Source organism: Chitinophaga sp. Hz27, from assembly GCF_042263525.1.
In the GTDB taxonomy this organism is placed as follows: Bacteria; Bacteroidota; Bacteroidia; order Chitinophagales; family Chitinophagaceae; genus Chitinophaga.
Genome location: NZ_JBHKFJ010000004.1, coordinates 230,686 through 346,028 on the forward strand (window position 1 = coordinate 230,686; position 115,343 = coordinate 346,028).

At 42.7% G+C, this 115,343-nt stretch carries 100 protein-coding genes (2 of these 100 only partly in view); 35 read left to right on the plus strand and 65 right to left on the minus strand.

Translation table 11 applies throughout. From position 1 onward, the window contains the following. Positions 1–956, minus strand: partial view of an aspartate aminotransferase family protein gene (locus tag ACE38W_RS10465; protein ID WP_375830665.1) — the 5' portion only. 226 nt of this gene lie to the left of the window's left edge; the window shows 956 of its 1,182 coding nt (coding positions 1–956); the start codon lies at positions 954–956; its stop codon lies beyond the left edge, outside the window. An 89-nt stretch (positions 957–1,045) separates the two neighbouring features. Between ACE38W_RS10465 and ACE38W_RS10470 the strand changes: the two genes are divergently transcribed. Genes ACE38W_RS10470 through ACE38W_RS10480 form a run of 3 tightly spaced genes read left to right on the plus strand, consistent with a single transcriptional unit; the run spans position 1,046 to position 1,929 of the window. Further along, on the plus strand, positions 1,046–1,585 hold the full coding sequence (locus tag ACE38W_RS10470; protein WP_375830667.1) for a gamma carbonic anhydrase family protein: 540 nt from the start codon (positions 1,046–1,048) through the stop codon (positions 1,583–1,585). 37 nt (positions 1,586–1,622) lie between these two features. After that, a complete protein-coding gene (locus tag ACE38W_RS10475) occupies positions 1,623–1,775 on the plus strand; it encodes a hypothetical protein (RefSeq protein ID WP_375830668.1) in 153 nt (50 codons plus the stop codon). A gap of 10 nt (positions 1,776–1,785) precedes the next feature. Further along, entirely contained in the window at positions 1,786–1,929 is a 144-nt protein-coding gene (locus ACE38W_RS10480) for a hypothetical protein (protein ID WP_375830669.1), read from the plus strand. Here the strand turns inward: ACE38W_RS10480 and rsgA are convergent. The 5 genes from rsgA to ACE38W_RS10505 form a co-directional block, all read right to left on the minus strand. After that, complete coding sequence (gene rsgA, locus ACE38W_RS10485; protein WP_375830670.1) at positions 1,926–2,855, minus strand: ribosome small subunit-dependent GTPase A; 930 nt, start codon at positions 2,853–2,855, stop codon at positions 1,926–1,928. The genes ACE38W_RS10480 and rsgA overlap by 4 nt on opposite strands. 98 nt (positions 2,856–2,953) lie before the next feature. Further along, entirely contained in the window at positions 2,954–3,964 is a 1,011-nt protein-coding gene (locus ACE38W_RS10490) for a VWA domain-containing protein (protein WP_375830671.1), read from the minus strand. A gap of 47 nt (positions 3,965–4,011) precedes the next feature. After that, complete coding sequence (locus ACE38W_RS10495) at positions 4,012–4,995, minus strand: hypothetical protein (protein ID WP_375830672.1); 984 nt, start codon at positions 4,993–4,995, stop codon at positions 4,012–4,014. A 17-nt stretch (positions 4,996–5,012) separates the two neighbouring features. Continuing rightward, a complete protein-coding gene (locus ACE38W_RS10500; protein WP_375830673.1) occupies positions 5,013–5,852 on the minus strand; it encodes a DUF58 domain-containing protein in 840 nt (279 codons plus the stop codon). 80 nt (positions 5,853–5,932) lie between these two features. Continuing rightward, positions 5,933–6,856: an AAA family ATPase gene (locus ACE38W_RS10505; protein WP_375831179.1), complete on the minus strand. Its 924-nt coding sequence runs from the start codon at positions 6,854–6,856 to the stop codon at positions 5,933–5,935. A 293-nt stretch (positions 6,857–7,149) separates the two neighbouring features. Between ACE38W_RS10505 and ACE38W_RS10510 the strand changes: the two genes are divergently transcribed. From ACE38W_RS10510 to ACE38W_RS10525, 4 genes are all read left to right on the plus strand, one after another. Beyond that, a complete protein-coding gene (locus ACE38W_RS10510; RefSeq protein WP_375830674.1) occupies positions 7,150–7,491 on the plus strand; it encodes a hypothetical protein in 342 nt (113 codons plus the stop codon). Between the two features lie 9 nt (positions 7,492–7,500). After that, a complete protein-coding gene (locus ACE38W_RS10515) occupies positions 7,501–8,160 on the plus strand; it encodes a peptidylprolyl isomerase (protein ID WP_375830675.1) in 660 nt (219 codons plus the stop codon). Positions 8,161–8,219: 59 nt separating this feature from the next. After that, positions 8,220–8,597 carry a glycine cleavage system protein GcvH gene (gene gcvH, locus ACE38W_RS10520; protein ID WP_375830676.1) on the plus strand — a complete coding sequence of 126 codons (378 nt, stop codon included), beginning with the start codon at positions 8,220–8,222 and terminating at the stop codon, positions 8,595–8,597. A gap of 124 nt (positions 8,598–8,721) precedes the next feature. Continuing rightward, a complete protein-coding gene (locus ACE38W_RS10525) occupies positions 8,722–9,117 on the plus strand; it encodes a VanZ family protein (RefSeq protein ID WP_375830677.1) in 396 nt (131 codons plus the stop codon). Positions 9,118–9,232: 115 nt separating this feature from the next. Here ACE38W_RS10525 and ACE38W_RS10530 read toward each other — a convergent pair whose 3' ends face one another. The 3 genes from ACE38W_RS10530 to prfA form a co-directional block, all read right to left on the minus strand. Continuing rightward, positions 9,233–9,913, minus strand: coding sequence for an OmpA family protein (locus ACE38W_RS10530; protein ID WP_375830678.1), 681 nt, complete (start codon positions 9,911–9,913; stop codon positions 9,233–9,235). A gap of 174 nt (positions 9,914–10,087) precedes the next feature. Further along, positions 10,088–10,666, minus strand: a complete 579-nt coding sequence (locus ACE38W_RS10535; RefSeq protein ID WP_375830679.1) for a hypothetical protein — start codon at positions 10,664–10,666, stop codon at positions 10,088–10,090. A gap of 182 nt (positions 10,667–10,848) precedes the next feature. Next, complete coding sequence (gene prfA, locus ACE38W_RS10540; protein ID WP_375830681.1) at positions 10,849–11,913, minus strand: peptide chain release factor 1; 1,065 nt, start codon at positions 11,911–11,913, stop codon at positions 10,849–10,851. A 100-nt stretch (positions 11,914–12,013) separates the two neighbouring features. Between prfA and ACE38W_RS10545 the strand changes: the two genes are divergently transcribed. Both ACE38W_RS10545 and ACE38W_RS10550 read left to right on the plus strand, forming a co-directional pair. Further along, complete coding sequence (locus ACE38W_RS10545; protein WP_375830682.1) at positions 12,014–13,162, plus strand: amidohydrolase family protein; 1,149 nt, start codon at positions 12,014–12,016, stop codon at positions 13,160–13,162. A gap of 86 nt (positions 13,163–13,248) precedes the next feature. After that, positions 13,249–14,346, plus strand: coding sequence for a mechanosensitive ion channel family protein (locus ACE38W_RS10550; RefSeq protein ID WP_375830683.1), 1,098 nt, complete (start codon positions 13,249–13,251; stop codon positions 14,344–14,346). 81 nt (positions 14,347–14,427) lie between these two features. Here the strand turns inward: ACE38W_RS10550 and ACE38W_RS10555 are convergent, their stop codons facing one another. The 3 genes from ACE38W_RS10555 to ACE38W_RS10565 form a co-directional block, all read right to left on the minus strand. Next, positions 14,428–14,943 carry a thioredoxin domain-containing protein gene (locus tag ACE38W_RS10555; protein ID WP_375830684.1) on the minus strand — a complete coding sequence of 172 codons (516 nt, stop codon included), beginning with the start codon at positions 14,941–14,943 and terminating at the stop codon, positions 14,428–14,430. A gap of 11 nt (positions 14,944–14,954) precedes the next feature. Beyond that, complete coding sequence (locus ACE38W_RS10560; RefSeq protein WP_375830686.1) at positions 14,955–15,479, minus strand: MerR family transcriptional regulator; 525 nt, start codon at positions 15,477–15,479, stop codon at positions 14,955–14,957. A 115-nt stretch (positions 15,480–15,594) separates the two neighbouring features. Continuing rightward, a complete protein-coding gene (locus ACE38W_RS10565) occupies positions 15,595–16,566 on the minus strand; it encodes a M23 family metallopeptidase (protein ID WP_375830687.1) in 972 nt (323 codons plus the stop codon). Between the two features lie 353 nt (positions 16,567–16,919). Here ACE38W_RS10565 and alaS point away from each other — a divergent pair, with 353 nt between their 5' ends. Further along, entirely contained in the window at positions 16,920–19,538 is a 2,619-nt protein-coding gene (alaS, locus tag ACE38W_RS10570) for an alanine--tRNA ligase (RefSeq protein WP_375830689.1), read from the plus strand. A 183-nt stretch (positions 19,539–19,721) separates the two neighbouring features. Further along, a complete protein-coding gene (locus ACE38W_RS10575) occupies positions 19,722–20,765 on the plus strand; it encodes a PDZ domain-containing protein (RefSeq protein ID WP_375830691.1) in 1,044 nt (347 codons plus the stop codon). A gap of 57 nt (positions 20,766–20,822) precedes the next feature. On the opposite strand, the gene ACE38W_RS10580 is transcribed toward ACE38W_RS10575, so the two are convergent. Further along, on the minus strand, positions 20,823–22,205 hold the full coding sequence (locus ACE38W_RS10580) for an aldehyde dehydrogenase (protein WP_375830692.1): 1,383 nt from the start codon (positions 22,203–22,205) through the stop codon (positions 20,823–20,825). A 163-nt stretch (positions 22,206–22,368) separates the two neighbouring features. Here ACE38W_RS10580 and gatB point away from each other — a divergent pair, with 163 nt between their 5' ends. Together gatB and ACE38W_RS10590 are read left to right on the plus strand one after the other, a co-directional pair. Beyond that, a complete protein-coding gene (gatB, locus tag ACE38W_RS10585) occupies positions 22,369–23,814 on the plus strand; it encodes an Asp-tRNA(Asn)/Glu-tRNA(Gln) amidotransferase subunit GatB (RefSeq protein WP_375830693.1) in 1,446 nt (481 codons plus the stop codon). Between the two features lie 65 nt (positions 23,815–23,879). Then, complete coding sequence (locus ACE38W_RS10590) at positions 23,880–25,046, plus strand: redoxin domain-containing protein (RefSeq protein WP_375830694.1); 1,167 nt, start codon at positions 23,880–23,882, stop codon at positions 25,044–25,046. Between the two features lie 84 nt (positions 25,047–25,130). On the opposite strand, the gene ACE38W_RS10595 is transcribed toward ACE38W_RS10590, so the two are convergent. The 9 genes from ACE38W_RS10595 to ACE38W_RS10635 form a co-directional block, all read right to left on the minus strand. Then, positions 25,131–26,621 carry a RagB/SusD family nutrient uptake outer membrane protein gene (locus tag ACE38W_RS10595; protein WP_375830696.1) on the minus strand — a complete coding sequence of 497 codons (1,491 nt, stop codon included), beginning with the start codon at positions 26,619–26,621 and terminating at the stop codon, positions 25,131–25,133. Between the two features lie 11 nt (positions 26,622–26,632). Beyond that, positions 26,633–29,806 carry a SusC/RagA family TonB-linked outer membrane protein gene (locus ACE38W_RS10600; RefSeq protein WP_375830698.1) on the minus strand — a complete coding sequence of 1,058 codons (3,174 nt, stop codon included), beginning with the start codon at positions 29,804–29,806 and terminating at the stop codon, positions 26,633–26,635. Positions 29,807–30,534: 728 nt separating this feature from the next. Then, a complete protein-coding gene (locus tag ACE38W_RS10605) occupies positions 30,535–31,062 on the minus strand; it encodes a hypothetical protein (protein ID WP_375830700.1) in 528 nt (175 codons plus the stop codon). A 38-nt stretch (positions 31,063–31,100) separates the two neighbouring features. Next, positions 31,101–32,864, minus strand: coding sequence for a SusD/RagB family nutrient-binding outer membrane lipoprotein (locus ACE38W_RS10610; RefSeq protein WP_375830702.1), 1,764 nt, complete (start codon positions 32,862–32,864; stop codon positions 31,101–31,103). A gap of 23 nt (positions 32,865–32,887) precedes the next feature. Beyond that, positions 32,888–36,055: a SusC/RagA family TonB-linked outer membrane protein gene (locus ACE38W_RS10615; protein ID WP_375830704.1), complete on the minus strand. Its 3,168-nt coding sequence runs from the start codon at positions 36,053–36,055 to the stop codon at positions 32,888–32,890. A gap of 369 nt (positions 36,056–36,424) precedes the next feature. Continuing rightward, positions 36,425–37,804 (minus strand): RagB/SusD family nutrient uptake outer membrane protein, encoded by a 1,380-nt coding sequence (locus ACE38W_RS10620; protein WP_375830706.1) that lies wholly within the window; start codon positions 37,802–37,804, stop codon positions 36,425–36,427. A gap of 21 nt (positions 37,805–37,825) precedes the next feature. Beyond that, entirely contained in the window at positions 37,826–40,861 is a 3,036-nt protein-coding gene (locus ACE38W_RS10625) for a SusC/RagA family TonB-linked outer membrane protein (protein ID WP_375830707.1), read from the minus strand. A gap of 507 nt (positions 40,862–41,368) precedes the next feature. Further along, the gene (locus ACE38W_RS10630; RefSeq protein ID WP_375830709.1) at positions 41,369–42,070 is read right to left on the minus strand and encodes an IS1595 family transposase; all 702 of its coding nucleotides are present in this window, start codon (positions 42,068–42,070) and stop codon (positions 41,369–41,371) included. A 233-nt stretch (positions 42,071–42,303) separates the two neighbouring features. After that, the gene (locus ACE38W_RS10635; RefSeq protein ID WP_375830710.1) at positions 42,304–44,712 is read right to left on the minus strand and encodes an RND family transporter; all 2,409 of its coding nucleotides are present in this window, start codon (positions 44,710–44,712) and stop codon (positions 42,304–42,306) included. A gap of 98 nt (positions 44,713–44,810) precedes the next feature. On the opposite strand from ACE38W_RS10635, the gene recO reads away from it, so the two are divergent. Continuing rightward, entirely contained in the window at positions 44,811–45,548 is a 738-nt protein-coding gene (gene recO / locus ACE38W_RS10640; protein WP_375830712.1) for a DNA repair protein RecO, read from the plus strand. Here the strand turns inward: recO and ACE38W_RS10645 are convergent. The 4 genes from ACE38W_RS10645 to rsfS all read right to left on the minus strand — a co-directional run bounded on the left by ACE38W_RS10645 (position 45,527) and on the right by rsfS (position 49,566). Then, entirely contained in the window at positions 45,527–46,330 is an 804-nt protein-coding gene (locus ACE38W_RS10645) for a UDP-2,3-diacylglucosamine diphosphatase (protein WP_375830713.1), read from the minus strand. The genes recO and ACE38W_RS10645 overlap by 22 nt on opposite strands. 86 nt (positions 46,331–46,416) lie before the next feature. Then, complete coding sequence (locus ACE38W_RS10650) at positions 46,417–47,052, minus strand: lactate utilization protein C (RefSeq protein WP_375830715.1); 636 nt, start codon at positions 47,050–47,052, stop codon at positions 46,417–46,419. 8 nt (positions 47,053–47,060) lie between these two features. Beyond that, positions 47,061–49,085 carry an ATP-dependent zinc metalloprotease FtsH gene (ftsH, locus tag ACE38W_RS10655; RefSeq protein ID WP_375830716.1) on the minus strand — a complete coding sequence of 675 codons (2,025 nt, stop codon included), beginning with the start codon at positions 49,083–49,085 and terminating at the stop codon, positions 47,061–47,063. Positions 49,086–49,161: 76 nt separating this feature from the next. Further along, positions 49,162–49,566, minus strand: coding sequence for a ribosome silencing factor (rsfS, locus tag ACE38W_RS10660; protein ID WP_375830717.1), 405 nt, complete (start codon positions 49,564–49,566; stop codon positions 49,162–49,164). Between the two features lie 159 nt (positions 49,567–49,725). On the opposite strand from rsfS, the gene ACE38W_RS10665 reads away from it, so the two are divergent. From ACE38W_RS10665 to ACE38W_RS10675, 3 genes are all read left to right on the plus strand, one after another. After that, positions 49,726–50,466 carry a biotin--[acetyl-CoA-carboxylase] ligase gene (locus tag ACE38W_RS10665; protein WP_375830718.1) on the plus strand — a complete coding sequence of 247 codons (741 nt, stop codon included), beginning with the start codon at positions 49,726–49,728 and terminating at the stop codon, positions 50,464–50,466. Between the two features lie 331 nt (positions 50,467–50,797). Then, positions 50,798–51,745, plus strand: a complete 948-nt coding sequence (locus ACE38W_RS10670; protein ID WP_375830720.1) for an AraC family transcriptional regulator — start codon at positions 50,798–50,800, stop codon at positions 51,743–51,745. A 92-nt stretch (positions 51,746–51,837) separates the two neighbouring features. Further along, the gene (locus ACE38W_RS10675) at positions 51,838–52,836 is read left to right on the plus strand and encodes an aldo/keto reductase (RefSeq protein WP_375830721.1); all 999 of its coding nucleotides are present in this window, start codon (positions 51,838–51,840) and stop codon (positions 52,834–52,836) included. Positions 52,837–52,911: 75 nt separating this feature from the next. Here the strand turns inward: ACE38W_RS10675 and ACE38W_RS10680 are convergent, their stop codons facing one another. The 4 genes from ACE38W_RS10680 to ACE38W_RS10695 form a co-directional block, all read right to left on the minus strand. After that, a complete protein-coding gene (locus tag ACE38W_RS10680) occupies positions 52,912–53,247 on the minus strand; it encodes a translation initiation factor (protein WP_375830723.1) in 336 nt (111 codons plus the stop codon). An 18-nt stretch (positions 53,248–53,265) separates the two neighbouring features. Then, complete coding sequence (locus ACE38W_RS10685) at positions 53,266–54,144, minus strand: diacylglycerol/lipid kinase family protein (RefSeq protein ID WP_375830725.1); 879 nt, start codon at positions 54,142–54,144, stop codon at positions 53,266–53,268. 5 nt (positions 54,145–54,149) lie between these two features. After that, a complete protein-coding gene (gene nadC / locus ACE38W_RS10690; protein ID WP_375830727.1) occupies positions 54,150–55,001 on the minus strand; it encodes a carboxylating nicotinate-nucleotide diphosphorylase in 852 nt (283 codons plus the stop codon). Between the two features lie 169 nt (positions 55,002–55,170). Continuing rightward, positions 55,171–55,581 carry a DUF4783 domain-containing protein gene (locus tag ACE38W_RS10695; protein WP_375830728.1) on the minus strand — a complete coding sequence of 137 codons (411 nt, stop codon included), beginning with the start codon at positions 55,579–55,581 and terminating at the stop codon, positions 55,171–55,173. A 311-nt stretch (positions 55,582–55,892) separates the two neighbouring features. Here ACE38W_RS10695 and gpmI point away from each other — a divergent pair, with 311 nt between their 5' ends. The 3 genes from gpmI (at position 55,893) to uvrC (ending at position 60,135) form a co-directional block, all read left to right on the plus strand. Next, positions 55,893–57,416, plus strand: a complete 1,524-nt coding sequence (gpmI, locus tag ACE38W_RS10700) for a 2,3-bisphosphoglycerate-independent phosphoglycerate mutase (protein WP_375830730.1) — start codon at positions 55,893–55,895, stop codon at positions 57,414–57,416. A 298-nt stretch (positions 57,417–57,714) separates the two neighbouring features. After that, complete coding sequence (locus tag ACE38W_RS10705) at positions 57,715–58,299, plus strand: hypothetical protein (RefSeq protein WP_375830731.1); 585 nt, start codon at positions 57,715–57,717, stop codon at positions 58,297–58,299. A 3-nt stretch (positions 58,300–58,302) separates the two neighbouring features. Then, positions 58,303–60,135: an excinuclease ABC subunit UvrC gene (uvrC, locus tag ACE38W_RS10710; RefSeq protein ID WP_375830732.1), complete on the plus strand. Its 1,833-nt coding sequence runs from the start codon at positions 58,303–58,305 to the stop codon at positions 60,133–60,135. A 39-nt stretch (positions 60,136–60,174) separates the two neighbouring features. On the opposite strand, the gene ACE38W_RS10715 is transcribed toward uvrC, so the two are convergent. From ACE38W_RS10715 to ACE38W_RS10750, 8 genes are all read right to left on the minus strand, one after another. Further along, positions 60,175–60,762 (minus strand): DinB family protein, encoded by a 588-nt coding sequence (locus ACE38W_RS10715; protein WP_375830734.1) that lies wholly within the window; start codon positions 60,760–60,762, stop codon positions 60,175–60,177. Between the two features lie 117 nt (positions 60,763–60,879). Continuing rightward, entirely contained in the window at positions 60,880–61,893 is a 1,014-nt protein-coding gene (gene gldN / locus ACE38W_RS10720) for a gliding motility protein GldN (protein ID WP_375830735.1), read from the minus strand. A 33-nt stretch (positions 61,894–61,926) separates the two neighbouring features. Continuing rightward, positions 61,927–63,462 (minus strand): gliding motility protein GldM, encoded by a 1,536-nt coding sequence (gene gldM, locus ACE38W_RS10725; protein ID WP_375830736.1) that lies wholly within the window; start codon positions 63,460–63,462, stop codon positions 61,927–61,929. A gap of 54 nt (positions 63,463–63,516) precedes the next feature. Further along, a complete protein-coding gene (gene gldL / locus ACE38W_RS10730) occupies positions 63,517–64,257 on the minus strand; it encodes a gliding motility protein GldL (protein ID WP_375830737.1) in 741 nt (246 codons plus the stop codon). Between the two features lie 165 nt (positions 64,258–64,422). Next, positions 64,423–65,709: an SUMF1/EgtB/PvdO family nonheme iron enzyme gene (locus ACE38W_RS10735; protein WP_375830739.1), complete on the minus strand. Its 1,287-nt coding sequence runs from the start codon at positions 65,707–65,709 to the stop codon at positions 64,423–64,425. A gap of 270 nt (positions 65,710–65,979) precedes the next feature. Continuing rightward, entirely contained in the window at positions 65,980–68,025 is a 2,046-nt protein-coding gene (locus ACE38W_RS10740) for a thioredoxin domain-containing protein (RefSeq protein WP_375830741.1), read from the minus strand. A 228-nt stretch (positions 68,026–68,253) separates the two neighbouring features. Continuing rightward, positions 68,254–69,045, minus strand: a complete 792-nt coding sequence (locus ACE38W_RS10745) for a uroporphyrinogen-III synthase (protein ID WP_375830743.1) — start codon at positions 69,043–69,045, stop codon at positions 68,254–68,256. Between the two features lie 36 nt (positions 69,046–69,081). Continuing rightward, a complete protein-coding gene (locus tag ACE38W_RS10750) occupies positions 69,082–70,113 on the minus strand; it encodes a DUF4271 domain-containing protein (RefSeq protein ID WP_375830744.1) in 1,032 nt (343 codons plus the stop codon). Between the two features lie 196 nt (positions 70,114–70,309). On the opposite strand from ACE38W_RS10750, the gene hemW reads away from it, so the two are divergent. Beyond that, positions 70,310–71,434: a radical SAM family heme chaperone HemW gene (gene hemW, locus ACE38W_RS10755; RefSeq protein WP_375830745.1), complete on the plus strand. Its 1,125-nt coding sequence runs from the start codon at positions 70,310–70,312 to the stop codon at positions 71,432–71,434. Positions 71,435–71,514: 80 nt separating this feature from the next. On the opposite strand, the gene ACE38W_RS10760 is transcribed toward hemW, so the two are convergent. After that, a complete protein-coding gene (locus tag ACE38W_RS10760; protein WP_375830746.1) occupies positions 71,515–72,489 on the minus strand; it encodes a deoxyhypusine synthase family protein in 975 nt (324 codons plus the stop codon). Positions 72,490–72,641: 152 nt separating this feature from the next. Next, complete coding sequence (locus tag ACE38W_RS10765) at positions 72,642–73,091, minus strand: hypothetical protein (RefSeq protein ID WP_375830748.1); 450 nt, start codon at positions 73,089–73,091, stop codon at positions 72,642–72,644. Between the two features lie 341 nt (positions 73,092–73,432). Between ACE38W_RS10765 and ACE38W_RS10770 the strand changes: the two genes are divergently transcribed. From ACE38W_RS10770 to ACE38W_RS10795, 6 genes are all read left to right on the plus strand, one after another. Further along, positions 73,433–74,029, plus strand: coding sequence for an ACP phosphodiesterase (locus ACE38W_RS10770; RefSeq protein WP_375830749.1), 597 nt, complete (start codon positions 73,433–73,435; stop codon positions 74,027–74,029). Between the two features lie 102 nt (positions 74,030–74,131). Continuing rightward, positions 74,132–74,740 (plus strand): DUF2911 domain-containing protein, encoded by a 609-nt coding sequence (locus tag ACE38W_RS10775; RefSeq protein ID WP_375830751.1) that lies wholly within the window; start codon positions 74,132–74,134, stop codon positions 74,738–74,740. Between the two features lie 333 nt (positions 74,741–75,073). After that, positions 75,074–76,213 carry a cystathionine gamma-synthase gene (locus ACE38W_RS10780; RefSeq protein WP_375830753.1) on the plus strand — a complete coding sequence of 380 codons (1,140 nt, stop codon included), beginning with the start codon at positions 75,074–75,076 and terminating at the stop codon, positions 76,211–76,213. A 144-nt stretch (positions 76,214–76,357) separates the two neighbouring features. Beyond that, positions 76,358–77,131, plus strand: coding sequence for a TIGR02757 family protein (locus tag ACE38W_RS10785; RefSeq protein WP_375830755.1), 774 nt, complete (start codon positions 76,358–76,360; stop codon positions 77,129–77,131). Between the two features lie 15 nt (positions 77,132–77,146). Then, positions 77,147–78,088: a DUF6263 family protein gene (locus ACE38W_RS10790; RefSeq protein ID WP_375830756.1), complete on the plus strand. Its 942-nt coding sequence runs from the start codon at positions 77,147–77,149 to the stop codon at positions 78,086–78,088. Beyond that, positions 78,088–78,435, plus strand: coding sequence for a hypothetical protein (locus ACE38W_RS10795; RefSeq protein ID WP_375830758.1), 348 nt, complete (start codon positions 78,088–78,090; stop codon positions 78,433–78,435). Before ACE38W_RS10790 ends, ACE38W_RS10795 begins: the two co-directional genes overlap by 1 nt. Positions 78,436–78,499: 64 nt before the next feature. Here ACE38W_RS10795 and ACE38W_RS10800 read toward each other — a convergent pair whose 3' ends face one another. Both ACE38W_RS10800 and ACE38W_RS10805 read right to left on the minus strand, forming a co-directional pair. Next, positions 78,500–79,162, minus strand: coding sequence for a sterol desaturase family protein (locus ACE38W_RS10800; protein ID WP_375830761.1), 663 nt, complete (start codon positions 79,160–79,162; stop codon positions 78,500–78,502). Between the two features lie 158 nt (positions 79,163–79,320). Continuing rightward, the gene (locus ACE38W_RS10805) at positions 79,321–80,565 is read right to left on the minus strand and encodes a serine hydrolase (RefSeq protein WP_375830763.1); all 1,245 of its coding nucleotides are present in this window, start codon (positions 80,563–80,565) and stop codon (positions 79,321–79,323) included. Positions 80,566–80,709: 144 nt separating this feature from the next. Here ACE38W_RS10805 and ACE38W_RS10810 point away from each other — a divergent pair, with 144 nt between their 5' ends. Continuing rightward, the gene (locus ACE38W_RS10810) at positions 80,710–81,723 is read left to right on the plus strand and encodes a fumarylacetoacetate hydrolase family protein (RefSeq protein ID WP_375830764.1); all 1,014 of its coding nucleotides are present in this window, start codon (positions 80,710–80,712) and stop codon (positions 81,721–81,723) included. Between the two features lie 3 nt (positions 81,724–81,726). Further along, entirely contained in the window at positions 81,727–82,611 is an 885-nt protein-coding gene (locus tag ACE38W_RS10815; protein ID WP_375830767.1) for a flavin reductase family protein, read from the plus strand. 74 nt (positions 82,612–82,685) lie between these two features. On the opposite strand, the gene ACE38W_RS10820 is transcribed toward ACE38W_RS10815, so the two are convergent. The 4 genes from ACE38W_RS10820 to lysS all read right to left on the minus strand — a co-directional run bounded on the left by ACE38W_RS10820 (position 82,686) and on the right by lysS (position 87,622). Further along, positions 82,686–84,092, minus strand: a complete 1,407-nt coding sequence (locus ACE38W_RS10820; RefSeq protein WP_375830769.1) for a M57 family metalloprotease — start codon at positions 84,090–84,092, stop codon at positions 82,686–82,688. A gap of 276 nt (positions 84,093–84,368) precedes the next feature. Next, a complete protein-coding gene (locus tag ACE38W_RS10825; RefSeq protein WP_375830771.1) occupies positions 84,369–85,112 on the minus strand; it encodes a DUF4197 domain-containing protein in 744 nt (247 codons plus the stop codon). 41 nt (positions 85,113–85,153) lie between these two features. Continuing rightward, a complete protein-coding gene (locus ACE38W_RS10830) occupies positions 85,154–85,987 on the minus strand; it encodes a universal stress protein (protein WP_375830772.1) in 834 nt (277 codons plus the stop codon). A gap of 120 nt (positions 85,988–86,107) precedes the next feature. Further along, on the minus strand, positions 86,108–87,622 hold the full coding sequence (gene lysS, locus ACE38W_RS10835) for a lysine--tRNA ligase (protein ID WP_375830773.1): 1,515 nt from the start codon (positions 87,620–87,622) through the stop codon (positions 86,108–86,110). Positions 87,623–87,945: 323 nt separating this feature from the next. On the opposite strand from lysS, the gene ACE38W_RS10840 reads away from it, so the two are divergent. Further along, a complete protein-coding gene (locus tag ACE38W_RS10840; RefSeq protein ID WP_375830775.1) occupies positions 87,946–90,078 on the plus strand; it encodes a S9 family peptidase in 2,133 nt (710 codons plus the stop codon). Positions 90,079–90,734: 656 nt separating this feature from the next. Here ACE38W_RS10840 and ACE38W_RS10845 read toward each other — a convergent pair. From ACE38W_RS10845 to ACE38W_RS10860, 4 genes are all read right to left on the minus strand, one after another. Next, positions 90,735–91,073 (minus strand): tRNA-binding protein, encoded by a 339-nt coding sequence (locus ACE38W_RS10845; RefSeq protein ID WP_375830777.1) that lies wholly within the window; start codon positions 91,071–91,073, stop codon positions 90,735–90,737. Positions 91,074–91,385: 312 nt separating this feature from the next. Further along, positions 91,386–92,228, minus strand: a complete 843-nt coding sequence (lptC, locus tag ACE38W_RS10850) for an LPS export ABC transporter periplasmic protein LptC (RefSeq protein WP_375830778.1) — start codon at positions 92,226–92,228, stop codon at positions 91,386–91,388. A 120-nt stretch (positions 92,229–92,348) separates the two neighbouring features. Then, positions 92,349–93,647, minus strand: a complete 1,299-nt coding sequence (locus tag ACE38W_RS10855) for a hypothetical protein (RefSeq protein WP_375830780.1) — start codon at positions 93,645–93,647, stop codon at positions 92,349–92,351. A gap of 174 nt (positions 93,648–93,821) precedes the next feature. Next, complete coding sequence (locus ACE38W_RS10860; protein WP_375830782.1) at positions 93,822–94,457, minus strand: LON peptidase substrate-binding domain-containing protein; 636 nt, start codon at positions 94,455–94,457, stop codon at positions 93,822–93,824. Between the two features lie 336 nt (positions 94,458–94,793). On the opposite strand from ACE38W_RS10860, the gene ACE38W_RS10865 reads away from it, so the two are divergent. The 3 genes from ACE38W_RS10865 (at position 94,794) to ACE38W_RS10875 (ending at position 97,326) form a co-directional block, all read left to right on the plus strand. Then, on the plus strand, positions 94,794–95,843 hold the full coding sequence (locus ACE38W_RS10865; RefSeq protein WP_375830784.1) for a glycosyltransferase family 4 protein: 1,050 nt from the start codon (positions 94,794–94,796) through the stop codon (positions 95,841–95,843). A gap of 42 nt (positions 95,844–95,885) precedes the next feature. Next, complete coding sequence (meaB, locus tag ACE38W_RS10870) at positions 95,886–96,788, plus strand: methylmalonyl Co-A mutase-associated GTPase MeaB (RefSeq protein WP_375830785.1); 903 nt, start codon at positions 95,886–95,888, stop codon at positions 96,786–96,788. Positions 96,789–96,999: 211 nt separating this feature from the next. Then, on the plus strand, positions 97,000–97,326 hold the full coding sequence (locus ACE38W_RS10875; protein ID WP_375830787.1) for a DMT family transporter: 327 nt from the start codon (positions 97,000–97,002) through the stop codon (positions 97,324–97,326). Between the two features lie 25 nt (positions 97,327–97,351). Here the strand turns inward: ACE38W_RS10875 and ACE38W_RS10880 are convergent, their stop codons facing one another. After that, on the minus strand, positions 97,352–98,611 hold the full coding sequence (locus ACE38W_RS10880) for a chloride channel protein (protein ID WP_375830789.1): 1,260 nt from the start codon (positions 98,609–98,611) through the stop codon (positions 97,352–97,354). Positions 98,612–98,803: 192 nt separating this feature from the next. On the opposite strand from ACE38W_RS10880, the gene ACE38W_RS10885 reads away from it, so the two are divergent. After that, positions 98,804–99,343: a protoglobin domain-containing protein gene (locus ACE38W_RS10885; RefSeq protein WP_375830791.1), complete on the plus strand. Its 540-nt coding sequence runs from the start codon at positions 98,804–98,806 to the stop codon at positions 99,341–99,343. A gap of 110 nt (positions 99,344–99,453) precedes the next feature. Beyond that, on the plus strand, positions 99,454–100,068 hold the full coding sequence (locus tag ACE38W_RS10890) for a MarR family winged helix-turn-helix transcriptional regulator (protein WP_375830793.1): 615 nt from the start codon (positions 99,454–99,456) through the stop codon (positions 100,066–100,068). Between the two features lie 397 nt (positions 100,069–100,465). On the opposite strand, the gene ACE38W_RS10895 is transcribed toward ACE38W_RS10890, so the two are convergent. From ACE38W_RS10895 to ACE38W_RS10960, 14 genes are all read right to left on the minus strand, one after another. After that, positions 100,466–101,059 (minus strand): DUF420 domain-containing protein, encoded by a 594-nt coding sequence (locus tag ACE38W_RS10895; protein WP_375830796.1) that lies wholly within the window; start codon positions 101,057–101,059, stop codon positions 100,466–100,468. A gap of 78 nt (positions 101,060–101,137) precedes the next feature. Beyond that, on the minus strand, positions 101,138–101,833 hold the full coding sequence (locus tag ACE38W_RS10900; protein ID WP_375830798.1) for an SCO family protein: 696 nt from the start codon (positions 101,831–101,833) through the stop codon (positions 101,138–101,140). A 62-nt stretch (positions 101,834–101,895) separates the two neighbouring features. Next, positions 101,896–102,303 carry a cytochrome C oxidase subunit IV family protein gene (locus ACE38W_RS10905; protein WP_375830800.1) on the minus strand — a complete coding sequence of 136 codons (408 nt, stop codon included), beginning with the start codon at positions 102,301–102,303 and terminating at the stop codon, positions 101,896–101,898. 73 nt (positions 102,304–102,376) lie between these two features. Next, positions 102,377–103,051, minus strand: a complete 675-nt coding sequence (locus ACE38W_RS10910; protein ID WP_375830801.1) for a cytochrome c oxidase subunit 3 — start codon at positions 103,049–103,051, stop codon at positions 102,377–102,379. 27 nt (positions 103,052–103,078) lie between these two features. Then, positions 103,079–103,660 (minus strand): heme-copper oxidase subunit III, encoded by a 582-nt coding sequence (locus ACE38W_RS10915; RefSeq protein ID WP_375830803.1) that lies wholly within the window; start codon positions 103,658–103,660, stop codon positions 103,079–103,081. 2 nt (positions 103,661–103,662) lie between these two features. Next, positions 103,663–104,538 carry a heme o synthase gene (gene cyoE / locus ACE38W_RS10920; RefSeq protein WP_375830804.1) on the minus strand — a complete coding sequence of 292 codons (876 nt, stop codon included), beginning with the start codon at positions 104,536–104,538 and terminating at the stop codon, positions 103,663–103,665. Positions 104,539–104,669: 131 nt separating this feature from the next. After that, complete coding sequence (locus ACE38W_RS10925) at positions 104,670–106,481, minus strand: cbb3-type cytochrome c oxidase subunit I (protein ID WP_375830806.1); 1,812 nt, start codon at positions 106,479–106,481, stop codon at positions 104,670–104,672. A 122-nt stretch (positions 106,482–106,603) separates the two neighbouring features. Next, positions 106,604–107,629, minus strand: coding sequence for a cytochrome c oxidase subunit II (locus tag ACE38W_RS10930; protein WP_375830808.1), 1,026 nt, complete (start codon positions 107,627–107,629; stop codon positions 106,604–106,606). Positions 107,630–107,695: 66 nt separating this feature from the next. Beyond that, a complete protein-coding gene (locus ACE38W_RS10935) occupies positions 107,696–108,901 on the minus strand; it encodes a quinol:cytochrome C oxidoreductase (protein WP_375830810.1) in 1,206 nt (401 codons plus the stop codon). A gap of 41 nt (positions 108,902–108,942) precedes the next feature. Further along, complete coding sequence (locus ACE38W_RS10940) at positions 108,943–109,557, minus strand: c-type cytochrome (protein WP_375830812.1); 615 nt, start codon at positions 109,555–109,557, stop codon at positions 108,943–108,945. Positions 109,558–109,639: 82 nt separating this feature from the next. Next, positions 109,640–110,233 carry a DUF3341 domain-containing protein gene (locus ACE38W_RS10945; RefSeq protein WP_375830814.1) on the minus strand — a complete coding sequence of 198 codons (594 nt, stop codon included), beginning with the start codon at positions 110,231–110,233 and terminating at the stop codon, positions 109,640–109,642. A gap of 48 nt (positions 110,234–110,281) precedes the next feature. Beyond that, complete coding sequence (gene nrfD / locus ACE38W_RS10950; RefSeq protein WP_375830816.1) at positions 110,282–111,718, minus strand: NrfD/PsrC family molybdoenzyme membrane anchor subunit; 1,437 nt, start codon at positions 111,716–111,718, stop codon at positions 110,282–110,284. Between the two features lie 109 nt (positions 111,719–111,827). Then, the gene (locus tag ACE38W_RS10955; protein ID WP_375830818.1) at positions 111,828–114,887 is read right to left on the minus strand and encodes a TAT-variant-translocated molybdopterin oxidoreductase; all 3,060 of its coding nucleotides are present in this window, start codon (positions 114,885–114,887) and stop codon (positions 111,828–111,830) included. Positions 114,888–114,958: 71 nt separating this feature from the next. Beyond that, positions 114,959–115,343, minus strand: partial view of a c-type cytochrome gene (locus ACE38W_RS10960; protein WP_375830820.1) — the end only. It continues 881 nt past the right edge of the window; the window shows 385 of its 1,266 coding nt (coding positions 882–1,266); its start codon lies beyond the right edge, outside the window; it ends in the stop codon at positions 114,959–114,961.

Consider the following 115,343-nt stretch of genomic DNA (forward strand, 5'->3'; position numbering starts at 1 on the left):
TGTTTCAGATGCTGATGAAATAATTCTCCTTTTGCTTTTACATCTTTAATTACATCCAGATCCAGTAACGCCTGGAAGCCCGCACGACCCGCAGCACAATTCACAGGATGTCCACCAAACGTAGTAATGTGGCCTAATACAGGGTTATTAGTAAGCGTCCACATAATATCTTTGGACGCAATAAATGCACCTAAAGGCATACCGCCTCCCAGCGCTTTTCCCAGCAACAAAATATCAGGAATAATGCCGAGTTGCTGAAAAGCAAATAAAGTACCATTACGGCCAAGTCCACACTGGATTTCATCCAACACCAGTAAGGTACCGGTGGCGTTACATTTTTCACGAAGTGCGTATAGCCATTCCAGTTGTGGCAGATTTACGCCGCCTTCTGCTTGCACACTTTCTGCAATAACAGCAGCAGTACGTTCTGTTATAAGGTCCAGCGAAGCATAGTCGTTATAATTCAAATGCTGGATACCTGGCAGCAATGGCCTGTAGGCATTTCTCCAGAATTCATCACCCAGTATGCTAAGCGCACCTTGTGTAGAACCATGATAGCTACGGTTAAATGCAGCTATTTCTGTTCTGCCGGTATAACGTTTTGCGAGCTTCATCGCACCTTCAACCGCCTCTGCTCCAGAGTTGGTGAAATATACACAGTTAAGATTTTCAGGAAGATGATCTGTCAGTAGTTTGGCAAATGCTACCTGTGGCGACTGTACGAATTCGCCATATACCAGTAAGTGCATATATTGCTGCGCCTGGTCTTGTATAGCTTTCACAACTGCTGGATGGCAGTGCCCTACGTTACACACACTGATACCTGCTATAAGATCCAGGTATTTCTTACCATCAGCATCCCACATATACATGCCTTCTGCTTTCACTATTTCTAATGCCAGCGGGGCATCAGACGTTTGCGCTACGTGCTGCAAAAAAAGTTGTCTGTTGTTCATATCTCGTCATCACTATTACTGCGAAGTTAGAAAACAACTGCTAATTACTAATTGTTATATTTGTACAGCTGGACTAAAAAATATTAACTATGGCATACATTCTACCTTTAAACGGCCACACTCCGCAATTACCGGAAGATACTTTCATTGCCCCCAATGCTACTATCGTTGGCGATGTAATTATGGGAAAAGGCTGTACGGTATGGTTTAACGCTGTTGTTCGCGGTGATGTGAACAGCATTCGTATTGGCGACAACGTGAATATTCAGGATAATGCAGTTATTCACTGTACTTACCAGAAATCACAAACCATCGTAGGAAATAATGTTTCCATAGGTCACAATGCTATCCTTCATGGCTGTACGATTGCGGATAATGTGCTGATAGGTATGGGCTCCATTGTAATGGATAATGCCCGTGTAGACAGTAACTCCATTATTGCGGCAGGTGCAGTAGTACTGGCAGGCACACATGTAGAACAAGGCACGATATGGGCAGGCGTTCCTGCGGTAAAAGTAAAAGATATCGATACTGCGCTCATTAATGGTGAAATCAACAGAATATCAAAGAATTACTCTATGTACGCTTCCTGGTATGAGGGCGTAATTCCAAAAGAGCAGACGCGTTAAGAAAAATCATTATATTGCAGGCAAATATCCGCTCCCTATGAAATTTTATATTTGCCTGCTTCTTCTGGGCTGTATCCTGTTGGGAAGTTGTGCCTCACAGGAAAAAGGCTGCCCTGCCTCTAACTACTATACGAAAGAAATTAAAGCCTCCAATCGCAAGGCTGGTAAGCAAATGACACGTCTTTTCTAAATCACAAACCATGAAAAGACTGATCATAATATTGCTGCTGGCAGTAATTGCCTGCGCTGCTTGTCGTACACAAAAGAAAGGATGTCCGCAACCCCGTCGTAACTGGGGTGCTGAAAAGGTACTCGATGAATTGGGTAAACCTAAAAAGGGCTAGTATTCTTTCTCTTCGATCGTTTCTAGTATAGTAGCATAACTAACATATCTCTCCACATCTATTTCTCCGGCTTCTACCGCTGCTTTCACAGCGCAGCTTGGCTCGTTGATATGCAGACAGTTATTAAACTGGCACTCGCTCAGGTATGGCCGCATCTCAAGGAAATAATGTGATAATTCTGTTTTTTCTATATCTACGATACCGAATTCCCTAACGCCAGGTGTATCTATCAGTCGACCGCCATCAGGCAGGTCATACATTTCGGCGCTGGTGGTGGTGTGCAGCCCTTTACCACTCCATCCACTCACAGCGGTGGTACGGATGGTCAGGCCTGGCATGAGATCATTTATCAGAGAAGATTTCCCAACGCCAGAGTGGCCGGAAATCAATGTAGTCTTATCTTTCAGAACAGCCTTTACTTCATCTATACCATCCTGTTCTTTTGCAGATATCAGCATAACCTGGTATCCGATGTCGGTATAAACATCATAGATTTCTTCATACTTCTCCATCTCCTTATCCTTGTAAATATCTTTTTTGTTGAAGATGAGAATAACAGGGATATGGTATGCAGCAGCTGTAACCAGGAAACGATCTATGAAACCGGTGGAAGTACGCGGCTCTTTCAGGGTACAGATCAGTACAGCCTGGTCCAGGTTAGCGGCAACAATATGTTTTTTGTTTTTACCATGGGGAGAAGCACGCACGATATAATTGCTGCGGTTTTCAATCTTAGTAATCATGGCATTGCCAGGCTCTCCATCTTCAGGCTCAATTTCCACAAGGTCGCCTACCGCCACCGGATTGGTGGAAGTAATGTCTTCATTTTTCTTGAAGATACCTTTCATACGAGCCTGAAAAAACTCGCCAGTAGCCGTTTTCACAGTATACCAGCTTCCTGTTGATTTATAGATTGTTGCTTGCAATACCTGATATTTTGATGTTCTGAACACCAAAGGTAAGAATAAAAAAAATGCCTTACCACTTAGTACTGGTAAGGCATCTCAAGGATATGAATATCTTTCTACGGCAAACTTCTGAACACGGTATATCTCAATACTGTTTCCAGCAATATGCAGGCTAATGCAATGCAGGCAAAGAGGAAGAAATGCTCAGCATACTTCTTGTAGCTGGTAATCTCCACTTTTGTTTTCTCCATATTATCGATTTCATCGTAGATATGCTTCAAATCTCCAGTGTTGGTAGCCCTGAAATACTGACCACCAGTTTCTTTAGAGATCTTTTTCATCAACGGTTCATCGATTTGTACATCCTGCATAACGGTTTGCACAGAGCCATCAGGCATTGGCATCGGGAACGGTGCTTTGCCTATGGTTCCTACGCCAATTGTATATACACGAACTTTAAATGCTTTTGCTATTTCAAGTGCTGTAAGCGGATCAATCAAACCAACGTTGTTGACGCCATCTGTCAGCAGAATAATCACTTTACTCTTTGCGGTACTGCTACGAAGGCGGTCTACAGAGGTTGCCAAGCCCATACCGATGGCGGTACCATCTTGCAGCATACCACTTTTCACCTGCATGATCTGATTTTTCAGCACAGCATGATCTGTGGTAATCGGGCATTGGGTAAAGCTTTCGCCGGAAAACACCACCAGTCCTATACGATCGCTGATACGCTTGTCCACAAAGTCGAGGGCCACATTTTTAGCAGCCTCCATACGATTGGGTTGCAAGTCCTGCGCGAGCATACTACCCGAAATATCGATCGCTAATACGATGTCGATCCCTTCACTATCGATACTTTCAGAGGTATTGGATGTTTGCGGACGCGCCAATGCTACCACCAGGGCTGCATAGGCGAGTATCCGGAGAACCAGCAGCAATGGGCGGAACCTTATCTTCCAGGATACAGGCAATCCCTGTAAACCCTGAATAGAAGATACCATCATCACTCCTTGCTGTTTCTTATTCCGGGAGATATACCAATACACCATCACCGGCACCAGCAATAACAGCCAGAAGAAAGCCGGGTAGGCAAATTCAATATTTTTCCAGGTAGATAAATCCATCAATATCTTATTAAATCCTTTCTATAAAGATTGTAGGCACTACAGGATTATGCCTCCTGCGTTGCAATACCTTCACCATTGACCGCTTCATTCTTTGGGCGGGTCCACTCGAGGATTTCCTCGGCATTACGCATACTGTCTTCATGCTCTTCTGCTGTAGGCTGCATTTTAGCAAACTTCGCCAGATCCGCAATAGTGAGCAGTTTACGTAATTTATCACGCTGCTGATTCAGCTTGGTCACAGGCTTGATATTCTGTAACAGCTCTTCAGTTGTTTGTTCCAATGCTGCTATTCCAAACTGGTGTTCGAAATAGGTACGGAGGATATCTGTCAATCTGGTATAATACATTTTCACATCACCTTTCTGCCACAGCTGTTCCTCTCTCAGCGTTTTGAGCTGCTGGGTAGCCAGGTCATAAGGAGATACGGTTGGTGTAAATACTTCAGGTACTTTCTTTTTACGTGTACGGAAATACAGAAAGATGCCCAACAAGATCAGCACCAACAGTGCGCCACCAGCAAATTCCATCCAGTAATCCAGGAAGCGCCACGGTGCTCCCTGCACACTCTTTATCGGGCGGAAAGCCTTGGTAGTGTCCACAGATACAGTACCTACATCTACGCCTACAGGAGCGCTGTATAGCGAATCTGAAAGGGTAGTACCATCTTTCAGTAATTCGAAGCGCATCGCAGGTATCTCCCAATGACCGGAGTCGAAGCTGGTAAGCACGAATGTTTGCGCTAATACTTTCAGCTGCTGATCACCGCTGGTGTCAATAGATCCCCTGGAAACAACTTCAAAATGTTCGAGTGAATCGGGTATAATAGGGAAGCCGATACGGGTGCTGTTAAACTGTCCGGCAGGAATGGTAGCAGTAAGGCGAAGTTTCACTTGCTCACCTATCCTGATACTGGCAGTATCCACGCGTGCATGAACTTCTGGCGAAGTTTGTGCCATCAGGCCAGCTGGAATTAACAGGCCCAGTAACAAAAAGATAAAAATGCTTCGTATACCTGGTTGTTTATACATGATTACTTTGCTCCGCTTTATGCTCTGTTGAGGAAGAATGTCTGCAATGCTTTCACATAATCCTCATCTGTTCTGATAGATACTAATTCTGCACCACTTTTCAGAAAAGCATTCTTACAATATTGTGCGTGTTGCTGAAATTGATGTTCATAATACTGACGTACTTTTTTGTCAGTAGTATCCACCCATTGTACAGCGCCTGTTTCTGCATCGGCTACCTGTATAAGCCCTACTGGCGGCAGTTCTCTGTCGCGTTGGTCATACACATGTACACCCACTACATCATGCCTTTTTGAGGCGATGTTGAGGGCATCCTGGTAATTGCCCGCCAGAAAATCGCTCAGCACAAATACGATACTTCTCTTTTTAGTGGCATTATTAAAGAAACGCAAGGTTTCCTTAATATTGGTTCCTTTTCGTTTAGGTGTGAATGATAGTAATTCACGAATGATGAATAAGATGTGAGATTTTCCCTTTTTAGGAGGAATATATTTCTCCATACCATCACTGAAAAAGATGACGCCTACTTTATCGTTATTTTTGATAGCAGAGAAAGCAAAAACAGCGCACAGCTCAGTAATGAGATGGCGTTTATCCTGCTTCTTGGTACCAAATGCAGAACTTTCGGAGACATCAACCAGTAACATGACGGTTAGTTCTCTTTCTTCTTCGAATACCTTTACAAAAGGATGGTTAAAGCGGGCTGTTACATTCCAGTCTATAGAACGCACGTCATCTCCGAAGTGGTAATCCCTTACTTCGCTGAAAGACATACCACGGCCTTTGAAGGCGCTATGGTATTCGCCTGCAAATATGTGATTGGTGAGACCTTTTGTCTTGATCTCAATCTGTCTCACCTTTTTTAATATTTCTGCAGTATCCACCTTTAAGCAATTAATGTTTTACGAAATAATAATGAACGGAAGAAGTAGTACGATTAAGGTACTTCCACTGCGTTCAGGATTTCGCTGAGTATATTTTCGCTGGTTACGTTCTCTGCTTCAGCTTCGTAGGTAAGGCCTACACGGTGACGCATAACGTCGAAGCATATACTGCGAACATCTTCCGGAATAACATAACCTCTGCGTTTCATGAAAGCATATGCTTTTGCAGCCATAGCCAGATTGATGCTAGCCCTCGGAGAACCGCCATAGGCAATTAATGGCTTCAGTTTTTGCAGCTTATAATCTTCTGGATTACGAGTCGCAAAAACGATATCGATGATATATTTCTCGATCTTCTCATCCATATATACCTCACGTACCAGGTTACGCGCTTCCATGATATCGGAAGGTTGCACAACCGGACGAATAGCTGGCGTAGCCTGCGGATTCAGGTTCTGACGGATGATGTGTCTTTCCTCTTCTTTGGTAGGATAACCCATCACTACTTTCAGCATGAAACGGTCTACCTGCGCTTCCGGCAGCATATAAGTACCTTCCTGTTCGATCGGGTTTTGTGTTGCCAGTACCAGGAAAGGCTCGTCCAGCTTGAATGTGGTATCACCAATGGTGATCTGTCTTTCCTGCATCGCTTCCAGCAGGGCACTCTGCACTTTTGCCGGGGCACGGTTGATCTCATCCGCCAGGATAAAGTTGGCGAAGATAGGACCACGGCGAACCATAAACTCGTTACGCTGCTGGTTATAGATCATTGTACCAATAACGTCGGCCGGTAATAAGTCCGGTGTAAACTGAATACGACTGAATTTCCCATTGATCGCGGAAGACAATGACTTGATAGAAAGGGTTTTTGCCAGACCAGGCACACCTTCCAGCAGAACGTGACCTTGTGCCAATAAACCGATTAAAAGTCTTTCCACCATGTATTTCTGACCAACGATTACCTTGCCCAGCTCCATGTTTAGCAAATCCACAAAAGCACTCGCCTGATGGATTTTTTCATTCAGTTGACGGATATCGGATGATGTATTTTCCATGCTAATTATTTTTCAGGTGTGCTAAAATAATCATTCTTATCACAAATAAAACTTATAACTGTGTGAAGGAGCCGTTAAAGTGCTGTTAAACTTGCTACAGTGGCTTATTTCACACTTTCCAGTGGCCGCTGATTATTCCTGGAACGGTGCTTCCTGAGATTTATTGTATATTTTTAGTATCACGTACATTTGCTATTCAGGCTAAATAAATAACTATGGAAGATTTCGCGACGCGTTGGAAGCCTATAGAGGAAATGCTCACAGAAAGGTTTGGTAAAACACCTAATATGGAAGCTATTCTGTTCCTCATAGGCATGAACGAACTTAATAAGTTTAGAAAAAAATATACCAAAGAACAAAAACAGGACCTCATGCACATTGCCGTATGCACGTTGCTGAGCCAAAGCGGGTATTTTGAATTAGATGGCTACGATAAAGACGGATGGCCTCATTTCAAAGAAGTACAACCCGTTCCAAAACTAGGACTCGATGAACAGGAACAATTCCTGAAAGAACACGTCATCGCCTATTTTACCGATATCGATAAGGAAGAATAATTTTTCTGTATGAAGAAACTGTTACTACTGATCACCCTTTTATCCCTGGCCGGATTTTCACAGGCAAAGAACAGAAAGGCTAAGATCATCACCCCTTATGGCACTATGATCGTTAAACTATACGATCAAACCCCTAAGCATCGGGATAACTTTATCAAACTTACACGCCATCACTTCTACGATAGTACGCTGTTTCATCGGGTCATCAAAAACTTTATGATCCAGGGCGGCGACCCAGACTCCAAACGGGCCAAAGCAGGCCAGGAGCTTGGCAATGGTGATGTGGGATATACTATCCCGGCGGAGTTTGAACTGGACCTCTTCCATCGCAAAGGTGCGCTGGCTGCCGCCAGGGAAGACCGCCCGGATAAAGCCTCTTCTGGATGCCAGTTCTATATTGTTCAGGGAAAAGTTTTCACCGATGAACAATTAGACAAAGTGGAAAAAACCAGGCTAGGAGGGCGTAAAATACCAGTAGACCAACGGGAAATCTACAAAACAGAAGGCGGCGCACCTCACCTGGACCAAAGCTATACTGTGTTTGGACAAGTGATCAAAGGCATGGATGTTATTGATAAAATAGCAGCAGAAAAAACGGATAGCCACGACAGACCTGTAAAGGATATCCCAATGAAAATCAGACTGAAGAAAAAATGGTTATTCTTTTGATAGCCAGACTCATTGTAATATAACTTTCAGTATTTTTACGGCTCAAAAATCAAACTTGTATGAATTTTCCTTCCAACCTGCGATACACAAAGGATCACGAATGGATTTTGTTAGAAGGTAACACCGCTACTATCGGTATTACCGAATTTGCTCAACGCGAACTGGGAGATATCGTATTCGTAGATATTCCAACCGTTGGTAAATCCTTAGAGGCTGAAGAAGTTTTTGGTACTGTTGAAGCAGTAAAAACAGTTTCTGACCTGTTTTTGCCAGTTGCAGCTACTATCAGTGAAGTTAACGAAGTACTGAACGATGAGCCAGAACTGGTTAACACTGACCCTTATGGTGAAGGCTGGATGGTAAAAGTAACTGTTAAAAATCCTGCTGATGTTGAAAAGCTGTTAACTGCTGATGAGTATTCTAAGCTGATCAACTAATAGCTTCGCAACAATAACTTTTTATACATGCCACGAAGGACAACAGGCCGCGTTATTCATGCGCCCCGTTGTCCTTCGTGCATTTCTGAATCGCGGAAACCGACCTGCTACAATAAACTGGTAAATGAAACAACTCAGATACTTCATACCGGCCATTGCCTGGTTAGTGCTTATAATGGTTTTGTGTACTTTGCCCGGTAGAGACATTCCTACCAACTCATTCTTCGAAAAAGTCCATTTTGATAAATTTGTACACTTCGGACTTTTCGGCGGAATAGTATTCTTTTTAAGTCTGGCAATATGGTGGCAACGCAAAAAAATTTCGCCCGCCCTGCTCTTACTCTTCGTAGTATTTGCAGCAGCCTACGGACTCGCGATCGAATTCATACAAAAATATTACGCCGAAGGAAGGAGCTTTGACATGTACGATGTTTTAGCAGATACCATAGGTGCCATCGCAGGTATATGGGTCTTTAGGATATTCATCTCCATATGGGAAAAAAGAAAAGAGCGGAAATAATTTCCGCTCTTTTCTTTTTTATAGCTTTCAGCAGAAATAAAATCCCCCCTGTAATCAGGGGGGAGTCATTTACTGCTTATGAGAAATAAGTGTACCTTAAAAAATCTGTTTAATATTATTGCTGACCTGCTTCTTTCTTCGCATCAGCTTTCATCTTATCATTCGCAAAGATGGAAAACTCTACACGACGGTTTTTAGCACGGCCTTCTTCTGTACTGTTTGGAGCAATTGGCTGGGTTTTACCATACCAGAAGCCTTGAATACGAGAAGCGTCTACACCCTGTTTAGTCAGAAAAGCAGAAACACTTTTAACCCTTCTTTCTGATAATGCCATGTTGTAAGCATCAGTACCAGTTGAATCGGTATGACCTTCTACACGTACATATGTATCAGGATATTTGTTTAATACCTGCGCCAGTTGGGTAATGCTTGTTTGTGCAGCTGGAGACAGATCAGATTTATCGAAACCAAATAATACACCAGCATCAAATTTTACGTTAATACCTTCACCTACACGTTCTACAGTTGCATTAGGCACTTCAGTTTTGATTTCCTGTGCCTGTTTATCCATTTTTTTACCAATAAGCGCACCACCAGCACCGCCGACAACAGCACCAAGAATAGCTCCCAATGCAGTATTACCGGCTACTTTGCCGATTATAGCACCAGCAGCAGCACCGCCACCAACACCGATTGCAGCACCTTTCTTCGTATTGTCCATGCTCTGCCATTGCGAACAACTAAACAACATTGTTACAGCTAATACGCCAGCTACCAGAACATTTAGTTTTTTCATCATAGTAATTTTAAATATGAAGGTATTATATAATTTTCAAGGCCCAACAATGGTTGTTGAATTCCTGCTGAACAAATATACTGCCAAACTTAAAAATTAGAAAAAATCGGATGATTAATAGTTGTTAAAAAATATAAAAATTTCATAACCTATAACTTTCATCCGATTTTTTTATCAACCAAACAGGTTTTTCAGCATTCCACCGATACCACCTTCCTGCTGACCACCTTGTTGAGATTTTGCACCATTAGATAAGATATCTTTCAAATCATTCAGGTCCACATTACCGTCTCCGTTTTTGTCGAGGCCCGATTTCAGCTTACCCAGCATATCTCCCAGGTTTAAACCTGAAGAAGCGCCACCAGTCAGTGATCCAAGGATACCATCCAAACTGAAATGATTGTTGGAAGGATCATTGGTTTTGTTTACCAAAGAACCAAGTACGGAAGGAATCAGGCTACCAGCCAACTGCGTAGCTGCACCCTTGTCCAGATTGAACTTCTGCAATAATGTATCCAAAAAGTTATTGGATATATTATTTACTACAGGATTACCATTGGTCTCAGACTGGCCACCCAGTAGGCTCAAAACGCCTTCTGTATTACCATTCGCCAGCTCCTGACGTAAACCATTAGTAATTGATTCCGTTGCAGCTTGCATTACGGCCTGGTTCTGCTCATTAGGGACAGCAGGGTTGTTCACAACAGCACCTTGTGCATGTTCTTGAACGAGTTGCAATAATTGCTCTAACATGATTGCATGATTTAAGTAAAAAGGGGAGTATAACGGTTTCCCGGACAAATTAAATGTAGGATTTTTCCTGTAGATACGGACAGTTCAGGGTAAATATTTCACAGTCTCTTAATGAAGGTAACAGCCGCTGTAAATCCCGTTATCAACGGTCATTATCAGCGGCTGTTACTAATATCTCAGGCTTAGTTGCCTTGTTTCAGCTTCTCCGCATTTTCAGCAAATGCAAGCGCCTCAATCATATCCTTGATTTCGCCATTCATAAAGGCATCCAGGTTATAAACTGTCATGCCGATACGATGATCAGTAACACGACCCTGAGGATAGTTATAAGTCCTGATCTTTGCAGAACGGTCGCCAGTTGACACCAAACTCTTACGCTGGCTCGCAATAGCATCTTCATGTTTACGTACTGCCGCTTCATAGATACGCGTACGCAGCATCTTCATGGCAATCTCACGGTTAGAGTGCTGACTACGTCCTTCCTGACATTCTACTACCACACCGGTAGGCCCGTGCGTCAAACGTACGGCAGACTCAGTTTTATTTACGTGCTGGCCACCCGCGCCACTGGAACGGAAAGTATCCATTTTAATATCAGCATCACGGATTTCCACATCCACTTCTTCCGCTTCCGGCAAAACCGCTACTGTAGCAGCAGAGGTATGCACGCGGCCAGAGGCCTCCGTTGCAGGAACACGCTGTACACGGTGTACACCTGATTCAAATTTCAGGGTGCCATATACATCATCTCCACTAACTTCTAATACCACCTCTTTATAACCACCGGCAGAACCAGGGTTCTCACTCATTATACTGGTAGTATAGCCTTTAAGCTCGCAGAAACGCAGATACATACGCAACAGATCACCGGCAAATAAGCTGGCCTCATCTCCACCAGTACCAGCACGGATCTCCAGGATCGCATTTTTCTCGTCCTGTGGATCTTTAGGGATCAACAGGTTGCGGATCAGCTCTTCCTGGGCAACTTTCTGCTCCTGTAATTCCTCTGTTTCGGCTTTTGCCAACTCACGCATTTCATCATCTCCGCTATCCAGTACTTCCTTGTTAAAGGCAATATTTTCCAGCAGATTGCGGTAAACATCATACGCCTTCACAATCTTTTCCAGCTGACGGTATTCCTTGCTCAGCTGGCCAAATTTTTTGTTATCACTTACCACCTCTGGATTGGTAAGGGCCAATGCTACCTGATCAAATCGGCCTTTTATAGCTTCGAGTTTGTCTATCATAATTATCTTTGACTGTTGAGTATACTACCCAATGGGGCAGAGACGGTACTCAATCGGGTTGCAAAATTAAGATCATTCACGTAAATAAACACCAGGGTTGTTGAAACAGATCAAATTAAAGGGAAAAGCGATATTTGACGGACACCATTTCTGGGGTCCTGACAAGGTACTGATATTAGATGAGAATGGCGTAGTGGAGGGCATTTCAGACGAAAAACAAGCTGGAACAGACGTGATTTTTCACGATGGAATTCTCCTTCCAGGATTCATAAATACACATTGCCACCTGGAACTTTCTCACATGAAAAATGTGATTCCTGAGAAAACAGGGCTACCAACCTTCCTGACAACCGTCATGAAACAGCGAAATACCAATGCCGACTTGCAGGAAACAGCCATGGAACAGGCAGCAGCAGCCATGTGGTCCGCAGGTATCAGTGCCGTAGGGGATATCAGTAACGGCCCAGCAACGATTTCACAGAAAAAGAACAGTCAACTTTACTTCCATACTTTCGTAGAATGTATGGGCGTTGCGGATGCCGGCGCTGAAAGCCGCTACCAATACAGCATGGATGTACTTCACCAGTTCGAAACCCTCAATGGACCTATGCATAACAGTTCCATCGTTCCGCATGCGCCATATTCCGTAAGTAAAACGCTGTTCGATAAAATTGCCAACACACCAGACAACACGCCTTTTAGCATACATAACCAGGAAACCTCCGCCGAAAATGAGCTCTATGCCACCAAAACCGGCAGCTTCCTTGATTTCTACAATACCTTCGGTATGGATGCCAGCGGCTTCCAGCCAACAGGCACCGGCAGTCTGGAAGCCTACCTTCCATATTTCCATCTCCAAAAAATAATACTGGTACATAATACCTTCTCCACCGCCACAGACGTGCGTTTTGCGGAGCAGCAATCCTCAGATGTATGGTGGTGCCTTTGTCCGCTGGCTAACCTATACATCGAAAACAGGCTGCCAGACATCAACCTTCTCCGAGAGATGAACTGTAAAATTAGCATTGGCACTGATAGTCTGGCTTCCAATCACCAGTTATCTGTTTGGGAAGAAATTAAAACCATCCGCCAACATTTTCCTGAAATACCATTAGAAGAGTTACTCCAATGGGGTACGAGTAATGGTGCAATTGCATTGGGTATAGCTAATAAATATGGTAGTTTCCAGCCCGGTGCCCAACCAGGAGTGGTACTCATTCACAATGATCAGGCAAGCAGGCTCATCTGATAAAAATTATAATAGCAGGGAAAATGCAGGAGAATTTCCTGAAATTCGAGCCCGATTATGTCTTTATTTTAAACTGATTCCGTACAATGAATAAATTTCTGGATACCATTATCCTCGATAATCCGATCAGGGATTATATGATACTGATATTGGTGCTGTTGTTTGTATCTTTTATCAAGCGATTCCTTTCAAAGATAGTAGCAGCGCTACTTTTCAAACTGGTAAAGCATTGGTCGCCGCAGATAGAACAGAAAAGCTTCGTAGAGTTGCTGCTGAAGCCACTTGAATTCTTCTTCCTCCTGGTAACGTTTATGTTTACCATCGACAGGTTTACTTTTCCACGCATTCTGAATGTGCATGTTTATGGTAAGTCAACTCTGCAGAATGTCACTGATACCTTACTGGAACTGGCTTTTACGGCAAGTATCATCTGGATTATCCTCCGTTTGATAGATTTCATAGCCATGGTCTTGGAAAAGAAGGCGGACCTCACACCAGATAAGACTGATAATCAATTTATTATATTTTTCAGAGATTTTTTTAAAGCGATTATACTCATTATGGGTGCCATCGCTTTTATCAGGATACTGTTTGGAGTGGCGTTGGTGGAAAAGATCATTGCGGGTCTTGGAATTGGTGCTGCGGCCCTTGCATTGGCAGCCAAGGAGAGTATTGAGAACCTGATCGGTTCCTTTATGATCTTCTTTGATAAGCCATTCCGTGTAGGCGACACCGTAAAAGTGGATGCTTATACCGGTACGGTAGAAAAAATTGGGCTGAGGAGTACGCGTATCCGCACACAGGAGAAAACCTTTGTGACGGTTCCTAATAAAAAAATGGTGGATAGTATCCTGGATAACCTGACGCTCCGCACCCAACAGCGTGTGAATATGAAACTTGAGTTACCCGCCGACACGCCGGCAGACGGGATACTTGGCGCCGTTCAAGATATCAGGGCAATTCTAAAAGGTAATCAGAGTGTATTACCTGGATTTACCGTCAATCTGCATGATTTTAATAAGGATACGGTAATCATTCAGGTCATTTTCAATACCCTTATAATTGAAGGGCAGCAGTATGCCGCTTTAAGAGAAACTGTTAATCTGGCCATTATGCATATGCTGGAGCAGCGTGGCATCAAACTGCCGGGAAGCAGTACCACAGTAGTTTTGAAACAAGGATAAACACATAGAAATATATAATTGAAAAGGCGGTGTCTACTGGGTAGACACCGCCTTTTCAATTTATAAGTTCAAGCGAGGTAGTTATTCGCTTTTGGTATCGCCTTTGTCAGATTTGCTGCTTTTAAGCAGGATGCGTGACAGGTCGGCTTCTACGGACTCTTTAGGAGCGCCTACGATGCGGCCTTCTTCTTTACCATCTCTGAAAACGATGATGGTAGGAACTTTCTTCACTTTGTAATCAACAGGAGCATCTGTCTGCATTTTTTGATCAGCACCAAACATCAGCACCTGGTCGTCAGGGCTGCCACCGAGGATCATTACTTTATACAGCTGAGGAACTACTTCTCTGCTGGTCTCGTCCCAGGTACCCACTACCGCTACAAGGTTGAAGCTGGAGCGGTTTGCCTTGATATAATTGAGCATATTATCATTAGGTTGATAATCGTTTACTCCTTTATAGAACCAGGTATAATCGCTACCATTCATGAGCGTCTTCATGTCAATTTTGCCCTTCAGGACTTTATCGCTGTTGGACTGTGCCCATGTCAGTGAGGAGAACAGGAGGCCACCACCTAATAGTAACATTTTTAATCGCATAACCTTGTTTTTTATAATTGATCTTTCAGTTCGGTTAAAAAACCTCTAACCTTTAGCAAAGCTTGTACCATTTCGAAATTGCGTGCTGCCAGCTTACGGTCTTCTTTCAGCTTTTGCTTAGCACCTTCGATAGTATATTTTCTTTCGCGTAAGAGATGATAAATGAGTTTCAGGGAGTGGATATCTTCCTGGCGAAAGAGACGGTCGCCTTTGCGGTTCTTTTTGGGCTGGAGGATATCGAACTCGTTTTCCCAATAGCGTATCAGCGAAGTATTCACCTTAAACATGGTAGCTACTTCACTGATAGAATAATATTGTTTATCCAATGCCAGTTTATCCAATTCCATAATCAGATCCGGGTCTTCGGAGAATTCTTTCAATGATTTACGTCCGCGTTTTTTACCAATTTGCGGTGGTGCAGAAGGGGCAGCCGCCTTAACCTTCGCCTTTACATTCGCTTTTATCTTCCGGCTTACCGTTTCCGCCGTTGGCAGAGAAGAAGTACTTGCTGTTGAAAAGAGGTCTAACTGGTGCATGGCAGTAAAAAACACGTTGAAAAATATCTTTTACAAGCATGAATTTAGCCAATTTCCTTCAGCTTTCGTTGATTTCCCTTTAATTAACAATCATATTATAACCAATCCTGATGCCTTAGTCGAACGACTGGTTACCAGATCTGGCCATTTTAACCATGGCTTCAAATTGTTCGGCGGTAAGGTCACTAAAGAAGAAGTATACCGGGTCTACTTTTTCACCATTTTTGATTACCTCATAGTGGCAGTGAGGGCCTGTAGATTTACCGGTGCTGCCTACCCATCCGAGTACATCACCGCGTTTCACGGCCATACCAGCCTTTACTTTCATGCGGAGCATGTGGCCATACAAGGTTTTATAACCATATCCATGTCGTACCACTACGTGATTGCCATAGCCCACATCACTGAGACTTGCTTCTTCCACAACACCGTTACCGGTAGCATAGATAGGCGTACCGCTTGGCGCCGCGAAATCGAGGCCTGAGTGATATTTCATCATTTTATAGATCGGATCAATCCTATATCCGAAACCGGATGCGATATGTTTAAGATCTTTATTGGATACAGGTTGGATGGCAGGAATAGATGCCAGCATTTCCTGTTTATTTTTTACCAGTTTATCGATTTCGTCGAAGGATTGCTCCTGACTTTTCATGCGGTTGGTAATTTCTTTCAGCAACACCGTTGTAGAAGCGATGATTTCGCTGCTGGCAAAAGATTGCAGTTGTGCAGCCTCTTCGTCTTGAGTGACTTTGCCCATACGAGTGCTGTCCGGGATTGGATTGGCTTCAAAAATGACACGATAAATTTCATTATCGCGATCTTCCAGCTCAGTAAGCTTACCCTTCACTTCCTTCATGCGGCCTTGTAAAGCCTCATATTTCTCCTTCATCCCGTCCAGATCGCGCTGTAATAGCTTTTCTTTAGGGGATGCGAAGAAGCGGTACGCAAATGACAGGAATATAGCACCGGTAACGATAGCCGCCGATACAAAACCAAGAATACGTAGCACTTTCACCCGTAGTGAAACTACGAGCTTCTCATATTTTAAAGTTTGGGTGTTGTAGAAATATTTTACCTTCTTCATTGCACCTATGGCATACTTTGAGCGCCATAGCTAACGCGCTATGGCAGCAGATTTACTTGGCGTGAGTTCAAACGGATGAATAGAATTGGCATATTTTAGGTGCCGCCCCTTAACTTTTTTGCCGGTAAGACCATCCTATTTTGAATAATCCTACAGGTTTCAATATTTTTGCACTCCCTGTAACTCGGCGGGAAAATAAGGCGCACAAACCTAATGTAATTAGATTAAAACATCAACCTTTTGAATGTCAATTTTCTAACTACTTCATAATGGGTTGAAACACAGATATAAGTCTCGGACCGATACCTACAGCAATAAGTTATAAATAATATATTAATTCGCATCAATATTTTATGACAGCATCTGAAATACGACAGCAATTCCTGGACTTTTTTGCGTCAAAAGGGCATGTAATCGTGCCTTCTGCTCCAATCGTAGTGAAAAATGACCCTACCCTCATGTTCACTAACGCAGGTATGAACCAGTTTAAAGACTATTTCCTGGGCAACAAAGTACCCGCGGCCACCAGAGTAGCAGATACGCAGAAGTGCCTCCGTGTAAGCGGTAAGCACAACGACCTGGAAGAAGTAGGTATCGATACCTACCACCATACCATGTTTGAGATGCTCGGTAACTGGAGCTTCGGCGATTATTTCAAAAAAGAAGCCATCGCCTGGAGTTGGGAACTACTGACTGAAGTTTACAAGATCCCAGTAGATCGTTTATACGTTACCGTTTTTGAAGGTGATGCGAAAGAAAACCTGCCTAAAGACCAGGAAGCTTACGATTTTTGGAAAGAACATATCGCGGAAGATCGCATCCTCCTCGGAAATAAGAAAGATAACTTCTGGGAAATGGGAGACACTGGTCCTTGTGGCCCATGCTCCGAAATTCACGTAGACTGCCGTCCGGACAATGAAAGACAGGCAGTAAACGGTAAAACCCTTGTCAACAACGACCACCCTCAGGTGATCGAGATCTGGAACAACGTATTCATGCAGTTCAACCGCCAGAAAGATAAATCCCTGGTGCCATTGCCTGCAAAACACGTTGATACCGGCATGGGCCTCGAACGTCTTGTTCGTGTACTGCAAAATAAAACATCTAACTACGATACCGATCTTTTCATGGGTACAATCCATACCGTTGAAAAGCTTACTGGTAACACCTATAAAGGTACCGACGCCAAAAATGATGTGGCATTCCGCGTTATCGCTGATCACATCCGTGCCATCTCCTTCACCATTGCTGATGGTCAGCTGCCTTCCAACACCGGCGCAGGTTACGTAATTCGTCGTATCCTCCGCAGAGCTGTACGCTACTACTTCTCCTTCCTGGAAGTACGCAAACCACTGCTTCATGAGCTGGTACCCGTACTTGCAGCACAGTTCTCCCATGTTTTCCCTGAACTGGAACAACAGGTAGATTTTGTAAAGAGGATAGTATTTGAAGAAGAAAATAACTTCCTCCGTACACTGGAAAGTGGTATCCGCCGTATAGATGAATTTATGAAGCAAGCTTCAGGTAAGATGATCGACGGCCAAACAGCCTTCGAATTATACGATACCTATGGCTTCCCATATGACCTCACTTCCCTGATCGCTATCGAAAATGGATTTGATGTTGATAAAATCGGCTTCGATGCCGCACTGGAACAACAGAAAGAACGCTCCCGCGCCGCAACCGCTCTGGATACCGGCGATTGGGTAGTACTCGACGAAACGCCCGATGTAGTTTTTATCGGTTACGAAAACCTGGAATCTCATACCAAACTGTTGAAATACCGTACCGTTAACGCGAAAGGTAAAGAACAATTCCAGCTGGTACTGAGCAAAACGCCATTCTATGCTGAATCCGGCGGACAGGTAGGCGATACCGGTATCTTATACTTCGATGAAGAAATCATCCATGTAACAGATACCAAAAAAGAAAATAACCTGATCATTCACTTCGCTGATAAACTGCCGGCTAAGCCGCAAGCTAGCGTGAAAGCGGTTGTAGCTAAAGAAAAACGTCAAAATATTGCACGTCATCACTCTGCTACGCACCTCCTGCACGCCGCCCTGCGCCAGGTACTGGGTACACACGTTGCCCAGAAAGGCTCTTTAGTGAATGCTGAACAACTCCGCTTCGACTTCTCTCACTTTGCTAAAGTTACCGACGAAGAACTGGCACAGATCGAGCAGATTGTAAATGATAAGATCCAGGCCAATATACCTGTGGTGATTAAAGAATTACCTAAGGAAGAAGCCCTGCAATTAGGCGCCATGGCTCTCTTCGGTGAAAAGTACGGAGATGTGGTGCGCGTGGTAATCATGGACCCACAATACAGCGTAGAGCTTTGTGGTGGTACTCATGTTGGATCTACCGGCGAACTCGGCCTCTTCAAATTTGTATCTGAAGGCGCTGTTGCTGCAGGTGTACGCCGTGTGGAAGCCGTAACAGGTAACCAGGCTATTAACTTCGTAAACGTACAGCTCCAACAGCTGAAAGAAGTGAAAGCTGCACTGAAGAATCCAAAAGAAATAGTGAAAGCTGCGGAAACCCTGGTACAGGATAAAGCCGCACTGGAAAAACAAGTGGAAGCACTGGAACTCGAAAAAGTACGCCAACTGGGCGCTGAACTCCGCACAGAGGCACAACAGATCAATGGTATCAACTTTTTGGGCAAAGTGGTGAACGTTAGCAATGCAGAAGGACTAAAACAACTGTCCATGCAGTTGAAAACCGAAATCCCTGATCACGTTTTGGTATTTGCAGCCAACATTGGAGGAAAAGCCAGTGTAGCCCTCTCTATCGACGAGAAACTCGTAGCAGAGAAAGGTTGGGAAGCACCTAAACTGATTAAAGAACATGTAGCACCACTCATCAAAGGTGGTGGCGGCGGACAAAAATCCTTCGCAACTGCTGGTGGCCAGGAAACTGACAAACTTGATCAGGTAGTAGCTGCTATCAAAAAGATCATCGGTTAATATCTACCTAAAACATTAACATTCAATAAAAAGGTCAGGTCTCTCTTACAAGGGACCTGACCTTTTCTTATTATGTTCTCCCCAATATTGAAATTAAATTTTAAAATCCCGTTCGTCGGTTTTAACTTTTCCTTGTTTTCTACGGTCATTAAATTTGTTCAGTAAAATAAAAAAGATCAATATATGAGCAAGTTACTGCAAACGCTTTCTATTGCAGGTTTTACCTGCTTCAGCCTTCTGACTAAGCAGGTCCATGCCCAACAATCCAAGGATAAACTAGGAGAGTTTGATGAACTTATCATCAAAAGAAAAAGTAATCAAGACGGTAAAGTAACCGTGGAAATCAAGAATGGTGAAATCTTCGTGGATGGTAAAAAGATAGATCAGTACACTAATCCAGACATTTCTGTTTCACATAGAAGAATTACGCCATTGGACGGAAATACCGTGGAACTTAGTGATATGTCCGGAATGCCAGGCTTCAATTTCTTTAACGATGATGACGGTGATGACAACAGTGAAGCTCCTTCTATGAACATCAAGCCCAATAAAGCTTTGCTGGGAGTCATGACGGAAAAATCTGAGGCTACAGGCGTTACTGTTAAAACGGTTTCTCCTGGTACGCCAGCCGAAAAAGCAGGGATCAAAACTGGTGATATTATTACCAAGGTAGATGATAAAAAGATCGCTGAGCCTAAGGACTTGTACGAAACCATTGGTGGCTACAAACCTGGAGACAAAATCACGGTAACGTATACACGTAATAAGAAAGAAACAAAGGCGAATGTCACCCTAGACGAGCGCAAGAACGATGGCAACAGCATTTTCTTATCGCCTCCATCTTCCGACCGCAGTAACAGGGACTTTTATAACTTCAGAGGACCTCGTTTTGGGCAAGGCTTTGGTCAGGGATTCGGTGATGATAGTTGGGCGCCTCGTGGTGCTAACAATGTTCGTTTAGGCTTGCAAGTAGAAGATACTGAAAATGGCGACGGTGCAAAAGTAACTAACATCGATGAAGGATCAGCCGCTGAAAAGGCAGGTTTCAAAATGGACGATATTGTAACCGAAGTCGCAGGCTCATCGGTAAAATCAGCCAGGGATATGGCCTCCGCTTATCGTAGCAATCTACAGAAATCTACTATAACGGCTAAGGTTATACGTAATGGTGCCACACAAAACCTTGAAATAAAGGTGCCAAAACGAATCAATAAAGTGAATTTGTAATCATCTTCATAAAGCAAAATAAAAAAACGGTCTCTACTGATGAGTAGAGACCATTTTTTATTTCATTATTTTTTTGAGCAGATTCAGCTTATTTTTAAACGGAGGGTATTTTACCGGCACATCAAGCCAGGTGCCCGTTTTGAGCATTCCTTTCGGATGCGTGAAAGTATCGAAACTATACTTCCCGTGATACTGTCCCATACCACTATAGCCTGTTCCCCCAAAAGGCAACTCGGGATTGGTGAGGTGTACCAGTGCATTATTGACACAACCACCGCCAAAGCGCACTTGCTCTATCAGCGCTCGTTCTGTTTTCTTGCTCTTGGTAAATATGTATAACGACAGCGGATATGGCAATTTCTTAATCGCCTGAATAGCATGCTGAAGATCTGAATAGGTAAGCACAGGCAGTACCGGCCCAAAAATTTCATCCTGCATGACAGGGTCATCCCATTCTACGTCTGTTAGCAGTGTAGGAGCGATATAACGTTGGGTTTTATCTGTTTGTCCGCCATGGACTACATGTCCATCGCTGAGGTAAGCCGCCACTACATCAAAACGTTTATCATTGATCATCCTTGCATAAGAAACACTCTGTAAAGGATCTTCTCCAAAAAATTCAACAATTGCATTTTTTAAAGCTGTTATCAGTTCATCTTTTACATTTTGATGCACCAGGAGATAATCGGGCGCAACACAAGTCTGTCCAGCATTCCAGAATTTAGCCCAAACAATACGTTTAGCCGCTACCGTTATATTTACTTTTTCATCAACTACACAGGGGGATTTCCCTCCCAATTCTAAAGTAACAGGCGTCAGATGGGGAACAGCCATTTCCATGATCTTTTTGCCCACAGGAATGCTTCCGGTGAAGAACACGTGATCGAAACGGAAAGACATCAGCATTGGTATTACCTGCCCTCCATCGCCTTCTACTACGGCGATATATGTAGGATCAAAGGTTTCTTTTATCAGGGTAGTGATGATGGCAGAAGTGGCTGGCGCTAATTCTGAAGGCTTCAGTATAGCACAGTTTCCGCCGGCGATGGCGCCCAGCAAAGGACTGATTTGCAGCATAAAAGGGTAGTTCCATGGTGCAATAATGAGAGTGAGGCCAAGCGGCTGGCGGTAAATACGGCTGCTGCTGGGATAGGTAACCAGGGGAGAGCTAACTACCTGTGGTTCCATCCAGGCTTTGAGGCCTTCAAGGATATAATCGATTTCCTCGTATAAAAATCCTACCTCACTGGAGTAGGCTTCCATGGCATGTTTATGTAAATCCTGATGCAAGGCCTCCAGGATACGGGTTTCATATTGCTGAATGGCTTTTTTCAGGCGCTTTAACTGGGTCTTCCTGAAGTTATAGGCAAGCGTCGCTCCAGAGTCGAAATATGCTTTTTGACCCTCGTAAAGTTTGGCTGCCTGGGCATTACTAATCATAGGGAAGATTTTTTAGATATTAATGTAACCGAATTTAGCATTTTCCGGTCATGATTTTGCCCGAAATCCCAGCATTATTTAAATATATTTGCGTCTATCAGCAAGCAATTTTAGTGGTGATTTGCTTTCGATCTTATTTTATTGATTATTTAAACGTCACCTCTTGGATTACAGTAAATACGAAACCGTGATTGGGCTTGAAGTTCATGCCCAGCTGCTGACGGAAAGCAAACTATTCTGCAGCGACAGCGCCTCTTTTGGAGGAGCTCCCAATACACATATCAGTCCTATTACCCTGGCACATCCGGGTACCCTGCCCCGCATGAACCGTAAGGCAGCCGAATATGCTATCAAACTGGGACTGGCTTGTCATTGTGAGATCGTAAAAGAAAACTACTTCGCCCGTAAGAACTATTTCTACCCCGACCTCCCTAAAGGATATCAGGTTTCTCAACATACTGCACCTATTTGTAATGGCGGATATGTTCGTATACAAACAGAAGCAGGTAGCAGAGATGTTAAATTGAACCGTATCCACCTGGAAGAAGACGCGGGCAAACTGCTGCACGACCAGGACCCTTCAAATAGTTATGTGGATTATAACCGTGCGGGTGTGCCCTTGGTAGAAATCGTGAGTGAGCCGGATATGCATACCAGTGATGAGGCTTATGCCTACCTTACTGAGCTTCGCAGACTTGTTCGTTTCCTGGGTGTGTGCGATGGTAATATGGAAGAAGGTAGCATGCGATGCGATGCCAATATATCCATTCGCCTGAAAGGTGCTACCACACTGGGTACCAAGGTTGAAGTAAAAAATATGAACTCCATCCGTAACGTGAAAAAAGCCATCGATGCGGAAGTGAAAAGACAGATAGAACTAGTAGAAAGCGGAGGTACGCTGATACAGGAAACGCGCAGCTTTGATGCAGCAACGGGGTCTTCTTTTTCCATGCGTTCCAAAGAAGAAGCAAATGACTATCGCTATTTCCCGGAGCCCGATCTGGCGCCATTCAAGCTGAGCGATGAATTCATACGAGCCGTTCAGGCTACACTCCCTCCGTTACCGGAGGAGCTGATCCTGAAATATACTACCACATTACAATTGCCAGAATATGATGCCAGGGTAATCTGTGATGATAAATCTACCGCTGATTACTTTGAAGGTTTGATTGCAGTAACGCCATTGCATAAAGCAGCTGCTAACTGGATTATCGGTCCAATAAAATCTTACCTGAACGAAACAGGAACAGACATTGCTGATTTTCCAGTGAAACCCGCGGCAATGGCTGAGCTGATTGCTTTAACCAATAGCGGGAAGGTCAGCTTCTCTGTAGCATCTTCCAAAATATTACCTGAACTGATTCAGCATCCTACGGAGAATCCGTTGGAAATAGCCACCAGACTAAATCTCCTGCAGGACAATAACGCGGATAATATTGCCCCAATTATCGATGAGGTATTGGCGAAGTTCCCTGATAAGGTGGCAGCTTATCGCGGTGGTAAAAAAGGCTTGCTGGCGCTGTTTGTGGGAGAGGTGATGAAAGCATCCAAAGGGAAGGCCGATCCTCGCCTTACAAATGAATTATTAACCGAAAAACTCAAAGGTTAAGCGTTTATCCGCTATTTTGGTATAACTTAACAGTTTAGCGGAAACGAGATATAAAAAACGATTGCATGAAAAAATACTTTTTAGGGTTGTCTGTGGCTGCATTTCTCGCAGGATGTGCCGGGCAACAACAGGAAAAAGGGGAGTTCAAGATTGATGGTCATTTTAAAAATATGCCATTAGGATCTGTTGTACTGGAAGAACTTACATTGGATAATGTGAAAGTAGTAGACTCCACTAACATTAAAGATGCGAGTGGCTCCTTTACTTTTAAAGGTATGGTACCTGAACAGGGACTTTATCGTATCCGTTTTACAAACGGTAAATTCATCCTGTTATCTCTTGATGCCGGCGATATGAAGCTGGAAGGAGATTTAGACAACCTGGAAAACATAAAAGTGGATGGTTCTGAGCCTACACAGGAGTTACAACAATTCCTCGCAGATATCAGCAAGCAGTCTGTTAAATTAACAGAAGAAATGCGTCAGCTGGATAGTCTGCATCAGATCAAAACACCTGACAGTATCCTGCAACCTAAAATTCAGGATTTTCAGCGTCGTGAAAAAGAGTTTGAAACCAGTTTCTTCATCACTGCCGATAAAACTAAATACCCAGCCAATGCGGTATTTGCTATCAGCCAGGTAAGAAATGGTCAGGAAATCATTGCTCACAAGCAGGTGCTGACCAATATGGAAAAACGTTTTCCTAAAAACACCCTGGTAAAAAGCATGGTAGACAGAATCAGCCAACTGGAAAAAGGCATGGGTTCTGACAGTACCGGTGCTGCTAATGGTGGAGAAGAAGCCTCTATCGCAGTAAAGGTAAATGAGTCTCCGGCAAACTTCACTTTACCTGATCCATCTGGTAAACAAGTTAGTCTGAGTTCTTTTAGAGGCAAATTTGTACTGGTTGATTTCTGGGCTAGCTGGTGCGGTCCTTGTCGTGGTGAAAATCCTAACGTAGTAAAAGCTTATCAGACTTACAAGGATAAAAACTTTACGGTATTGGGTGTATCACTGGATAAGAGCAAAGATGCATGGGTAGCGGCAATTAAACAAGATGGCCTGAATTGGACACAGGTAAGTGATCTGAAATTCTGGGAATCAGCAGTAGTAAATATGTATGGCATCAATGCGATACCTTCTAACTTCCTGCTGGACCCTCAAGGTAAGGTAATAGGTGTGAACCTGAGAGGCCCTGAATTAGAGGCTAAGTTGAAACAGGTATTGAAATGATCATCTAACTTATAAGCATAAACGAAAAAGGCTGTCTCTATTGAGTAGAGACAGCCTTTTTCGTTTATGCTTATCGATTCACTATTAAAGTGGGTTCTGTTTAATCAAACCACCACCAGCATTGATCTCATCCTGAGGTATGAGCCACTGCCATTGTTTATCGCCAGCCGGGATGCCGGTGATAACGCTGAGCGCGAGGTTGAAGTTAGTACCTGAACGGTCCATTGCTTCATTCTTTCTTTTAAGATCGAAGAAACGGAAACCCTCACCCCAGAGTTCAAATCTACGGTTATCAGATATCTCAGTTCTCAGTGCAGTGCCAGTATTGGTAGATTTAGTGTATGCAGTATTACGTGCAGATACAACAGTGAACAGTGCATTCGCAGCTTGTGCATCCTGGTTCAGCATAGCATAAGCTTCTGCCTGGATATAATACATCTCGGCTAGGCGCATATATACTACGTCACCAACAGAGCTACCTGAAGATTTGGCCAGAAATTTCTGGTTAATATAAGGGAAGCGGGAACCTTTAGGTGGAATTGGAGTTGAAGCCCCAGTTGGATCCCAGAGCTTTGTACGAATGTCAGTTGCTGGGAATTTTTTGTACAACGTTGAATTAATCGCCTTTGGATTTTGACGAATATTCGTAGAGTTGTAGTTAGCAGACATATACGCGAAGAAGCCATTGAATGCTGTGGTCTGGTCATCAACCTGATAGCTACCCCAGATCCATTCAGGATTCTCAACACTATTAAACCCTTGACCGTATTGAATCTGACTCATGAGCGATGTACCTGAACCGGCAATAACTTGACCTGCCAGATCAGCTGCGACTTGCCAATTTTGCTGAGTTAATGCAACACGTGCTTTCAACCCAGTAACAACCATACCATTAAAATGAGATTTCGTGTTACGAGAAGTAGCTGGCAGGTTTGCGAAGGCAGAATCAAGATCCTTATTAACCTGCGTATATACTTCCGCTACAGTTGCACGAGCCTGTGGTTTTGGTGTTGCCTCAGCTTTCAAAGCTAATACAACTCCATCCTGACCATTAGTACCAGCGGCATCATAACGTCCGCCAAACAATTGAACCAGGTTAAAATGTGCCCAGGCGCGATAAGCATATGCCTGACCTTTTATTGCATTTCTTTCAGTAGCATCACCAGGAACTGCATCAATTTTCTGCAGGATCAGGTTGGCGTTACGAATTACTTTGTAATAGAAGGAATAAACAAAACGAAGCTGAGTCGCATTTACGTTGCGGTGCATTGTCCATTGATAGGAAGCATTCCACCAACCATTACCAGCACTGGTCATTACAATATCCTCACCCATCATATCAGCATCAATCATAACAGATGACTGACCAGTTTGGTCCTGTGAATCATAGGCAGAGTACATTGCACGGTGAATACCGTTAATTGCAGCCCATGCGCCTTTCATGTCGTTAAACAAAATATTCTCATCCACATACTCAGTTGGTGTAGTGTCTAAGTAATCCTTTTTGCAACTGGTCAGCAATGCAGAAGATGCAGCTAAACCTATGAATAAAAATTTCTTGAAATTATTTTTCATCATTACAATTTTTAAAGTGTAATATTCAGACCAGCACTAACCACACGAGCAGGCAGGTAACCATTTGATGTTACACCAGTAAATGCCTGAGATGGGTTCATACCTTTACGCGCAGTAATTACGCCCAGGTTCTCACCACTTACAAATACATTTGCACCTTTCAGATGTGCTGTTTCCAGGAAGCTTGCAGGTACAGTATAACCCAGTTTCAGGCTTCTGAAATTCAGGAAAGATGCACTGGTTAACCAACGATCAGAGCTAGCAGCATTGAAGTTGGTCGTCTGACGTTGCTCCATGCGAGGAACATTGGTGATATCACCAGGTTTCTGCCAACGGTTCAGGATATCTGTAGATACCGCACCACCGTAGTTACCAGAGCTCATGAGAGAAGCGTAAGTAGCATCGTAAGTTTTACCACCCAGCTGGAAGGAGATCAGGAATGACAGGCTGAAATTTTTATAGTTGAATGTGTTGTTGATGCTACCAAACAAATCAGGGATAGCGCTACCAGCATAGTGGTAAGCAGCGTTGTTGATATTGGTAGTAACTACATCACCATTTGCCATTGTACGAACACCAGCACCTTTTGGATCAGCTGCAACATACAGCGCAGAACCATCCGCAGGATCAACACCATACCAAGCACGCAGCCAGTAATCATAGATAGATTTACCAACCATCAGTTTCTTAGTACCAGAGATGATTTCAGACTGTGGCAGTTCAGTGATCACGTTTTTAACAGTGCTCAGGTTCAGGTCAGCAGTCCATCCGAAGTTTTTAGCACGGATAACTTCACCTGTCAGCTGAAGTTCGATACCACTGTTACGAACCGCACCAATGTTAACAGTTTTGCTGGCAACACCACCGGATAATGGTAAAGGAATATCAAACAACAGGTTGCTGGAAGCACGACGATAGTATTCCACGCTACCAGTTAAACGATTTTTGAATACTGCGAAGTCAACACCTACATCAAAGCTCTTGTTAGATTCCCATTTCAGGTCTTTGTTAGGCAGTTTGCTGTAGAATACACCTGGTTCGAGCGCATTGTTCCAGCCCAATGCATACAGACCCTGATAACCATAATAGTTCTGAGAACCGTCACTATTCAGAATAACATCATTACCGGCAGTACCATAACTGGAACGCAGTTTCAGCATATTAACCCAAGAAATGCTCTTCATGAAGTTCTCTTTATCTATACGCCAGCCAGCGCCGATAGAACCGAAGTTACCCCATTTGTTAGCTCTTTCCAGACGGGAAGAACCATCACGACGGAATGAGCCAGAGAAGAAGTATTTATCATCGTAACTATAATTAACACGTGAGAAATAACCTTCCATTTTGTGATCTCTTACATAGGAATACAGACCTGTAGTCGTCGTAAAGTTGATCAGCTCATCGTTCCCAGAAACAACCTGGCCTTGGCGTTCGCCATACACCTGGTTGATATTCATGCTATAGTTCTCGTGACCAGCCAGTACATCAAAGCTATGTTTGCCCAATGATTTGGTATAAGTCAGCAATTGGTTAATCGTATAGCTGGTATTTGTATTATCAGTACGTGAACCAAGACCAGCAGGGTTACCATCACCTACCTGTGTATTCCAATATACTTTGGAACGGGTGTTGATCACGTCAACACTCAAGTTAGTTGTGAATTTGAAGTCTTTCAGGAAAGATACCTCAGCATAAGTTCTACCACCCAGAGAGTTTCTTTTGAATGAGTTATCATTCAGGTAGTTTTCTGCAATCCCATGACGACCAGAGAATGCTCCAGCTCCACGAGAAGGCAGACCATATTCGCTCATACCTCCAACATCCCATATTTTATTTCCATTTGCATCCAAAATATATGCACCAGTGTTAGGATCATGGACATGGATTGGATAAATAGGACCAATATTACGAGAGAAGAAGATTGGGTTTACGTAAGAAGTACTGCTGCTAACATCAGTTTGTTTGGAGTTCACGAAGCTTCCTGACAGGTTAACACCGGTTTTGAACCAGTCGTTAGCTCTGTGATTGATGTTCAGACGGCTGCTGATACGGTTGAAATCAGAGTTGATGATGTAACCTTTGTCAGACAGGTAGTTGAGAGAAGCGAAGTAGTCAGTTTTGTCGGTACCACCACTGTAGTTAATACCATACTCACCACGTTGACCTACGCGAGTAGATGCTTTAGACCAATCCAGATCATCACCCCACAGCAGTTTTGCATTAGGGTTCAGTTTACCGTTTACATCAACGATGGCATTGTTTGCAACATTGAATGGATTGTAACCTAATTGATCTTTCACACTGTTTTTACCAGGAACCAGGCCAGAAGCGATTTTGCTTGCAGAGTCGAGGGAGATGGTAGAAGATGTCAGGGAGTTACGATAAGCTTCCCACATCAGTGGATAGTATTCGTAAGCACCTACTCTGTCATATTCAGGAATGCTACGAGAGTTCCAACCTTGAACTGCAGAAACAGACAGTTGACCATGACCTGCTCTACCTTTTTTAGTGGTAATGAGTACCACACCGTTCGCAGCGCGGGCACCGTACAGAGAAGAAGAAGATGCATCTTTCAGTACAGAGAGGCTGGCGATATCAGCAACGTTGATGCTGCTGAGGTTACCGTTGTAAGGCACACCATCCAATACGATCAGTGGATCATTGGAACCGTTTACGGAACCGAAACCACGAATACGGATAGAAGGACCATCACCTGGCTGACCGCTACCAGAGTTAGTTTGGATACCAGGAGCAGCACCATCTAAGGCAGAAGCTACGTTTGAGATTGGTCTTGTCTCAAATTTTTTGGCATCGATTTGTGTGGAAGCACTGGTGTTAGCGCCTTTTTTGGCGGTACCATATGCAACAACCACTAATTCACCTAAAGTTTTGTCATCTGCACCCAGTGCAACAATTAAATTTGTTTTACCAGCAGAAGCCACTTCTTTTGAAGCAAAACCAACACTGGTAAATTCCAGTACAGGATTGCCATTCACGTTGATGGAGAATGCTCCATCAGCACCAGTAACAGTACCAATGCTGCCATTCTTAACTTTCACGGTTACACCAGGTAAAGGTCCGCCGTCTTTTGCGTCGGTTACCTTACCGGTAATCGTTCTGGATTGTGCAAGTGCCTGAAAAACACTTAGGATTGCTAACAATCCAAGGAATAACCCTTTCTTCATAAGCGATCTTGATTAGAAAAATAAAAAGTAAAAAAAGTGGTAGTTGGCTGATTTAGCGCATAGGTATGCCATTAAGCAAGTATGCTTTTATTTTGAACCAAGTACAATAATTATAAATTGTTGAAGCCTCCCCGATGGCTACTGGAATATGGATGCTACATAAGCAAAGCTGTCCTAATTAAACAATTCATCACAAGCAATTAATAATATTTCATTTTGAATCTGCATGCACACTCTATTCATCACAGGTCTTATCATCTGATTACTACAATACAATACTGAATACTCTTCCTGCGCTGATTTTCATCAGAACAAAAAGGGCTTCCTGCAAAAAACATCGCGTTTTCCGATTGGTTACTGTCGTCAATATTGTGGGAAATCTTGTTGGCAAGTGGCTTCCCTCATAAGCAATTTAGATCAATTCTATTCTCTTCATTAGCGTCGAGATACTTCTCAGTTGTATCTCAGAGGATTTATACCTCAAAGTTGTCTAGCAAATATAAAGTAAAGAATATGACATATCCTACTACTTTCGTGTTAAACTTAAAGAAATGTTAACTTTAGAAATGCTTGATATAAGGAAAATATTACTGGGCAATGGTTTAAGCGCTGGATAAATGAGACATTAATATTAAAAATATATCACAGCGGTATTCACTAAATAACAAGAAATAAAAAAAGGGCGGCTCTAAATTAGAGCCGCCCTTTATATTGTTTAGCAACAAATGCTATGGTACCTGGTAGTAGAGTTCTGGATTAGAACCTGGCAGTGAATATGCGTTTTGCGCATATGGAGTGATCGTCTGCATATGTCCATTACTATCGATGTAGTAAGGGAATGCTTTGCTCACTTTACCATCAGGCAAAGTACAATCAGCTCCGATTTCAAGTACTTCTACGTCAGCAGCAGTAACACCGAACAGTTGCAGGATCTGTGCGCCTGTTACTGTTGTGGAAGCTACTGGAAGTGATGTGATACCAGCTGCAATAGTTTTTACATTAGTGTAATCACCATTGATTGCAACAACGATATCTACTTTTGAAGGCTTTAAAGCGTTTGGAAAATAAGATTCCAGCTTAAAAGTAGAAGTAAAGGTTGCAACATTGCTCAGGTCTTCGTCACCTGCTGTTTGTGTAAACTTAGGTAACACTCCATCCTCAATGCCATCCGGCAATTTTGGATTGTCGTTCTTACGGCAGGAACTAAATATGCAGACCGCAAGAAGCATTAATATCAAGGTTACGGATTTCTTCATACTTACTAATTTTTAATGCTTAATTACTACGCTGCTTATTAATTATCCCAGAACACCTTGTAAGTATCTGGTGCTTTTTGGGCCGGAGCGTTTTTGTTTACGTTTAATTCGTCTACAGGCCAAGGCAGAGAGAGTGGATAGTTTCTACCACATACCACTTTTACTCTTGGTTGGTTACCTGAGATGGTAGGATCACCTTTCAGAGGTGGCTGATAGAAACCGCCTGGAGCCTGAGAAGGAGATGGATCATTTGGATTGAACAGGATTGGATAACCAGTACGACGATAGTCGGTGTATTGGTCACAGCTAAATCCATAGCTCTGAATCCATTTCTCTGTCATGATTACTTCTAACTTATCATTAGTAGTAGTACGGCCATCATAGAAAGCCAGGATGCTATTAATGTAGTCAGTTTCAGCAGTAGAACCAACCAGTTTAGGAATGTTCTGGTTTTTGTTAGCTTTTGCAGCAACAAAATCTACCTGAGAGAATGATTCCTGCATTGCCTGTTGCAGTGTAGCGCGTGCATCACCAGCAACAAGGCCAGCATTGATACACTCAGCTTTCAGGAACAGGATATCTGCATAAGTCAATAATCTCAGCGGAGCAGCACCACTTGCATTTGAAGAAGTAACACCAGAGATATTCCGTTGGTTATTTGGATCATAGTTCTTGTAGTTGTCATCGTAACGACCACCTACAGGATAGATACCAAATACAGAGATACCGTTGTCATTAGACCTGTCTCTGTTAGGACCTACGGAACCAAACAGGATAGATACGAACGCACTGTCACGATAGTCTGTTTCACCAGCACCAGCAGGAGTTGCGCTAGTTGTAGTCATCTGGTTGTAGAAGTAGTAAGGAATACGTGGATCCTCAATACCAGTAAACAGACGAGGGTTGTAACCTTTCAGGATGGAATAGAACCAAGGGCTTACATAGTGAGAACGCTGGGTAGCGAAATAATCATTGAAGCCAGGGTTCCTGTCATCAGGAGAAGCAGATGAACCATAAGGCATCATGAAGCTCTGTTCCTGTTTGCTGATCAGGTTATCATTAAATAATGCATTTACATTAGCTGATACATCTTTAATCAAGCGTTGTTGTACATACAATTTCAGCTTGATACTTTTTGCAAGACGAGTCCAGCTATCGATATTACCACCATAGAACAGGTCATCAGATCCTGGCACCAGGGAGTTACCTCCTGTTTGAGCCAGATTGGTGATCGCTGTATCTAACATCAGCAATAAGCTAGGGTAGATATCAGAACCTTTATCAAATTTCGGATAACCATTTTTAGTCAGGTAAAACTGGTTTGCTTCAGTATATGGAACATCTGCGAAGATATCCACCATCTGGCTCATACCATATGCTTTCATGATACGGCCAACACCGGCAAACTTGTGGTTATTTTCTGCTTCTGCCTGACGGATCATCACATTGGTATTCTCTAGGAAACCAGTGTAACCGAAACCGTTAGTCTGTGCACTATAGAACTGTTTCCAGCCGTTGTTAATATCGAACTGGTCGCCTTGTGCACCGTACTGGTCCTGTGATTCACGTACAGTTACCTGGTGCATGTAAACACCCAGAACTTCTGTGAAACCAATAGCACCACGGCCGCTATTGCTATATCCCATTGCATAGGAAAGCCCTTGCTCACTTGCAGTCAGCAACTGACTTAAAGTCGCCTGCGACGGGTTATTTGGGTCATTATTTATGTCAAGGAATCCCTTCGTACAACCGAAACCAGTTGCTAAAAGACCTCCTAACAGTATTAAGCTAATTCTTTTCATCGATAGTCTTTTTTTCATGAATACTAGAAGGTTACTTTCACGTTTAAGCCAAAGCGACGTGTAGTAGGAGCGCCAGACAATTCAATACCTTGGGTGTTGGTAGAACCGAAGCTACCAACTTCAGGATTGAAGTTTGAGTATTTAGGCATACCTGGTGCAAAATACCACAGGTTACGACCTGTCAGGGTAACAGTCAGACCACCAATCGGAGTTTTGTTAAACATTGATTTAGGGAAGTCATAACCTAATGTTACCTCACGCAGCGTATAAACCGTTGCGTCGTATACATTCCACTCAGTTGCAGAGTTGATAGCGAAAGACTCACCGAAGTAAGCATCAAATAAAGTAACCGGAGTCGTGTTACGGATTGGGTCACCTTTAGCATCTTTCAATACTGTACCAGGGTTATTTACGTCACCATAATAACCAGGCAGGATGATCATTTTCTCACGATCTTTTGTATCCTGAGTTACACCACGACCGAGTAAGCTGCTCACAGTTACAGAGTAAATGTCGCCGCCTCTTGTCAAGTCTACGAGTGCATTCAGGAATATGCCTTTATAGTTAAAGGTGGTAGTCAGACCGGTTTTGAAATCAGGGTTTGGATTACCCACCATTCTTTGCTGACCAGTAGGGATCAGTAAACCAGTGGTTGGGTCAATCAGCAAGTTGCCTTTATCATCACGTGCATCATAGGAACCTCTGAGGTAACCATATGGCAGACCAGCTTCCAGGTATGGACTGATACCGTCCAGTACACCGTTCAGGAGAATTCTGTCTACGCCTGGTCTCAGTTTAGCTACCATGTTCACGTTTTTAGAGAACACCCAGTGTAAGTTCCAGGTAAAGTCTTTAGTTTTTACAGGAACCAGGTTCAGATCAATCTCGAAACCTTTGTTGGTAATCTCACCATAGTTATCCACAAAAGTGCTATAACCAGAAGAAGATGCCAGGGTAATTGGAGCAATCAGATTAGTAGATTTTCTGGAATACAGTGCGAAGTCAAGTGCGATTCTTCTGTTCAGGAATTCCAGGGTTGTACCCACCTCCATATCTTGTGTAAACTCAGGTTTCAGGTTAGGATTACCTGCACCTGGGTTCTGGATTACACCAGATTGACCGAGGAATGGAACGTTAACTGACAGGATGTTTTGCAGGCTGTATGGATCAGCATCGCGACCCACTTTTGCCCAGCTGGCACGCAGTTTACCGAAATCAAACCAGCTGCTCTTAATTTTCAGCGCATCTGTGAATATCCAGGATGCAGCCACACTTGGATAGAAGTAGCTACGGTTTGATTTAGGCAGGGTAGAAGACCAGTCGTTACGACCTGTTAAAGTCAGGAACAACCATTTTTTATAGTCCAGGTCTACCTCACCGAAAACACCCCAGAGTCTTCTCTGGATCAGTACATCTTCGCTAGGAAGTACGCTCTTTGTATTGTTCAGGTTGTAGATACCAGGAGCTACGATACCTTTACCAATCATTACAGTGGAGTTGGTCGTACGTTGGTTAACGTTATGACCTACGATCGCTTTAAATCCGAAATCTTCATTTTTCAGTTTCGGAGAGAAAGTACCGATCAAGTTAGACTCAATTTCCGCGAAGCGATAATTTTGCTCGGTAATCTGACCATTACCTTCTGCACCGCGAGATCCGAGATCGATGATCTCTTTACGAGTCATATTATTTACGTTTGTACCAATCTGGTAGCTGGCATTGAACCAAGGAGTAACATCGTAGTTCAATTTCAGACCAGCAACATATCTGTCAGTTCTGGTAGAAACAGTATTATGAATGAAAGACCAGAGCGGGTTATCGAACTGCGCTGGCAGCGGGGAAATTGGTTTACCGTTTTTATCCTGATAAGGAAGACCGGCAATATTCCAGTTACGCGCCAGGAACAGGTTACGGGCAAAAGAAGAAGCCGCACCATCTATCTGGTTTTCACCAAACTGAGAACCCAGCTGGTTAGTTGTACTGTAGCTGAAGTTACCGCTAACATTCAAACCATTTGTCAGTCTGGTGATACCACCCACTGCAAGGCTCGCGCGATTGAAATCAGAATGAGGTACATAACCATCCTGGCTCATATAAGAAGCAGTAGCGCTGAGGGAAGACTTTTCAGTACCACCATTTACGCTTACAGAGTTTTCAGAGATAAAACCTGTACGGAATAAATCTTTTACGTTGTTTGGAACTGCCTGGTAAGGAATTTTCTTTCCACCATACAATTCAGGATAAGCAGTTTGATAAGCAGCCCAGATAGGAACTGAATCAAGCGCACCACCGAATTTTGCACCCCAAGAACCGTTAGAAGCGGCGCTGTAATTGAAGTTACTACCAGAACCGTAAGTATTTTGATATTTAGGATAGCTGGCAACTGTTTCGAAGGCAATAGAGGAAGAATAGGTCACTTCTGTTTTTCTTCTGGAGAGCGTAGAAGAACCGGATTTGGTAGTGATTACCACCGCACCGTTAGATGCTCTTGAACCATACAATGCAGCAGCAGCAGCACCTTTCAGTACGGTCATAGAAGCAATGTCATTAGGATCGAGGGCAGACAGACCACTGGAATAGGCACCACCACCTGAAGTTTGGCTGGAGGTTGTAATCTGGTCATTGTTGTAAGGAATACCATCAACTACGATAAGTGGCTGGTTATTTCCAAAGAAAGAGGTATTACCACGGATTTGGATACGGGTAGCCGCACCTGGTGTACCTTGTGAAGCCCTGATGTCAACACCCGCAACTTTACCTTGCAGGCCTTTTAACATATCAGGCTCAGATTTTTGGTTGATCTGATCAGGCTTAACAGTGGATACCGAGTATCCCAATGAAGCCTCGTTCTTTTTCAGACCAACTGCGGTCACAACAACTTCTCCGAGTTGTTTTTTGTCGGCTTCTAGCGCGACATCAATAGTGTTGCCAGCAGCAACTGGTACTTCCTTAGATAAATACCCCACAAAAGAGAAGACTAATGTGGATCCTGAGGGAACTCCATTCAGTTTGTAAGTTCCATCTGAAGTTGTGAAAACGCCCTTAGTAGTGCCTTTAATCACGACGGTAACACCGGGAATAGCAGAGCCGTCTTTAGCGTCACTAACTTTTCCGCTGATCGTTCGGGTCTGTGCAACTGAATTTAGTACACAGCCAAACAGGAACAGCCAAAGTAGTAGCTCTTTTTTCATAAGCGACTTGGTTTTGATTGACTAATAAAAAAGAAGTTAACAGGTTTTAGTTCTATGTAAAACGCAAAAAACCAATACTATATAACTACTGACTATAGCTATATAGATATAATTATTTCACAATATTAAACCATCTAAATAAGTGTTAAATAACAGGTTAATAACAAGAATATAACGAATTTGTTGCCCCTAAGCAAATATATAACTATATTTTTTTAATTCAAATACAAAAACTTTTCTTGATAAAAATACTTTAACAATTTTTTAATTTATAAAAATCTGTTAAATTTTCAAAAAAATATTATGAAATGTGCATAAAAAAAGGGACCCGCTTTCGCAGATCCCTTAGGTTTACAACATGCTTATTTGTTATTCGTAACCATCATTTTGATCCATATCCGGATTGGTATTCTTAACCGTCTGCGGAATAGGCCAGATAATGTTGTAAGCAGTGATACCAAAGGTACATGGCGCTGTAATAGCCAAAGTACTACCACACATCTTACGGTCCACACCCCTGTTATTTCTCAGCAAATCAAAATAACGGTGACCTTCAAACATAAACTCTCTTCTGTCTTCAGCCAATACTGAATCCAATACCGCCGCATTGCTTACGTTACTAAGATCCGCCAGTTTCCTGCTCGCTCTTACCACATTCACATCTTTGATCGCTGCCGCAGGATCCGCCGCACTATTAGCTTCTGCACGTATCAGGTACATTTCTGGCAAACGAAGCAGCTTAGGACTGGTCATACCAGCTTTACCACCCTGGCCCGTATATTTCTCATTGATATACTCTGTACCCATCATACCCAGATACACTAAACGCGCATCTGTAGCATCAAAAGATGCCGCCAGATCTGGCGTTACACGTGCATCACCATAACCAGGTTTCAGATACATCATACCCATGTTATCTGAACCAGTTGATTCATTATCCACAAAGCTTAATGTAAAGATCTCTTCTGCAGATCCTTGTGTGTTGTAGAAATCTGCATTAGGCGCCTGCAAAGTATAACCAGCATTGATAACGTTGGTCGCTTCTGCAATTGCATTCACTTTATCACCTTTATTCAGATATACTCTCGCCAGTAATGCAGATGCTGCATAAGTGCTAGCATGATATTTAGTAGTCACACCTACTGACTTCAACAAATCTTTCGCTTCAGTCAGATCTGCAATGATCTGATCATACACTTCTTTCACTGTAGCACGCTTCGCATTGCTGATATCTACCTTGGTTTTAATAGCAATACCAATCTGTGAACCATTACCCTGTGCATATGGACGGGCAAATACATTCACCAGATCATAATGCATCAACGCACGCAGAAACAATGCTTCACCTTTCAGCACATTCTTCTGATCAGTAGTTGCTGAGATGTTATCCACCGCACCAATTACCTTGTTAGCACGCATAATACCATTGTAGGCAGTAGTGTAGAAATCTTCTACGTCTGCATCCTGGGTAGTATAGTCATGACGGTAGCTGCTCAGAAAACGGTTACTGTTGCTCGCTGCAATGTAAATGTTATCCGCATTCAGTTCGGTCATAATCCAATAATTACGGCCGTAATAGAAAGTACTCTGAAGTGCGTCATAAACACCATTTAAGGCTGCATTAACCCCTGAATAATCACTTAAGGCATCAGAACCTTCCTGACTATCGTAAGGCTTTAAATCGAGCTTGCTGCTGCAGGCTTGCATAAAAAGTCCTGCGGCTGCTATGGCTATGATATATTTTTTCATAATTGTTCTCTTCATTAAATTTTACAAAGTGATGTCCACACCAAAACTTACGCTCTTAGTAACAGGATACTTGAAGAACTCATATCCGGTATTGTCGATCTCAGGATCAACACCAGAGTAACCAGTGATGGTCAGTAAGTTCTGTCCCTGAACATACAGGCGTACATTCTGAATCTTAGCTGCATTCAGCCATTGTTTAGGCAGATTGTAACCCAGTACTACGTTACGCAGACGGATGTAAGAACCATCTTCGAGGTAGCGGGTAGACAATGCAGTAGAGTTTTTGTTACCACCCACAACTGGCTTAGGTCTGGATGCATTCTGACCTGGAGTAGTCCAGTAGTCATAGCCTGCAGACGTATTGTAATTCCAGTTCAGACGCGCACCATCAGCATCTCCATATCTTGCAGTACCATTCATGATCTGGTTGCCCTGTGATGCATAGATGAAAGCAGACAGTGTGAAGTTTTTGTAATTGAAGGTATTGTTGAAACCAAGGGTGAACTTAGGCATGGTAGTACCAAAAGTTTTATACGCCGCTTCGTTGATGTTGTTGGTTTTAGAACCATCCGCTTTATACCACAGTGGATCTCCATTTGCAGCATCTACACCAGCCCATTCTCTCAGGTACCAGGTATATGCAGGCATACCTACACGGTTGATGGTACCAGTGAAAGCAGTTCCATCATAGTTGGTTGGATTGATGATATCCTGACCTTGGTAAAGAGACAGAATTTTATTCTTGTTGTAACCCAAGGTCACATCGGTAGACCAGCCAAAGTCTTTGCCCTGAATGTTACGGGAAGAGATAGTAGCTTCAATACCTCTGTTTACCATTGAACCAATGTTCTCAGAAATCACTTTATAACCAGTGGTTGGATCTAATGGACGATCTTGTAACAGGTCAGATGATTTTCTGTTATACAGGTCAATGCTCGCTGTAAGTCTGTTATGCAGGAAGCCCATATCAATACCAATGTTGGTAGTGGTACTTTTCTCCCAAGTCAGGTTTGGATTACCTAACTGTTTAGGATTACTTGCAGGAGAACCATTGTAAGCAATGTTATAAGCATAGAGGTTCATCCAGCCATAGTTAGAGAAAGAACCATTACCTGAAGTACCATAGCTCGCACGTACTTTCAAATCAGAAAATATATGCTGATTTTTCATGAAGTTCTCATCAATTACTCTCCATGATCCACCCAATGAATAGAAAGTACCGTATTTAGTAGATGGACCAAAACGGCTACTTCCGTCTCTTCTGATAGATCCTGTGAAGTAATATTTACCATTGTAAGTATAGTTCACCTGACCCAGGTAAGACAGGAATGCAAAGTCATAAGAACCGCCACCAACACCTTGTGGAGTAGATGTAGCATCCAGTACTGGTGTTTTAGGAGTAGCCAGACCAACACCTTCAGCGCTGAAACCATTATAGTTGGTTGGAGAATACTCCATCATAGCCAGGTAGTCGATCGCATGTTTCTGACCCATACCGAAATTAAACTTACCACTCAGAGAGGTCTGGGAAGTAATTGTTCTCAGTGTGTTGGTTGCTTCATAGATATCACCACTCTGAGAAGGATCTGCAGAGTTGAAACCATCAGCAGTAGTAGGATCCTGGAAAGTTTTCTGATGTGCATTGATATAATCAATAGCTGCATTCTGCGAGAATTTCAACCAATCAGTAATCTTGTAATTCAGGTAGATTTTACCAAGTGCACGAACGTTTTCGTTACGGTTGGTATTTTTAAATGCTGAATACAGGAAGTTATCGCCAGTATTGGATTCATTCTGCCAGTAGTCTTCCAGACCAGTATAGAGCTGACCATTAGGCTGGTAAGCAGGCAACAGCGGGCTGTTAGCAAAGCTACCCAGCAGTGGGCTACTATAACGGTTACCAGCACCAGCATTGTTCATATCTGCATAAGACAGATTTAAATTCATACCGATGTCCAGTCTGTCATTCACTTTATGTTGAATGCTGGAGTTTACAGAATAACGTTTCAGACCTGAATTAATCATAGCACCATCCTGGCTGAAATAACCACCAGACATGTAGTACTGTGTTTTTTCATTACCACCGCTGGAGTTGATTTCATAGTTCTGGGTATGACCATTCTGGAAAGCAGCATCTCTCCAGTCAGTTGCATATTTCAGCAATGAATCTGGTACCAGTTCATTGATTTTTTCATCTGAATAACCATTCAGGCGATATACATTACGTTTGTAATCAAATGCCTGCTGTGCATTCATTTGTTTCCAGTTACCAAAGCTAGGGTTGTTGAAACCGTATTGCGCTCTGAAACCTACTTTAGAAGAACCCGCTTTACCTTTTTTAGTAGTAATTACAATTACACCATTACCACCACGAGCACCATACAACGCCAATGCAGATGCATCTTTCAGTACGTTGATGCTTTCGATATCATTTGGATTCAGGTTTGCCATGATATCGCTGGACTGTGTCTGTACATCATTGTTGAACTGACCAGAGTTAGCAATAACCCCGTCAATAACATAGATTGGACTAGCGCCTGCGCTCAAGGAACCAATACCACGAATGGAAATGCTTTGCTTAGCACCTGGCTGACCAGATCCGGAAGCACTTACCACACCTGGCGCACGGCCTTGCAGCAATTGGTTTACATCCGGTACAGGTGCGTTCTCCAATTGTTTGGAGCCCACTTCTGAAATGGAACTAACCATTTTCTTTCTGTCTACTACCGTGTAACCAGTTACAACAACTTCACTCAGCTGTTTGTCATCTGAGTCCAGTTTTGCATTAACTACAGCAGCTTTCGCAGCAACTTCCTGTTTTGCATATCCCACGAAAGAGAATATCAAAACAGCATCTTCATTGTCTACATTGATTTTGTAAGATCCATCCGCACCGGAGGTAGTACCCTTACTAGTACCTTTGATTTGGATGGTAACACCAGGAATGGGCATTCCATCTTTTTTGTCAGTAACTTTCCCCGATACAGTGCGACTTTGCGCAAAGGCCTGACCGCCAATGCATAGCACGGCCAGGAGGAGAAATAACACTTTCCTCATAAGCATGTTTGTTTCCGTTAATAAAAAATCGTCACTACAGGACACTTTTATGGTGCCAGGATGTGGTATAGGTTAAACAGATGGTGATCGATAATTAAGCGAGAAAGTTTGTCTGTTGGCTATGGTTTAGTTCGTATACCTTAAAGTTGACAATTGATAAGAATGTTACTTTTTTGTTGTGATTTCTTTAATAAATCACATATAGAAGTAGTCATCCTATTTCCCACAAGCAGTTTCCTTAATAATTTTTCAATCAGATGCCAAATATATAAATTATTAACAAAAAGTTAAAGTATCAACTAGTCCAATAACATGCAAATAACAAAGCTTTAACTTTTTCTTAACTTATTAAGAATATAATATTCTCATAAAACACTAACTATCAATCATAATAATACTTGTAGTTAAATCTTAAACTAAAAAAAGTGTTAATTTTTCATGTGACAACATACAAAAAAGCCCGACTGGAGTCCAGCCGGGCCAATGCCATTAGGTTAGAAAATTAAATTAGGATAATGTAAGTGGATAAGTTTTTAACAACTCCAGTAATACCGTAAACAAGTCATCACTACGGTAATTAAAACGGAATTCACACTCTTTCAGATGCAAATAAGCCGTATTTCTGTTCAGCCCCTTAAACTTGGCCAAACGATGCTTGGTAAGTCCCCAGAAGGCATCTACCTCGTCCATCTGTGGTGTTCCGCTCGAATCGGAAGGCTTAGCACCTAACCGGTACAAACGATACTGACCCAAATCAACTACGCCCGTGTAATTACGCAAACGCTCTGTAGTTCCTATCTTCTCCAGAACAGATCTGCCTCGGGTGGCCGCATGGATCATTGATCTGCTAACATCAGGAAGGATCTCTGTATACAGCCGGTCCGCCGTTTTGACAATCCCAAAGATTACAGGCTTTACCGCCTTGTCTACTTCGGTCTTCACCGCAACTAACGTATCCTCTTCCTGCTCTGAACGAACCATCAGGTCCCGCTCAAATATCGCTGCTACAGGTACAGTCGCCGGATGCATCGTCTCACAATAACGCGCAATCTGGCTCCTTAATTTCTTCAGGTAACTGTTGATCGTTACCCGGCTAACGCCACTGATATTTGCTATCTGCGTGGCAGTAAGATCATCGGCAAACAGCCGTAAAATCTCCTTAAATTTCCGCTCAGACAAATGAGCGCCCTTTAAGTATTTGTTTTTCATGAACTAGTGGTTAGAATGGCATTATAAACCTCTAACTTTTTTATGTGGATATATACCTGTTTTTGATGAACGGTAAATATGACGGATAAACGTTTTTCACTAGATTAGTTTATACATTTTTTTTGTCCAGCTTAGCATTTTTTTCAAATTCTTCTGTAGAATTTCGTCTACATGAAAAAAATAAAAAGGGATGACCAACGGCCATCCCTTACCTATAAAGCATTCTATTTAGTTTACTCCTGATCGCCCACCCCAAGCTTATCTATAGCAATATCCTTCTCCTCATCCAGCACTTTCCATAACTGCTTTTTCTTCGCCTGCTTCAACAACGCTTTTTCCATCCACAACAACAATGCCGGTAGTATAGTAAGGTTCGTTAGCATCGCTACTATCAATGTCAGAGAAGTTAGCCACCCTAACGCCTTCGTTCCGCCAAATTCTGAAAAACTGAAAATCATAAAACCTGCAAACAATATCAATGAGGTATAGATGATACTCAATCCCGTTTCATGTATCGTCTGCTTAACGGTCTCGGATATATTCAAATTATGATGCGGCAACTCTTGCTTAAAATTCACCAAAAAACGAATCGTAACATCTATCGCAATACCTAACGCCACACTGAAAACCAATACGGTAGAAGGCTTCAATGGAACGCCTACCCAACCCATCACTCCTGCTGTTACTACCAACGGAATAATATTAGGCACCAGGGATATTATCAACATCCTCCAGGATCTGAACAAATACAACATACAACCCATGATCAACACAAAAGCTAATAAAATACTCTCTGTTAATCCACTGATAATAAATCGCGTTCCTTCCTGGAAAATTACACTGGTACCTGTAAAGGTCACTTTATATTTACTACTGTCGAAAATCTGGTCCACCTTAGGTCTCAAAGAATCCAACAATGCTGGCAAACGCTTAGATCCAACATCTGCCATGTTCACACTTACTCTCGCCACCTGCTTAGTACTATCCATAAAGGATGATACCAGTTTGCTAAACGTAGTATTGGCGCTAGTTCCAGCTGGAGCTTTCATACGCAGATAAGGTGCAAGAAATCCAAGATCAAACTGATTAGGCACCGCATAGTTACTACTGTCGCCATTATAATACGCCTGCTTCGCAAACTTGATACCTTCCACTACCGACAATGGACGCGCAAAATCAGGTTGCGCCGCTATCAGCTGCGTTAATTCATCCAGCTTATTCAACGTTTGCAAATTCACTACGCCGTTCTTTCGTTTGGTATCCACTGCTATCTCCAATGGCATCACTCCCTTGAAATTCTGCTCAAAAAACTTCAGATCTGTATACAACTTATCAGTATGCGGAATATCATCCAGCATATAACCTACAGATTGCAACCTCGTCATACCAATGATCGCAGCAACCAACATTATTCCACTAATAACGTAAACGGATGTACGATATTTAAATACCAACGTGGTAATTAATTCCAACACTTTATTAAAGAACCCACTATCTCTATATGAAATATGTTTCAGCTTAGGCGCAGGTAAATAACTTAATACGGAAGGAAGGAAAATAAATGAAATCAAAAAGATCAGCATGATGTTCAAACCGGCCACCACACCGAATTCCTTCAGAATAGCACTATTGGTAAAACAAAACACACCAAAACCAATTGCAGCAGTGATATTGGTAAACAACGTTACAATACCCATCCGCTGAATCATCCTGATTAACGCCCTCGTTTTGTTCTGATGCTTTGCATATTCTGTATGATACTTACTGATAAAATATACACAGTTAGGAATCCCAATCACTACAATTAACGACGGAATCAATCCAGTCAGTAACGTAATCTTATAACCCATTAAAACAATCGTAGCTACCGACCAGATGACACCAATCGCTACCACCACCATAGACATCAACACTGCTCCGAAAGATCTGAAAAACAGAAACAGTATCAACCCTGTCAACACAAAAGATATTTTCAAAAACAACTTCAACTCATCTGCCACCTTAACGGCCATGACTGTACGAATTAATGGTAGGCCACTCAGTCGCACAGTTGTATGTTGTTTTTCTTCAAATGCTTTGGTAATCTTATACACAGAATCCACTACTGCCGTTCGTTTCGGAGAATTGAACACGTCTTTGTTTACATAGATAGCCATCAGGTAAGCATGCGACTCAGGATTATATAACAGCCCTTTATAAAATAACAATGTATTAAACACGTTCTTCAGACTATCGATAGTTGCCTGGCTGGATAAATCACCTTTGAACAATAATCCCGCTTCCAGCTTTTTAGTGCTGTCATTCTTGGTAAGATTGATCGCCATCGGAACACTGAGGATATTTTCTACAGCATGTATCTGTTTAATATCCTTATTCAGTTGGATATAATCCTGGAAGAAATCTTTCTGGAAGAATTTATCTGTCTGCACACCCAATACCATCATATTTCCATCTTCTCCAAACTTCTTCTTGAACTGCTGGAATTCAAGAAACTTAGGATTATCATGCGGGATAGTGGCCACATAATCATAGGACATCTGAACTTTGCTGGCGAAGTATGCCATTACGCAGGTTGCGGCCAACAAAAACAGTAGGAGAGTGAAGCGATATTTAAGCACATAGCCGGCTAAACGTTGCCACATGAGGATTTTTCAATTTAGTTTAGTAAGGGCGTAAAGGTAATTAAAATAGCTATTGGCTGTTAACCGCCCGCTTTTAGCTAAATTGCACTCTTTACTCCATGTTACATAAAACCAACGGCATAGTTTTACGTACCGTCAAATATGGCGATACCAGTCTGATAGTCAGCATTTTTACTGAATTATTCGGCCTGCAATCCTATATTGTCAATGGAGTACGGTCCAGCAAACCCAAAGCTGCCCGCGGTAACCTCTTTCAGCCGGGAAATATCCTGGAATTGGTTGTTTATCACCAGGAAATCAAAAATCTGCAAAGAATATCGGAATTCAAACTAGGCTTCATCTTCAATTCTCTTCATTTCAATATCGTCAAAAATACAGTGGCGCTGTATATGATCGAGCTGTTACAGAAAACATTGAAAGAGCCGGAACAGCATCTGGAGCTTTATTATTTTGCTGAAAATGCACTGAAGGTGTTGGACACAGCCGAAATGCCTATTGCGGCAAATCTGCCCTTATTTTTCACTTTAAAAGTAGGGGAGTACCTAGGGTTTAAACTGAATGGAAGGTTCTCGGAATATACGCCTTACCTTGATCTACAGGAAGGTCACTACATTGATCTTCCTCCCCACCATATTCACCATCTCGACCCTATAGGCAGCGAACTGACGGACGCTATTTCCCAATGTACCGATGCGGCACAACTGGGCAATATCGCCATGAATAAAGAAAGAAGAAGAAAATTGTTATATGCTTATTTAGAATTTTTCCGGCTTCACCTGCCGGAATTTGTGGAGATGCAATCTCCTCCAATTCTTCACGACATCTTAGATGCCTGAATTGCGGCAGCCTCTCCGGCTGCTGTTAAGAATTTCAATGTGGTTTTTTCTCCATCAAATACAGCATAGGAGAAGTAATTCAGCCAATCACCCAAATTGATGTAATGACTGTTTTCGCCCACCTTGAGATCTAGCGGCAGATGCCTATGGCCAAAGATGAAGTAATCAAAATGCTCTTGCTGTAAAACTTCCTTACAATAGATAGCCAGCCATTCATTTTCTTCACCAAGATAATGCTCCAGGCTTTGACCTGTTGCTGCACGGCTTTTACGGCTGAAATAATTAGCAAGCGAAATACCGATAGCAGGATGAAGCGCGGAGAATAATACGCGACATACAGGATTACGGAAGATTTTCTTCAGGAATTTATAACCATGATCACCAGGCCCGAGCCCGTCGCCATGGCCGATATAGAATCGTTTACCACCAATAGTATAGGTTTGGGGTTCGTAGTAAACAGGAATATCCAGCTCATCTTCAAAGTAGCCATTCATCCACATATCATGGTTTCCAATGAATACAGAGATCCCTATGCCTTTATCACGGAGCGCTGCTAACTTACCCAGGATGCGGATATATCCTTTTGGTACTACATGTTTATATTCAAACCAGAAATCAAAAATATCGCCTACCAGAAAGATATGGGCCGCATCTTTTTCGGCTTCTTCCAGCCATTTAATAATGGTCCTTTCCCTTTCTCTGCTGGCAGTAGCGTTGGGGGCTCCCAAGTGAAAGTCGGAAGCAAAATATATTTTCTTATCGGCTGGCAGATTAATATCCATGCTAAAAATTATGAAGCTGTTAGCAAATAGCAGCGCATAGTTCATCACTACCCGACAGCTACCTGCTAACAGCTAAAATATTATTACTATTCGTCTACTAAAAAGACGTAAACTTCTTTTGGTCCGTGAATGCCCACTACCAGCGTTTTCTCGATATCTGCGGTACGACTGGGCCCTGTAGCAAAAGAGATGGCAGATGGAAGATCAGTGCCATATTTATCTTTCAGCTTGTGGAGCGCGTCTTTCAGATCAAAAACTAATTGGTGCGTATAGGCGATCATGATATGTACCGGCGTATAAACAGGTAATGCACGGCCGCTAGGCTGTGCAGCGCTTAATACAACTGTTCCGGTACGTGCTACCAGGTATTCACAATCTGTGATGGCAGCATCTGCGTCGTGCATGGATCCCTGGTTCAGGCAAGGCAGCTCATCTTCATGGATCTGCTTCAGGATAGAAGGTGTCTGGCAAAATACGTTGTGCCATTCCTTGTTATCACATAAAGCACGAAGATTTTCGATGAGTTCTGTTTTACCAGAGCAGAAAACAAATTTTCCCTGCAGCCGGGTAAACTCTTCCGCGAATCTGATTTCCATTCCTTCGCTCTCTGTTTTAAATACAGCAGTGTTGCCCTCCGAGTTAGGGAAGGGCAACTGTACTGGCTGACTTAAAGCATTTCGTACTCGCTTCAGAATATTTTCCTTGGCAGGAGAAATCTTCATATAACTATTTACGCATTAGCAGGTGATGGTGATGGATTGATGATATCAGTAGGATGAACGCCATCTGTTGTCAGGTCTTCAGCAACATGATGTTCCTGTTTGGTATCAAATGGACGTTTACCGATCAGTCTTTCCAGATCTGCCTGATACAATACTTCACTTTTCAGCAGTTCCTTAGCCAGGATTTTCACCTGTTCCAATTTGTCTGTCAGCAAAGATTTAGTTCTGACATAAGCCTGGTCGATCAGTTTTCTAACTTCCTCATCGATCATTTTCGCAGTCTCCTCAGAGTAAGGTTTGGTGAAAGACTGATCACTGTTAGGATCGTAGAAAGATACGTTACCTACTTTATCATTCATACCGTAAACGGTTACCATTGCATATGCCATACGGGTGATTACCTGCAGGTCATTTTGTGCGCCGGTGGAAATTTTACCGAATACGATTTCTTCTACAGCACGGCCTCCGAGGGTCATACAGATGTCGTCCATCAGTTGCTCTGTGTTATAGAGATATTGTTCTTTAGGAAGATATTGAGCGTAACCCAGTGCTGCTACACCACGAGGAACGATGGTTACCTTCACCAGTGGATTAGCATGTTCCAGATACCAGCCACAGATAGCGTGACCCGCTTCGTGGTAGGCGATTACTTCTTTTTCTTCCGGAGAGATGATTTTGTTTTTCTTTTCCAGACCACCGATTACACGATCTACCGCATCGTTGAAGTCATCCATTTCCACTTCAGTTTTGCCTTTACGGGCAGCAATGAGGGCGGCTTCGTTACATACGTTCGCGATATCAGCACCAGCAAATCCAGGTGTCATGGATGCCAGTTTTTTGATATCCAGGTTTGGAGATGTTTTGATTGGCTTCAGGTGTACGGAGAAGATCTGCTCTCTACCAGCCAGATCTGGCTTATCGATAGAGATCTGACGGTCGAAACGACCAGGACGCAGTAACGCGCTATCCAGTACATCCGGGCGGTTGGTAGCTGCCAGGATAATGATACCGCTGTCAGTTCCGAAACCATCCATTTCTACGAGCAGCTGGTTGAGTGTGTTTTCACGCTCATCGTTGCTCATCATTACGTTTTTACCTCTCGCACGACCGATCGCATCAATCTCATCGATGAAGATGATACATGGTGCTTTTTCACGGGCTTGTTTGAACAGGTCACGCACACGGCTGGCGCCCACCCCTACGAACAGTTCAACAAAGTCGGAACCGGACATAGAGAAGAAAGGTACCTGCGCTTCACCTGCCATTGCTTTCGCCAGCAGGGTTTTACCAGTACCTGGAGGGCCTACCAATAACGCACCTTTAGGTATTTTACCACCAAGAGAGGTATATTTTTTAGGATTTTTCAGGAAATCAACGATTTCCATTACTTCCACTTTCGCTTCGTCCAAACCAGCAACATCGTTGAAAGTAATGTTCACACGGGTACCTTTATCAAAGAGGGTAGCCTTAGACTTACCGATATTGAAGATACCTCCCGGGCCGCCGCTGCCTCCAGCCGGGCCGCCCACCTTTCGCATAAGTAGTACCCACAAACCGATGATCAGCAATAGCGGTACCAGTAACTGTATGAATGGCTCGAACCAGCTGGTCCTGTCTTCATACTTGATCTTGACCTGGTTTTCAGGAGCGATTCCTTCCTGTGCCTTGTCAATATCTTTTTTGAAACTTTCTTCACTACCTATGGTAAAACGAAAATGAGGGCCGGGATTGTCGCCACCGAACCTATTTTTAGAGATGTCGTTGAATTGAGCTTCTTTTAATTTGTCTTTCTTTATGTAGACTTCTACATATTTCTTGTTTACTACGACCAGCTGATCGACGTCACCAGGTTTGAGGTATTTCACCTGAAATTCCTGGAAGCTGATCTCTTTGGGATGAGATCCCCAATCAAGGAAGTTCATGGCTAACAACGCAATGCCGATGAAGGCATATACCCAGTATATAGTGAACTTCGGTCCTTTCTTAGGCGATTTGTCTGAACCCCTGTTGAAGTTATTGCCTCCTTTTTCCATAATCTTTCGCTCCTTTTACGGATGTTTATTGCAATCAGAATTATATATAAAATAATACAGAACCAAGCTGTTTTGTTTAACCTTCGTTGTGTTCCATTCTATCAGCGTCACTCCACATTTCCTCCAGGCTATAGAATTTCCTGGTTTCCGGCTGAAATACATGCAGCACCACATTGACATAGTCGACCAATATCCATTGCTGAGCAGTGAAGCCTTCATGCTTGTAAGGCTCTTCGCCCACCTTTTTCTGGACTTCGTCAGCTACAAAATCAGCTATTGCCCTTACTTGTGTGTTGGAATTAGCTTCACATATAATGAAGAAATCGGCCACAGCTTCAGGAATCTGGCGAAGATCCAGGGATACTATATTTTCTCCCTTCTTTTCCTGTATGGCCTGTATGATGGTGGTAAAAATTTCACTTTCTCTGGTTAAGCGCGTCTGCGCTTTTTTCCTCGTGCTCAGAACGGTTAAGGGTGCCAATAAATCACGTTTTTGTTAAAAATAATCTTTAATTGTCAAAGTTACTAAACAAGCATTAATATAAGCTTGAGAAAAATCACTACATGGGCTCCAATCCTGTTAAGAAAATAATAAAATGAACTACTTTTCGGGCTGAAATACAGACTAAAAAGGATTCAAGTGATAGGACACCCGTTTAATATCCTCGAAAGTGTTGACAGCACCAATAACTATGCCATGGCACAGGTCAATTCCGGCGATGTGACATCCGGTACAGCCTGGTATACTGGCAACCAAACCGCAGGTAAAGGTACCCGTGGTAAAAAATGGCTGGCAGAACCCGGCGATATCAGCGCACTAACAGTAGCCATACATCCCGGCACGCTGCCACTTTCCAGCCAGTTTATGCTTAGTATCGCTATTGCCCTTGGCGCCCACGACTTCCTCTCCAAATATGCCGGAGATGAGTCCATTATCAAGTGGCCCAATGATATTTACTGGCGTGACAGAAAGGCAGCCGGCATCCTCATAGAAAATGTAATCAGAGGTACCAGCTGGCAATATGCCATCATAGGCATCGGCGTCAACCTCAACCAGGCAAAATTCCCGGAGGAACTGAAAAATGCCGTCTCCCTGCGCCAAATCACCGGCAAAACCTGGGATGGCCCCACCATGGCCAAAGAACTTTGTACCTTCTTCGAACAACGCGTAAATAAGCTGAAACCCGCTGCATTCACCGCGCTGCTCAATGAATATAAATCCAAACTTTTCCGCTTCGGTATTCCCTCCCCATTCAAAATTAATGGAGCCACACACCTCGCTACCATTGTAGACGTACAACCTACCGGACATATTGTATTGGAAAGAAACGGCAACCGGGAAGAATATGGATTTGGTGAAATTGAATTTATCCTGGGTTAACTTCTGCCATTAACATATTATCAGTTTTTAATAAAAAAGTCCGCTGAAAGGCGGACTTTTTTTCAAAGGGGTAATATAAAAATTTAGAAAATGTTCTTGTCTTAACTTAGCGCTAAATCCTTGCTGCATAAGCTCATCATAAAGCGCGATGATAACAAGATTTTGGTTGATAAAGGCGTTAACAAATTGTGAAATCTTTTTGCAATTATCAAAAATAAAAATGCAATACTGTTGCACTTTATAAAAATATCCAGTAAAATAAAGGGTTCCCGCCTAAGTTATTTTTTCTGACAACCAATATCGATTTGTTAAAGAAGATGTAAATTTGATAATGTCTTCTAAAAAAATAACCCTCCCTCATAGCATACGTACCCAAAAATTGTCTGAGATCTCCAACGATCTTCTCCTTTACAACGAACGGGAACTACGCGCCAAACCGCCCGTAAATGGCACTTTTGCTGTATACTCCAGGAAAGAAAATCCAACTAAAGCATATGTCTCTGCCAGCAGAAGAGACTACTATAAAATAGTACTCATCACCGGCGGTCACGGCATCTTTACAGTTGATGACAAACGCCATGACATTGACGGCCCTGCAATTATCTTCATTCATCCTGACCAGGTAAAGAGCTGGCATGCGACAGATAATGACCAGGACGGCTTCTACTGCCTGTTTAATGAACACCTATTCGAAAGTCAGCAACAGGATCTTATCAACTATCCATTGCTGCAGAGGGAGGCACAAGTAGTTTATAAAATAACTTATACACAGGCAGAATACTTATCTTCTGTTTTCAGACAGCTCATGAAAGAATTCAATGAAGAAGCTGCCTATAAACACGAAGCTATCCTCATATACCTGAAATTGTTATTACTGGAAGGAAGAAGAATTGCTCAACAGGAGGAAGTGCCTGTACGTCAGCAAACAGCAGCACAAATACTGGCACACCGCTTCACCGACAGGCTGGAAAAGCAATTCCCAATAGAACACCCCCATCAGCAGATAACATTCAAAACCGCCAAGGAATTTGCTACACTACTAACTACACACCCTAATCACCTTAATGCAAGTGTAAAACACACTACTGGTCGTACAGTAAGTGAACACATACGTCAGAGAATAGTGCTGGAAGCCAAACTACTGCTCATTCATACCGATTGGCCTATTGCTGATATCGCATGGAGCCTGGGTTTCGAAGATCCAGGAAACTTCACCCATTTCTTCCAGAAACAATGCAGACAATCACCTAATACATTCCGGCATCAGTCTACTCTTTGATATTAACAATAATTCCTTTGAGGAGTACAATTTTCATGCTGATATGCGATAGTACTTTTGTATCACACTAATCAAATACAAAATCACATTATATGCAGTACAGAAAACTTGGAAAAACAGGAGAATCTATATCAGCTATAGGACTGGGTTGCATGGGAATGTCCTTTGCCTACGGCAATGGTCAGGAGTTCAATAATAACGAACAAGAATCACTAGCCACTATAGAATTAGCACTGGACTTAGGTATTAATTTTTTGGATACCGCAGACATGTATGGAGAAGGTGCCAACGAAAAATTATTATCAAAAATTCTCGCTACTAAAAGAGATAAAATCTTCCTCGCTACTAAATTCGGTTTCAGGTATAATGACGACAGATCACGATTTATTGATGGCTCACCCCAATATATAAAACAAGCCTGTGAAGCGAGTTTGAAACGACTCGGTGTAGATGTAATAGATCTTTACTATGCGCATCGTTTATCCGACACCGTGCCTGTTGAAGAAACAGTTGGCGCCATGGCCGAACTGGTAAAAGAAGGCAAAGTACGTTACCTGGGCCTTTCTGAGGCCAATGCCAACTCACTCAAAAAAGCATATACCGTACATCCAATAGCAGCATTGCAAACTGAATACTCCATCTTCACACGGGACGTAGAAGGAGATATTCTGCACACCACCAGAGACCTGGGAATTTCATTAGTAGCTTATAGTCCATTGGGCCGTGGTATGAGTACGGGCACTCTTACCGATCCTAACCAATTAAGCGAAGGTGATTTCCGTAGAACACTACCAAGGTTCCAAGGGCAAAACTTTGAACAAAACCTGGAGACAGTGAACGCATTAAATGCTTTTGCAACTGAAAAGGGCATTACAACAGCGCAATTGTCTCTCGCATGGTTACTCTCACAGGGAGATGATATTCTCCCAATCCCTGGTACCAAACGTAGGAAATACCTGGCAGAAAATGCTGCCGCAGCAGATGTGGTATTAACCAGTCAGGATCTGGCATCCATTGACAACATCCTCAAATCATACCAGGTTGCAGGTTCCCGCTATGCAGCGGAAGGCATGCAATGGGTAAACAGATAAAATTTGTTAAAAAAGCAAATAAGAAAACGGGACGGATGTTTATCCGTCCCGTTTACATTTTATGATAAGTACTTATTATTTAGTTCTTTTGTATCCCCAATCCTGTAGCCACTTTACAACTTTTTCCTTGTAATCTCCCTGAATCAATACTTGTCCATCCTTTACACTACCGCCTGTACCACATTTTGTTTTCAGGTCTTTGCCCAGCTTCTCCAAATCTGCCTCTTTACCAATAAAACCATCTACGACCGTTACTACTTTGCCAGCACGTTGTTTGGTGTCGAGCTTTACGCGTAAATTCTGACTCTCCGGCGCCAGCGTATCTGCTTCTGTTTCCGGTTCAGGATCAAAGGAGTAGTTAGGATCTGTAGAATATACAATACCGCTGTTATTCGATTTTTTCTTAGACATCTTTCTACATTTTAAACGTTAACTATTAACGATCATTTGTATGGCGCCCGGCCTTACTTTCAGTTCCAGTGTGTCGCCTGTAAGTGGCACTGCATCACCGTCTACCTGAAGGTACTGCAGGCTTCTTCCTGAAACGTTGATCGTCTTTCCTGTGTAATGTTTAAGATAACGTGTTTTATCAATATTTCCCAGCAAAGAATACAGACTTACCGGAATCAACTGCAGGAAATTAACTGGCGGCATCACACAGAGGTCCAGCAAGCCATCAAAAACGCTGGCTTTGGGCGCCAGTTTGAATTCATATCCAAACTGATTACCATTGGCTACTGTTAGCAGGAAAGCCTTTTCTTCCATCTTTTGGCCGTCAATACTGATATCATAGGCTTCTGGCTTATAACTGCTGAATTTCTGTATTACCAGTTTAGCATAGCCATATAATCCACGCTTGGAAGTATGTCTGAATTCATCCGCTACCAAAGCATCAAAACCAACGCCGGCATTGCTGAGGAAAAGATGCTCATTGGCATAACCAACGTCCATCGGTTTCCTGGTGTCAGCAAGGATTACCTGCATAGCTTTGTTTACATCCAGCGGTATCTTCAAAGCACGCGCCAGGCCATTGCCGCTTCCCAGCGGAATAATGGCGAGGGCGGTATTACTTCCTACCAGTCCTTGTGCAATTTCATTAATGGAACCATCTCCACCAACAGCTACTACCGTGTGAACCCCGTTATTGACTGCTTCCAGGGCCAGATCTTTACCATGGCCAAGGTAAGCCAGGTGGGTTACCTGGACATCATACCGGTCTTTCGGGAAATGCCGGGTGATAGCACCTTCCAGCCTTTTCTCCCTGTCAGTTCCCGCTTTACGGTTGATGATAAATAAAATCTTCTTCAAAATAATTAGATAATAATCGCTTTCAGGCTGAGGTCCAGACTTACTGCATGATGGATAATAGCACCAACAGAAACATAGTCTACACCGGTTTTAGCATATGCTTCGATCGTATCCAGGTTGATACCACCGGAAGCTTCCGTTTCAACTTTTCCATTGATTAATTTCATAGCTTCAACAATTTCCTCGGGACTAAAGTTATCGAACATAATACGATCTGCGTGTCCTGTTGCCAGGGCTTCTCTGACATCTTCGATATTACGGGTTTCCACTTCAATTTTCAGGGGAAGATTCCTTTCTTTCAGATAGGCCACTGTTTTGCTGACAGCGGCAGTAATTCCACCCGAAAAATCAATATGATTATCTTTTAGCATCACCATATCATACAAACCCATACGATGGTTTACACCGCCGCCAATACGCACCGCCTCTTTTTCCAGCATGCGGAAGTTTGGGGTGGTTTTACGCGTATCTAGGATTTTGGTATGATAACCTTTGATTTTCTCTGCATATTGATGGGTGAGCGTCGCAATGCCGCTCATACGCTGCATACAGTTTAACACCAGGCGTTCTGCCATCAGGATGGTATGTATGGCAGCAGTTACGTCGAATGCAACTTCACCCGCTTTCATGCTGTCACCATCTTGTTTGTAAGGTGTGAAAACTGTAAACATGTCAAGATGCCGGAAAACAGCTTCTGCCACCTGCATGCCCGCCAGGATACCATCTTCTTTAATTTTCAGCCTCGCGCTACCTTTGGTATCACCTGAAATACTAGCCAGGGTAGAATGGTCCCCGGAGCCGATATCTTCAGCCAGGGCACTTCTGATAAAGGTATTAAGCGCAGTTTCGTTTAACATAAATGATATTTTGTTCGCCTGCGGCGATGTTTATGTTTTGATGTTTTTTAGGGAGATAATTTCAAGGGTAGTTACCCGCCAATGAAACTAAACCGCCGCAAAAATAAAAAGTGCTCCGCAATATAATGCGGAGCACCAGAGTTTTTCAACTGATTTTATATAGTAAAACTTACTTTGTTTCGAATCTAAGTTCATTCAACACCATGGATGCACCTTTTTTCTGCAGGAAAAAAGTAACACGGTAGTTACCGCCAGAAGTAGTCAGGTTACCAATACCAAAACGGGAACCTTCACCACCCTGGTGAATCAGTTCAAATGACTTTACCTGGTTTTTGGTAAAGAAATCTTTCAGAATAATATCAGCCTGTGCCTTGCTATATGCGCTGGATTTACCGGCGAGATTGATTTCAACAGTATTGTCCAGGTAACGGGATAAGCTACCGGCATCCCCTGCTTTAATAGCTCCAATTACATCTTCAAAAGGCCCAGCAACTGTAACTTCGTATGAGCTTGCCGACAGCGTAAATGCTGAAATAACTCCCCCCAACAATATCGCCAGCACAATCAAAAGCTTTTTCATTGTCAGTTATTTAATTAAAAATGTGATTTTTCCAACTCAAATTAAAAGCTAAAACTATGCCAAAGGGCCTGTAATTCAACAAAATCCCATCATCGTGGTAGCAATGAAAGGGTAAATAATAATAAAAGAATAACATGTAACGTAATTATCATGTATAAATGGCAAGTAAGCCCTGCCAAAAAGGGTTCCAGAATTTTCGAGTAGTTTTAACCCCCGAAATATTTAGAAAGTATTTTTACGCTTTATGAGTATTTTCACCCCCTGAGTATTAAAAACTTACCTAATTAAATATAATCTTAACCGGATTGGATATGGAAAAGAAAAGAGCCATTCTCGTAATTATGGATGGATGGGGCGAAGGAAAAGTACCTTCTGCAGATGCCATTGCAAACGCTAAAACTCCTTTTGTAAGCAGCCTGTATAACAAATACCCACATAGTAACCTGGTTACCTGCGGCGAACAGGTAGGTTTACCTGACGGACAGATGGGTAACTCAGAAGTAGGTCACCTCAATATCGGCGCCGGCCGTATCGTTTACCAGGAGCTGCAACGTATCAACGTAGCAATTCGTGATGGCGAACTGGCTACAAACCAAGTATTACTGGATACCCTCGCTCACGCGAAAAACAACAATAAAGCACTGCATCTTATTGGTTTGGTAAGCGATGGCGGCGTACACTCGCATATCAATCATCTCAAAGCATTAACATCTATCGCTAAAGAGAATGGTGTTGAGAAAGTATTTATCCACGCTTTCACCGATGGTCGTGATACAGACCCTAAAAGCGGCCTGGGCTTCCTGGAAGACCTCAGCGCTCACCTCCAAACTTCAGGTGGTAAAATCGCCTCTGTAACGGGCCGTTATTACGCTATGGACCGTGACAAACGCTGGGAACGTGTAAAACTCGCTTACGATGCCCTGGTGAATGGCGTTGGCACTCCAACCCAAGACGTTATCACCGCAGTGAAAGCATCCTATGCAGAAGGCGTTACCGACGAATTTATCAAACCTATCATCGTAACTGGTGATAATGGTCAACCGCTGGCAACCATCCAGGAAGACGATGCTGTACTCTGTTTCAACTTCCGTACTGACCGCCCTCGTGAAATCACACAGGTACTCAGCCAGCAAGCGTTCCCAGAATTTGATATGAAGCCACTGCAGCTGTACTACACTACCATGACCGAATATGACAAAACATACAAAAATGTTCATGTCATCTTCGAAAATGATAACCTCAACATGACCCTCGGCGAAGTAGTTGCTGGCGCTGGCCTGAAACAAATCCGCATCGCTGAAACAGAGAAATATCCACACGTTTCTTTCTTCTTCTCCGGTGGCCGCGAAAAAGAGTTTGATGGCGAACGCAGAATCATGGTACCTTCTCCTAAAGTAGCTACCTATGACCTCAAGCCAGAAATGAGTGCCAATGAACTTACCGATGCTATCGTTCCTGAAATCGAAAGCAAATCTGCTGACTTCATCGCACTGAACTTTGCTAACGCTGACATGGTGGGCCATACCGGCATATTCGAAGCTGCAGTGAAAGCGGTTGAAACCGTAGACCATTGCGTGGAAAGAGTAGTAACTGCTGCTCTCGCCAACGACTATACGGTGTTCCTCACTGCAGATCATGGTAATGCAGATTTCATGATCAATGCTGATGGTACTCCTAATACCGCTCATACACTCAACCTCGTACCGTTCTTCATTATTGATAAGGACTTTAAAGGAACAGTGAAAGATGGTAAACTGGGTGATTTAGCCCCAACTATCCTGCATTTTATGGGCGTACCTGCTCCAAAAGAAATGACAGGAAATTCATTGGTGTAAAAAATCTGATTTTTTATATAAGTCTAAAGGTTGTCGCATATATTTGTGACAACCTTTTTCATTGTAAACCTCCGGTACTAGCCAACTTACCAGGTACTAGATAATTAAATATCCTTTTTTCTGATACCCTGTAACATTTGACTATCACCCGGCGTTTAACAATCACCAATTAGTATATTTTTCAGTCCACAAGACTGATTCTCATATTTTTAGTGCTCTCGACAGATTTGCTCATGCATCGATGCGCCGTTTTCACGGCGCATTTTTTATGCCCCTATTTAATAGTAATTTTGCACCCATGAAGTACCATTCTGGCATTATACTAATCATCATACTAACTAGCAGCATTGCATGTAACAACAATGCAAATATTGCTAAAACAGGCAAACAGGATAAATTCATCAATTTACCAGCCTATTTTAAGGGAGAAGAACAACAACTGATTCAATCCGGTAGTACCTTTCAAAAAAAGGTTACCTTCAACGGGCAATCAGAATCCGTTACCATAAACAGTAAGGATACCAATGCAATTCAGCATCTTCTCAAACCTTTCCGGGATATTGATCTTAATAAACCCTCCCTGGTAAATGAATATGACACAACCAGCCTCACAGATCCGTTCTCTGGCAGAAAATCTATCATTTACAAATCGAGAGGAAAGCAAACCAGTCCAGACGAGATCACCATGGAAACAGATAAAAACGGCACCATTCAACAGGTAACCGTTCAGTCTTATACTTCAAGTATCGTCTATGAATACAGACAACACCTGGTATACCAGCGTGGGAAAGCCATTATGATCAACACCTACCAGAAGATTGCTTTCCTGGCCCCCAAGGAAGTAGAGATTACTGCTAAAAAAGAAGACAAAAATCAATTGTAAAAAATGACAGGAGCGGAATTTCAGAGCATTTCACATACCATCCCCGTTGAAGCCGGGATTTACAAATACTATGACGAACATGGCACGTTACTGTATGTAGGTAAAGCTAAAAGTCTGCGTAAAAGGGTCAGCTCCTATTTTGTAAAAAATCACGACAACTATAAAACGAGGAAACTCGTTCAACATATTCATCATATAGAGTTTACGATCGTAGACTCAGAACAGGATGCATTCTTACTGGAAAACTCGCTGATCAAGCAATTCCAGCCTAAGTATAACATCAATCTGAAGGACGATAAAACATACCCTTATATCGTCATTAAACATGAAGCATTTCCTCGCGTATTTCTTACCAGAAATGTGATTAAAGATGGATCTGAATATCTTGGCCCATTCACTTCTGTAGGTCGTGTGCGCGAATTGCTCGAAGTAATTAAAAATAACATTCCGCTGAGAACCTGCAACCTTAACCTTTCCGAACAAAATGTGCGCAAAGGGAAATATAAGGTTTGCCTGGAGTATCACCTGGGCAATTGCAAAGGCCCCTGTGAAGGACTGCAAACAGAGGAAGATTACCGTGAAGGCCTGCAGCAGGTACGAAACGTGCTAAAAGGAAATCTAACGCCTGTCATCAGCATGTTTAAGGAACAGATGATGGAACATGCTGCCAATATGGAGTTTGAAAAGGCGGAGATCATGCGCAAGAAAATTGATAGTCTGCGTGAATATTCAGCCAAATCAACCATTGTTAATACCCGCTTGGGTAATATGGATGTCTTTTCCATTTTGAGCGAAGGAAATCATGCCTACGTGAATTATCTGCGTATTCTTAATGGAACTATCGCTGATACCAAAACAGTTACGCTGGAAAAACAACTGGAAGAAGGAGAGGAGGAAGTATTGGTATATGCCATTGCGTATATGCGTGATGTTTTCAAAAGTATCAATAACGAAATCGTCGTTCCATTCCCGATAGAATATCCTGAAAGCAATGTAACGATTACCGTTCCTAAAGGCGGTGACAAGAAGAAATTGCTGGAATTGTCGGAAAAGAACGTGAATTATTTTAAAGAGGAATTATATAGGAAGAAGATATTACATCTGGAAGGAAAAAGTGACATGGAACGTAAGCAGGTACTGTATCAATTACAGGCCGATCTTGAACTGCCTGCCCTTCCGTTGCACATTGAGTGTTTCGATAACTCCAACTTCCAGGGCGCTTATCCGGTTTCTGCCTGTGTAGTATTTAAAGATGGCGTAGCTTCAAAAAAAGATTATCGTCATTTCAATATTAAGACGGTAGAAGGTATCAATGACTTTGCCTCTATGAAAGAGGTGGTTTATCGCCGTTATAGCAGGCTTTTAGCTGAAGCCCAGCCACTACCTCAACTGGTGATTATTGATGGCGGTAAAGGCCAGCTGGGATCCGCAATGGAAAGTATCCGGGAGTTGGATCTCATCGGCAGCATGACAGTAGTAGGACTCGCAAAAAATGAAGAAGAAATCTTCTTCCCCGGAGACTCGGAAAGTATCAAATTGCCATTCAACAGTGAGAGCCTGAAACTAATACGCCGTGTGCGTGATGAAGTACACCGGTTTGGTATCACTTTCCACCGCAATAAGCGCAGTAAAGGCACCTTTAAGAATGAACTGGAAAGTATTAAAGGTATAGGAGAAAACACGGCTACACAGTTGCTAAAAACCTTCAGATCTGTGAATAAGGTGAAACAGTTATCGCTGGATGATCTTACGAAAGAAGTAGGTGGTTCTAAAGCAAAACTTATCTATGCACATTTTCATGGAGGTACACCTGGAAACGGGCCTATAACAGAATAAAACCTATTTCCCGCGGCTGTCTCTGACAGCCGTTTTTGTTTATACAGCGTACATATTTGCCGCTACTATGGCACGTTGCGCCTGTAGTATATGTCTTCGTATATGCGCTACCAGATAACCAAAGGTATCTCCAGCAGATATTTTTATCCATTTGGACATGGAGACAGGGACTTTAACTTTTTCCAAGTCTACTCTGGTAGCGGCTACCAGTAGTTGTTCCATGTTTTCCTGTTGTTGAATAAATTCAGATAAGACGTTATCAACAGAGAGTGTATTTCCCGGGCGGAAGTTCCTGGGTGCGCTCATTTTAGTTTTAGGGAATCCGTTAGTCTGAGGTTCCAGGAGCTGGGTAAACCAGGCGCCTAACCATCCTGATTTAAATTCTGCTTTTGGCTTAATTCCTTTTCTTACTGCCTTTTCTATTGCTTCGCCAATGGCGGGGAGATAAAAGCGGCCGAATGCGTTGAGATGATCCAGACATTGCACTGCACTCCAGGCATCAGGTGTTGGCATATGAAGTAATGTGGCGTCGCTTTGGCCACCGAAGTGGCTAACGACTACCTGCCTGATGGTAGCAATTTCTTCTTTTAGCTCCGATAGTAATTGTTGGGAATTAACTGGGGCCATAACAGGAGGTATTTAGCACAAATCTAAGTATAAAAAGGGGCACAGTTAGGGCCAAAAAATAAGCGGTCTCTACTAAGTAGAGACCGCTTACATATGATAAGGTTAGGTTGTAGCGAATTAATATTGCCAGAGATCCTGTTCTTTGTTGAAGATACGATCTTTGATCGCCTGACCTTCCATGAGGCGCATTACACCATCTTTGATGTAATCTTTGATTTCGCGGTTATAAGTGTTTTGTTCTTTCACGATATAACTGCCAAAGAAGCGCATTTCGAAGAGGTCTTCCCAGGAGATGGTAGATGCGTCGTTATTTTGGTTATAAACGTCGTATTTAGCCAATACTGGGCGCAGGTCTGGATAGTATACCCAGAACAGCGGGATGGATGCACGGTATGATCCGTCGTCGTTGAGACGGGTCATGAGTGGTGCGATACCGAGGATACGTACCTTCAGCTGAGATGCTTCTTTATCGAATACCCATACTTCTTTGATCTTATACTGTCTGATGGTAGTAGGATCGAAGTCGTCGCGGGTAGTTACCTGCTTTTCTTCGCCGGTAACCGGGTCGATACTTGTTACGGTTCTTTCCTCGCCACTGAGTTTCTTTTCGATATCAGTGAAAGGCATGAGCGTAGTGAAGCGATCATCAATTGGACTAAAGGCTTCTACTTCCTTATTTTTAATTGCCGTGAGCAGGATGTTGATAAACAGCTGGTTAGTACCTGCTTCATCTTCCACGTTGAATTGGAAAGGCAGGTTAATTTTTTCCCTGATATCGATGATCTGCCATACACGTTTTTCCCAGAATCTATCATCCTCGCGGATGTAATCATAAACAATAGGAACACGTTCTCTGGCGAGGTTTCTCTCTACTACTCCGTCGATACGCAGCGATTTACGCGGAGTATCAACTGGTGCTGCTGCAACAGGAGCTGCGGCTGCAGGAGGGGGAGGAGTAGCAACAGCATTACCCGTTGCCGGATTAACCACCGCGTTGGGGTCTTGTTGTGCCTGGCGCTGTGTTGCAGGTCTGCGACGTGTAGAGCCACCACGACGTGTGCTCTGCGCTTCTGCAGCAGTGGTTGCCAGCATAACCAGCAACATAGTGCACCAACCAATTCTGTTAAACATTACTGCTCGCATATTTCAGCAATTATAAATCCGTTAGTTTAATTTATACATAGTGTTTGCCATCGTGCGTACAACACCGTCCGGACCTTTCACTTTCGGGTTCTCAATGTGAACGATATCCCCTGGGCGTAATGCGCGGATTGCAGCATCCAGACTAGATGGGAAGTAAGGAGAGGAAGCATCACCTTCCTGGTATTCTTTACCTCTTGACTCGATACCTACGCGATAGCTTACCACATCATATTTTACACCGTCAAATTCGAAGTCTTCCAGAACGGCACGAACACCACGCTGGTTTCTGAATTCAGCAGCTTTAACTGTACCACCTTTGTAGGTACCAACTTGCAGGGATGGATCTGGAACGCGTTTTACACGGAATTCCTTTCTACCCAGGTCTTTGGTTTTACCATCGATGTTAGCAACAACATTGATAGTAGCTTTACCTGTCTGGTTAACAGTAACTACGTAGTTACCAGCACCAGTTTTAGTGATATTACCACCTGCGATAGTAGCGGATACCTTTTCAGCAGGTACACCAGCAGCAGTGATGGAGATCGGGTTTTGAACACCGATATACAGCACGTTCATTTTATCAGCAGAGATAGAGGTAGCAGAAGCACCTACGTTATAAGTTTCAGTGAATGGGAAAGACTGTGCTTCGCCACCGTTAGGGCTAGGCAGGGTAACAGTACCAGAGATGGTTTTTTCACCAATACCGTTTACTACGGAGGTGAAAGTACCAAGACCGTCTTTCGCTTCGATTGTTTGACCATTAACGGTGATAGAAGGATTTACAGTTGAACTGTAGGCACCCACTGCGATTTGAGCAGTTACGGTTTGGCCTTCCATCAGGTTTTTAGAGTTCAGGGAGATAAATGGTCTGATTTTATCAAATTTGAAATCTTTCTCACTGATCTGTTTGAAGAGATCATCGATGATAGCAGATTCAGAGTTTTTGATATCATTCTGGAATTTACTCAGAATAGTAACTGCAGCTACAGTAGGAACCATGTTGAAGTGATAAGTAGTCCAGGACTTTTTAGTATCACCACCATGGCTTGATTTACCAACTTCAATTCTCAGTGGCAGAGATTTCTCAAACTGAGCTTTAGAAGTTGGACTAACGTAAGACAACAGTTGATTGCGGAGTTTAGTCAGTTTAGCTTCCAGGGCTGGACCTTGTTTCTGATTTTCCATCAGATAAGTAGGCACATCGAGGTTGCTTTTACCTTTGATTTCACCGTATTCATCTAATCCGTCGGATCTTTTGATGATGCTATCTTTCAAGCTTTCGATGAAATCAAATACTTCTTTAGAAGCAGCTTTAACCTGTTCAGCCTTTTCTTTATAAGGGCCTACTTTGCCTGCATCTTTCTCCATCTGTTTGGTAAACTGTTCGTAGATGAAGGCATTTTTTGCAGCCAGGGAGCTGTTCGAATTGATGATAGAGTTATTTACGATACTGAATGCGTTCAATATTTCAGCAGACACGTTCAACGCCAGCATGGCCGTGAGGACCAGGTACATGATGTTGATCATCTTCTGCCGGGGATCTTTAGGTAGTGCCATAGTTTGTTTTCGGATTTAAAAATTTGTGTTACTCAAAAAACTATTAGCAATACCTTATTTCGCACCGTGCATAGCACTCAGCATGTTACCGTAAACGGTATTCAGGTTACTGAGGTTTTTAGCAAGCAGTGTGATTTGTTCTTGTGTTTTCTTAGCATCGTCGATGCTGTTGCTCATTGCAGCTGAAGTATTCTGCAGATTGCTGTAGAATTTGTTCATTGCTTTGAGATGGTTGTTTGTATCCTGGAGTTCCAGTTCATAGATCGCATTCAGAGAAGCCAGATTTTTGGTCATACCCTGCATCTGAACATGGAATTCTTTAGTTGATTCTGAAGCGCTGTTGAAAGAAGATACAGCAGTAGCAGCCTGAGTGTAAGCATTAGCTACGTTACCGATAGCTGAAGCAGCTTCTCTGGTTTTAGCAGTGTAGTCGCCAGTTGCAGCTACAACGTCGCTGATGTCTCTCATTTTGTCAACGGTAGTTCCTAATTTCTGGAAGTTTTCGCTGAGGCGTTGGAGGTTAGCAGGAGTGATATCTGCTTCTACCAGCATTTTGTCTAATGCAGCAGTTGAAGATGGTCCGCCAGCTACTACAACAGCTTGGCCTTCATGAGAAGCGCCGCTGTCTGGTACAAAGGCATATACGAAGAAGATAAGGGCTTCTGTGCTCAGACCTAAGATCAAAGCAATGTCAGCACCTGGCCAGTGTTGCAGTTTAAAGAGTGCACCGATAATTACAACAGAAGCCGCAATACATACGAAAAAGTTCAGCCATTTAGCTTTGTTAGGATTCATAGCCATAGGTTAAAATTTAATCTGGTTAAAGTGTTTAGTGTTAAATTTTTGTATGGAATAGTTGTTGATACTCAACGATTTGCAGATAGAGTAGTACATAATATAAAAGGTTTTCAGTTATATTAATAATTTCCGCTATTCTAATTTTTTTCTATTCTAATATTTTTAGTGACGGCCTTTCATTCTGCGGCTTAATGCGATAGTACATCTGAAGCCAACATAAGATTTAGCACTGTCTTGATACTCATAAGTTCTGGTACCTGTCTGCAGGAAATAGCCAATATCTTTCCATGAACCACCCCTGATGGCTTTACGCTTCATTTTCAGCGGAGCATCATCTGGAACGTCCATTCTTAAATATGGGTTCATATCTGAGGTAAAGGAATAAGCATTTTCGTAGTAGATATCTGCAGTCCACTCAGCTACGTTACCTGCCATGCAATACAGACCATAATCATTAGGCCAGTAAGCGTCGGCACGTACGGTGTAGAAGCCACCATCTTCAGGATAGTTACCACGGCCAGGTTTGAAGTTAGCCAGGAGACAACCTTTTTTGTTGCGGATATAGTAACCACCCCAAGGATAAGGAGTTTGTTCTCTACCGCCACGTGCAGCGTATTCCCACTGTGCTTCAGAAGGCAGCTGGAATTTATCTTCCGTAAATAATTTCTTAGAATTACGATAGTCTTCCCAGAATTTACTTCTCCATTCGCAGAAGGCAGTAGCCTGGTGCCAGTTCACACCTACAACAGGATAGTTATCGAAAGCCGGATGCCAGAAGTACATACGGGTCATCGGCTCGTTGTAAGCATATGAGAAGTCCCTGATCCAGCATAAGGTATCCGGATAAATAGGTACGTCTTTCTTAACAATAAACTGGGAACGTGGTTTACCCGCGTTTTCTCTCAGCTTGGCTTTATCCCAGTTGAAAGTTTCCTGGTGGTAAATCAGTTTTCCAACGTCGATGTCTTTACGACCATACAGACGATCTGCTTCAGAATAGATCATGGCATCCAGTTTCTCATAGGTACCCTTGTCTTTCCAATTGATCTTCTGTTTCCAGTCGATGATATCCTGACCATCTTCCTGTTTTACATGTCCGAGGAGGATATGAGCGATAGAATCGCGCACCCAGTCCACGAACTGACGATACTCGTTATTGGTAATTTCGGTAGCATCCATGTAAAAGCCGGAAATGGAAATAGATTTGTTACGTGCTGTAAACGCATAGTTTACATCTTCATCGCTCGGACCCATGTGAAAGGTTCCGGCTGGTACGTATACCATTCCATAAGGTACAGGGGGATAATACTTTGGCCTTGGACTAACGCCAATCAGTTGCCCTTGCGCGTTCTTGGGGGTTTTACTACCGCCACAGCTGGCCAGCAGGGACACCAGCAAAACTGCCAACAGAGTTCTTAAATAGTTAAGCTTCATAAGGGTAGCTTTCATCAGAATATGTTTTTCTATTAACCAGCCAGGTGTTTTTTGCCAGCATACAAGGGAACACTTTTCTCATATTTTCACCCGCTTTGTTTATATGAAAGATAGCAAATGTAATAATTAATTTTAATCCGTAGTTACTTTTTACACAACTTTTTCAATTCCACATACGACGACCCGGTAATTAATTTAAACGTATTTTTTAACATTTTATTATATGCATGGAATAACATTTACCGTTTTGTGCGCGCTCCGTATAGGGTGCAAGTTACATAATTATTAAATTAAATTAATAATTTCACTCATATAAAAAACAGGCTTAATACAATGATAATCTTTGCATAAGTAAATCAGGGTTTCATTGTCCTTGAACCTGTCTGTTAACAAAGGAAAATTGTTATTATTTTTTTCTGCACCTATCAAAACGCGGAAAGGAACAAACCACTTTCCCGTTTCTTGCATTTTTGGCTGATATTCTTTCCCAACTATCGCGATTTCGGCTGTACCTTTAACGAACTGTAATAACTGCGACGCCCAAACGCCGAATGAAGTAGGGTATCTAACTGCTGTTTGTGCTAATCCAGATACTGCTCCAATCGCCCTCTCCGCCAGTGCTTTTTCTCCGAAAACAATAGAAAGCGCCCAAAGGTTTTGCGCCATCACTGCATTTCCACTGGGGGTGGCCCCGTCATATACTTCCTTCTTCCTTACTATAACGTCGTTTTGGTCGTCTATCGTATAATAGAAATATTGTCCGCTCTCATCTGCAAAGTGTGACTGTACAAAAGAAGTAAGCTCCTTCGCCGTGTCTAAATACGCCAGCTCTCCAGTTACTTCCTCCGCTGCTATCAGTGCCCGAATCAGGTATGCATAATCATCCAGAAATGCCGGATATTTTGCCTTCCCCTCCTTCCAGGTATGATAAAACGCAGAATCACCCTGTTTTATGCGGAATTGCTGCATACAAAATTTAATATTCCGTATAGCCGCTTCCCGATAGCCTTCTTCTCCAAACGCCATGTAGGCTTTACAATAGGCATGTGCCATCAATGCATTCCATCCCAATAACACTTTATCATCCAAGCCTGGATGTACACGTTGTTCCCGCACTGCCAGCAGCTTTTCACGGCATCCGGCCAACATAGCCTTCAATACATCCGCATCATATCCATGTGCCTCCGCAAAGGCTTTCAATGGCTGCTGCACCCATAATATATTGGTCTCTTCCCAGTTGCCATGCCCTGAAACATCATAATATTCGCAGAAAGGCCCTGCCTGTTCTCCCAATATATGATGGAGCTCTGATTTGCTCCAGGTATAATATTTACCTTCAACACCTTCGGAATCGGCATCCAGTGCGGCATAGAAGCCACCTTCCGGACTCGTCATCTCTCTTGCAATAAATGCCAGTGTATCCGTTACCGTGTCTTTATATATCTCATTACCGGTTATCTGATAAGCATCACACAAAACATCTACTAATAAGGCATTATCATATAACATCTTCTCAAAGTGAGGAGCCAGCCACTTTTCATCAGTAGAATACCTGGCAAAACCACCACCCAGCTGATCATAGATACCCCCTTGCAGCATTTTATCCAGTGATAATAATGCCTGCTTTAAAGCACCCTCATGTTGTGTAACATAGTGATAACGAAGAAGATAAGAGATGGCAAAGGTCTGTGGAAATTTTGGCGCTCTACCAAAACCACCCCAGGTTGTATCTGCCTGCTTCAATATATTTTCACAGATAGTATCTGCCTGCGCCCGCGTAAATAGCTCGTCTACCGGGATTTTCAAGTCAAGGCCCGAAGTAATTCCAAACTGGCTGGCCTGTTCCAAATGTTGGGTAAGGGTATCTGCCTGTGTTTCTATTTCTTCTCTTTTATTTCCAAATGCGTCTGCCAACGAGAACAGTACATCCTTCCAGGAAGGGCGGTTATAGGCTTTAGTAGGCGGAAAATAAGTGCCGCCATAAAAAGGCTTTTTATCAGGTGTCAGGAAAACATTCAGTGGCCATCCGCCGGCGCCTGTCATAGCTTGCACCGCGTCCATGTAAATATGATCCAGGTCAGGACGCTCTTCACGATCAATTTTGATGTTCACAAAATGCTCGTTCATGATACGCGCCGTTTCAGGATCCTCAAAGCTCTCACGCTCCATTACATGGCACCAATGACAAGCAGCATAACCGATACTTACCAGTATAGGCTTATCTTCCACACGAGCTTTCTCCAGGGCTTCTTCGCCCCATGGATACCAGTTAACAGGATTATGCGCGTGTTGAAGGAGATAAGGACTCGACTCACCGATCAACTTATTCATGCGTCCAGGTTGATTTAGATTGGATTAGACAGTTAGTGTGTTACTGCAAAGAAATTTATTTTCCTGAACAGTTGGTATTATTTTTTTGAAAACGAAGGAGATATCCTCTGTTTAGCTCGAATGTGACGACGATCTATAGGTTAAGGAGATATTCACTGCGACCAGATAGCATTAAAACAAAAGGGACAGCTCTAAGGCTGTCCCAGTCAATTATTTAGCGATATACGCTTACTTCTTGTTGTTGGCTGCAAGGAATTGTTCCAGCGCTGCTACCATGCTAGGTGCCTGTGGTGCCGGCGCTTTTACATCTAATCTCAACCCTGCCTCTTCCACTGCTGCAGAGGTAGTAGGACCGAATGCTCCAATCCTGGTTCCGTTCTGTTCAAACTCCGGAACATTTTCAAACAGTGATTTTACACCTGAAGGACTGAAGAAAACAATCATATCATATGCTTTGCCTCCTAAAATTTCCTTTACATCGTTAGAAACCGTTTTGTAAAGGGTTGCAGTTGCATACTCACATTTGTTTGTTTTCAACCACTCTTCAATGTCCTTTTTCTGACTGTCTGAGCTAGGGAACAGGAACTTTTCGTTATCTCTGTGCTTGTTCATCACCTCCAATACCCCTTTGGTAGAACCATCTGCACCATAAAACACTTTACGTTTCCGGTACAGGATAAATTTCTGAAGGTACAGTGCCACTGCTTCTGTGATACAGAAATACTTGCAGTCTTGGGATACTTTGATCTTCATCTCTTCGCAAATACGGAAAAAGTGATCTACCGAATTGCGACTGGTGAAAATTACAGCTGTGTAATGCAGGATATCAATCTTCTGCTTCCTGAACTCCTTAGCTGGTAAACCTTCCACTCGGATGAACGGAAAAAAATCCAACTTTACATTGAACTTCTTGGCCAGATCAAAGTAGGGAGACTTTTCTGTTTCAGGCTTAGGTTGAGAAATTAGGATTGACTGAATTTGTTTACCTTGCAAATCTTTTTTTGGCCCGCCTTTAATCATACTTTTTTATGCTCTAGTGTTAACAATAGGCGGTAATCAGGGATTACCAGTTAACCAGATATTCAGTAACACCTTAGTTAATATTAAAACAGGTGCAACTTCGAATGCGCAAAGGTAAAGAAAAAAATGCAATTTACTGAAAGAGAGGTACTGCTTTACCAATGAATAAGACCTAATATACCGGTATATAATTAGTAATATAATGAAAAATATCGAAATATAAAGAAATGTTTGGGCAATTTCCGGCGAACAAAATGCCATCACTACCAGGAACGGCACCAGTAAAACTCCTAAGATCTTATTAATCAGATATAAGATGAAAATGTAAGCATCTGCAAGATCTGCATTACCAAATAACCATCCGCAAAATCTTAACATAACATATTTAGTCCCATATACAATTGCCACCAGGGCAATAAGTCCTGGAATCAGCATCCAAGGCTCTGCCTGAGGGAATACCTGTTTGCGGTACAATACCAGGTAAAGGTACATTCCAAGGGAAATGATAAAGAAGGCATTTAGCAGAAAGTTAGGGAAAGGCGACTGCGATAATTGATCTTTTAACTGACGCTGACTGAGCGTAGGATTGAGAAAGGCTCTGAAAAGGTCATGGAAATATTTCTGATAAGCTAACCGAATAACGGCTATCAGCAATGTAATACCCGCAACTACATATACCAGCCAGTCCAGATCATGAAAAGGCCTGATAGGATTCACATCTGCATAAGATGGTTTTCCTGGTTTAAGAAAAACGTTTTCTGCGACCAGTTTTTTCATGTAGATATCATAGAAAGATACCGGCTTTACCTTAGGCACCGCCGCCACTTTGGTGGAATCAGATGCAATATGTGAAGTATCTGTCGCTAATCTGGTACTATCTTTATGCACGATAGGAGCCGCCACTATATGTCTGGTGGTATCGCGCCTAACGGCGATACTTCTGCCTGTTGAATCTGTACGAGGTTTTATCGCCCTAGGCTTAGGGCGGGAAGTATCCGCAACATGGCGGATTACAGTAGTATGCGTGTCGGCCGGCACCCTGGCAGATGAGTCTGCTTGTTGGGCCATCAGCGGCAGATAACAGATTGTAAATAGTAACAATAACCAGTGGCGCACCAGGAAAATGATTTTTCAATGAATTGAAAGAATGGCAAATAACGGCATCCTGTTCACAAAACAAAATTCAAACGTAATTTTGCTGTTTGCAAAGATATTAAAATACTCCATAGTTGGCGGAAAGCCTTCAGGATAAGGAACAGCATTCATGTCGGGCATCTATCTACATATACCATTCTGCAAGCAGGCTTGTTATTACTGCAATTTTCACTTTTCGACATCCATGTCGCAAAAAGACGCCATGGTGAAAAGCATATTGCAGGAAATCTCGCTGCAACAAAACTATCTGGGAAGTGATATTATCCACACCATTTATTTTGGCGGCGGAACTCCCAGTCTCCTTTCTCAGAGCGAGCTACAACAGATATTGGACAGGCTACGCACGCATTTCACCATTGCCGAAGACGCAGAAATTACGCTGGAAGCCAATCCTGATGACCTGGACCCCGCCAAGTTACAGGAGCTGAAAGCACTAGGCATCAATCGCCTAAGCATTGGGATACAGTCGTTCCATGAAGCAGATCTTAAATGGATGAACCGTGCACACAATGCCCAACAGGCGGAAGACTGCATCAAAAACGCGCAGGAAGCCGGTTTTCAGAATATTACCATCGACCTTATTTATGGTGGCCCCGGACTTTCTGATGAAGGCTGGGAATACAATGTGAAAAAAGCAATTGCATTTGGCATCCCACATCTGTCGTGTTATGCACTCACCGTAGAGCCAGGAACAGCGTTGGACCATTTTATCAAAAAGAAAAAAATGGAAGCTACCGATCCTGAGAAAGCAGCCAGGCATTTTGAACAGCTGATGCGATGGACAGAAGCTGCAGGATACGAGCATTATGAAATCTCAAATTTTGCACTTCCAGGATGGCATAGCCGCCATAACAGCAGCTACTGGAAAGGCTTATCCTACCTGGGTCTTGGGCCTTCTGCCCATTCTTTCAATGGTCATTCCCGCCAGTGGAATGTGGCTAACAATTCAAGCTATATCAAAAGCATTGAAAAAGGAGAAATACCTTTTGAGCTGGAAACACTTACCGCTGAGATGCAATTCAATGAGTACATTATGACTTCTTTACGCACTTCTGCCGGTTGCGATATAGGCTGGGTAGAGGAAAGATTTGGTGCAGACTTAGCAAAGGAGTTATTAAATAATTGTCGTCAGTTTATACAAAAAAGCTGGATGGAAGAACATGGCACCAGCTTGAGATTAACGAAGGCAGGAAGATTATTTGCAGATGGCATTGCCTCGGATTTATTCATCTGATTCAATACACCTCAGACAAAATAAAAAAGTCGTCTCTACAGAGTAGAGACGACTTTTTTAAATATATGATCCTGAGAGGACTACCAACCAAGGATATACGCAAACATCAGTGGAGCTACGATGGTAGCATCTGATTCTACGATAAACTTAGGTGTGTGGATATCCAGTTTACCCCAGGTAATTTTTTCGTTAGGAACGGCGCCGGAGTAAGAACCGTAAGAAGTAGTAGAGTCAGAGATCTGGCAGAAGTAGCCCCAGAAAGGAACATCAGTCCATTCCAGATCCTGGTACATCATAGGTACTACGCAAATTGGGAAGTCACCTGCGATACCACCACCGATCTGGAAGAAGCCAACGCCTTTACCAGCGGAGTTATTGCGGTACCATTCAGACAGGAAGATCATGTACTCGATACCAGATTTCATGGTAGAAGTTTTCAGATCACCTTTGATGCAGTAAGAGGCGAAGATATTACCCATGGTGCTATCTTCCCAACCTGGCACGATGATAGGAATATTTTTTTCAGCAGCAGCGAGCATCCAGCTATTTTTAGGATCGATCTCGTAGTGTTCTTTCATTACACCGCTCAGGAGCAGTTTATACATGTATTCGTGAGGGAAGTAGCGTTCGCCGGCTTGTTCAGCATCTTTCCAGATTTTGTAGATATGTTTCTGGATACGACGGAAAGCCTCTTCTTCAGGGATGCAGGTATCAGTTACACGGTTAAAACCTTGTTCCAGCAGGTCCCATTCTTCTTGCGGGCTGAGATCACGATAGTTAGGTACACGTTTGTAGTGTGTATGAGCTACCAGGTTCATGATATCTTCTTCCAGGTTTGCACCGGTGCAGGAAATGATATCTACTTTGCCCTGACGGATCATTTCTGCGAAAGAAATGCCCAGTTCAGCCGTACTCATGGCACCGGCCAGTGTCACCATCATTTTACCACCTTCCAGCAAATGTGTTTCATATCCTTTGGCAGCATCCACCAATGCAGCGGCATTAAAGTGGCGGTAATGGTGCTGGATAAATTGAGAAACGGGTCCCTTATTCATGTCGTTTAATCATTTATATATTAACAGCTTGGCTAATAAAGCCTTAATAAGGGGCAAAGTTAAGATAATTTTGCTGGTGATAATGATTTGAGCATAATATGCTTATCTGAACATTTCTTTATGACAATCTGATAAATTAAGGTTTGTTAAGATTATGCTTTTTTAAGACGTTCCATTAAAGTCAGAGAGCCAACTTCATCTGCTTTTACTTTAGTCCAGGTTTTTTCCCCTTCCAACATAATCAGATACATGGTACCTCCATTAGATGTATATTCTACTACTGATTGAATTTTGTTGCCAGGATATTTTTTAATCAGCCTGTTAACAATGTTCAATGGCAAGCTTTCCCCTGAGATATAACGGGAAGTAACGAGCAACTGTCCATCAGCATCGAAATAAGCATTTACAGCGGTGTGATTCAGTGTAAATTTTGCAGTGAAGGTCTTATTATCATCGGTGTACCATCTCACGTTATTAGCACCTGAAAATGCATAATCAAAGGCGCCGCTGATTTTTCTGTTTACGGTTGTTTCATATACTGTTGCAAAAACAGAAGAACTTAATGTCAGGGCTGCTGCGCAGATAAAAAAGAACTTTTTCATAGCATTAACTTTTAGGAGTTTTGAGATTAATTTTTAATGTTGGTTTTGTTTGTACTTTTTGCTTATGTTTTGTTTGATGACTCAAAGGTATATCCAGATGTGCCGAGCGGTCAAGCAGATCTATACTGATGGCATTTAATTTTCCAGATACCAGTTACCTGTTATGACATTCATGTACTTTTCCGTATTCCACTGTGGATAGGACCTTTAACTGATAATAAGTTGGTTGAGATCAAAAAATGTTGCACCGACGAAAGTTAAAAGAGTGTTAAATAGGATGAAATTTGGAGGTTAGGAGGGGTTTGCTACATTTGTTTACCTAAACCAATAGCAACAGTATTATGAATCATCTGGCCCATGCATACTTATCTTTCAACGATCCCGATCTTACCATTGGTAATCTGATAGCTGATTTTGTTAAAGGGAAAAAGCAACTGGAGCTACAGCGTCCGGAAGTACAAAAGGGTATCCATCTGCACAGAGCCATTGATACTTATACAGATCAGCATCCTATGACAGCAGCGGCCAAGCAGTTTTTCAAACCGGCGGTAGGCCTATATTCCGGCGTTTTCACAGACCTGGCGTTTGATCATTTTCTTGCCACTGATCCCAATTATTTTACCGATGAATCGCTGTATTCGTTTACCCGTAACATTTATACGTTGGTTGAGAAAAGAAGAGCAGAACTTCCTGCAACTTTTTTGGAAATGTTCAAGTATATGTATGAATTTGACTGGTTATACAATTACAGAACTACAGATGGTATTGGCCGTGCCATCAGAGGAGTAAGCAGAAGGGCGAAGTACTTGGAAACATCACCTGATATAGTTTTAGCCACTTTCATAGAACACTATGACGGACTCAAAAAATGCTACCAGGCATTCTTCCCGGAGCTGGTTGCGTATGTAAAAAGCATTTATCCAAACGAACAGCCTTAAACCTTGTTAATTGCAGCCTTACAGTTTTTCCGATTGGTTAAAAATGTCTAGGTTTGGGCCCGGTTTCCGAAACAAGAAAAACAACTCTTAATACTAATCCGGATGATGAAAAAAGCAATGATAGTGGCCCTGATGATGGGCATGTTTTGTTTGACAGCAGGAGCTCAGGACAAAAAATTACCGCCACTTGATGCCAGCCCTATGGATATGGCATATTACCCTGTAATGTACCCGTATGTAGTAAAAGTAAAAGGCGAGTCTGCTGGCCCATTGGTAGCCCGCGTTATCTACAGCCGTCCACAAACGAAAGGCCGTGAAATTTTCGGCAACCTGGAAGAATATGGTAAGATCTGGAGATTAGGCGCCAACGAAGCCACTGAAATCGAGTTCTTCCGCCCGGTTGTAATTGGTGGAAAATCAGTACCTAAAGGAAGGTATACAATGTATGCCATCCCAACAGAAAAAAACTGGACTATCATCATTAATAAAGAAACAGATATCTGGGGCGCATTTAAGTATGACCAAGGTAAAGATGTGGTAAGAGTCACTTTACCAGTTATCTCCCTGAATACACCTGTTGATGCATTTACTATGGTATTTGAAAAAGCAGAGGTGGGTGCTAACCTGATTATCGCCTGGGACCGTGTAAGTGTAAATCTGCCCATTAAATGGAGCGATGCCGCTGCCAAACCAGTGAAGAAGTCTAAATAATTAAAAAAAGGAAAGGCGGTAAGAATACCGCCTTAAAAATTTTAACCATATCCTATGAAAAACCTACACGAATATATAACGTTCCCACATTGTCAAAGGGTGCGATTTGGTGAACGATATAAAAATGTTCGTGAGCGTAATAAATAATACGATAATATCATCATATGAGCTAATTTGGACAAGTGATTTTAGCTCAACTTTCCTTGTTGGCCTTTCCCCGTAATTCTCTCCCCTTAAATCATCTTCCTAAATAAAAATCGTTGCTGGAACAGCCAGTCAAAGGGCGTATATTTGGTAACCACCAGAAATTGTTCATTATAAAATAATTAAGACATGAAGCTGGGTACTAAACTCATACACGCAGGTGTAGCTCCCGACCCGTCTACAGGGGCCATAATGACCCCGATTTTCCAGACCTCCACATATGTACAATCAGCCCCGGGGCATCACAAAGGCTACGAGTACGCACGTACACAAAACCCCACCAGGGATGCTTTACAAAACGCATTGGCTGCCATAGAAAACGGAACCCACGGCATTTCATTTGGCAGCGGCCTCGCTGCCACCGATGCGGTACTAAAACTCCTTAACCCAGGAGATGAAGTCATTGCTACTAATGATCTCTATGGTGGTACCTATCGCATATTTACCAAGGTGTTTGAACGCTATGGATTGAAATTCAATTTCATACCTATGCAAGATGCCAAAAATATCGAAGCACATATAACGCCAAAGACAAAACTTATCTGGATTGAAACACCTACCAATCCACTCTTAAATATCATTGATATTCATGCTGCTGCGCAAGTTGCTCGCAAGAATGAAGTACTGCTGGCAGTTGATAACACTTTTGCTTCTCCTTATCTGCAAAATCCACTGGACCTCGGCGCCGACATAGTAGTTCATTCTGCTACCAAATACCTCGGCGGCCATAGCGATGTTGTTCATGGCGCAGTCATAGTGAAAAATGAAGAACTGGCCCGTCAGCTGTACTTTATTCAGAATAGCTGCGGTGCTGTTCCAGGGCCACAAGACTGCTTCCTGGTACTCCGTGGTATCAAAACACTGCATGTACGTATGCAGCGCCATTGTGAAAACGGAGCAGTCATTGCCAATTATCTCCGGAACAACAGTAAAGTAGATAAGGTATACTGGTGCGGATTCGCAGATCATCCGAATCATGATATTGCCAAAGCGCAAATGCGCGGATTCGGCGGTATGATGTCTTTCACACTCAAAGACGATAGCATTGAAGCGGCGAATAAAGTACTGAGTAACACACATTTATTTAGTCTGGCCGAATCTCTGGGTGGTGTAGAATCCCTTATCGGGCACCCTGCCACCATGACCCATGCTTCTATTCCAAGAGAAGAAAGGATCAAAAACGGCCTCGCAGATAGCCTTATACGCTTATCCGTTGGCATTGAGGATGCTGACGACCTGATTGAAGACCTGAAAAAAGCTATCGGCTAAAGAAAGTTAACCGGTAAAATATATCTTTACTGCTTTCTAATTGCAGTAAACCATATCCGCAGCTAAACAGCGCAGCATACGTACACGGCTATACTCCGATGTAGGTATGCTGTACTGCTGCTCTGATATATATGAAGGAACAATATGAAAATAGAGCAGTTAAGGGATTTTCTGAATGCAAAGGTGGAACAGTATAATCATCCGGATTTCATTACCCACGATCCGATCAGTATTCCGCATCGATTCAGCAAATTGCAGGACATTGAAATTGCCGGCTTATTTGCTGCCATCTTCGCCTGGGGCAACAGAACTACTGTTATTAATAAGAGTAAGGAATTGTTACAGATGATGGATAATGCACCCTATGATTATATCCGTAATCATCAACCTCGGGAAAGGCTTAGACTGATGTCCTTCATTCATCGCACCTTCAATGGCCTGGACCTTCTTTACTTTGTTGAGTTCCTGCAACATTATTACACAAATGTCACCTCATTGGAATTCGCTTTCAGCGGGCATATGAACAAAGATGACGAGAATGTGGAAAATGGCTTGATAGGCTTTAGAAAAGTATTCTTCGCGCTGGAACATCCTGAAAGAACCACCAAACATATTTCTACTCCTGCTAAAAATTCCGCCTGCAAACGATTGAACATGTACCTTCGCTGGATGGTTCGAAGAGATGAGAATGGCGTGGATTTTGGACTGTGGAAGAACATCTCACCGGCTCAGCTGGTAGTACCAATGGATGTCCATGTAAGCAGAGTGGCAGCACGGTTGGGACTCACATCCAACATAAAGGCAGATTGGAAAACAGCAGCTGCACTTACACACGCACTAAAAAAACTAGACCCGGACGACCCGGCGAAATATGATTTTGCATTGTTTGGGTTGGGAGTAATCGAAAAATATGTTTGATAAAATAAGATGATAATGAAAAGGATTTTGGGAATAACACTGACTTTGCTGGCCTTCACGTTTCAGGTAAATGCACAGGCATACGTTGATCTTAGCTATCATTTCAATAATGGTGAGCAATTTGAACTGGAACAGAAGAGCAGGAATGAAACCTATATGACTGTTAATGATATCCAGCAAAGAACTACCAGGGATTATAACAACATTATCGTTATTGATGTGAAAGAAGTAAGTCCTGGTAAGGCTACGCTTAACTTCTATTATAAGGAACTCAAATTCAACTGGAATGCCAAGAATACCAACATTGCAGTTGATGCTAACGGACCCGCCTCTACGGAGCCTTTTCAGAAAGGATTGAAATTCATCCTTAAAAAGCCATTTACTGTCGAAATCAACAGCTTTGGCATCATCAGTAAGATCGAAGGCTTAAATGAACTGTTAGACAGCGCAGAAACAGCTTTCAATGATTTGAAGAAAGATGAACAAGCAGCCTATAAAAAATTAATGACCGACCAATTCGGCACAGAGGCTTTCCGCAGCTGGCTGGAACAACTCCTGGTTATGTATCCTGCCCATGGTATTAAAACCGGCACGCAATGGGAAGAAAACGTTCCTATGCGCGGCGGCCTCGTAGGCTCTATTGATCTTTACTGGAATCTCCAGACCTGGGATGCACAAACTGCGAAAATTGGCGGTACTGCTAAAATAAAAACCGATAAAGTGCAGATGCTGGAACTGGAAGACGGTATTAAAGCAACTGCTGAAATTAGCGGCGCTACACAATCTAACTACCTCATTAGCCGTAGCTCCGGGTTTCCAAGTATTTGTGTCCAAACAACAGAGTTGAATGGCGCCTATACTTACAAAGCCAATAAAGCCAAAGGCTTCAAGAAAGACATCAACGTTCCGGTGAAAGTGATCACCAACGCAAGTTATAAGATCAAACAAATGAAATAATGGACACACCATCCGGTTATTTACAGGAAACATCTGCTTGGGCTGCACAAACATTCGAATTGCGTGTACCCGATAGTGTTAGCTATGAACAACTGGAGGCCTTACTCGCTGCACGACTCGAAACCTTGATCAGTGAAGACTTCCAGCAGTTTGTATTTCTCTTGTATCGAATCGATGTATCAGAAAAGAAAGTCGCATCAATCATTCACGATGCCACTGGGGCAGGGGTGAGTCCTTACCCGGCCATAGCAGCACTGATCATACAGCGGCAACTGGAAAAGATAGCCACAAGGGCTTCCTTCAAACAGCCGCCACCGGCTGGGGAAGATGATGAAGAAAGATGGTAAAAGATATTAAAATGGAAAGGGTCTCTGTTAGCAGAGACCCTTTCCATTTTAGATACTATTTCAATTACTTATTAAACATCAGTTCTTTCACTTTTTCTTTGTCCTCTTTCTCCTTGGTCAGATCAAAGAAAGTCCCAAACACCTTGTCCCACAGCGATGTGCTTACACCGAAGCCTTTATCATCACTTTTGTAATGATGCAGGTGATGATTACGCCATAAGGCTTTCATAAATTTAAATGGAGGATTCCAGGCATGAATAGCATAATGCATGCTGCCATAGATGAGGTATCCCAGCAGGAAACCCGGGAAAAACATAAATGCCACTTGACGTAGGAAAATGTACTGTGAGCCAAAAATTACCGATGCCAGAATCAAACTTGGTACCGGTGGCATAAACAAACGCTGCTTATCCCTTGGATACTCATGATGGTTACCATGCATCACATAAATGAATCGTTGTACTTTAGGGCTTTCACTACCTAAGTGGAAAATAAAACGGTGCATAATGTATTCAAAAAATGACCAGAAAAACATAGCCCCAAAGAATACCATTGCAACGGTACCAACTGTAAATCCTAGTGTGTCGTGGCTGTAATACAGCATGTAGCCAATAATGGGTATGTACATTCCCCAAATTACCAGTGGATGTGTTTTTGTCAGCATCTCCAGATATTGGCTCTCAAATAATCTTGCCTGTCCTTTGTTCTTAATCTTTTCAAACTTCATGACTCCCCAGTTTTTAGTTAGTTACGGGAAATGAATAAAACCTATCTAATCTATGTATCAATACAAATTGGTTAACTAGTATTGGCCTGCAAAAATACAATCAGGCCTTAGGATCTCAAAATCCCATTGAGGTTGACCCTTAAAAATGAGGTGCAAATTTACTGAGAATAATTCATTCTGAAACCATTCAAATCAGGAGTATATGTTCTTTTTCTACCCAACTCATACTGGTAAATTATCTCCCCAACCTCTTTGAAAAATGGATAACCAACTTCTTCATATTCATACTTATTATCATTCAAAATACCATCGCTATTAACGTATATCGTGCCAGTCAGCATAAATTCTACTTTATTCTTAAAATCTACGATGTAGGTTGCATCTGTTAAAAAACCATATGACCATCCCGTTTTATTGAATACACGTATGTACGGTGGTATGTTCTGTTTTCCTGCTTTAAAGAAGAAAAACTTTGTAAAACTATTAAAGTACTCTGCGGTATCATATTTCGGGAAACGGCTTTCTGAAGGATACTCCGACATATACTGATATAAAAATTTATAGTCATCTTTTGTGAGATGAAAACGTTGTGCTTCAGGTACCGATTCTGGAAAAATTACTGATTGTAATACCTGTTGCAGATCCTCTAACGGGAAATTATTATGTCTGGTGAAATCCATCGGCCGAGGCACCAGATGATCATCTTTGTCGAGATAACCTTGACCAATAAATATCTGCTTGCTATAATCAAAATTTAGTGTAGAAGCCATTGCCGGCTGTTGATAGATCATTTTACCATCCTGCACAAAGGTAATCTGTGGTGAATGCCTGTTCTCTTCTTCTGTCAATGGCATAAATCTCCGTACGATACGGGTATTCTTATAGCCCATCTGCCACATTCTTTCATTCACTCGCTGCTGACCTACAAATTCGTATAGTCGATTATAAGCATCGTTATCACTGATCAGAAATACTTCCTTTATGTTGTGTGCAATAGAAGGTAATCCATTCTCAGCGCTGCTATCCTTATGCACTGTCACTTGTCCGCCAAAAGCGCTGTCCGTCAGCATTGCCGTAGTGGGCGTCAATCCTTGCACCTGCAATTCATGCAGTTTCTCCAACGACAACAGCGCGATAGGTAGTTTCACCGTGCTGGCAGGATTGAAATATTGGTTGGAATCTACATTAAAATAATAATTTTTAAAATGCGGTGTATTATCTGCATCCCGGTTGATTTCTGTGTAGATCAACTGATAGCGGAAAGAATCCGGATATTGTAAGATATGCTTCAATAAGGGGCTGGTATGACTATGAAGCAGCCTTTCAAACATGCTGTCTGAACGAACCTGAGCCGTCAGTAAACATGGAATTATCAGTAGGAATACCAGCAAACGGTTACGCATATCTGAAATAGGTTCTTAATAGTGACGTTTCAAAAAGGTTTTACCCTAAGGTCAATTTATAAAAAATATTGCTCAGGCTGAAGCTCCATGCTCACTTTTCTTATATTTGATCCTCATATCATACAACCAGAACTCACACCCATCATGAAACTTGTTACATATTTACGAGAAGAAGCCGACCAGCTGGCCATCCTGGTAGACGGACAGTTATACAACACCCAGGACCTGCATCCTGATTTGCCAACAAACATGCAGATGTTTCTGTTGCAATGGGAGGAAGTTATAGAAATAGCCTTACAGGCAGACGCACAGTTAAAATCGGGCTTTAAGCCAAGAGGCGTGCATGGTATCCCTTACGATAGTGTTCATATCCTGGCGCCGGTTCCTTTCCCTACATCCTGCCGTGATGGCTATGCCTTCCGTCAGCACGTTGCCGCCGCAAGACGCAACCGTAAAGTGGAAATGATCCCTGAATTTGATGAATACCCAATCTTTTATTTCACCAATCACAATGCTATTCAGGGTCCTGGCGAAATCTCCTGCATGCCGGACCATTTCGACAAGCTCGATTTTGAACTGGAAGTAGCCATCGTAGTATGTAAACACGGTCGCAACATCACTGCTGCTGAAGCAGATGAATATATTGGCGGATACATGATCATGAACGATATGAGTGCCCGTACTTTACAGATGGAAGAAATGAAACTGAACCTCGGACCAGCCAAGGGTAAGGATTTCAGCACTGTCATCGGACCAATGTTGGTTACGCCGGATGAACTGGAAGAATACCTGGCTCCTGCGAAACCTGGACATACTGGTAAAAACTTCAACCTGAAAATGACCTGTAAAGTTAATGGCGTTCAGGTAAGTGAAGGCAGCATGGGTGACATGGACTGGACATTTGCAGAAATCCTGGAACGCTGCGCTTATGGTGCAAATATTCTCCCTGGAGATGTTATTGGTAGCGGCACTGTTGGCACCGGCTGCTTCCTGGAATTAAACGGCACCGGAAAACTGAACAACCCTGACTATAAAGAACAATGGCTGCAACCAGGTGATGTGGTCGAAATGGAAATTGCGGGTCTTGGTCTGCTGAAAAACAGCATTGTAAAGGAAGACAGCGATTTCTCCATCTTGGCACTGAAGAAAAAAGCATAACATATGCAGGTAAATCCTACAGATATCAAAACCAGTGAGTTACATGCTTACCTGTTAGGTGCTGTGGCGCCGCGGCCTATCTGCTTTGCCAGCACAGTAGATGCAGATGGTAATCCCAACCTGTCGCCCTTCAGCTTTTTCAACGTATTTGGCTCCAAGCCACCAACCTTGATTTTCTCGCCGGCACGTAGGGTCAGGGATAATACGGTGAAGCATACACTCGAAAATATATATGCTACCAGAGAAGTAGTTATCAACGTAGTAAACTACGCCATGGTACAGCAAACTTCACTAGCCAGCTGCGAATATCCGGCAGGTGTAAATGAATTTGCCAAAGCAGGGTTTACACCACTGGCTTCCGAAAAGATCAGGCCTTTCCGTGTGAAGGAAAGTCCGGTACAGATGGAATGTATTGTAAGAGAAATCATTGAAACAGGGCAGGAGGGTGGAGCAGGCAACCTCGTTATCTGCGAACCCGTAATGCTGCATATCCACGACGATATCCTGGATAGCAAAGGCAAAATCGATCCGCATAAGATTGACCTCGTAGCCCGCATGGGCGGCGACTTCTACTGCCGCGCTTCCGGTGATGCTGTTTTTGAGGTAGAAAAACCGAACACCAAATTAGGTGTCGGCGTTGATGCATTACCGTTATCTATCCGCAACAGTGAAATATTAACTGGGAATAATCTCGGACAACTGGGTAACGTTAATGAAATACCAGTCATCGAAGCCACGTTTAACGATGATCATCTCAAACAGATCGTCCAGTACTACAGTATTACACCAGATGAAATGGAAAAAGAACTTCATCGTTATGCCAGAAAGCTACTGCAGGAAGGGAAAGTAAATGAAGCCTGGCAGGTGTTATTGTCGGGGAACATTTAATCAAGCAAGAAATTCAAAAGAGAGGTGCTTTGAAAACAAAGCACCTCTCTTTTTATAAATAGCAACTATTATCATTAGTTGGTGATCGGGTATAGTGCCTGATACAGCGCAGCATTGCTCACACTTCCGGTAGAAACGGTATTGTCTTTATACCAGAAATAGCACCACTGTGAAGATTGTGCAATCCCAACTGCTTTGATGTCGCTAAATGACTTACCTGCAGGAACTGTGTAAGGCGCAGGATCCTGGTAGTAGCCCAGATTGCTGGAGGTTCCAACGGAATAGGTCCCGTCATTATACCAGGCATAGCATCTACCGTCGGTTTTATTAATACTAATACCTACGATACTTGCATATGTCTTTCCAGGAGGCACAGAGTAACTGTATGTTGAGTTCAGGAAAGGATAGGTATTAATTCCCAGAAATCCTCCGTTAGACACTGTTCCATCTTTATACCAGGCATAAACAATGTTAGTGTTGGCAATTCCGATGTCTACAATGTCATTGGCTGTTTTACCAGGTATCAATTGATAGTAATTTGATTCTCCATAGATGGAGCTGGAGTTACCACGGGTAACCACGTTTTGTCCCCAATACCAACATCCATCATCAGTCGCGATGTCTATACCTCCCATTGAATCAATTCTTGAAGTGGTACCAGTCCAACTTTGAGTTCTTGGATACAGATAACGAACCGCATACAAATCACCAGAAGTAAAAAAGTTGGCAGGAACAATAGCCGGTATTGTTGGCGACATGATCGAGCTCGTATCCGTTACTGGTGTATTAGGAATGAGTGTACCACTACCACCATCCGAATGTGTTAATCCCAGAATATGTCCCAGGGCGTGTGTCAGGGCGAAAGCTTTCTTCTCAGCAGTAAGGGTATTATAAGAGGTATTTATTTTTAAGGAATCGCCGGTTGCTCCATTGGCTTTTGGCATATTTGCATTGACAACTTCTCCTCCAACAACATTTATGTTATCAGCGGCGACCAAATCACAAGCAACATTATCCGAGTAAATCACAAACGTAATTTTAGTACTCGACCCTATGTAACTATAATTGTTCCAACGACGAATTGCGTCTCTCAATGCCACCTTCCAATCAGCATTTGCGATATTATCCTTGATACGGATGTATTTTACCACATTATCACTGAGCAACCACTGGTACCTGTATTGCTCTGTAGTAGGGCTACCGGATGTCGCTGGTTTAGATTTCATATAATCTTTCACAACCCCCACCGGGAATACCATATCTCCATCGACCATGAACGTCTGACGGGCATCATTAAAAACGATTTTGGACTCGCCTACGGCAGTCGTTTTCGACAAATAGCTCTTCATAGCAGTAATTTCTTCTGCCGTCGCATTTGGTATTGATTGTGGTGTTTGTTTCAGATCATTTTTGCTACATGCACTGAGCAACAAAGCTACAGCTACCGACGGGATTCCCGTGAGTCTAACAAACTTATTCATAGCGTTCGGTTATTATTGTGTTATGAGATCAAAATAGGTGATTTCTTTCCTTCATAGGATTTCCGGATTTCCATTTAGGTGTTGCCAATATAGGGAGAAAAAAATAAGATCACCACCTCTTTTTTAACCATGATAAGTAAGTACATAATCCTGCATTTACTATGCTGAAACGGCACCATCAACATCAATCAAACCTGCTACAGTAAAGTCTTTAAAATGATCAGGGGGCTTCAATAGTATTGAAGCCCCCTGATCATTTTTTAGCTTATAAGCTTATTATTTAGCACCGAACACTTTCTTCAGTAGATCGGTAGTTCTTGCAACAGGATTAGCCCTGATATTTACCTCTTCTTTGCTGATCTGGTCAAACAGTGCATTTACCGCCTTTGTAGTTACGTAGTCTTGTAAATCAGGATTTACTTTATTGAAGGTGGTTGGTAGCTTGTTGTAGTTAGTTACAAGCTCACCATAGTATTTGGTGGCCATAGTACTATCCAGACTGCCTTTAATAACAGGAGCGAAAGCTGCTTTCAGCTTATCAGTAGTTTTACCTTTAAAGTAATCAGTAGCAGATGTGTTGCCACCTTTTACGAGGTTAAGCGCATCGGTAAGGGTCATTTCCTTGATTGCGTCTACGAAAATTGGCGCTGCAAAACCTACTGCTTTTTCAGCGGATCTATTAATCTGCAGGATGGCGTTATCAACCAGCTTACCCATGCCTAACTGACGGAGCGTATTACCGATTTTAACCGCATCTTCAGGTAACAGCATTTTGTAAATATCATTACCAAAGAAACCATCTTTTACACTTAGTTTCTTGATACCGGCAGCAACACCGTTAGAAAGTGCTTCCTTGATAGCTGAAGATGCATCAGATTCAGAGATACTGGACAGGGAAGTAGTTGTAGTTGAGCTGGTGGTAGTTGTTTTGCTCAGCTTTTTAAGTTTACTCAGAAGTTGAGCTTGGCTGGTATGCAGGGAAAAAACACCCAGCAACACTAACAGTGATCGTTTAAGCATATAGTTATGATGATTACTTGTAATAAATCAAAAGTATAAATTTATTCGTGTATTGTGAGCAAAGGTATGTGAGTTTTGAATGCGAGCTTACTGGTGCTGCTTCTTTTAAAGATACTTTCAAACAAACCATGCTTTTTAGGCATAGTGATGATCAAATCTGCCTGTATGCCTTCTGAAAAAGATATAATTCCTTGTACAACATTGGCATTATCAATAAAATGATAAACAGGGTTATAGCCCGCAAGTAATGTATCCAGCATCAGTGACTCAAATGGAGTATCGGCGGTAAAGTGCTTACTATCATGGTCAATATTGAGTACATGCAATTCAGCATGGAAGGCATCCATGAATTTTTTAAGCAGATCTACCGGTGTCGTATCTACGACTTTTTTCAGATCACAGGCAAACACTACTTTGTTGATAGATTTGAACTTAGCATCTTCCGGGATGATTAACACTGGTGTGGTGGTTTGTTTTGCCACATCAATAGTATTTGAACCTACCAGGATTTCTTCCAGCTTACTACCGCCTGTGATACCCATTACGATGATATCAGCTTCCTCATTTTTGCACACTTCGTTGATAGTAGCAGCAAGGAGCGTATTATCAGCTCTGGTTAGGATATTGATCTTACCAGATCCTAATGCTTCCAGATCTTTCTTCATTTTGTCCAGTCCTTCAAGACTAGCAATCCTCAAATCATCTGCATTAACCATTGGCACAGAAGTAGGCACATCCGGTATAGGAACAACCAATTCGTATGCGTGGTAAAGTACGAGCCGTTCTGCACCTATAGCATTTGCCATTTCTATGGCATAAGTGGCAGCGTTATAAGCTACATCAGAAAAATCCGTAGGAACGAGTATTGTTTTCATGGGCAATGATTTTGGATAACTCATTAGATTAACGAAGTAAGCGCCAAAAAGTTCCACCCCATATAAAGCAAAAAGCTGACCAGTTGTAACTGATCAGCTTTTCTATAATGTTATTTAATGTTAATCTGCTTTTTCCTGCTTCATTTGCGGGAAGAAAAGAACGTCCTGGATAGACGGCTGATTGGTCATCAACATAGTCAGCCTGTCGATACCGATACCAATACCCGAGGTTGGAGGCATACCGTATTCCAATGCACGCAGGAAGTCCTGATCGATGTACATCGCTTCGTCATCACCACGTTCCATGAGAGATATCTGTTCTTCAAAACGTTCGCGCTGATCAATAGGATCGTTCAACTCACTGTAGGCATTGGCAATTTCTTTACCATTTACCATCAGCTCAAAACGCTCTACCACACCTGCTTTGCTACGATGTTTTTTCGTCAGCGGGCTCATTTCAACTGGATAATCAGTAATGAAAGTAGGCTGAATATAATGGCCTTCACATTTCTCGCCGAAGATCTCGTCTATGAGTTTGCCTTTACCGATTTTAGGATCTACGGAGATGTTCAGTTGTTTGCAAACATCACGGAGCTGAGCTTCGTCCATTTCAGAGATATCGAAACCGGTATGCTCTTTAATGGCATCGTACATAGTTACACGACGGAATGGCGCTTTGAAGTCGATTTCTTTCTCGCCTACCTGTACTTTGGTGGTGCCATGCAGCGCGATAGCCACTTTTTCAAGCAGCGTTTCGGTGGTGGTCATCATCCATTCGTAGTCTTTGTAGGCCGCGTACATTTCCATTACGGTGAATTCCGGATTGTGAGTACGGTCCATACCCTCGTTACGGAAGTCTTTTGCAAATTCGTATACACCCTCAAAACCACCTACGATCAAGCGTTTCAGGTATAATTCGTTTGCAATACGCAGGTACAGCGGCATATCCAGTGCGTTATGGTGTGTAACGAAAGGACGTGCAGCAGCGCCACCAGGGATAGGTTGGAGAATAGGCGTTTCTACTTCCAGGTAGCCCAGGTTGTTATAGAAATCGCGGATAGTTTGCATGATCTTAGTACGTTTCATGAAAACTTCTTTCACCTGAGGATTGATGATCAGGTCCGCGTAACGTTGACGATATTTGAATTCAGGATCTGTAACCGCGTCAAAAGTTTCGCCTTCTTTTTGTTTTACAATTGGTAGTGGACGTAAAGCTTTTGCCAACATTGTGAGTTCACTCACATGGACAGACGTTTCTCCTGTTTTTGTTGAAAATACATAACCCTTGATACCAATGAAATCACCAATATCCATTAACTTCTTAAAAACCGTGTTATATAAGGTTTTATCCTCACCTGGACATATGTCATCACGGCGAATATAGAGCTGGATACGCCCCACAGAATCCTGTAACTTCACAAATGCTGCCTTACCCATATCATTTATACTCATGATACGGCCTGCCAGGCATACATCCTGAAATTGCTCCTTAGTTTCTTCTGAAAAGTTGGTGATAATATTTACAGAAGTATTGTTAACCGGAAATTCTGCGGCAGGATAAGGCTCAATACCTAATTTCTGCAGCTCCTGTAATTTTTCCCGGCGTATAATCTCTTGCTCAGATAATTGTGTCATGTGATTCAATTGGAGTGCAAATTTAACTTAATAATGCAGAAGGAACAAGGAAACTCATATAATCCCAATAGGAAAGGGCTGTAAGACTACAGCCCCTTACTTTTTGACCATATCCTATGAAAACCGGGATAAAAGTAAGTTAGCCCACTGCGATTTCTGTAAAGACTTTCCACATGAAGGGTTTGAGCATTTAGATGGTAGTATTTCACCGATTAGCGGCAATTGTCCTTCCACTCATGGAATTTCAGGTAGTCGTTATCTACACGAATGCTTATTTTCGCCCGCCAACACTATCTAACAGGCTAAAGACATATTATTTATTTATGAGAAGCGTACATTGGCTAAGACCAACCTACCTGACTGGAGCAGCATGCCTAATGCTGACTATATCAACCACCCAGGCACAGGAAAAGCAGGATATTACCTTTGAGCAGGCCTTTAAAGGAAAACCTAGCAACATTACAGTCGCTTTACCAGCAGTAAAAGGCTGGGCCGACAGTGAACATTTCATCGAATTACGCGGCAAACAAGCTTATAGCGTTGATGCCCGTACCGGAAAATCCGAAATCTATACCGCGCCTGTTGGTGGCCCACATGTAGACATCCACGACAACGATGTTTTCTACACCGGCAACGATGGAAAAGAAATTCAACTTACCAACGACAAAGACCAGGAAAAAAATCCAACGCTCTCCCCCGATGGTAAATACGTGGCCTTTACCCGCAACAATGATCTGTATAGCGTGGAAATTGCCACTAAAAAAGAAACCCGTTACACCAACGATGGAACTGATGTCATCTACAATGGTTGGGCATCTTGGGTATATTATGAAGAAATCCTGGGCCGCCCTACACATTACCGCGCGTTTTGGTGGAGCCCAGATAGTAAGAATATCGCCTATATGCACTTCGACGATACCAAAGTGCCTGTATTCCCTATCTACAGCGAAAAAGGACAGCATGGTTATCTCGAAAACACCCGCTATCCTAAAGCCGGCGATCCTAACCCCGCTGTGAAACTGGGCGTAGTACCTGTTACCGGTGGTGCTACCGTTTGGGCCGACTTCAACGAAAAAGATGACCAATACTTCGGTATGCCATTCTGGACCGCTGATAGCAAAAGCCTCTGGATCCAATGGATGAATCGTGATCAGAATAACCTGAAGATCTACAGCATCAATCCTGCTTCCGGCGTTAAAAAAGAAATTTACGACGAGAAACAAAAAACCTGGATCGATTGGTTCGATGCCGTTCCATTCCTGGATAACAACAAAGGTTTCCTGCTCCAAAGCGATAAAACCGGCTGGTCGCAGCTTTACCTCCACAACATGGATGGTAGCCTGAAAAAACAGCTGACTGCTGGCAATTGGACCGTAAAAGAAGTATTGGAGATAGATCAGAAAAATGAAGTTATTTACTTCACTGCACGTAAAGAATCCAGTGCACGCTTTGATCTATATAAGGTAAGCCTCCGGAATGGTGCAATGACCCGCCTGACCAATGGCAACTACAACAATGTTATTAACATGGCCCCTGGTGGTAAATACTTTATTACCACTTATTCCAATCTCTCTTCTCCATCAAAAATGGCGCTGGTAGATAATAACGGTAAAGTTATCCGTGAACTCGGCGACAGCAAAGGATCTGCATTTGACCAATTTAATGTGGCAAAAACAGAATTGAGAACTTATAAAACCCGTGACGGTCTTGAATTACCAATGACCATCACCATGCCGGTTCATATGCAGCCAGGCAAAAAATACCCTATCCTGATCAGCATTTACGGAGGCCCTAACGCCGGAACCGTTTATGATACCTGGAAATGGAGCAATATGCAGCAATGGTGGGCTCAGGAAGGTGTTATTCAAGTGGCTATAGACAACCGTAGCAGTGGACACCTGGGTAAAACCGGTATGAACTATATCCACCGTAAGCTGGGTATCTATGAAATCGAAGATTATATCGATGCTACCAAATGGCTCCGTGAGCAACCTTGGGCTGATACTAATAAAGTTTGTATGACTGGTGGTAGTTTCGGTGGTTATATGACCTGTATGGCACTAACTTATGGCGCTGATGTATTCAACTATGGTATGGCTAATTTCGCGGTAACCGACTGGCAGTTATACGATAGCCATTATACGGAGCGATACATGGATACGCCTGCCGATAACCCCGATGGTTATAAAGCAACTGCTGTGATGACTTATGCAGATAAATACAAAGGTCTGATCCGCATTACGCATGGTACAATGGACGACAACGTACATATGCAGAACTGTATTCAATTGATCGATAAATTTGAAAATCTGAATAAGCATTTTGAATTTATGCTCTATCCTGGCGAGCGCCACGGTTGGGGAGGTCTGAAATCAGTACATTCTAACCAGGAATCCTGGAGATTTATCTACAATAACCTGTTAGACAAATCATTTCCTGCCGTTTTTGGTAAATAAGGAATAACATTATAACAGAAGCGCCCGCCTGGTATTACCGGCGGGCGTTTTCTTTATAAGTAAAACAAAGCCCACAGATCTGGAACCTGTGGGCTTTATTAAAATAGAAACGGGGCTGCAAGACTACAGCCCCGAAAAATTTTAACCATATCTTTATTGAAAAACCTACACCAAAGATGGGCGTTTTTGCCATATGGAGAAAGGTCATTTTTGTGAATGATATATTTTAACCGGGGAACGTAAGGAAAATGACGGTTAACGTATGGCCAGTAAAAACACTTTATAATTAATAAGATATGTATAATATCAATATAATTGATTGGTTATCAATATAAAAATAGCATTCTTGTATTGAAAATCGGGAAAAGGCCTTCAGTTGAGAGAAATAAAAAAGGGTGGTAAGAATACCGCCCTTGTAATAATTTTAACCATATCCTATGAAAAACCTAGAACAAAGATATAGCGCTAAATTTTGCTTAGGTTTTCATTTCCGTGAACGATGTATTATTGTTCGTGAACAATGGATAATGGTAAATTAATTATCATATTAAGAAAAATATAATATTATAATATTATAGAATTAGTAGGATAATTAATAACTATTCTACTGATTATCAATATGTTTTATTTACTAGATTAGTTGCTTATGAAGATTTTCAGGCGATTCGCTGACCATTCACAACAGGCAGACCGGGTTGAAGTAAGGTAACTGCTTTATTATCACCGACTACTCCTAAAACTAAACATTCAGACATAAAACGGGCAATCTGCTTAGGAGGGAAGTTCACTACTGCAATGATCTGTTTTCCGATGAGTTCTTCTTTATTATAATTGACGGTAATCTGTGCGGAAGATTTGCGATGACCTATTTCAGGCCCAAAATCGATCAGTAATTGGTAAGCGGGATTCCGAGCTTCCGGAAAATCATTTGCCTCCAAAATCGTACCCACTCTCATCTCTACTTTCTCAAAGTCCTGCCAGTTAATTAGTTCCATATCTATTTATCCTATTTAATAAATATAATAATCTATTCTGAGAAAATCAAGTAGAATTACTGTATTAATTATAAGTGGTTAATTTTCGTAAATGCTTTACTATAAAGGTTTATCGCCGGCAACTCTCACAAGATAACATTAACATTTTCCTGTGTAAATTACTTTCATAAAACCTAGCAAACACAGCAAACTGGCATAATTATTGAAATTTATGGAATCAAATTTTAGGTTAAAAAATAGGTTAAAGCGAAATAACCCCACCTCTGCAGGTGGGGTTATTTCGTTTATGCATTTACGTTAGATTATCTCTAATTAATGGACTTGCTGAACACGCAAATTTTTTGGTTTCTCCAATGCCTTCAATCTGGCAGGCTGCCCTTGACCAGCAGGCGCTAATGGCATCGGTGGCTGCGAAGGCTCTGTTACCTTTGGTGCTACAGGCTTTACTGGTGCCGGCGAAGCAGGGGGAGTAGCAGGAGCTGTAGAATGATTAACTGGCGCTGTTGATTTGCTACTATCAGAAATGCCAGCAGGCGTACCTGCAGGCTGCATCGCTGCAGGAGCCGGAGTAGCAGATGTTTCCACGCTATCTTCAGGAACGCCGCCCTGCGACATAGAAGTACTATCTTCAATCGTTATCGGGCCACTTACACTTATGATCTTCTTCACACTAAAATCTTCATTGGCTTCCAGGCCCCAGCCATGCAATTGTGAGGTTGGTGTATTAATAAATACTTCCTTAGTAGAATAAAAGATTTTCCGCTTCGGGTCGTAGTTTAATTCATTGGTATTCAGTGTTTCGCCTTTTGCGGTTACCAAAACGACGCTATCACGTAAATAAACGTAGCCTTCTTCTTCCAGGTATTTTCCATGTTTAGCGGTTAGGGTGCTGGTTACCTGAAGAGTTGTATCATACATCAGGAGCTTAAGTCCTTTCTTGAATTCTACATAGGTAGGCTTGTCGAGGCTTCTTTCCATTTCCGGCGCAAGTAGTTTAGCGCTCACTTTACCGTTCTGGCTGAACATAGCAACTATGTCAGAACCATTTTCAACAGCGGCCTTCTTGGAATCAAATTCCATTACAGCCTGGATATCATTCTCACAACTACTAACCGTGATGGCTATCAGAAAAAAATATATAATCCTTTTTATCATGTACTTAATTAAAAAAGAAATGCAGTGAATGCCAGGGCGAAGATAAAAGATTTTATCTCCCTAATCATACACTGCATTTCGATTTAATATGTGCAGGCTACTTTATAGCCTGTTATGGTATTAGTCGTATTTACGTTTAATGAACCATCTGTCGCTAAGCGTAAAGCCAAGGGAAATACGATAAATGTTTTCCTGCAGAACAGTTTGTGTATTACCGCGGTGAGCTATTTCCAGCGCCAAGTTCAGCATACTGTACTGGTTAGAGTAAGCCATGCGGCGAATTGGTAATCCTGCACCTACAGTAAAGCCATATAAAGGCATGTTCTTATCATTCAGCTTCACATAATCCAGTCCATAATAAGCACCTAAGCGATAAGCTACACGGTTCCAGTAGCCGCTCAGTGCATTGACATTTGGAACGAACTGTCCACCAAGAGACGCCTTCCAGGAATTCTGTGTTGCGGTATCTTTTACGCCGTAAGATTTATAATCAGATCCCCAACGTGAGGTGTTGAAATCTGCGCCGAGCATCCATTTATCATGTTTGCGGAGTAAAACACCACCGGCAAACTCTGTAGGATATACGATTTTACCTCTTTCACCCTGAACATATTTTACGGTATCCACATTGGTAAAGTCATTTGTGGATGCATCATAAATAACAGATTCTGACATGGTCAGCTGTTTACCGTTCATGCTTTGGTTCAGGCTTCCGCTAGCACCAAAAGTCAGGTCCATATCCTTAGCCAGTTTGGCTTTATACTGCATACCCACTTTGTAGAAGAAGCTGCTGTAGCTGATTCTGTTGGTATGGCGTGATGCATAAATATTATTACCTGGATAGATGATACTAGTCGTATTAGTAAGACTACCAAACAGGTAACCGATGTTTACACCGATGCTGAAGTTGCCGAAACCAACACCTGTACCGCCATAAATCTGGTATAATCCACCACTACCTTCGTAGCGGTTCACCAGTGGTAAACGGAGGGTATCGAAGAAATCACCTGTAACAGGTTCCTGGATATTGTAGGAAACCCTTGTTACCGGCCGAAGTCCGATGTTAGCACCCCATTTCTTCTTGATAGGAATACCCAGTTGAAGATAGGAGAGTGTTCCAAAACCAGAGTTGAAGCTACCGTTACCATCACGAATAGTACGGCCACCACCTTCTACACCTATATCTAAAGAGGTGAGCAGGAGATTGGAATAACTGGCTGGATTGATGAAATTCACTGACGTAGGATCACTATACCCTTGAGAAACGCCTCCCATACCACGATTGACGATGTTCTGGTTGTTGTTCAGATCTCCCAGACCGTAGCGTGAATATGGCGAATTGTCTTGTGCGATTGCGTTATTTGCCAACAGAAATAATGCTACGAGTAGGCAAAAAATACTGGCTTTTGTCCGATGCATTTAGTAACAGAATTGTTTTTGTACCCGTTTGTCTGAAAAATCTATGGGTCTGCAAATATCTAATTTTTAAGGCGGGAAGCAAAAAAAACCAAAATGCGCCCTGTTAAAACCGCGTTAAAGTTGGCTTTTTTATCTCTCGAAATCCTTACCTGACAATCATCTTCATATAATTCATCACGCATTATCAGCGGATAAATTTCTAAAATGGCCATTTAATTTGACCCGTTCTTTCAACTTTTCCATTTCTGCCATCATTGGAATTACTTTATGGAGATGCCTTTTCAGGTATTCCAGCCGCTGTATTTCGTAAAAGAGATGCAGCATTTCGTATTCTTCTGTCAGCGAAAGGCCGGCATGATGCGCTACATCATATGATATTAGGTCTGCATCCGCTTTTTTAAAGGATTTATGTACCTGGAGAATAGCATGCAGTTCCCGAATGCCATGCAGTACTTCGCCCAATAAGCGAGGACTTACGGTCAGGTTGTTTTCCGGATAACTCACAATGGCGCCTGCGTATAGTTTCTGAGGGATGGTTTCTATGGATTCCAGTACTCTGAATACCCTGTCGCCACGAGTGATTACATCCATTTCTCCATTATCATACAGCTTCTCCACTTTTTCTACCTTTACGAGCGTGCCGTATTCCATTATCTTTTTATCAACGACAGCGGGAATCCCAAAGTATTTACCCTCCGCTACACATTCGGCCACCAGTTGCTTATATCTTGGTTCAAAAACATGCAGGTTAAGCTGTTCTCCAGGATAGGCCACTACTCCAAGCGGAAATATGGGTATAAAGTTAGTCATAGCAACAAGTTAAAGAATATAGCCAATATTTTAACCGCAGACATAGTTTATTTCCTTAGTCATATATTAAAAAATATTATTCTTATACTGTAACTATTTATCTTGTAAAACATTTAATACCTAACCAAACCTGATTCTGTACAACGAATAGAAAAAATGCGATCACAGTATATGACCTGAATAAAGCTCGCAGAAATATTGAACCTTTGCAGCATTATTACAGGTAATATCGAAGCAAGAAATGCCAGGGATTGCCTGAAAATTGCCGCCAGGGATGCATGCGAGTAAAACTATAAGAAACCAGAAAAACATCTACCGTTCTACAACTATTACACAATGACACGCTACGTCTTTGACTGCGAAAGAATGAAATATCCTAACACCGGCCTGTATACGTATTGTCTACAGCTAGGAAAGGCCATGCTGGCTCAGCTATCCTCATCAGAGGAAATGAGCTTTTATGTGCCCGCCAATACCAATCCTGATTTTGGGCCAGGCGCCAAATTACTGGAACAAAAATCATGGCATAAAATGTATATGCCTTACCGTGAGCGTTATGATGTGTGGCACACCGCCTACCAAAGCTCCCGATACACGCCTGCCAACCGCAAAACTAACCGGGTATTCACTATTCATGATCTCAACTTTCTGTACGAGAACAAACCTGAAGCTAAATGCAAAAGAATGCTGAAGTGGGTACAGGCCGGGATTGATTCCAGTGCCGCCATCACCACTATTTCTGAATATGTGAAGAGAGACATAGAAAAGCATCTCGATACCAGAGGAAAATCTATTTCAGTAATATACAACGGTTGTGATGTAGCAGAATTTCCAGGCTTCGACAGTCCGGATTATAAACCTGCCACTAAGTTCCTATTTACGCTAGGCACTGTGTTGCCCAAGAAAAATTTCCATGTACTGCCTTGTCTGCTGCAACACAACGATATGGAACTGATTATTGCAGGCAACATCAACGAAGCTTATGCAGAAAAGATCAGGAAGGAAGCTGTACTCTTTGGTGTCACTGAACGTGTTAAAATTATTGGCCCAGTCAAAGACGAAGACAAATACTGGTACCTTAAAAACTGTACTGCCTTTGTTTTTCCTTCCCTCGCTGAAGGCTTTGGCATTCCGGTGATTGAAGCCATGCATTTCGGCAAGCCGGTATTTATTTCTGATCTTACCAGCTTACCGGAAATTGGAGGGGAATATGCCTACTATTTCAGAACTTTTGAACCCAACAATATGCAGGCGGTGCTGAAAGACGGGCTGGCCGACTTTGAAAAGAACGGCAACCCGGCGGCTATACAGCAGCATGCAGATAGCTTTTGCTGGAAAAAGGCAGCAACAGAATATCTGGAGATTTATCGTTCATGTGTTAAATAGTGCAGTATAGTCACTATTTTTGTGATCAAACCCGTTGCAAAGATGTATCAGCAGTACTTATCAGGATTATTAACAGGCGATATAAAATCATTGGCAAGATGTATTTCTCTTGTTGAAAATGAAGCCGCCGGTTATGAATCACTGCTGGAATCACTTCCCTCTGCAAGCAACACAAAAGTCGTTGGTATTACCGGCCCTCCGGGGGCCGGTAAAAGCACACTGGTTAACGCCTTAATCAGTCATCTGTTAGAACAGCAAAAGAAAGTGGCTATCATCGCTGTTGACCCTTCTTCTCCTTTTAACTTTGGTGCATTGCTCGGCGATCGTATACGCATGAGTCAACACTTCAATAATCCTGATGTATTTATCCGATCTATGGCCAGTCGTGGTGCTCTGGGAGGCCTGAGTCCAAAGATTATTGAAGTCAGTGATCTCATCAAAGCCGCCGGTTTCGATTACCTTTTTATTGAAACAGTAGGAGTGGGGCAGAGTGAGGTTGAAATTGCTGGCATCGCTGACACGACCATCGTAGTAGTTGTTCCAGAAGCAGGTGATGAAATACAAACTATGAAAGCCGGGCTGATGGAGATTGCAGACATCTTTATCGTAAATAAATCTGATAGGGCAAATGCAGATGCATTTGTAAAAAATCTGCGTATACTCGCACACATAAGACAAACCGACAACTGGGAAATTCCTGTCATTAAATCTATTGCCACCCAACAGGAAGGGATAAACGAAATTACATCTGCCATCAGTAATCATCAGTCTAAAACCTTTGCAGATAAGCATCGTCATGCTTTATTACTCGCCGAAAAAGCGTATCAGCTGATACAGCATAGGCGTATGAAAGATATCAGTAAAAAGCATTTGCAGGAAGATATATACAAAGCACTCCAACATACTTCGTTTAACCTTTACAGTTATATCCGCACCAAGAACTAAGCAGACAATAGTTTGTATTGACCATAAAAAATTCAGGTTTTAAAAAAAATCGTACCTTCGTCGTATGCGAACAATTATTTTAGGTATAAATATCGCGTACGCAGTTTTCAACTACGGTCTCTGATCCCAGGACCGACGGGCGTTTCATGCCCTATCTATTCTTACATTTTTCCTGCATATATTCTTTTGTTAATTATTCAAAACCATTATTATGGCTTGGTTATTCCTGATCATAGGAGGCCTGTTTGAAGTTGGCTTTACTGTATCCTTAAAGTATTCTGAGAACTTTAGTAAGCTTTGGCCTTCTATTAGTTTCTTTATCTGTATTTCTCTGAGCTTCTTCTTTTTGAATAAAGCTATCAACGGAGGCTTGCCAATAGGCACATCTTATGCTGTGTGGACAGGCATTGGCGCGGCTGGCACTGCCATTGCAGGCATGTTGTTCTTTAAAGAACCAGCAGTATTCTGGCGTATATTCTTTCTGCTTACATTGATCGGATCTATTGCAGGACTGAAGTTTGTTTCAGGCGGAGAATAACATATGTTCAATGCAATAGAAAGCGTTATGCGACGCTTTCTATTGCTCTTTTTTTCGTGCTTTGCAAAAGTCTACCTACCATGTACGCTGATATACAGGCTACGCCGATCATGGGCAATAAAGCGGGGTTCAGGCTTATTTCCAAAGCGAAGATGACAGCGGTAAATACTGCTCTGGTGGCGCCAGTGAAGAAAGCCAGCATACCAGCAATGGCCGCAATAGATGGGTCTACATGAACTCCGGGCATAGATACCTGGAAAATAAATCCTGTCAATAATCCCCAGGCTGCTCCTACAAGGAACATGGAAATAATACCTACTCCAGTGTCTAACATAAAGCTATATATACACCACATAATAAGCTTTACAAAACAACACAAGAGTATTAACTTAAATGTAACAGCGCCATGTAATAATGGAATCAACTGCTGTTCTCCACTTCCTAACATCTCCGGATAATAATATCCACATATACCAGTAATAAGTGCAGCTATAACAAGCCACCACTTTGATTTAGCAGCTATTGAATTTCCTTTTGCACGTAGCCATTTATTACACTTCACTACAAGTGTGCCTAACAATGCACTTACAACACCAATAATTATATATAGTATATACAACGTGTAACCATTAACGTTAGCAATCCTAATTTCATAATTAACAGGATGCAAAAAATGTTGGGCGATAGCAGCCAGTAAAGTGGAAGCAATTACCGGTAATAAAGAAGCAAAGGTTATTTCTTCCAGCATCAATTCTGCGACTAGCATTAAAGCCGCTATAGGAGCGCCAAAGCACCAGGTAAATCCGGCAGCGATAGCCACCATACTTAGCGTTTTACGTTCGGCACTATTTAATCCTGCTATATCGGCGATTTTATTATTCAATGCAAGGTTTGTCAGCCATACAGGAGATTCCGTTCCGAGTGGAGCGCCTGTTGCAGTAGCTGCGGTAATTCCCAGGGCAGCAAGCAACTGCTGTTTGCGGGATAGTAATAACCATATCATGGCGCCGACAACCGGAACTAAAATGATGAAAACACCCAGTCCACTCTGTTCTGCATCAGGATAAGTATAAGCTACTTTACCTAACAATACAAGGTTGGTTATTAACGGCAGCATATAGCTGATCATCCAGGCAAATCCGATCCCTAAAAGTGTAGCTGGAAAAGTTAGCAACAACAACCTGATAAGATTTATGCTATCAGTAGTGGCGGCGGAAGGTTGCAGCCACGATGATGGCAATAAGGAAAAGTGTCCGTTATTGATAGAATAGAGCCTGTTTCTCATGTAAAGGATGATATTGGTCAAAGCTATATTCTTCAAATGATAATCTCAAATGATTTTTCATTATATATATGAACATTTTGGATTGATAGCCACCAATATGTTAATCGGTTGCAAATATTTTCCTCGTTAGGAAACCTTATCATAAATTGGAATTCATTGTTTTTCGAGCGCATCACATAATTACTGTTGACCATGCAAATAAATGATCTGATAGGTGAAACTGATGGAACTCATCCGGCCATATCTTTAAGAGAACTTATACTGTTAAAGCGCCTGTTACTGTATACTCGTAAGGATGAAGAATTATTAAAACAGGTGGCACCCGTGCTAAAACAATCCGCTACTGGCATTTTGAGGCAATGGTATACTTTCATAATGGCAGATAATTATCTTGCCCAATACTTCAAAGACATCAAGGATGAGGATGCTTTTATGATTTCCAGTATGGCACAGTGGTTAAATCAGCTCTTAGATATACAAGATGGCCCACATTGGGATATGCTGGAGAAAAAAATAAAAGAGGGGGATAGTCTTAACATGTCATTAGATCCGGCCTTATTACGATACATTGTTGCATTTGCCTACCCGGTAATTAATGCAGGCAACGAAGTATTATCAGCTGCTGGTTATAAGGGGGCTATCCTTTCAAATATGCAGCTGGCTTGGTATAAGGCGGTTACATTGAGTGTTGTAATATGGGCTTATCCCTTTAAACAATCGAAAAACAGCTAAACATACTTATCAAGATAGTAAGATTAACGGTATGTCACTAATATGCTATTTACACCCATATATTAATATTGTACCTTGCCCCAAACTATTAAGGACAGCACGATTTTATCATGGGGAAAGTATCCACATTCAGCCCCGAGCAACAGGCCGACAACACATCGAGCAAGGTTGTAGCCGCTTTGGAGCGTTTATCAGAAGCATTTAGAGTACTTCTCTGGCAAGAGGCCACTCAGTATGGATTAAGTCCCATACAAATTCAAGTTCTCACTTATTTGCTGCATTATCCGGAAGAGAAGCGTACAGTGACCTCACTGGCTTCCTATTTTAACATGACTAAAGCTACTATCAGTGATGCGGTGAAATCACTGGAGCAGAAAAAGTACATCGTTAGAAAAGCTAGTTTGACAGACACTCGTAGTCACAGTCTGCAGCTTGTAAAAGAAGGAAAAGCACTTGCAAAGAAAGTAGAACGTTTTGCACAGCCATTACAGGACAGTGTAGATTTGGTTCCTGCTAAAGAGCAAGGAGCATTGCTGGAGCAATTAATGCAATTGATTTATCAGCTAAATCAGGAAGAAGTGACCAGTACACAACACATGTGCTTTAACTGTCAATTCTATACCCAGAAAAAGGGTCACTACTGTGGTTTGCATAAAACAAGCATGAAACCTAATGATCTCCGGGTAGATTGTCAAGATTTCGAGTTACGGTTAGAAGAAGCCTGAGTTTACGGCTAAGAACCAATCTAAAACATTTACGGCAGGAAAGTGATTTCCTGCCGTATGGTAATTTATGCTTCCTTATTGCTGTGCCACCAGCGATAAGCTAGAAATCCTATGATTAATAATGGCGTAAGTGCCAGCATCAATATCCCGTTGTTAAGTCCTTTCGCAGGTCCCTCACCCAATTGCTGAGCTGTTTTTGTACACAGGGAACACTGTGCCATCACTTGATTACTCAAGGTAAGCAACCCAATTGGCAATATATAACACAGCTTTTTCATCCGAATTCTTTTAGATCGCGTAAAATTACATCATAACAGCCAATTTCCGGCTAATTATTACATGATCGCAATAGGGCTTACTATAAATAAAAAAGCAGACCTTAATGGCCTGCCTTTTATTATAATTTAGGTAGATGATTTACCTGATGATAAGGTGATAGCATGATATACACAATTACGCCGGTTATAGCCACATAAAACCAGATTGGCCAGGTAATGCGTGCAATCTTACGATGCCTCGGAATATCGTTCTGAAAACCACGTAAAGCTGTAAACAATACCAATGGTACAATGATAGTAGACAGTATAATGTGTGATGTCAAAATGAAATAGTAGAGGTAACGAATTCCACCAGCGGCAGCTTTCTCTGAATCTTCAAGTATACCATTTCCATTCAGGTCACCAAATTTCGTTTCAGGCACCAGTGCGTGGTAGGTAACGTAGGATACCAGGAATATGGCCGACAATCCTATCGCAATCAGGTTCGTTACTTTGTGGGCTTGTACCTGTTTGTTTTTGATAAAATACAAACTAGCCACCAGCAAGATCGCTGTTGTTGAATTGAGGATGGCATGGAAGAGTGGGAGGATGTGCGGATCAAAACCAGGCTGGAAGTCAGGCTTTGGCAGGAAAAACAGTAATGCTACTACTACAGGAATTGCAATCGAAACGATGGCAATAGGTGTGTTTAGATTTTTATCTTTTATACCCATGATATGCTAAAAAGTAAAAAGTGAATAAAGAAAGATGAATTACCTTTCTCTATTCACCTTTCATATAACGAAATAATATTAGTTCGTAGTGGAGAACAGCCCTTTCAGGAACTTAAGGAACCCTGGCCTGTGTCTTTCCTTTTCGAGATAAAGCGTAGCAACATCGCTTGCCAGCTTTTTAATATCGTTAGTATCAAGACCGTTATAGTAACCTCGGATATTCCTGTTTTTATCTATCAGTACGATTTTTTCTGTGTGAACGAAATCGTCCGGACCTCCATCACCTTCTGTTACCGATACAAAGAAATCGTGTCTGGCAAGATCATAGATTTCTTTTTTATCTCCGGTGAGTAACCACCAGTTATCAGGATTGATTTTGTAGTCATAGGCGTATTTGCGCAACTTATCTACAGAATCTCTGACAGGATCTACTGAGAAAGAGAGAATTTGTAATAACGTATCGTTCTTTACATATGCACTCTGCAGCAGACGAAGGTTCTTGGTAAGCGTAGGGCAGATGCTTGGACAAGAAGTGAAGAAGAAGTCGACCACAAGCACTTTGTCGTTGAGGTCTTTGAGGCTTACCTTCTGACCAAGCTGGTTGGTCATGTGGAAGTCTCTTATGGTATGGAAGACCGTATCATAAGAGACTTTCCCATTTTTTACAATAGTATCAACTCTCTCAGGGATATAGTATCTGGGAATGGGCACCACGTTTTTTCCGTAGTGATCTACAATCAGATAACCTGAAAGTGGCACCAAAATCGCCAGCATCAATCCTAATAAAGCCCTGCGTGAGATGATTCTAAAGTTTTATGATAAAAAAATAATGATAATTATTCGTGACCGTGTCCTTCAGCAGCTGGCGCTTTCGGTGCTTCTACCTTAGTACCTGGAGCGAGATCTTTTCTCATATTTTTCCAGGAATTACCTTCATATAAGAAGGCGATGATGAACCATACGAACAGCAGTAAAGGCATCAGTACAGTCATTACTAAGTTTTTGATTTCATGACCGAGGTGCATGAATTCAGCAACGATATAGAAAGCTTTGAACAATGTCAGGATGATGAATACTCCATTCAGTACCATTCTAGGCAGGAAGTGATATTCAAAGTGCAGGAATGCGAGACCTACTTCAAGCACGGTAATACCCAACAGGATCCAGAATGTTCTCCAAATTGCTTTAGTTGATGAATCAACGTGAACAGGTTCGAGCACCTCTGATGATTGTGTATGTTCCATTTCTATAATAAATTAAATAACGTCTAAAAATCAGATTCGAATTAATCAGGAATAAACCTTGCGTTTGGTACTATTAGAGCAGGTAGAAGCAGGTGAATACGAATACCCAAACCAGATCTACGAAGTGCCAGTACAGACCTACTTTCTCAACCATTTCGTAGTGACCTCTTTCTTCATAAGTACCTTTCAGTACGTTTGCGAGGATTACGATATTCAAGATCACACCAGAAGTTACGTGTAAACCGTGGAAACCGGTGATGGTAAAAAAGAAGTTGGTAAAGTTAGTAGAAGCAACGGTACCGTCTACGTTCATGAAAGGATTACGACCCCACCATGCACCTTCGTGGTAAAGATGTGTCCACTCCCATGCCTGACAGCTAAGGAACGCGATACCACCAACGATGGTCCATGTTAACCATTTAGCTACTGCTTTTTTATCTTTATGATGACCAGCGTGAACGGCCAGTACCATTGTTACAGAACTCATGATGAGGATGAAAGTCATCAAGCTCACGAATGCCAGTGGCAGTTCTTTATGCCCCATGCCTGGGAATGATTTGAACACCTCATTCGGATCAGGCCAGGATGGGCTGGAAAATCGGATGGTACCATAAGATATCAGCAATGCGCCAAAAGTGAACGCATCTGACAAAAGGAAGTACCACATCATCAACTTACCATAGTTCACATTAAAGGGAGAGTAACCTCCGGCCCACCATTTTTTCTTCGCTGTAACTGCTGTATCCATTGTTTGTTTTATAAAATTTTACAAAGTTTATCTCGCGATACTTAAAAATACTAACAAGTAAATCCACAGAATGTCTACGAAATGCCAGTAAGTTGCGGCTACTTCGATAGGTACTGCGCTGTAGGTACGAACACGTGTTCTATAGGCTCTGCCAAACATTACCAGCAAGGCTACAACACCTCCCAGTACGTGCAGCATATGCACTCCTACGATTACATAAATAAAAGATGCGGAAACCGGTCCATTAAGGGGGAGTCCGTTGGATTTCATTTGAGAGAACCCGATCCACTGACATGCGGCAAATATTACACCCAGAACAGCTGTAAGCGTGATTAACTGTTTGTAGCGCTGCATATTCCTTTCTTTAAATTGCTTTAAAGCGAGGTGTATGGTCAGGCTGCTGAGTAATATTACAGCAGTTGAAAGCCAGAAAATATGTGGCAATTCGAATGCCAGCCAGTTTGCTTGTGTCCTCTTCACAACGTAGGCACTGGTAAACCCGATGAACATCATGGTAATGCTACCCATAGCAATCCAAAGGGAATATTTGTGCGGATGTATTTTTTTACGTTGTATGCTCATTGTTTGCATCACTTCCTCCTGTTTCAAGTTTAATATTTATCCAGCAATTGTGCAAGCTGTACTACTGTCAGGTAGATATAAGATCCGAACATCAATTTCCGTGCTGCAGGAATATCATTCTTTCTGTAGAGATTAATTGCTCTGAACAAGAAGAATATTCCGGCAATGATGGCAACGATAGCGGATATTTTACCCGTAATCTTCAGCAGATAAGGAGCTACGCCTGCTGGAATCATAAGCAGTGTGTATATCACCGCCTGCAATGCTGTGAACTTATTAGGTTCACCATTTGCAGGTAATAATTTGAAACCGGCTCTGGCATAGTCTTTATAAGCAATCCAGGCGATAGCCCAGAAATGCGGGAATTGCCATAGGAATTGGATAGCGAATAATGACCAACCACCTTCTGAAAGATTATTAGCGCCAGCAGCCCAACCGATGAGCAGGGGCATAGCACCCGGAATAGCACCTACCAAAACAGCAAGTGAATTCCATTTCTTCCAGGGCGTATACACGAAAGCATATAACACCAGTGATAAGAGGCTCAATCCTGCACTTAACCAGTTAAAGCTGAATCCCATGATCAGGGTTCCTGCAATACCAGTTACAATGGCGAGGATGATCGCTTCACTGTCAGACATACGTCCGGCAGGTAATGGGCGAACTGCGGTACGAGCCATCAGTTTGTCCGTCTCCTTTTCCCATATCTGGTTGATGGTATTTGCTGATCCGGAGACCAGTAAACCACCGGCAAATAACAAAAGAACTTTTACAATCTTAAACTCCACACCTGGCACCAGCAAATAAGCTACTACCGATGAAAACACCACCATGAAGGTGAGATTAAACTTCATTAACTGAGAGTAATCTTTCACCTTACTAGCTACTGCATACGATGACGACAATTTTATGGAGTTTTCTTGCAACATTTTTTTTCTATCCACATCCCGGACATTTAATTCGGGACAAATTTACAAACATCACAGTAAACAGCGTCCGACAGGCCGGAAAAGACCTGCCGGATGCTGAAATAATATTAGTGTGCAGACTCGTTAGGTCCGATTGGTTCAGTTTGAGGAACGAAATCTCTACCGTCTTTAGAGTAGTCATATGCCCAACGGTGAACTTCTGGAATTTCGCCAGGCCAGTTACCGTGGATACCATGAATAGGAGTAGTCCATTCCAGGGAAGTTGCTTTCCAAGGGTTCTGGGTGGTCATCTTTCTACCTTTGAAAATGCTGTAGAAGAAGTTGAACACGAACAGAAGTTGGGTAGCGAACACGATGATTACCACAAAGCTGATGAACTGATTCAGACCTTCGAATTGGTTGAATGAAGTCCAGGAAGAGTAATCGAAATATCTTCTAGGCATACCAGCCATACCTTCGTAGTGCATAGGCCAGAAGATGCAATAAGCACCAATCATGGTAATCCAGAAGTGGATATAACCGAGGGTGTTATTCATGAAACGGCCATACATCTTAGGGAACCAGTGGTAGATACCTGCGAACATACCGAAGAATGCGGATACACCCATTACGATGTGGAAGTGCGCGATTACGAAGTATGTATCGTGCAGGTGAATATCGATAGAAGAGTTACCTAACCAGATACCTGTCAGACCACCGGAGATGAATGTAGATACAAAACCGATAGAGAACAGTGCTGCTGGAGTAAAACGGATATTACCTTTCCAGATGGTGGTGATCCAGTTAAACACTTTGATGGCAGATGGAACCGCGATCAGGAGTGTTAAGAGTACGAAGAAGGCTCCGAGGAACGGATTCAGACCTGTTACGAACATATGGTGTGCCCAAACCAGGAAGGCGAGGATACAGATAGCGAACAGGGAACCGATCATTGCGAGGTAACCGAAGATAGGTTTACGGGAACTAATCGCAAGTACTTCAGACACCATACCCATTGCAGGGAGGATGATGATATATACCTCTGGGTGACCCAGGAACCAGAATAAGTGTTGATAGAGGATTGCGCTACCACCTTCGTTAGCCAGTGCTTTACCAGCGATGAAGATATCAGAGAGGTAGAAGCTGGTGCCTGCGTGACGATCCATGAGCAGCAGGATGAAACCTGACAGCAGAACAGGGAAAGACAATACACCGAGTACAGCGGTAAAGAAGAATGACCAGATTGTCAGTGGCATTTTGGTCATGCTCATACCTTTAGTACGCATGTTGAGGATAGTGGAGATATAGTTCAGACCACCCAGCAGCTGAGATACTACGAACAGCGCCATGGAAGTAAGCCAGAGATCCACACCTATTTTAGAACCGATAGAAGCATCTCCTAATGCTGACAGTGGAGGATACATTGTCCAACCACCAGAAGCAGGACCTGTTTGAACGAACAGGGAAGCCATCATTACTAAGCTCGCCAGGAAGAAGAACCAGTAAGACAGGCAGTTCATGAAAGGAGAAGCCATGTCGCGGGCACCTACCTGCAAAGGAATAAGCAAGTTGGAGAAGGTACCAGACAGACCGGCAGTTAATACAAAGAATACGAGAATGGTACCGTGCATGGTAACCAGCGCATAATATGCTTCAGGCGAAATACGTCCGCCTTTTGCCCAATGGCCTAAGATGCTTTCCAACCAAGGAAAAGTGGCTTCAGGGAAGCCGAGTTGCAAACGAAACAGGACAGAGAAGAAAGCACCAATGATTGCCCAGATAATACCTGTGATCAGGAATTGTTTAGCGATCATTTTATGGTCCATGCTGAACACATACTTCGAAATGAAACTGTCATGGTGTTCATGATCATGATGATCATGTCCACCCGCGCCGTGCGTTACCTCCTGTTGACTGTGCAATGTTGCTTCGTGACTCATAATCGGTTCGATTTATTATTAAACTGACTCCCGGGAAGTATTTTCGTTTGTCAGTTTGCTTTTTTGAATTATTAATTGGACTCCGTCAAAAAATCTTCTTCACAAAATTAAGGCTTGCTTAATTATTTGGCAGCTACAGTTTTCGCTGTGCTGTCAGCAGCTGGCGCAGCAGGAGCTGGATGAGCCAGACTAAACTGAGTAGGTTGTTTAGCTACCCAAGCATCAAATTCAGCCTGTGTTTCCACAACGATCACACCTCTCATAGAGTAGTGACCGGAACCGCACATCTGATCACAGGAAATTTCATAAGTGAAATCAGGATTTCCTGTTTTTTCTTTCATTTGTTTGGTAGTGAATTTAGGTGTAAACCACAGGGTAGTAGGGATACCAGGAACAGCATCCATTTTCATACGGAACTGTGGTAAGCCTACGTCGTGGATAACATCACGGGAGCCAATTACAAATTTCACTGGTTTGCCTACTACGAGGTGAACTTCAGTTGCCTGATAGTCATCTTTAGACAGTGGGTCGTTCCAGTCGATACCAAGTTCATTGGATTTAGCAGGGTCGATCAGTTTAAAATCACGACGACCGAGCTGACCATCTTTACCTGGGTAGCGAATGAGCCAGTTAAATTGTTTACCGGTGATTTCAACAACTGCAGCATCCTGAGGAGCTTCAGAGGTGAGTTGGAACCAGTGTTTCAAACCGAAAGCTACGAGAACAGTCAGGGCGATAGCCGGGATAACTGTCCAGATAACTTCTAATTTGTTGTTGTGAGGGAAGTAAAATGCTTTTCTTCCTTCTTTTTCCTGGTATTTGAATGCAAATACGAAGAGCGCGATTTGAGTAATAACGAATACGATACCGGTGATGGCCAGTGTTACGTAGATCAGTGTATCAACACCTTCTCCCTGCACAGAGGCAGATTCGCCCAGGATCTTCCCTTTCAGCAAATCGTTACAGTAGTAAACTCCTATAAGCCCCAGCACCAGGAATGCAATCAGCAGGAAACCATTGATACGGTTACTTTGCTGGCGCGCTTTCTTTTCTCCCTTCAGAATGGACACATATTCGCTCGCCTTCGCAATCTGGAAGATGACTATGAATATGAGAACAACAACTAAGACTGCTAAAAATCCTGACATTGCTATATGAAATAATTAAGTTATCTAATGCTTTTGTTTTATCTAATCTCCTTTCTCACCCAGTTTTTAGGTGTGGTGAATGATACTCTCTTTCAGGTAAGGATGATTTTTTGGTACCAGTGGTGCTTTTGTCAGCTGGTTAGAAACCAGGTAAATAATCAGACCTACGAAACCAAAGCCTAATCCCAGTTCATACCAAGGGAACACCAGGTGTTTCACGGTAGCAGGATAAACCATCTGCCAGAAATCCATCCAGTGACCAGCGATGATCACGAAAGCGATGAATACAATAGCGGAATAGTTACGTTTAGTGTCCCTTTTCATCAGGAACAATAATGGAGTGATAAAGTTGATCAGCAGATTCAGGAAGAAGATTGGACGCCATTCGCCCCATACGCGAGGTTGGAAGTAGGCGGTTTCTTCAGGCATGTTAGCATACCAGATCAGCATATACTGGGAGAACCAGAGGTAAGTCCAGAAGATACTGAAAGCAAACATGAATTTACCCAGATCATGCAGGTGTTCTTCGGTTACATAAGTGAGATAACCGTGTTTTTTCAGGTAAACTACGAACAGGGAGATCAGTGCGAGACCAGATACCCAGCTGCTAGCGAAAGTATACCAGGAATACATGGTAGAGAACCAATGAGCGTCGATGCTCATCAGCCAGAGCCATGGAGTAGTAGAACCTACAGAGAGGGTGTATACTACCAGGAAGCCACCAGCTACAACGGTATTTCTCCAGAGGATTTTTTTACCAGTTGCTGGTTTCAGGTCCCAACCATCTTCTTCTATAGACATTTTACGCAGTCTCAATGTGAATACAATCCACAGAGAAAGTGTAATAATGTTAGCTGTAGTATAGAAACCTTTGTTAAGAAACGCAGATTTCCAAGTGAGAATAGGATCGTGATGAACATGTTCCGCATTTAACCAGTGGTAGATAGATTCTTTACCACCAAATGTGATGCTCATGATTACAACGAACAGGATCACTGCTAATACAGGAACTGCCATTGAAATTGCTTCAGGAACACGGCGGAATGCGATCTGCCAACCACCATGTGCCAGGGTTGTAGCAGCAATAAAGAAAGTGCTGGCTAATGTAATCAGCAAAAAGAAGCTGCTGTTTTGCAACAGACCGGCCCAGAAGCGTGTAGCGTTCTCACCCTGGAACGCAAATAATCCGATCAATAAAGTCAGCAAGCCAACGCCCATTAACACGAAGCTGGTCTTTTTCAATCTTGCTGGAACTACAAATTGGTCTTTCATTGTCGTATATTAAAATACTTGTTTGAAATTCAGTTTAACTCTTACTTTTTAGCTGCTGCGCTATCGGTCGCTGCTGGTGCTGCGGCAGTAGCTGCCGGTGCAGAAGCAGGAGCATTTTTGCTCTTAATATAAGCAGCAATTTTCCAGCGTTGTTCTCTGTCGAGCTGGCTGGCGTAGCTACCCATCATGTTAAAACCATAGGTCATTACATGGAACAGGCGGCCTTCAGTATAAGCTGCTTTAGGACCGGAAGCCAGGTTAGCAGGAGCGGCAGGGTAAGGACCATCACCACCTTTGTAGAGAGGACCGTTACCGTCCATTGCTGTACCGTGACAGATACCGCAGTAGATATTGAACAAACGTTCACCTTCCTGCAGATCAGCAGCTGTGATAGTCAGCGGATTTTTCACCAGATTAGCCAGAGCAGTATCTGATTCTTTCAGATGGTATGGTAATACTTCACCTCTTTTTACTGTTCCTTCCACTGGTTTCATACCTGACAAACGAGCACTGTAAAATTCGTACGCACGGGATTCATACATGTCTGGCATATAAATCCTGCCGGGCTTTCTGTTGTGCTCCCCTCTGTTACATGCTGTCAGGAAAGCTCCAGTTGCCAATGCGGCTACAATCAATATGTTGGAAGTCCTTTTCATCAGAATTTATTTAACTGGTAGTTGCTTCATATTGTTGTTACAATCTGTAACAACTACCACTGTCGTTTTTTGCTGTTTTTAATTACGCGTTTACAGGTTTTACCTTACGGAGATAAGGCTCATCATCCTTATCGAATCTGCCGAACCACCAGCCAGCTTCAGCCTGCTGCTCTTCGATATCATGAGCGCCGGCAGCTTTAAGGAAGCTTTTCACTTCTTCTGCGTTAGTTTTTTCGGTCACTTCGATCACCATTACAAACTTATCATCAGTTTGTCTTGGGTGGAAGATGTGTTTTTTAACACCTGGCATGACTTGACAAAGCCAGCAGAAAGTCATCACCATACCAACAGCTGCAAAAAGTACTGTCAGCTCAAATGTGATTGGAATGAAAGCTGGTAATGGGAAGTGAGGCTTACCACCGATGTTCAGCGGCCAGTCTACGTTAAATACCCAGCTCATAAATGATAATGCCGTAGTAGTACCGGTAATACCGTAAATAAAACCGGCTGTGTGCAGGCTGGTTTCCCTCAGGCCCATCGCGTGATCAAGGCCGTGCACAGGGAAAGGAGTGTACACATCGTGTAATTTGTAACCAGCTGTACGAACTTTCTTTACCGCTGGAAACAACACTGCCTCATCGTCAAACAACCCTACAACAAATTTTTTAACAGCCATATATTTAAAAATTCAAAGTCTAAATAATTAATTCTGTCTTTTAGTCTATTAGTGAGCGTGAGCAACGTCGTGAGCGAATTTCTCATCACTTTCTTCTTCGTATACTTCCATTTTCTCTTTGAAGTTTTCACCAGAAGTTTTGAGAACAGATTTGATCTCTGCTACTGCAATTACTGGGAAGTACTTAGCAAATAAGAAGAAGCATGTGAAGAACAGACCGAATGTACCCATGTAGAAACCAACTTCTGGCCAGGATGGACGATAGTAAGACCAGCTGGATGGGAGGTAGTCACGGTACAGTGAAGTACAGATAATTACGAAACGTTCGAACCACATACCGATGTTTACGATGATAGACATTACGAATGTTACCATTACGTTTCTTCTCATCTTACGGAACCAAAACACCTGCGGAGAGATTACGTTACAAGTCATCATGATCCAGTAAGACCAGCCCAGAGGACCTGCTGCACGGTATTTGAAGAAGGTTGCGAACTCGTAAGGGTTTGCACCGTACCAAGCCATGAAGAGCTCAGTCAGGTAAGCACAACCTACAACAGAACCTGTCAGTACAATTACCTTGTTCATGGCTTCCATGTGACCAATGGTAATGTATTCTTCCAGTTTGAGGATTTTACGAGTGATGATCAGGAGGGTATTTACCATCGCGAAACCAGAGAAGATCGCACCAGCAACGAAGTAAGGAGGGAAGATGGTGGTGTGCCAACCTGGGATTACAGATGTCGCGAAGTCAAAAGATACGATAGTGTGTACGGAGAGTACCAGTGGAGTAGAGAGACCAGCCAGTACCAGTGACAGTGCTTCGTGACGTTGCCAGTGTTTTGTAGAACCTGTCCAACCGAAAGAAGCTACACCATATAATAACTTACGCAGTTTAGTTTTTGCTCTATCACGGATGGTCGCGAAATCTGGCAAGAGACCAGAGTACCAGAACAACAGTGATACAGTGAAGTAAGTAGAGATCGCGAATACGTCCCAGAGGAGCGGAGAGTTAAAGTTAACCCATACCGGACCGCGGGTGTTAGGATAAGGCAGGATAAAGAATGCCATCCATACACGACCCATGTGAATAATTGGGAACTGGCCGGCGCACATTACCGCGAAGATGGTCATCGCTTCTGCTGCACGGTTTACCCCAGTACGCCATCCCTGACGGAACAGCAAGAGGATAGCGGAAATCAGCGTACCGGCGTGACCGATACCTACCCACCATACGAAGTTGGTAATATCCCAACCCCAACCGATGGTTTTATTCAGATTCCAAACACCTACCCCGAAATAGATCTGCCAAAACACTGAAAATGCGCCGAAGCCCAACAGTGCAAGGGATATAAAAAAGCCTACATACCACAATTTTCCAGGCTTAGCCTCGATAGGACTAATGATATCTTCCGTTACCTGGTGATAATCCTTAACCCCGTCTACTAAAGGTTCTCTCAGTGTGGATTCGTATTTTAAATGCATATTCTATAAGCTTTTAGCTGCTAGCTTCTAGCTACTAGCCTTTGTCTTTTGTTATGATCTCAGATTCTGTAACTTCTTTTTTCCTCTTAACGAATTCCCGTTAAGACCATTAAGCATGGTGTGCTTCTTCCTTGTGAGCAGCTTCTTTTTCTGCTTTAGGTTCAGCATCCTTGTTTCTGATCTTAGCCAGGTAGTTGATAGAAGGTAATACGTGGGTTTCTTCCAGCACGTAGTACATTCTTTCTGTCTGTTCCTCGTTACGGATCTTGTAGATTGCGCTGTTTTTATCGTTAACGTTACCGAATACGATAGCATCAGCGGCACAAGCTTGCTGACATGCAGTTTTAGCTTCACCGTCTTTCATTGGACGACCAGCTTTCTTAGCAGTCAGTTTAGCATCCTGCAGGCGTTGTACGCAGAATGAACATTTTTCCATCACACCACGGCTACGAACCACTACATCTGGGTTCAGGACCATGCGGGTCAGGTTATCGTTCATATCAGCAACATCATACAGGTTGTTTTCGAAGCTATCAGCACCATTCCAGTCTCTCCAGTTCAGACGACGAACTTTATAAGGACAGTTGTTAGCGCAGTAACGTGTACCGATACAACGGTTGTAAGCCATCTGGTTAATACCTTCAGAGCTATGGTTGGTAGCACCAACCGGACAAACGTTTTCGCAAGGAGCGTTATCACAGTGTTGGCACAGCATAGGCTGGAACACAACTTCTGGATTGTTCTCATCACCGCTGAAGTAACGGTCGATGCGGAGCCAGTGCATTTCATGCGCTTTCACCACTTCTTCTTTACCTACAACGGATACGTTATTTTCTGCCTGACAAGCAATGGTACATGCACCACAACCGAAGCAAGTGTTCAGGTCGATGGACATACCCCATTTAATACCAGGGTAAGAGAAGTTAGGATACAGGGTAGCATCTTTGCGGAAATCTTTACCAAATTTCAGCAGCTCTTCTCTGTCTTCGTTAACTTCTTTAGGATTTGCTTTGAATTCGTCAAGGGTTGTTTCCTTGATGATTGGACGACCTTCGTAGCTGTTGTGTGTCTGAGTCAGACCGAGTGCATATTTAGCACCAGTTGCAACCGGAGCTTCAGCAGGAGCGAAGTAGTCGAAGTTCTGACCATTGAAGCTTACAAAAGGATAAGCGTTTTTACCAATACCACCGGCAGCTCTACCAGTTTTTTCGGAACGGCCATAACCTACTGCGATAGCGATCACTTCTGGGTGCATACCTGGAAGGATCAACAGTGGAAGTTCCACAGTTTTACCGTTAGCAGTAATTTTCAATACTTTCTTCTCAGCGTTGATTTCATAATCATCGCCCAGTTCAGTAGAGAATGTTTTAGCAACTGTGTTGGAAACACAAGCGTAGTTATCCCAGGTAGCGCGGGTGATAGGATCCGGCATTTCCTGTAACCATGGGTTATTTGCGAGTCTACCGTTACCGATAGATACTTTTTCGTACAGTACTACTTCGAATTTGCCACCTTTTACGCTACCAATTTTAGCAGCAGCGCCAGCAACATCACCGGAGAAGGAACCACCACCCATAGCCGGAGCTGTGGTTGGTTCTACGATACCATCCTGCAGTGCTTTATCCCAAGCTTCAACACCACCCAGTTTAGCGATCCACTCATTTTTCAGGTAATCTACCCATTGAGTAGTGTTACCAGTCCAGGTCAGGAAAGTATCCTGTGCTGCACGTGTTTTGAAGAGAGGAGCGATGGTAGGCTGAACGAAGGAGTAGTAGCCAGGTCTTGCTTCTGCATCATTCCAGCTTTCGAGGAAGTGATGATCAGGAGCGGCATATTTACATTGTTCGGTAGTTTCATCTACGCGGTCGTTGAAGGAAACGGTGAGTTTCACTTTTTTCAGACCGTCAACGAATTTAGCTGCGTCGAAGTAGTCGTAAGCAGGGTTAGCGCCATAAACGATAACAGCACCAATGCTGCCAGCGTTCATATCGCTTACCAGTTTCACCATTTCAGCGTCGCTACCCTGGCGATAGTTGCTTGGGTTAGCTAAGTCGATGGTAGAACCATATGCACCAACTGCGTTGTTGATAGCATTAACGATGATTTGAACATTCACATCGTTAGAACCGGAAACTACCAGTGATTTACCAGCGGTTTTCTTCAGTTCAGCTGCTGCTTTCTTAACGCCTTCTTGCAGTTTAGCATCTAATGCTGGAGCGGAAACGCTGCCACCTACTGCTGCCAGCAGGGCCAGTGCAACTTTACCAGTTTCAGATGGCTTGTGAGTATATCTTTCATCCGCGTTAGCACCGGTCAGGCTCATGTGGCTTTCGAACACGAAATGTTTAGACATTTCTGGGTTTTTAGCATTGATCTTACGGGTGGTAGCGAATTGTTTAGAGTATTCAGCAGGGTTTAACCATGTACCTAGGAAATCGGCGCCGAGGTTCACTACAGTCTTCGCATTTTCGAAGTGGTAGCTAGGAACAACTCTTTTACCGAAAGAAGCCTGGTTTGCATCCAGCATACCGGAGTATGAAACTGCATCGTAAACCACGTGACGGGAGTTAGGATATTTCGCCAGGAACTCACCGATTACTTTTTTAGTAGTAGGGCTCAGCAGTGTGCTGCTCAGCAATACTACAGGTGCACCACCGAGGCCGGAGAGTGCTGCAGTAACTTGTTTGTCAAGTTCTGCCCAGGTAGTTTCGTTACCGCCGATAGTAGGGAAACGCAGACGAGCTACATCATATAAGCTCAGAACAGCACCCTGTGATCTAGCGGTGGTAGCACCACCAGTTATAGAAGAAGAAGTATTTCCTTCAATTTTGATAGGACGACCTTCGCGGGTTTTAACCAGCAGTGGCAGGTATTCACCATCAATAGTGTAAGAAGAAGCATAATAGTTAGCTACACCCGGCGTGATTTCTTCTGGCTTGTTCACATAAGGGATAGCTTTCTTTATCGGCGTTTCACAGCTAGCCGCGATAGTTGCAGCGGCAGTGGTGAACCCCAGGTATTTCAGGAAATCCCTGCGGGGGGTAGTAGCATTCAACAGGCTTTCACTCTCAAACGGCAGTTCTTCACTGAATTCGTTCTTCACAATTTCCTGATGCGCATCGGTATTGTGCAACTCCTCCAAGCCTTTCCAATACTTTTTTTGCTCCATGTTATATTAACGAGTTACGTTTATAAAATTTGATATCTTCTGATCTGAGATGACAAATCTCTAAATCCTTCCTAGTAGTGACATTTTTGACATTCAGTACCACCAACCATTTCAACGGTTACGCTATCGATCTTGCCTTCTTTCATATCCTGATGAAGTTTCTCGAAGATGCTGTAGTAGTTGTTATCAGCAAACTGAACTTTGGTTGTACGGTGACAGTTGATACACCAACCCATGGACAGATCAGCAAATTGATGAACTTCGTCCATTTCGGTGATTGCACCGTGGCAGGTCTGGCACTGCTGTTTTCCAGCCACTACGTGTTGAGAGTGGTTAAAGTATACGTGGTCAGGCAGGTTGTGGATTTTAGTCCACTCGATTGGACGACCAGGTTTAGTATACTTCTTAGACTCGTTATCCCAGCCTACGTAATCGTATAATTTTGCAATTTCGGCA

Bases quoted from the DNA above. Each gene is read 5' to 3' on its own strand.
- ACE38W_RS10470 (WP_375830667.1), top strand. From the start codon at position 1,046: ATGGCATACATTCTACCTTTAAACGGCCACACTCCGCAATTACCGGAA.
- ACE38W_RS10475 (WP_375830668.1), top strand. From the start codon at position 1,623: ATGAAATTTTATATTTGCCTGCTTCTTCTGGGCTGTATCCTGTTGGGA.
- ACE38W_RS10480 (WP_375830669.1), top strand. From the start codon at position 1,786: ATGAAAAGACTGATCATAATATTGCTGCTGGCAGTAATTGCCTGCGCT.
- ACE38W_RS10490 (WP_375830671.1), bottom strand. From the start codon at position 3,964: ATGGATTTATCTACCTGGAAAAATATTGAATTTGCCTACCCGGCTTTC.
- ACE38W_RS10495 (WP_375830672.1), bottom strand. From the start codon at position 4,995: ATGTATAAACAACCAGGTATACGAAGCATTTTTATCTTTTTGTTACTG.
- ACE38W_RS10505 (WP_375831179.1), bottom strand. From the start codon at position 6,856: ATGGAGCTGGGCAAGGTAATCGTTGGTCAGAAATACATGGTGGAAAGA.
- ACE38W_RS10510 (WP_375830674.1), top strand. From the start codon at position 7,150: ATGGAAGATTTCGCGACGCGTTGGAAGCCTATAGAGGAAATGCTCACA.
- ACE38W_RS10515 (WP_375830675.1), top strand. From the start codon at position 7,501: ATGAAGAAACTGTTACTACTGATCACCCTTTTATCCCTGGCCGGATTT.
- gcvH (WP_375830676.1), top strand. From the start codon at position 8,220: ATGAATTTTCCTTCCAACCTGCGATACACAAAGGATCACGAATGGATT.
- ACE38W_RS10525 (WP_375830677.1), top strand. From the start codon at position 8,722: ATGAAACAACTCAGATACTTCATACCGGCCATTGCCTGGTTAGTGCTT.
- ACE38W_RS10530 (WP_375830678.1), bottom strand. From the start codon at position 9,913: ATGAAAAAACTAAATGTTCTGGTAGCTGGCGTATTAGCTGTAACAATG.
- ACE38W_RS10535 (WP_375830679.1), bottom strand. From the start codon at position 10,666: ATGTTAGAGCAATTATTGCAACTCGTTCAAGAACATGCACAAGGTGCT.
- prfA (WP_375830681.1), bottom strand. From the start codon at position 11,913: ATGATAGACAAACTCGAAGCTATAAAAGGCCGATTTGATCAGGTAGCA.
- ACE38W_RS10550 (WP_375830683.1), top strand. From the start codon at position 13,249: ATGAATAAATTTCTGGATACCATTATCCTCGATAATCCGATCAGGGAT.
- ACE38W_RS10555 (WP_375830684.1), bottom strand. From the start codon at position 14,943: ATGCGATTAAAAATGTTACTATTAGGTGGTGGCCTCCTGTTCTCCTCA.
- ACE38W_RS10560 (WP_375830686.1), bottom strand. From the start codon at position 15,479: ATGCACCAGTTAGACCTCTTTTCAACAGCAAGTACTTCTTCTCTGCCA.
- ACE38W_RS10565 (WP_375830687.1), bottom strand. From the start codon at position 16,566: ATGAAGAAGGTAAAATATTTCTACAACACCCAAACTTTAAAATATGAG.
- alaS (WP_375830689.1), top strand. From the start codon at position 16,920: ATGACAGCATCTGAAATACGACAGCAATTCCTGGACTTTTTTGCGTCA.
- ACE38W_RS10575 (WP_375830691.1), top strand. From the start codon at position 19,722: ATGAGCAAGTTACTGCAAACGCTTTCTATTGCAGGTTTTACCTGCTTC.
- ACE38W_RS10580 (WP_375830692.1), bottom strand. From the start codon at position 22,205: ATGATTAGTAATGCCCAGGCAGCCAAACTTTACGAGGGTCAAAAAGCA.
- ACE38W_RS10590 (WP_375830694.1), top strand. From the start codon at position 23,880: ATGAAAAAATACTTTTTAGGGTTGTCTGTGGCTGCATTTCTCGCAGGA.
- ACE38W_RS10595 (WP_375830696.1), bottom strand. From the start codon at position 26,621: ATGAAAAATAATTTCAAGAAATTTTTATTCATAGGTTTAGCTGCATCT.
- ACE38W_RS10600 (WP_375830698.1), bottom strand. From the start codon at position 29,806: ATGAAGAAAGGGTTATTCCTTGGATTGTTAGCAATCCTAAGTGTTTTT.
- ACE38W_RS10605 (WP_375830700.1), bottom strand. From the start codon at position 31,062: ATGAAGAAATCCGTAACCTTGATATTAATGCTTCTTGCGGTCTGCATA.
- ACE38W_RS10610 (WP_375830702.1), bottom strand. From the start codon at position 32,864: ATGAAAAGAATTAGCTTAATACTGTTAGGAGGTCTTTTAGCAACTGGT.
- ACE38W_RS10615 (WP_375830704.1), bottom strand. From the start codon at position 36,055: ATGAAAAAAGAGCTACTACTTTGGCTGTTCCTGTTTGGCTGTGTACTA.
- ACE38W_RS10620 (WP_375830706.1), bottom strand. From the start codon at position 37,804: ATGAAAAAATATATCATAGCCATAGCAGCCGCAGGACTTTTTATGCAA.
- ACE38W_RS10625 (WP_375830707.1), bottom strand. From the start codon at position 40,861: ATGAGGAAAGTGTTATTTCTCCTCCTGGCCGTGCTATGCATTGGCGGT.
- ACE38W_RS10630 (WP_375830709.1), bottom strand. From the start codon at position 42,070: ATGAAAAACAAATACTTAAAGGGCGCTCATTTGTCTGAGCGGAAATTT.
- ACE38W_RS10635 (WP_375830710.1), bottom strand. From the start codon at position 44,712: ATGTGGCAACGTTTAGCCGGCTATGTGCTTAAATATCGCTTCACTCTC.
- recO (WP_375830712.1), top strand. From the start codon at position 44,811: ATGTTACATAAAACCAACGGCATAGTTTTACGTACCGTCAAATATGGC.
- ACE38W_RS10645 (WP_375830713.1), bottom strand. From the start codon at position 46,330: ATGGATATTAATCTGCCAGCCGATAAGAAAATATATTTTGCTTCCGAC.
- ACE38W_RS10650 (WP_375830715.1), bottom strand. From the start codon at position 47,052: ATGAAGATTTCTCCTGCCAAGGAAAATATTCTGAAGCGAGTACGAAAT.
- ftsH (WP_375830716.1), bottom strand. From the start codon at position 49,085: ATGGAAAAAGGAGGCAATAACTTCAACAGGGGTTCAGACAAATCGCCT.
- ACE38W_RS10670 (WP_375830720.1), top strand. From the start codon at position 50,798: ATGTCTTCTAAAAAAATAACCCTCCCTCATAGCATACGTACCCAAAAA.
- ACE38W_RS10675 (WP_375830721.1), top strand. From the start codon at position 51,838: ATGCAGTACAGAAAACTTGGAAAAACAGGAGAATCTATATCAGCTATA.
- ACE38W_RS10680 (WP_375830723.1), bottom strand. From the start codon at position 53,247: ATGTCTAAGAAAAAATCGAATAACAGCGGTATTGTATATTCTACAGAT.
- nadC (WP_375830727.1), bottom strand. From the start codon at position 55,001: ATGTTAAACGAAACTGCGCTTAATACCTTTATCAGAAGTGCCCTGGCT.
- ACE38W_RS10695 (WP_375830728.1), bottom strand. From the start codon at position 55,581: ATGAAAAAGCTTTTGATTGTGCTGGCGATATTGTTGGGGGGAGTTATT.
- gpmI (WP_375830730.1), top strand. From the start codon at position 55,893: ATGGAAAAGAAAAGAGCCATTCTCGTAATTATGGATGGATGGGGCGAA.
- ACE38W_RS10705 (WP_375830731.1), top strand. From the start codon at position 57,715: ATGAAGTACCATTCTGGCATTATACTAATCATCATACTAACTAGCAGC.
- uvrC (WP_375830732.1), top strand. From the start codon at position 58,303: ATGACAGGAGCGGAATTTCAGAGCATTTCACATACCATCCCCGTTGAA.
- ACE38W_RS10715 (WP_375830734.1), bottom strand. From the start codon at position 60,762: ATGGCCCCAGTTAATTCCCAACAATTACTATCGGAGCTAAAAGAAGAA.
- gldN (WP_375830735.1), bottom strand. From the start codon at position 61,893: ATGTTTAACAGAATTGGTTGGTGCACTATGTTGCTGGTTATGCTGGCA.
- gldM (WP_375830736.1), bottom strand. From the start codon at position 63,462: ATGGCACTACCTAAAGATCCCCGGCAGAAGATGATCAACATCATGTAC.
- gldL (WP_375830737.1), bottom strand. From the start codon at position 64,257: ATGAATCCTAACAAAGCTAAATGGCTGAACTTTTTCGTATGTATTGCG.
- ACE38W_RS10735 (WP_375830739.1), bottom strand. From the start codon at position 65,709: ATGAAAGCTACCCTTATGAAGCTTAACTATTTAAGAACTCTGTTGGCA.
- ACE38W_RS10740 (WP_375830741.1), bottom strand. From the start codon at position 68,025: ATGAATAAGTTGATCGGTGAGTCGAGTCCTTATCTCCTTCAACACGCG.
- ACE38W_RS10745 (WP_375830743.1), bottom strand. From the start codon at position 69,045: ATGATTAAAGGCGGGCCAAAAAAAGATTTGCAAGGTAAACAAATTCAG.
- ACE38W_RS10750 (WP_375830744.1), bottom strand. From the start codon at position 70,113: ATGGCCCAACAAGCAGACTCATCTGCCAGGGTGCCGGCCGACACGCAT.
- hemW (WP_375830745.1), top strand. From the start codon at position 70,310: ATGTCGGGCATCTATCTACATATACCATTCTGCAAGCAGGCTTGTTAT.
- ACE38W_RS10760 (WP_375830746.1), bottom strand. From the start codon at position 72,489: ATGAATAAGGGACCCGTTTCTCAATTTATCCAGCACCATTACCGCCAC.
- ACE38W_RS10765 (WP_375830748.1), bottom strand. From the start codon at position 73,091: ATGAAAAAGTTCTTTTTTATCTGCGCAGCAGCCCTGACATTAAGTTCT.
- ACE38W_RS10770 (WP_375830749.1), top strand. From the start codon at position 73,433: ATGAATCATCTGGCCCATGCATACTTATCTTTCAACGATCCCGATCTT.
- ACE38W_RS10775 (WP_375830751.1), top strand. From the start codon at position 74,132: ATGATGAAAAAAGCAATGATAGTGGCCCTGATGATGGGCATGTTTTGT.
- ACE38W_RS10780 (WP_375830753.1), top strand. From the start codon at position 75,074: ATGAAGCTGGGTACTAAACTCATACACGCAGGTGTAGCTCCCGACCCG.
- ACE38W_RS10785 (WP_375830755.1), top strand. From the start codon at position 76,358: ATGAAAATAGAGCAGTTAAGGGATTTTCTGAATGCAAAGGTGGAACAG.
- ACE38W_RS10790 (WP_375830756.1), top strand. From the start codon at position 77,147: ATGAAAAGGATTTTGGGAATAACACTGACTTTGCTGGCCTTCACGTTT.
- ACE38W_RS10795 (WP_375830758.1), top strand. From the start codon at position 78,088: ATGGACACACCATCCGGTTATTTACAGGAAACATCTGCTTGGGCTGCA.
- ACE38W_RS10800 (WP_375830761.1), bottom strand. From the start codon at position 79,162: ATGAAGTTTGAAAAGATTAAGAACAAAGGACAGGCAAGATTATTTGAG.
- ACE38W_RS10805 (WP_375830763.1), bottom strand. From the start codon at position 80,565: ATGCGTAACCGTTTGCTGGTATTCCTACTGATAATTCCATGTTTACTG.
- ACE38W_RS10810 (WP_375830764.1), top strand. From the start codon at position 80,710: ATGAAACTTGTTACATATTTACGAGAAGAAGCCGACCAGCTGGCCATC.
- ACE38W_RS10815 (WP_375830767.1), top strand. From the start codon at position 81,727: ATGCAGGTAAATCCTACAGATATCAAAACCAGTGAGTTACATGCTTAC.
- ACE38W_RS10820 (WP_375830769.1), bottom strand. From the start codon at position 84,092: ATGAATAAGTTTGTTAGACTCACGGGAATCCCGTCGGTAGCTGTAGCT.
- ACE38W_RS10825 (WP_375830771.1), bottom strand. From the start codon at position 85,112: ATGCTTAAACGATCACTGTTAGTGTTGCTGGGTGTTTTTTCCCTGCAT.
- ACE38W_RS10830 (WP_375830772.1), bottom strand. From the start codon at position 85,987: ATGAAAACAATACTCGTTCCTACGGATTTTTCTGATGTAGCTTATAAC.
- lysS (WP_375830773.1), bottom strand. From the start codon at position 87,622: ATGACACAATTATCTGAGCAAGAGATTATACGCCGGGAAAAATTACAG.
- ACE38W_RS10840 (WP_375830775.1), top strand. From the start codon at position 87,946: ATGAGAAGCGTACATTGGCTAAGACCAACCTACCTGACTGGAGCAGCA.
- ACE38W_RS10845 (WP_375830777.1), bottom strand. From the start codon at position 91,073: ATGGAACTAATTAACTGGCAGGACTTTGAGAAAGTAGAGATGAGAGTG.
- lptC (WP_375830778.1), bottom strand. From the start codon at position 92,228: ATGATAAAAAGGATTATATATTTTTTTCTGATAGCCATCACGGTTAGT.
- ACE38W_RS10855 (WP_375830780.1), bottom strand. From the start codon at position 93,647: ATGCATCGGACAAAAGCCAGTATTTTTTGCCTACTCGTAGCATTATTT.
- ACE38W_RS10860 (WP_375830782.1), bottom strand. From the start codon at position 94,457: ATGACTAACTTTATACCCATATTTCCGCTTGGAGTAGTGGCCTATCCT.
- ACE38W_RS10865 (WP_375830784.1), top strand. From the start codon at position 94,794: ATGACACGCTACGTCTTTGACTGCGAAAGAATGAAATATCCTAACACC.
- meaB (WP_375830785.1), top strand. From the start codon at position 95,886: ATGTATCAGCAGTACTTATCAGGATTATTAACAGGCGATATAAAATCA.
- ACE38W_RS10875 (WP_375830787.1), top strand. From the start codon at position 97,000: ATGGCTTGGTTATTCCTGATCATAGGAGGCCTGTTTGAAGTTGGCTTT.
- ACE38W_RS10880 (WP_375830789.1), bottom strand. From the start codon at position 98,611: ATGAGAAACAGGCTCTATTCTATCAATAACGGACACTTTTCCTTATTG.
- ACE38W_RS10885 (WP_375830791.1), top strand. From the start codon at position 98,804: ATGCAAATAAATGATCTGATAGGTGAAACTGATGGAACTCATCCGGCC.
- ACE38W_RS10890 (WP_375830793.1), top strand. From the start codon at position 99,454: ATGGGGAAAGTATCCACATTCAGCCCCGAGCAACAGGCCGACAACACA.
- ACE38W_RS10895 (WP_375830796.1), bottom strand. From the start codon at position 101,059: ATGGGTATAAAAGATAAAAATCTAAACACACCTATTGCCATCGTTTCG.
- ACE38W_RS10900 (WP_375830798.1), bottom strand. From the start codon at position 101,833: ATGCTGGCGATTTTGGTGCCACTTTCAGGTTATCTGATTGTAGATCAC.
- ACE38W_RS10905 (WP_375830800.1), bottom strand. From the start codon at position 102,303: ATGGAACATACACAATCATCAGAGGTGCTCGAACCTGTTCACGTTGAT.
- ACE38W_RS10910 (WP_375830801.1), bottom strand. From the start codon at position 103,051: ATGGATACAGCAGTTACAGCGAAGAAAAAATGGTGGGCCGGAGGTTAC.
- ACE38W_RS10925 (WP_375830806.1), bottom strand. From the start codon at position 106,481: ATGAGTCACGAAGCAACATTGCACAGTCAACAGGAGGTAACGCACGGC.
- ACE38W_RS10930 (WP_375830808.1), bottom strand. From the start codon at position 107,629: ATGTCAGGATTTTTAGCAGTCTTAGTTGTTGTTCTCATATTCATAGTC.
- ACE38W_RS10935 (WP_375830810.1), bottom strand. From the start codon at position 108,901: ATGAAAGACCAATTTGTAGTTCCAGCAAGATTGAAAAAGACCAGCTTC.
- ACE38W_RS10940 (WP_375830812.1), bottom strand. From the start codon at position 109,557: ATGAAAAGGACTTCCAACATATTGATTGTAGCCGCATTGGCAACTGGA.
- ACE38W_RS10945 (WP_375830814.1), bottom strand. From the start codon at position 110,233: ATGGCTGTTAAAAAATTTGTTGTAGGGTTGTTTGACGATGAGGCAGTG.
- nrfD (WP_375830816.1), bottom strand. From the start codon at position 111,718: ATGCATTTAAAATACGAATCCACACTGAGAGAACCTTTAGTAGACGGG.
- ACE38W_RS10955 (WP_375830818.1), bottom strand. From the start codon at position 114,887: ATGGAGCAAAAAAAGTATTGGAAAGGCTTGGAGGAGTTGCACAATACC.